96 protein-coding genes, 1 tRNA gene and 2 pseudogenes (1 of these 99 running past the window's edge) are annotated in these 115,343 nt (G+C 60.9%); 48 read left to right on the top strand and 51 right to left on the bottom strand.

What is annotated here, in order from left to right; genetic code table 11:
* Window positions 1–67 carry the 3' portion of a GlpM family protein gene (locus C6382_RS11480; RefSeq protein WP_167335138.1) on the top strand. Its footprint begins 260 nt before the window's first position, so the window shows 67 of its 327 coding nt (coding positions 261–327); the start codon falls outside the window, past its left edge; its stop codon occupies window positions 65–67.
* A 4-nt stretch (window positions 68–71) separates the two neighbouring features.
* Here C6382_RS11480 and C6382_RS11475 read toward each other — a convergent pair whose 3' ends face one another.
* Both C6382_RS11475 and metE read right to left on the bottom strand, forming a co-directional pair.
* Complete coding sequence (locus C6382_RS11475) at window positions 72–1,064, bottom strand: alpha/beta fold hydrolase (RefSeq protein ID WP_107024600.1); 993 nt, start codon at window positions 1,062–1,064, stop codon at window positions 72–74.
* A 183-nt stretch (window positions 1,065–1,247) separates the two neighbouring features.
* Window positions 1,248–3,557, bottom strand: a complete 2,310-nt coding sequence (metE, locus tag C6382_RS11470) for a 5-methyltetrahydropteroyltriglutamate--homocysteine S-methyltransferase (protein WP_107024599.1) — start codon at window positions 3,555–3,557, stop codon at window positions 1,248–1,250.
* Window positions 3,558–3,665: 108 nt separating this feature from the next.
* Here metE and metR point away from each other — a divergent pair, with 108 nt between their 5' ends.
* Window positions 3,666–4,583: a transcriptional regulator MetR gene (gene metR / locus C6382_RS11465; RefSeq protein WP_107024678.1), complete on the top strand. Its 918-nt coding sequence runs from the start codon at window positions 3,666–3,668 to the stop codon at window positions 4,581–4,583.
* 3 nt (window positions 4,584–4,586) lie between these two features.
* Here metR and C6382_RS11460 read toward each other — a convergent pair whose 3' ends face one another.
* Complete coding sequence (locus tag C6382_RS11460; protein WP_107024598.1) at window positions 4,587–5,225, bottom strand: LysE family translocator; 639 nt, start codon at window positions 5,223–5,225, stop codon at window positions 4,587–4,589.
* 24 nt (window positions 5,226–5,249) lie between these two features.
* Window positions 5,250–5,663: an NUDIX domain-containing protein gene (locus C6382_RS11455; protein ID WP_107024597.1), complete on the bottom strand. Its 414-nt coding sequence runs from the start codon at window positions 5,661–5,663 to the stop codon at window positions 5,250–5,252.
* 135 nt (window positions 5,664–5,798) lie between these two features.
* On the opposite strand from C6382_RS11455, the gene C6382_RS11450 reads away from it, so the two are divergent.
* From C6382_RS11450 to C6382_RS11440, 3 genes are all read left to right on the top strand, one after another.
* The gene (locus C6382_RS11450) at window positions 5,799–10,094 is read left to right on the top strand and encodes a DEAD/DEAH box helicase (RefSeq protein ID WP_107024596.1); all 4,296 of its coding nucleotides are present in this window, start codon (window positions 5,799–5,801) and stop codon (window positions 10,092–10,094) included.
* 141 nt (window positions 10,095–10,235) lie between these two features.
* Complete coding sequence (locus C6382_RS11445; RefSeq protein ID WP_107024595.1) at window positions 10,236–11,855, top strand: FMN-binding glutamate synthase family protein; 1,620 nt, start codon at window positions 10,236–10,238, stop codon at window positions 11,853–11,855.
* A gap of 149 nt (window positions 11,856–12,004) precedes the next feature.
* Complete coding sequence (locus C6382_RS11440) at window positions 12,005–13,129, top strand: OpgC family protein (protein WP_107024594.1); 1,125 nt, start codon at window positions 12,005–12,007, stop codon at window positions 13,127–13,129.
* 81 nt (window positions 13,130–13,210) lie between these two features.
* Here C6382_RS11440 and C6382_RS11435 read toward each other — a convergent pair whose 3' ends face one another.
* Window positions 13,211–14,632 (bottom strand): amino acid permease, encoded by a 1,422-nt coding sequence (locus C6382_RS11435; protein ID WP_107024593.1) that lies wholly within the window; start codon window positions 14,630–14,632, stop codon window positions 13,211–13,213.
* Window positions 14,633–15,069: 437 nt separating this feature from the next.
* On the opposite strand from C6382_RS11435, the gene C6382_RS11430 reads away from it, so the two are divergent.
* The 3 genes from C6382_RS11430 (at window position 15,070) to C6382_RS11420 (ending at window position 19,699) form a co-directional block, all read left to right on the top strand.
* A complete protein-coding gene (locus C6382_RS11430) occupies window positions 15,070–18,204 on the top strand; it encodes a transglycosylase domain-containing protein (RefSeq protein WP_107024592.1) in 3,135 nt (1,044 codons plus the stop codon).
* Between the two features lie 158 nt (window positions 18,205–18,362).
* Window positions 18,363–18,932, top strand: a complete 570-nt coding sequence (locus C6382_RS11425; protein ID WP_107024591.1) for a PadR family transcriptional regulator — start codon at window positions 18,363–18,365, stop codon at window positions 18,930–18,932.
* On the top strand, window positions 18,929–19,699 hold the full coding sequence (locus C6382_RS11420) for a siderophore-interacting protein (protein ID WP_107024590.1): 771 nt from the start codon (window positions 18,929–18,931) through the stop codon (window positions 19,697–19,699). The genes C6382_RS11425 and C6382_RS11420 overlap by 4 nt, the downstream gene beginning before the upstream one ends.
* A 9-nt stretch (window positions 19,700–19,708) precedes the next feature.
* Here C6382_RS11420 and C6382_RS11415 read toward each other — a convergent pair whose 3' ends face one another.
* Together C6382_RS11415 and C6382_RS11410 are read right to left on the bottom strand one after the other, a co-directional pair.
* On the bottom strand, window positions 19,709–20,362 hold the full coding sequence (locus C6382_RS11415; protein WP_107024589.1) for a Pr6Pr family membrane protein: 654 nt from the start codon (window positions 20,360–20,362) through the stop codon (window positions 19,709–19,711).
* A 4-nt stretch (window positions 20,363–20,366) separates the two neighbouring features.
* Window positions 20,367–20,588 carry a VF530 family DNA-binding protein gene (locus C6382_RS11410; RefSeq protein WP_107024588.1) on the bottom strand — a complete coding sequence of 74 codons (222 nt, stop codon included), beginning with the start codon at window positions 20,586–20,588 and terminating at the stop codon, window positions 20,367–20,369.
* 153 nt (window positions 20,589–20,741) lie between these two features.
* Here C6382_RS11410 and C6382_RS11405 point away from each other — a divergent pair, with 153 nt between their 5' ends.
* The 4 genes from C6382_RS11405 to lon all read left to right on the top strand — a co-directional run bounded on the left by C6382_RS11405 (window position 20,742) and on the right by lon (window position 29,420).
* The gene (locus C6382_RS11405) at window positions 20,742–22,796 is read left to right on the top strand and encodes a TonB-dependent receptor (protein ID WP_107024587.1); all 2,055 of its coding nucleotides are present in this window, start codon (window positions 20,742–20,744) and stop codon (window positions 22,794–22,796) included.
* Between the two features lie 272 nt (window positions 22,797–23,068).
* Entirely contained in the window at window positions 23,069–24,427 is a 1,359-nt protein-coding gene (locus tag C6382_RS11400; protein ID WP_107024586.1) for a carbohydrate porin, read from the top strand.
* A gap of 30 nt (window positions 24,428–24,457) precedes the next feature.
* On the top strand, window positions 24,458–26,866 hold the full coding sequence (locus C6382_RS11395; protein ID WP_107024585.1) for a glucose/quinate/shikimate family membrane-bound PQQ-dependent dehydrogenase: 2,409 nt from the start codon (window positions 24,458–24,460) through the stop codon (window positions 26,864–26,866).
* A 130-nt stretch (window positions 26,867–26,996) separates the two neighbouring features.
* Window positions 26,997–29,420 (top strand): endopeptidase La, encoded by a 2,424-nt coding sequence (lon, locus tag C6382_RS11390; protein WP_107024584.1) that lies wholly within the window; start codon window positions 26,997–26,999, stop codon window positions 29,418–29,420.
* A gap of 405 nt (window positions 29,421–29,825) precedes the next feature.
* On the opposite strand, the gene C6382_RS11385 is transcribed toward lon, so the two are convergent.
* Window positions 29,826–30,836: an alpha-xenorhabdolysin family binary toxin subunit B gene (locus C6382_RS11385; RefSeq protein ID WP_107024583.1), complete on the bottom strand. Its 1,011-nt coding sequence runs from the start codon at window positions 30,834–30,836 to the stop codon at window positions 29,826–29,828.
* A 12-nt stretch (window positions 30,837–30,848) separates the two neighbouring features.
* Window positions 30,849–32,012 carry an alpha-xenorhabdolysin family binary toxin subunit A gene (locus tag C6382_RS11380; RefSeq protein WP_146146909.1) on the bottom strand — a complete coding sequence of 388 codons (1,164 nt, stop codon included), beginning with the start codon at window positions 32,010–32,012 and terminating at the stop codon, window positions 30,849–30,851.
* A 122-nt stretch (window positions 32,013–32,134) separates the two neighbouring features.
* Here C6382_RS11380 and C6382_RS11375 point away from each other — a divergent pair, with 122 nt between their 5' ends.
* The 3 genes from C6382_RS11375 to cmoB all read left to right on the top strand — a co-directional run bounded on the left by C6382_RS11375 (window position 32,135) and on the right by cmoB (window position 34,315).
* Window positions 32,135–32,533, top strand: a complete 399-nt coding sequence (locus C6382_RS11375; protein ID WP_107024581.1) for a protease inhibitor I42 family protein — start codon at window positions 32,135–32,137, stop codon at window positions 32,531–32,533.
* Between the two features lie 85 nt (window positions 32,534–32,618).
* Complete coding sequence (gene cmoA / locus C6382_RS11370; protein WP_107024580.1) at window positions 32,619–33,362, top strand: carboxy-S-adenosyl-L-methionine synthase CmoA; 744 nt, start codon at window positions 32,619–32,621, stop codon at window positions 33,360–33,362.
* Window positions 33,359–34,315, top strand: coding sequence for a tRNA 5-methoxyuridine(34)/uridine 5-oxyacetic acid(34) synthase CmoB (cmoB, locus tag C6382_RS11365; RefSeq protein ID WP_107024579.1), 957 nt, complete (start codon window positions 33,359–33,361; stop codon window positions 34,313–34,315). The genes cmoA and cmoB overlap by 4 nt, the downstream gene beginning before the upstream one ends.
* Window positions 34,316–34,389: 74 nt before the next feature.
* On the opposite strand, the gene C6382_RS11360 is transcribed toward cmoB, so the two are convergent.
* The 5 genes from C6382_RS11360 to C6382_RS11340 all read right to left on the bottom strand — a co-directional run bounded on the left by C6382_RS11360 (window position 34,390) and on the right by C6382_RS11340 (window position 41,812).
* Window positions 34,390–34,596, bottom strand: a complete 207-nt coding sequence (locus tag C6382_RS11360; RefSeq protein ID WP_107024578.1) for a hypothetical protein — start codon at window positions 34,594–34,596, stop codon at window positions 34,390–34,392.
* A gap of 98 nt (window positions 34,597–34,694) precedes the next feature.
* Window positions 34,695–36,017: an OprD family porin gene (locus C6382_RS11355; protein ID WP_107024577.1), complete on the bottom strand. Its 1,323-nt coding sequence runs from the start codon at window positions 36,015–36,017 to the stop codon at window positions 34,695–34,697.
* A 101-nt stretch (window positions 36,018–36,118) separates the two neighbouring features.
* A complete protein-coding gene (locus C6382_RS11350) occupies window positions 36,119–39,280 on the bottom strand; it encodes a CusA/CzcA family heavy metal efflux RND transporter (RefSeq protein ID WP_107024576.1) in 3,162 nt (1,053 codons plus the stop codon).
* Between the two features lie 18 nt (window positions 39,281–39,298).
* On the bottom strand, window positions 39,299–40,528 hold the full coding sequence (locus C6382_RS11345; RefSeq protein ID WP_107024575.1) for an efflux RND transporter periplasmic adaptor subunit: 1,230 nt from the start codon (window positions 40,526–40,528) through the stop codon (window positions 39,299–39,301).
* 30 nt (window positions 40,529–40,558) lie between these two features.
* The gene (locus C6382_RS11340; protein ID WP_107024574.1) at window positions 40,559–41,812 is read right to left on the bottom strand and encodes a TolC family protein; all 1,254 of its coding nucleotides are present in this window, start codon (window positions 41,810–41,812) and stop codon (window positions 40,559–40,561) included.
* A gap of 203 nt (window positions 41,813–42,015) precedes the next feature.
* Between C6382_RS11340 and C6382_RS11335 the strand changes: the two genes are divergently transcribed.
* Window positions 42,016–42,690, top strand: a complete 675-nt coding sequence (locus C6382_RS11335) for a heavy metal response regulator transcription factor (protein ID WP_107024573.1) — start codon at window positions 42,016–42,018, stop codon at window positions 42,688–42,690.
* Window positions 42,687–44,072: a heavy metal sensor histidine kinase gene (locus tag C6382_RS11330; protein ID WP_107024572.1), complete on the top strand. Its 1,386-nt coding sequence runs from the start codon at window positions 42,687–42,689 to the stop codon at window positions 44,070–44,072. Before C6382_RS11335 ends, C6382_RS11330 begins: the two co-directional genes overlap by 4 nt.
* A 75-nt stretch (window positions 44,073–44,147) precedes the next feature.
* Here C6382_RS11330 and pdxJ read toward each other — a convergent pair whose 3' ends face one another.
* The 10 genes from pdxJ to rpoE all read right to left on the bottom strand — a co-directional run bounded on the left by pdxJ (window position 44,148) and on the right by rpoE (window position 54,092).
* Window positions 44,148–44,873, bottom strand: coding sequence for a pyridoxine 5'-phosphate synthase (gene pdxJ, locus C6382_RS11325; RefSeq protein WP_371919615.1), 726 nt, complete (start codon window positions 44,871–44,873; stop codon window positions 44,148–44,150).
* Window positions 44,874–44,935: 62 nt separating this feature from the next.
* On the bottom strand, window positions 44,936–45,619 hold the full coding sequence (recO, locus tag C6382_RS11320) for a DNA repair protein RecO (protein WP_107024570.1): 684 nt from the start codon (window positions 45,617–45,619) through the stop codon (window positions 44,936–44,938).
* A 57-nt stretch (window positions 45,620–45,676) separates the two neighbouring features.
* Window positions 45,677–46,579, bottom strand: a complete 903-nt coding sequence (era, locus tag C6382_RS11315) for a GTPase Era (protein ID WP_038607646.1) — start codon at window positions 46,577–46,579, stop codon at window positions 45,677–45,679.
* Window positions 46,572–47,261, bottom strand: a complete 690-nt coding sequence (gene rnc, locus C6382_RS11310) for a ribonuclease III (RefSeq protein WP_028943430.1) — start codon at window positions 47,259–47,261, stop codon at window positions 46,572–46,574. Before rnc ends, era begins: the two co-directional genes overlap by 8 nt.
* A gap of 179 nt (window positions 47,262–47,440) precedes the next feature.
* Window positions 47,441–48,295, bottom strand: a complete 855-nt coding sequence (lepB, locus tag C6382_RS11305; protein ID WP_107024569.1) for a signal peptidase I — start codon at window positions 48,293–48,295, stop codon at window positions 47,441–47,443.
* 9 nt (window positions 48,296–48,304) lie between these two features.
* Window positions 48,305–50,101, bottom strand: a complete 1,797-nt coding sequence (gene lepA / locus C6382_RS11300; protein WP_107024568.1) for a translation elongation factor 4 — start codon at window positions 50,099–50,101, stop codon at window positions 48,305–48,307.
* A gap of 205 nt (window positions 50,102–50,306) precedes the next feature.
* Complete coding sequence (locus C6382_RS11295) at window positions 50,307–51,689, bottom strand: DegQ family serine endoprotease (protein WP_371919614.1); 1,383 nt, start codon at window positions 51,687–51,689, stop codon at window positions 50,307–50,309.
* Between the two features lie 221 nt (window positions 51,690–51,910).
* A complete protein-coding gene (locus C6382_RS11290) occupies window positions 51,911–52,876 on the bottom strand; it encodes a MucB/RseB C-terminal domain-containing protein (protein WP_107024566.1) in 966 nt (321 codons plus the stop codon).
* A gap of 12 nt (window positions 52,877–52,888) precedes the next feature.
* Window positions 52,889–53,479 (bottom strand): sigma-E factor negative regulatory protein, encoded by a 591-nt coding sequence (locus C6382_RS11285; RefSeq protein ID WP_107024565.1) that lies wholly within the window; start codon window positions 53,477–53,479, stop codon window positions 52,889–52,891.
* A 31-nt stretch (window positions 53,480–53,510) separates the two neighbouring features.
* Complete coding sequence (gene rpoE, locus C6382_RS11280) at window positions 53,511–54,092, bottom strand: RNA polymerase sigma factor RpoE (protein WP_010220971.1); 582 nt, start codon at window positions 54,090–54,092, stop codon at window positions 53,511–53,513.
* Window positions 54,093–54,525: 433 nt separating this feature from the next.
* Between rpoE and nadB the strand changes: the two genes are divergently transcribed.
* Entirely contained in the window at window positions 54,526–56,133 is a 1,608-nt protein-coding gene (gene nadB, locus C6382_RS11275) for an L-aspartate oxidase (protein ID WP_107024564.1), read from the top strand.
* A gap of 294 nt (window positions 56,134–56,427) precedes the next feature.
* Here the strand turns inward: nadB and C6382_RS11270 are convergent, their stop codons facing one another.
* Window positions 56,428–57,180 carry a hypothetical protein gene (locus tag C6382_RS11270; RefSeq protein WP_107024563.1) on the bottom strand — a complete coding sequence of 251 codons (753 nt, stop codon included), beginning with the start codon at window positions 57,178–57,180 and terminating at the stop codon, window positions 56,428–56,430.
* Window positions 57,181–57,575: 395 nt separating this feature from the next.
* Between C6382_RS11270 and C6382_RS11265 the strand changes: the two genes are divergently transcribed.
* Together C6382_RS11265 and C6382_RS24200 are read left to right on the top strand one after the other, a co-directional pair.
* On the top strand, window positions 57,576–58,010 hold the full coding sequence (locus C6382_RS11265; RefSeq protein ID WP_107024562.1) for a hypothetical protein: 435 nt from the start codon (window positions 57,576–57,578) through the stop codon (window positions 58,008–58,010).
* Between the two features lie 178 nt (window positions 58,011–58,188).
* Window positions 58,189–59,148, top strand: a complete 960-nt coding sequence (locus tag C6382_RS24200) for a DNA translocase FtsK (RefSeq protein ID WP_218276264.1) — start codon at window positions 58,189–58,191, stop codon at window positions 59,146–59,148.
* Between the two features lie 111 nt (window positions 59,149–59,259).
* Here the strand turns inward: C6382_RS24200 and C6382_RS11255 are convergent, their stop codons facing one another.
* The 4 genes from C6382_RS11255 to C6382_RS11240 form a co-directional block, all read right to left on the bottom strand.
* A complete protein-coding gene (locus tag C6382_RS11255; protein ID WP_107024561.1) occupies window positions 59,260–59,592 on the bottom strand; it encodes a hypothetical protein in 333 nt (110 codons plus the stop codon).
* 162 nt (window positions 59,593–59,754) lie between these two features.
* Entirely contained in the window at window positions 59,755–60,285 is a 531-nt protein-coding gene (locus C6382_RS11250) for a hypothetical protein (protein WP_107024560.1), read from the bottom strand.
* 227 nt (window positions 60,286–60,512) lie between these two features.
* Window positions 60,513–61,127, bottom strand: coding sequence for a hypothetical protein (locus tag C6382_RS11245; RefSeq protein ID WP_218276262.1), 615 nt, complete (start codon window positions 61,125–61,127; stop codon window positions 60,513–60,515).
* Window positions 61,128–61,190: 63 nt separating this feature from the next.
* On the bottom strand, window positions 61,191–62,645 hold the full coding sequence (locus C6382_RS11240) for a tyrosine-type recombinase/integrase (RefSeq protein ID WP_107024559.1): 1,455 nt from the start codon (window positions 62,643–62,645) through the stop codon (window positions 61,191–61,193).
* 43 nt (window positions 62,646–62,688) lie between these two features.
* Here C6382_RS11240 and C6382_RS11235 point away from each other — a divergent pair.
* A pseudogene (locus tag C6382_RS11235) lies at window positions 62,689–62,880 on the top strand (L-aspartate oxidase); the annotation flags it as partial.
* Here the strand turns inward: C6382_RS11235 and C6382_RS11230 are convergent.
* A complete protein-coding gene (locus C6382_RS11230) occupies window positions 62,849–63,301 on the bottom strand; it encodes a protein YgfX (RefSeq protein WP_107024558.1) in 453 nt (150 codons plus the stop codon). The pseudogene C6382_RS11235 and the gene C6382_RS11230 overlap by 32 nt on opposite strands.
* Window positions 63,285–63,539 carry a succinate dehydrogenase assembly factor 2 gene (locus C6382_RS11225; protein ID WP_107024557.1) on the bottom strand — a complete coding sequence of 85 codons (255 nt, stop codon included), beginning with the start codon at window positions 63,537–63,539 and terminating at the stop codon, window positions 63,285–63,287. The genes C6382_RS11230 and C6382_RS11225 overlap by 17 nt, the downstream gene beginning before the upstream one ends.
* A 165-nt stretch (window positions 63,540–63,704) precedes the next feature.
* Here C6382_RS11225 and C6382_RS11220 point away from each other — a divergent pair, with 165 nt between their 5' ends.
* Window positions 63,705–64,646 carry a folate-binding protein YgfZ gene (locus C6382_RS11220; protein ID WP_107024556.1) on the top strand — a complete coding sequence of 314 codons (942 nt, stop codon included), beginning with the start codon at window positions 63,705–63,707 and terminating at the stop codon, window positions 64,644–64,646.
* Between the two features lie 61 nt (window positions 64,647–64,707).
* Window positions 64,708–65,517 (top strand): HDOD domain-containing protein, encoded by an 810-nt coding sequence (locus tag C6382_RS11215; protein ID WP_107024555.1) that lies wholly within the window; start codon window positions 64,708–64,710, stop codon window positions 65,515–65,517.
* On the opposite strand, the gene C6382_RS11210 is transcribed toward C6382_RS11215, so the two are convergent.
* Together C6382_RS11210 and C6382_RS11205 are read right to left on the bottom strand one after the other, a co-directional pair.
* Window positions 65,514–66,893, bottom strand: a complete 1,380-nt coding sequence (locus C6382_RS11210; RefSeq protein ID WP_107024554.1) for a sensor histidine kinase — start codon at window positions 66,891–66,893, stop codon at window positions 65,514–65,516. The genes C6382_RS11215 and C6382_RS11210 overlap by 4 nt on opposite strands.
* Complete coding sequence (locus C6382_RS11205; RefSeq protein ID WP_038607596.1) at window positions 66,886–67,557, bottom strand: response regulator; 672 nt, start codon at window positions 67,555–67,557, stop codon at window positions 66,886–66,888. The genes C6382_RS11210 and C6382_RS11205 overlap by 8 nt, the downstream gene beginning before the upstream one ends.
* Before the next feature lie 203 nt (window positions 67,558–67,760).
* Here C6382_RS11205 and C6382_RS11200 point away from each other — a divergent pair, with 203 nt between their 5' ends.
* The 5 genes from C6382_RS11200 (at window position 67,761) to C6382_RS11180 (ending at window position 73,178) form a co-directional block, all read left to right on the top strand.
* A complete protein-coding gene (locus tag C6382_RS11200) occupies window positions 67,761–69,050 on the top strand; it encodes an OprD family porin (RefSeq protein WP_107024553.1) in 1,290 nt (429 codons plus the stop codon).
* Window positions 69,051–69,084: 34 nt separating this feature from the next.
* A complete protein-coding gene (locus tag C6382_RS11195) occupies window positions 69,085–70,065 on the top strand; it encodes a tripartite tricarboxylate transporter substrate binding protein (RefSeq protein WP_107024552.1) in 981 nt (326 codons plus the stop codon).
* A 102-nt stretch (window positions 70,066–70,167) separates the two neighbouring features.
* On the top strand, window positions 70,168–70,626 hold the full coding sequence (locus C6382_RS11190; protein ID WP_107024551.1) for a tripartite tricarboxylate transporter TctB family protein: 459 nt from the start codon (window positions 70,168–70,170) through the stop codon (window positions 70,624–70,626).
* Between the two features lies 1 nt (window position 70,627).
* Complete coding sequence (locus C6382_RS11185; RefSeq protein ID WP_107024550.1) at window positions 70,628–72,142, top strand: tripartite tricarboxylate transporter permease; 1,515 nt, start codon at window positions 70,628–70,630, stop codon at window positions 72,140–72,142.
* The gene (locus C6382_RS11180) at window positions 72,135–73,178 is read left to right on the top strand and encodes an AbrB family transcriptional regulator (RefSeq protein WP_107024549.1); all 1,044 of its coding nucleotides are present in this window, start codon (window positions 72,135–72,137) and stop codon (window positions 73,176–73,178) included. Before C6382_RS11185 ends, C6382_RS11180 begins: the two co-directional genes overlap by 8 nt.
* A 74-nt stretch (window positions 73,179–73,252) precedes the next feature.
* Here the strand turns inward: C6382_RS11180 and ung are convergent, their stop codons facing one another.
* Window positions 73,253–73,945, bottom strand: coding sequence for a uracil-DNA glycosylase (gene ung, locus C6382_RS11175; protein WP_107024548.1), 693 nt, complete (start codon window positions 73,943–73,945; stop codon window positions 73,253–73,255).
* 127 nt (window positions 73,946–74,072) lie between these two features.
* On the opposite strand from ung, the gene C6382_RS11170 reads away from it, so the two are divergent.
* Window positions 74,073–75,179, top strand: coding sequence for an enoyl-CoA hydratase/isomerase family protein (locus tag C6382_RS11170; RefSeq protein ID WP_107024547.1), 1,107 nt, complete (start codon window positions 74,073–74,075; stop codon window positions 75,177–75,179).
* Between the two features lie 5 nt (window positions 75,180–75,184).
* On the opposite strand, the gene C6382_RS11165 is transcribed toward C6382_RS11170, so the two are convergent.
* Window positions 75,185–75,580, bottom strand: coding sequence for a hypothetical protein (locus tag C6382_RS11165; protein WP_107024546.1), 396 nt, complete (start codon window positions 75,578–75,580; stop codon window positions 75,185–75,187).
* A 180-nt stretch (window positions 75,581–75,760) separates the two neighbouring features.
* On the opposite strand from C6382_RS11165, the gene C6382_RS11160 reads away from it, so the two are divergent.
* From C6382_RS11160 to C6382_RS11140, 5 genes are all read left to right on the top strand, one after another.
* Window positions 75,761–77,287, top strand: a complete 1,527-nt coding sequence (locus C6382_RS11160) for a diguanylate cyclase (protein ID WP_371919596.1) — start codon at window positions 75,761–75,763, stop codon at window positions 77,285–77,287.
* Window positions 77,280–77,501 carry a cysteine-rich CWC family protein gene (locus C6382_RS11155; protein ID WP_107024545.1) on the top strand — a complete coding sequence of 74 codons (222 nt, stop codon included), beginning with the start codon at window positions 77,280–77,282 and terminating at the stop codon, window positions 77,499–77,501. Before C6382_RS11160 ends, C6382_RS11155 begins: the two co-directional genes overlap by 8 nt.
* Window positions 77,502–77,529: 28 nt before the next feature.
* A complete protein-coding gene (locus C6382_RS11150; protein ID WP_107024544.1) occupies window positions 77,530–78,222 on the top strand; it encodes a pseudouridine synthase in 693 nt (230 codons plus the stop codon).
* A gap of 319 nt (window positions 78,223–78,541) precedes the next feature.
* The gene (locus C6382_RS11145; RefSeq protein WP_107024543.1) at window positions 78,542–79,423 is read left to right on the top strand and encodes an alpha/beta fold hydrolase; all 882 of its coding nucleotides are present in this window, start codon (window positions 78,542–78,544) and stop codon (window positions 79,421–79,423) included.
* Between the two features lie 155 nt (window positions 79,424–79,578).
* Window positions 79,579–79,652: transfer RNA gene (locus C6382_RS11140), tRNA-Gly, on the top strand.
* A gap of 70 nt (window positions 79,653–79,722) precedes the next feature.
* Here C6382_RS11140 and C6382_RS11135 read toward each other — a convergent pair.
* Window positions 79,723–81,768 carry a sensor histidine kinase gene (locus tag C6382_RS11135; RefSeq protein ID WP_158262105.1) on the bottom strand — a complete coding sequence of 682 codons (2,046 nt, stop codon included), beginning with the start codon at window positions 81,766–81,768 and terminating at the stop codon, window positions 79,723–79,725.
* 76 nt (window positions 81,769–81,844) lie between these two features.
* Between C6382_RS11135 and C6382_RS11130 the strand changes: the two genes are divergently transcribed.
* The 3 genes from C6382_RS11130 (at window position 81,845) to C6382_RS11120 (ending at window position 86,713) form a co-directional block, all read left to right on the top strand.
* Window positions 81,845–82,528 carry a response regulator transcription factor gene (locus C6382_RS11130; protein ID WP_107024541.1) on the top strand — a complete coding sequence of 228 codons (684 nt, stop codon included), beginning with the start codon at window positions 81,845–81,847 and terminating at the stop codon, window positions 82,526–82,528.
* 95 nt (window positions 82,529–82,623) lie between these two features.
* Window positions 82,624–85,746: an autotransporter domain-containing protein gene (locus C6382_RS11125; protein ID WP_107024540.1), complete on the top strand. Its 3,123-nt coding sequence runs from the start codon at window positions 82,624–82,626 to the stop codon at window positions 85,744–85,746.
* A gap of 130 nt (window positions 85,747–85,876) precedes the next feature.
* Window positions 85,877–86,713, top strand: coding sequence for an alpha/beta fold hydrolase (locus tag C6382_RS11120; RefSeq protein WP_107024539.1), 837 nt, complete (start codon window positions 85,877–85,879; stop codon window positions 86,711–86,713).
* 33 nt (window positions 86,714–86,746) lie between these two features.
* Here C6382_RS11120 and C6382_RS24350 read toward each other — a convergent pair whose 3' ends face one another.
* Window positions 86,747–87,070: a hypothetical protein gene (locus C6382_RS24350; protein WP_256589073.1), complete on the bottom strand. Its 324-nt coding sequence runs from the start codon at window positions 87,068–87,070 to the stop codon at window positions 86,747–86,749.
* A 141-nt stretch (window positions 87,071–87,211) separates the two neighbouring features.
* Here C6382_RS24350 and C6382_RS11110 point away from each other — a divergent pair.
* Window positions 87,212–87,755, top strand: a pseudogene (locus tag C6382_RS11110) (serine acetyltransferase).
* Between the two features lie 119 nt (window positions 87,756–87,874).
* On the top strand, window positions 87,875–89,575 hold the full coding sequence (locus C6382_RS11105) for a SulP family inorganic anion transporter (protein ID WP_107024538.1): 1,701 nt from the start codon (window positions 87,875–87,877) through the stop codon (window positions 89,573–89,575).
* Window positions 89,576–89,648: 73 nt separating this feature from the next.
* Here the strand turns inward: C6382_RS11105 and C6382_RS11100 are convergent, their stop codons facing one another.
* Window positions 89,649–90,278, bottom strand: coding sequence for a LysE family translocator (locus tag C6382_RS11100; protein ID WP_107024537.1), 630 nt, complete (start codon window positions 90,276–90,278; stop codon window positions 89,649–89,651).
* 70 nt (window positions 90,279–90,348) lie between these two features.
* Complete coding sequence (locus tag C6382_RS11095) at window positions 90,349–91,416, bottom strand: glycerophosphodiester phosphodiesterase (RefSeq protein WP_371919613.1); 1,068 nt, start codon at window positions 91,414–91,416, stop codon at window positions 90,349–90,351.
* A gap of 117 nt (window positions 91,417–91,533) precedes the next feature.
* Here C6382_RS11095 and C6382_RS11090 point away from each other — a divergent pair, with 117 nt between their 5' ends.
* Together C6382_RS11090 and C6382_RS11085 are read left to right on the top strand one after the other, a co-directional pair.
* Entirely contained in the window at window positions 91,534–92,556 is a 1,023-nt protein-coding gene (locus C6382_RS11090) for a DUF4917 family protein (protein WP_107024535.1), read from the top strand.
* Between the two features lie 102 nt (window positions 92,557–92,658).
* Entirely contained in the window at window positions 92,659–93,546 is an 888-nt protein-coding gene (locus C6382_RS11085; RefSeq protein ID WP_107024534.1) for a DMT family transporter, read from the top strand.
* Between the two features lie 42 nt (window positions 93,547–93,588).
* On the opposite strand, the gene C6382_RS11080 is transcribed toward C6382_RS11085, so the two are convergent.
* From C6382_RS11080 to C6382_RS11065, 4 genes are all read right to left on the bottom strand, one after another.
* Window positions 93,589–94,806, bottom strand: coding sequence for an SAM-dependent methyltransferase (locus C6382_RS11080; protein WP_107024533.1), 1,218 nt, complete (start codon window positions 94,804–94,806; stop codon window positions 93,589–93,591).
* Window positions 94,807–94,912: 106 nt separating this feature from the next.
* The gene (locus C6382_RS11075; protein WP_107024532.1) at window positions 94,913–95,530 is read right to left on the bottom strand and encodes a TPM domain-containing protein; all 618 of its coding nucleotides are present in this window, start codon (window positions 95,528–95,530) and stop codon (window positions 94,913–94,915) included.
* 27 nt (window positions 95,531–95,557) lie between these two features.
* Window positions 95,558–96,304 (bottom strand): YgcG family protein, encoded by a 747-nt coding sequence (locus C6382_RS11070; protein WP_107024531.1) that lies wholly within the window; start codon window positions 96,302–96,304, stop codon window positions 95,558–95,560.
* Window positions 96,304–96,906, bottom strand: coding sequence for a LemA family protein (locus tag C6382_RS11065; RefSeq protein WP_107024530.1), 603 nt, complete (start codon window positions 96,904–96,906; stop codon window positions 96,304–96,306). The genes C6382_RS11070 and C6382_RS11065 overlap by 1 nt, the downstream gene beginning before the upstream one ends.
* A 183-nt stretch (window positions 96,907–97,089) precedes the next feature.
* Here C6382_RS11065 and bglX point away from each other — a divergent pair, with 183 nt between their 5' ends.
* The 6 genes from bglX to C6382_RS11035 all read left to right on the top strand — a co-directional run bounded on the left by bglX (window position 97,090) and on the right by C6382_RS11035 (window position 105,341).
* Window positions 97,090–99,381 (top strand): beta-glucosidase BglX, encoded by a 2,292-nt coding sequence (bglX, locus tag C6382_RS11060; RefSeq protein WP_107024529.1) that lies wholly within the window; start codon window positions 97,090–97,092, stop codon window positions 99,379–99,381.
* 60 nt (window positions 99,382–99,441) lie between these two features.
* A complete protein-coding gene (locus tag C6382_RS11055; RefSeq protein ID WP_107024528.1) occupies window positions 99,442–101,193 on the top strand; it encodes an ATP-binding protein in 1,752 nt (583 codons plus the stop codon).
* Complete coding sequence (locus C6382_RS11050; RefSeq protein ID WP_107024527.1) at window positions 101,193–102,536, top strand: sigma-54 dependent transcriptional regulator; 1,344 nt, start codon at window positions 101,193–101,195, stop codon at window positions 102,534–102,536. Before C6382_RS11055 ends, C6382_RS11050 begins: the two co-directional genes overlap by 1 nt.
* Before the next feature lie 164 nt (window positions 102,537–102,700).
* Window positions 102,701–104,020 carry an MFS transporter gene (locus tag C6382_RS11045; RefSeq protein ID WP_107024526.1) on the top strand — a complete coding sequence of 440 codons (1,320 nt, stop codon included), beginning with the start codon at window positions 102,701–102,703 and terminating at the stop codon, window positions 104,018–104,020.
* Window positions 104,021–104,289: 269 nt separating this feature from the next.
* Window positions 104,290–104,616 (top strand): hypothetical protein, encoded by a 327-nt coding sequence (locus tag C6382_RS11040; protein WP_107024525.1) that lies wholly within the window; start codon window positions 104,290–104,292, stop codon window positions 104,614–104,616.
* Window positions 104,617–104,729: 113 nt separating this feature from the next.
* A complete protein-coding gene (locus C6382_RS11035) occupies window positions 104,730–105,341 on the top strand; it encodes a flavin reductase family protein (protein ID WP_107024524.1) in 612 nt (203 codons plus the stop codon).
* Window position 105,342: 1 nt separating this feature from the next.
* Here C6382_RS11035 and C6382_RS11030 read toward each other — a convergent pair whose 3' ends face one another.
* Together C6382_RS11030 and C6382_RS11025 are read right to left on the bottom strand one after the other, a co-directional pair.
* Entirely contained in the window at window positions 105,343–105,573 is a 231-nt protein-coding gene (locus C6382_RS11030; protein ID WP_107024523.1) for a hypothetical protein, read from the bottom strand.
* A gap of 38 nt (window positions 105,574–105,611) precedes the next feature.
* Window positions 105,612–105,920 carry an antibiotic biosynthesis monooxygenase family protein gene (locus C6382_RS11025; RefSeq protein ID WP_107024522.1) on the bottom strand — a complete coding sequence of 103 codons (309 nt, stop codon included), beginning with the start codon at window positions 105,918–105,920 and terminating at the stop codon, window positions 105,612–105,614.
* Window positions 105,921–106,122: 202 nt separating this feature from the next.
* Here C6382_RS11025 and C6382_RS11020 point away from each other — a divergent pair, with 202 nt between their 5' ends.
* Window positions 106,123–107,031 (top strand): AraC family transcriptional regulator, encoded by a 909-nt coding sequence (locus C6382_RS11020; protein ID WP_107024521.1) that lies wholly within the window; start codon window positions 106,123–106,125, stop codon window positions 107,029–107,031.
* A gap of 67 nt (window positions 107,032–107,098) precedes the next feature.
* On the opposite strand, the gene C6382_RS11015 is transcribed toward C6382_RS11020, so the two are convergent.
* The 6 genes from C6382_RS11015 to tssI all read right to left on the bottom strand — a co-directional run.
* Window positions 107,099–108,043, bottom strand: a complete 945-nt coding sequence (locus C6382_RS11015; RefSeq protein WP_107024520.1) for a hypothetical protein — start codon at window positions 108,041–108,043, stop codon at window positions 107,099–107,101.
* Window positions 108,040–108,768, bottom strand: a complete 729-nt coding sequence (locus tag C6382_RS11010; RefSeq protein WP_107024519.1) for a hypothetical protein — start codon at window positions 108,766–108,768, stop codon at window positions 108,040–108,042. Before C6382_RS11010 ends, C6382_RS11015 begins: the two co-directional genes overlap by 4 nt.
* The gene (locus C6382_RS11005) at window positions 108,765–109,691 is read right to left on the bottom strand and encodes a hypothetical protein (protein ID WP_107024518.1); all 927 of its coding nucleotides are present in this window, start codon (window positions 109,689–109,691) and stop codon (window positions 108,765–108,767) included. Before C6382_RS11005 ends, C6382_RS11010 begins: the two co-directional genes overlap by 4 nt.
* Entirely contained in the window at window positions 109,688–112,960 is a 3,273-nt protein-coding gene (locus tag C6382_RS10995) for a toxin VasX (RefSeq protein WP_256589072.1), read from the bottom strand. Before C6382_RS10995 ends, C6382_RS11005 begins: the two co-directional genes overlap by 4 nt.
* Window positions 112,957–113,808, bottom strand: coding sequence for a DUF4123 domain-containing protein (locus tag C6382_RS10990; RefSeq protein WP_158262104.1), 852 nt, complete (start codon window positions 113,806–113,808; stop codon window positions 112,957–112,959). The genes C6382_RS10995 and C6382_RS10990 overlap by 4 nt, the downstream gene beginning before the upstream one ends.
* Window positions 113,805–115,343 (bottom strand): type VI secretion system tip protein TssI/VgrG (gene tssI / locus C6382_RS10985; RefSeq protein ID WP_107024516.1); only part of this gene is annotated, 1,539 nt, incomplete at its 5' end. The genes tssI and C6382_RS10990, both read right to left, overlap by 4 nt.

Below are 115,343 nucleotides of genomic sequence, written 5' to 3'. Positions count from 1 at the left end.
GCTGGCAGCAGTGGCCTGGCTGGTGGCGGCGACAGTGCTGGTCAGTGTCTGGGTGAAGTTGCACTGAAGGATCAGTACACAGCCAAATGGACATCGGTCAGCCGTTGCGTTGCAAGATAAGGCAGCACGGCCGCCAGCAAAGGCACCTTGAACTGTTCCTGAAAGCGATGGGCCAGACCCGGAATCAATTTCAACTGACTCCCCTGGATGTGCGCAGCCAGGTGCACGCCATGCATCACCGGCAATAGCGGATCGGCAGTGCCATGCACCACCAGCGTCGGCAGGCGCAGGCTGTCAAGCAGCTCGACCCGACTCGGCTCGGCAAGAATGGCCATGATCTGGCGTTCGACGCCTTCCGGGTTAAAAGCCCGGTCATAGGATTGCGCGGCCTGCTGCAACAGCACCTGACGATCATCCTCGACCTGTGGACTGCCCAGGGCTGCCAGCAGGTCAGCCTGTTGCTCCAGGGCCGCTTCGCGGTTCGGCGCCTCGCGCCGTGCCAGCAACTGCACCAACGCTGGGCTAGGTGTCGGCAGGCCCTGAGCACCGGAACTGGACATGATCAAGGTCAGGCTTTCGACCCGCTCCGGGGCCACTGCCGCCATATGCTGGGCAATCATCCCGCCCATGCTCACCCCGAGGACATGGAAGCGTTCGACGCGCAGGGCATCCATCAGCCCCAGGCCATCTTCAGCCATGTCGTTGAGACTATAGGGTGCGGCCACCGACAAGCCGAGCTTGTAACGCAGCACCTGGTAGGTCAGGTTGGCGCTGGCCGGTGCCTGGCGCCAACGGGTCAGGCCAACGTCGCGGTTGTCGTAGCGAATCACCCGAAAGCCTTGTTGGCACAAGGCAACCACCACTTCATCGGGCCAATGGATCAACTGGCCACCGAGGCCCATGACCAATAACAAAGCTGGATCCGAGTCACGACCGATGCTTTGGTAAGCCAGATTCAGTTGTGCAACCTCGACGTGTTCGGTGGCCACGTTGATGTCGCAACGCGACGCCGCAAAAGAAGGTAAAGCGCCGATCAGCGCCAGAAAAAACCAAAATGCCCGCATGGAAGAAACACCAGAATGCAAATCCCCAGTAGAGCGAGAGTCTGATGACTTTCATGAGAGCGCGCTGCCACAAAACCGTGACCGTTTGATGACACTCGCTGAGCGGTCAGCATCATGCGTTGTCGCGGGGCAAGCCCGCTCCCACAGAATGTACTGTGGGCTTGCCCCGCGATGTTACTTACTTCAGGCCAGTTCGCTACGCAGTTGCCGGGCAGCCGCCACCATGTTCACCAGCGCCGCCTCGGTCTCCGGCCAGGCCCGGGTCTTCAGGCCACAATCGGGGTTGACCCACAGGCGCTCGGCCGGGATACGCTTGACCGCCTTGCTCATCAACTTGACCATTTCGGCGGTGTCCGGCACTCGCGGCGAGTGGATGTCGTACACACCCGGGCCGATGTCGTTGGGGTAGTCGAAGGCTTTGAAGGCCTCCAGCAGCTCCATGTCCGAACGCGAAGTCTCAATCGTAATCACGTCGGCATCCATCGCCGCGATGGCTTCGATCACGTCGTTGAACTCGCTGTAGCACATGTGCGTATGAATCTGGGTTTCATCACGTACGCCACTGGAGCACAAACGGAAGGCTTCCACCGCCCAGTCCAGGTAAGCCTGCCATTGCGCCCGGCGCAGCGGTAGACCTTCGCGGAAAGCCGCTTCATCGATCTGCACGATCTTGATGCCGGCCGCTTCCAGGTCCTGTACCTCATCACGGATAGCCAGGGCCAGCTGCTCGGCCTGTGCCTTGCGCGACACGTCTTCACGGGGGAACGACCACATCAGCATGGTCACCGGCCCCGTCAACATGCCTTTCATGACCTTGCTGGTCAAACGCTGGGCATACTCGATCCAGGCCACGGTCATCGGCTGAGGACGGCTCAAGTCGCCGTAGATGATCGCCGGTTTGACGCAGCGCGAGCCATAACTCTGCACCCAGCCGAATCGGGTGAAGCTGTAGCCATCCAGTTGTTCGGCAAAATACTCGACCATGTCGTTGCGCTCGGCTTCGCCGTGCACCAGCACGTCCAGGCCAAGACGCTCCTGTATCTTCACGGCGTGGCGGATCTCGCTGTGCATCGCGTCGGTATAGTCGTTGGCCGATAGCTTGCCCTGCTTGTAAGCCTGGCGTGCCAGACGGATCGCCGAGGTCTGCGGGAACGAGCCAATGGTCGTGGTCGGGAAAGCCGGCAGTTGCAAGCGCTGGCGCTGGGCTTCGATACGTTGGGCAAAAGCCGACTGGCGTTGGCTATCCGCGGCGGTAACCGCTGCCAGACGCGCCTGGACTTCAGGCTTATGGATACGCGGCGACTGGCTGCGGCTGTGCTGCACGGCGCGGCTGCTGGCCAGAGCGTTTTGTACGCCTGGCAGGTGAGGTGCCTCCAGGGCCTTGGCCAGCACAGCAATTTCGTCACACTTCTGCACCGCGAACGCTAGCCAGCTTTTCAGTTCAGCATCGAGTTTATCTTCCCGCGCCAGGTCTACCGGGCTGTGCAGCAACGAGCAGGAACCGGCAACCCAGAGATTGGCGCCGAAACGTTGTTTAGCCTGGTGCAACTGTTCCAGCGCCTTGTCCAGATCGCAGCGCCAGACGTTGCGACCGTTGACCACGCCCAGCGACAGCACTTTGTAAGTGGGCAGGCGGTCGAGCACCGCTGGCAGTTGCTCCGGGGCACGTACCAGGTCGATGTGCAGGCCGTCCACCGGCAGGCCGACGGCCAGGCCAAGGTTGTCTTCCAGACCACTGAAGTAGGTCGCCACCAGCTTCTTCAACGGCGAGTACTGCAGGATGTGATAGGCGCGTTCGAAAGCGTTCTTCCACTCTTGAGGCAAATCCAGACCGAGGATCGGCTCATCGATCTGCACCCATTCCACCCCCTGGCGCGCCAGGCGGCTGAGGATTTCACCGTAGACCGGCAACAGCCGCTCCAACAGGTCAAGCTTGTCGAATTCAGCACCCTTGGCCTTGCCCAGCCACAAGTAGGTCAATGGTCCGATCAGTACCGGTTTGACCGCGTGGCCGAGGGCCTGTGCTTCGGCGACTTCGTCGAACAGCTGTTCCCAGCTGAGCAAAAAGCACTGGTCGGCGCTGAACTCCGGCACCAGGTAGTGATAGTTGGTGTCGAACCACTTGGTCAGCTCTTGGGCATATTGCGCCTGGCCGTGCTCGCCACCACAGCAGGTGCTGGCACCACGGGCCATAGCGAACAGGGTATCGAGGGTCGGCAAGCCATTGCTGCCCAGGCTCTTGGCGAAACGTTCGGGAATCGCACCGAAAGTCAGCGAGTGGCTCAAGACCTGGTCGTACCAGGCAAAATCACCGACCGGCAGCAACTCGATACCAGCATCCTTTTGCAGCTGCCAGTGGCGGGCACGCAGCTCACGCCCTACCGCCTGCAGACCGGTTTGGTCGATATCGCCCTTCCAGTAGGCTTCTTGTGCTTTTTTCAATTCGCGGTCAGCGCCAATGCGCGGAAAACCAAGGTTGTGGGCCAATGCCATGACTGTCGTGCTCCCAGTAAAAGATGGCGCTATTGTCGACAGACAGGGCAATATGAGACAAACTCAATAAATTCGTGTTCATCTCAAAATTTACTCATGGAGCACCTGGTGCTGGAAATTCGCCACCTGAAAACCCTGCACGCCCTGCGCGAAGCCGACAGCCTGGTAGAAGCCGCTGAACGGCTGCACCTGACCCAGTCGGCACTGTCCCACCAGTTCAAAGAGCTGGAAGAGCGCCTGGGGATGCAGCTGTTCATGCGCAAGACCAAGCCGATCCGCTTCACCAGCGCCGGCCTGCGCTTGCTGCAACTGGCCGATGCCACCCTGCCCTTGCTGCGCGGCGCCGAACGCGACATCGCGCGCCTGGCCGGTGGTACCGCCGGGCGTCTGCACATGGCCATCGAGTGCCACAGCTGTTTCCAGTGGCTGATGCCGACCATCGACCAGTTCCGCGACGCCTGGCCAGAAGTCGAGCTGGACCTGGCCTCAGGCTTCGCGTTTGCCCCGCTGCCGGCCCTGGCTCGCGGCGACCTGGATCTGGTGGTGACATCCGACCCGCAGGAGCTGGCAGGCCTGACCTATGTACCGCTGTTCACCTACGAAGCCATGCTCGCGGTGGCCAATCAGCACCCGCTGGCCAGCAAGCCCTACATCGTGCCCGACGACCTCGCCTGTGAGACGCTGATCACCTACCCGGTGGAACGCGATCGCCTGGATATCTTCACCCGTTTCCTCGAGCCCGCCGATGTCGAACCGGCACAGGTACGCACGGCGGAACTGACGGTGATGATGATGCAGTTGGTGGCCAGCGGCCGCGGCGTCTGCGGCATGCCGCACTGGGCCCTGCACGAGTACAGTTCACGCGGCTACGTAAAAGGTAAGCGCCTGGGCGAGAAAGGCCTGTTCGCCACCCTGTATGCGGCAGTGCGCACCGATATGCTCGATGCGCCGTACATGCGCGACTTCCTGCTGACGGCCAAGGACACTTCGTTCTCCACCCTTGATGGTGTCAGCGCAGTGCGCTGAGCCTCAGGCCAGTTTGCGCTGCTCCTGCACCAGGCGCAGCGCGAGGCCCGCCAGAACGAACCCCATCACATAGCGCTGCACCATCAGCCACAGCGGGTAGCGTACGAACCAGGCCGACAACCCGGCGGCAAACAAGGCGATCAACAGGTTCACCGAGAAGCTCACGCTGATCTGGGTCAGTCCTAGCACCAGGCTCTGGGCCAGCAGCGAACCATGCTCCGGGGAGATGAACTGCGGCAGGATCGACAGGTAGAACATTGCTACCTTGGGGTTCAGCACACTGGTCAGAAAACCCATCATCACCAGTTTCGCCGGCGAGTCCGGGCTCAACGCTCGGGCTTCAAACGGCGAACGCGCTCCGGGTTTGACTGCTTGCCAGGCCATCCACAGCAGGTACGCGGCACCTGCCCACTTGAGCAGGTCATAGCCCAGTGGCACGGCCATGAACAAGGCGGTCAGCCCCACCGCCGCAGCGGTCATGTGCACCAGAAAACCGGCGACCACACCCACCAGCGAAGTGATCCCGGCCATGCGGCCCTGGCAGATCGAACGTGAAATCAGATAGATCATGTTGGGCCCCGGGGTCAGGACCATCAACAAGGCGGCACCGGTGAACAGCAGCCATTCGTGAGCGGGGATCATTGGCATTCCTTTGCAAATGGAAAATCAGGCAGGTTGGCTAGTTAAGCGCCGGTACAGGGGCAGAATCAAGTCCCGGGTCAGCGGCGCCAGCTCAAGTGTCAGCTGCTTGCGGGCCGAGACCCAGACCAGCTCTTCAATCTCTGCGCCAGGCTCGACCGGCATCGCGGTGCGTACCTGAAACAGCTCGGCCTGGACTTCATAACCTGGTTCGTTAGCTGCCGGGGCGCTGAACTGGCCGAGATAGTCGGCGTCTTGTGGGTCGATCTGCAGGCCAAGCTCTTCGAACAGCTCACGGGCCAGGGCGCTGAGCGGTTGCTCATCAGCTTCGATCTTGCCGCCAGGCTGCATGAAGGCCTGGGTGCCGCGCTTGCGTACCAGCAGGGTTCGGCCTTGGGGATCGAGCAGGAGCGCGGCGGCGATGCGGATGGTTTTGCTCATGGGAGACTCGTCGCTGAGAAAGCGCGCTAGGATCACATGTTGAGGATGGCTGGACAACCCGGTGGATGCGGGCCCGCTCCCACCGCCTGACGAATGTACCTTGCAAGCTGCTGCTGTTAGCCGGATAAACAGCCCATGAACCTACCTGCCCTGAACCACCCGGAACTGGCTGCCTTCCACCCTGCGGTGCGTACCTGGTTCGAGCGTCACTTCCCGACCGTGACCGCCGCTCAGGCGCAAGCCTGGCCGCTGATCCGGCGCGGTCAGTCGCTGCTGGTGGCGGCGCCCACCGGTTCAGGCAAGACCCTCAGCGCCTTTCTGGCAATCCTCAATGAATTGTTCGAACAGGGCCTGAGCAGCGGACAACTGCCAGATCAGACCCAGGTGGTCTACGTCTCGCCCCTCAAGGCGCTGTCCAACGATATCCAGATCAACCTGCAAGCACCGCTGGCGGGTATCAATGAGGCACTGATCGAGCACGGTCGTGAACCGCTAGCGCTACGCACGGCAGTGCGTAGCGGCGATACCCCACAAAAGGAACGCAACGCCATGCGCCGTCAGGCGCCGCATATTCTGGTGACCACCCCCGAATCGCTGTATGTGCTGCTCGGCTCCGACTCAGGACGCCAGGGCCTTGCCAGTGTGCATACGGTCATCGTTGACGAGATCCATGCCCTGGCCGGCAACAAACGCGGTAGTCACCTGACACTCAGCCTTGAACGCTTGCAGGCGCTGTGTGGCCGGCCGTTACGCCGTATCGGCCTGTCGGCCACCCAGCGCCCGGTCGAACGGGTGGCCGAGTTTCTGGTCGGCAGGGGCCGGGACTGCGCCATTGTCGACATCGGCCATGCCCGCACCCGCGACCTGGCCCTGGAAGTGCCACCCGTCCCTCTGGACGCAGTCATGGCTACCGACGTCTGGGGCCTGGTGTATGACCGCCTGGCCGTGCTGGCCTGCGAGCATCGCACCACCCTGGTCTTCGTCAACACCCGCCGTCTGGCCGAGCGCCTGACCCGGCACCTGAGCGAACGCCTGGGCGCGCAGGCTGTAGCCGCGCATCACGGTAGCCTGGCCAAGGAGTATCGCCTGGATGCCGAGCAGCGCCTCAAGCGTGGTGAGCTACAGGTACTGGTGGCTACGGCCTCACTGGAACTGGGGATTGACATCGGCGAAGTCGAACTGGTCTGCCAGATCGGTTCGCCCGGCTCCATCGCCGCCTTTCTGCAACGGGTCGGGCGCGCCGGGCACCAGGTCGAGGGCACGCCCAAAGGTCGCCTGTTTCCACTGTCCCGAGACGATCTGATCGAATGCGCGGCACTGCTCGACTGTGTGCGCCGGGGCGAGCTGGACCTGCTGCAGATTCCCCGGGTGCCGCTGGATGTACTGGCCCAGCAGATCGTTGCCGAAGTCAGCTGCCAACCCTGGCAGGAGCAAGCGCTGTACGACTGCCTGCGCCAGGCCATGCCCTATGCCGAACTGGATCAGGCGCATTATCAGGCCCTGCTGCGCATGCTCGCAGAAGGCTTCAATGGCCGCCAGGGTGTACGTAGCGCCTACCTGCACCGCGATGCCGTCAGCGCCAGCCTGCGTGGACGCCGCGGCAGCCAGCTGACCGCGCTGACCAGCGGCGGCACCATACCCGATAACGCCGACTATGCGGTGCTGCTTGAACCCCAGGGGTTGAACATCGGTAGCGTCAATGAAGATTTTGCCGTGGAGAGCATGGCCGGTGACATCTTTCAGCTGGGCAATACCTCTTATCGCATCCTGCGGGTGGAAAGCGGCAAGGTGCGCGTCGAGGATGCCAAAGGGTTGCCGCCGAGCATCCCGTTCTGGCTGGGTGAAGCGCCGGGGCGCAGTGATGAGTTGTCGTTCGCGGTCGCCCGTCTGCAAGGCGAGATTGACCGACGCCTGAGCGAGTCTGCCGGTCAATTACAGGACTCGCTCGTCTGGCTGCAGGAGGAGATCGGCCTTGGCCCGGACAGCGCCGAACAACTGCTCGATTATCTGTCTCGAACACGCCAGGTTCTGGGGGCGCTGCCCTCACAACAAACCCTGATCATGGAGCGTTTCTTCGACACCGCCGGCGGCACCCAGCTGATAATCCACAGCCCCTTTGGCAGCCGCATCAATCGCGCCTGGGGGCTGGCACTGCGCAAGCGTTTTTGCCGCACCTTCAATTTCGAACTGCAGGCCGCCGCCAGCGAAGATGCCATCGTCCTGTCGCTGTCCACCAGCCACAGCTTTGTGCTGGACGAGGTGTGGCGCTACTTGTCGAGTAGCAACGCCGAATCGGTGCTGATCCAGGCCTTGCTCGATGCGCCGTTGTTCGGCGTACGCTGGCGCTGGAACGCCAGTACCGCCCTGGCCTTGCCGCGCTTTGTCGGCGGACGCAAGGTGGCGCCACAAATTCAGCGGATGAAAAGCGAGGACCTGATTGCTGCAGTGTTCCCCGACCAGATCGCCTGCCTGGAAAACATTGCCGGTGAACGGCAGGTTCCCGATCACCCGCTGGTTGAGCAGACCCTTGATGACTGCCTGCATCAAGCGATGGATTGTGAAGGCTGGTTGCGTTTGCTGCGACGCATCGAACAAGGTCAGATCAGCCTGATCAGCCGCGACCTGCCGGCCCCCTCGCCGCTGGCTGCGGCGATTCTCAATGCCCGGCCCTATACCTTTCTCGATGATGCACCACTGGAAGAGCGGCGCACCCAAGCAGTACAAAGTCGCCGCTGGAGTGATGTACACAGCGGCGATGACCTTGGTGCCCTGGACACTGAGGTCATTCGTGCAGTGGAAATCGAGGCCTGGCCAACGCCTGCGCGCTGCGATGAAATGCACGAAGCACTGATGAGCCTGGCCTGCATCAGTCAGGATGAGGTGACGGCCAACCCCGGTTGGCAAGTTTGGCTGGAGGAACTGCGCGTGGCAGGTCGGGCCTGCTGCCTGCACCTTACTACCGGACCGTCCCTTTGGCTGGCTCGCGAGCGCCTGATGCTCCTGCGTGCGGTCTACCCTCAAGCGCAGATAGCACCAGACCTTGCAACACTCCGCGGATTCGACCATCCCTTCGATGGCGAGACGGCGCTGGTGGAAATGCTGCGCGCACGCCTGAGCGGTTTCGGGCCGCTGACGCTCGAGCAGATTGCCGAGCCTTTGCACCTGCCTGCCAGTGATGTCGAACAGGCTCTGGTACGCCTTGAAGCTGAAGGTTACGTGATGCGCGGTTACTTCAGTCCCGGCCAACACAGCCTGCAATGGTGCGAACGGCACCTGCTGGCACGCATCCATCGCTACACAGTCAAACGCCTGCGGCGGGAGATCGAACCGGTCAGCCTGCAGGATTTCATGCGTTTTCTGTTCGACTGGCAACACCTCGCGCCTGGCACTCACCTGCAAGGTCCGGCGGCGCTCAGCGAAGTGCTGGGGCAATTCGAAGGCTATCCAGCGGCGGCCGCCGCCTGGGAAAGCGATTTGCTGCCCAGCCGGATCAGCGACTACAGCCCGCGCTGGCTGGACGAAAGCTGTCGCGCCGGCAAGCATGTGTGGGCACGCCTGGCCCCCGGCGCAGCCAGCACTACTCTGCGCAGCACACCGCTGGTGCTGCTGCCACGCACGCAGTTGAACCTGTGGCGCACACTCGGCCCCGCCCTCGACAGCAGCGAACTGAGCCTGCGCGCGCAACGGGTTCACACAATGCTGAGCGAGCACGGGGCGTTGTTTTTCGATGAGCTGGTCAGCGATGTCCACCTGCTCCCCAGTGAACTGGAAAATGCTTTGCAGGAGCTGGTGGCCGCTGGCCTGGTCAGCGCCGACAGCTTCGCTGGCCTGCGTGCGCTGATCACCCCGGCGAGTAAACGCCAGAACCGTAGTCATCGCCGTGGTCGCGGCGCCCTGTTCGGGGGTATGGAAGACGCCGGGCGCTGGGCCCTGCTACGCAAAACCTCGGCAGCCGACAACCGTGATGACAGCCTGGAACACGTCGCCCGAACCCTGCTGCGCCGTTATGGCGTGATCTGCTGGCGGCTGCTGGAACGCGAGGCCGACTGGCTACCCAGCTGGCGCGAACTGTTGCGTTGCTACCACCGCCTGGAAGCCCGCGGCGAAATCCGTGGCGGGCGCTTTATCAGCGGCCTTGCAGGCGAACAGTTCGCCCTGCCCGAAGCCGTGGCGCTGTTGCGCGAAGTTCGCAGACGACCGTTGGACGGCAGCCTGGTTGCCATAAGCGCCAGTGACCCGTTGAACCTGATCGCTACCTTGCTACCGGGCAACAAGGTGCCAGCGCTGAGCGGCAACCGTCTGCTCTATCGTGATGGCATACCAATCGCCACATTAATTGCCGGCAAGGTTCAGATGCTCATTGCAGTGGAACTGGCGCAGCAAGGCGAACTGCGCAACCGCTTGATCCGCGAGCCGGGATGCCAGTACTGACAGGTTTTCGAGAATGATTTTCACTCCAGCAAACCGGCGGCAAACGTTCATGTTTGCAGGCTGGCGTTAGCGCGCCCAATCGGGCTAAGGTCGAAGATTGTCCAGGCCCTGAGCCTGACCGTGCCATCGCAAGGAACCCGTATGAGCCTGTCACTCCTCAGCCGCTACGCCTTTTTCGCCGCCTGCGTCCTGTTCACCCTGGTGAGCCTGCCTTTCCTGCACCATGAATGGCTGTGGCCGTTCACCCTGGCCACCGCCGTGCTCAGCCTGCTCGGCCTGTTCGACCTGCTGCAAAGCCGCCACGCGGTGCGGCGCAACTACCCGATTCTGGGCAATATCCGCTACCTGGTTGAAGGTATTCGTCCGGAGATACGCCAGTATCTGCTCGAGGCCGACAGCGACGCCCTGCCCTTCTCGCGGGCCCAGCGTTCACTGGTTTACGCCCGGGCCAAGAACGAAGCGTCCGACAAACCCTTCGGCACCTTGATCGATGTCTATCAGTCCGGCTTTGAATTCATCGGCCACTCCATGCGCCCGGCCCCCTTGAGCGACCCAGCGAGCTTTCGGGTAATCGTCGGCGGCCCGCAATGCACCCAGCCCTATTCGGCCTCGGTGTTCAACATTTCGGCAATGAGCTTCGGTTCGCTCAGCGCCAATGCCATCCGCGCCTTGAACCAGGGCGCCAAGCTGGGCAATTTCGCCCATGACACCGGCGAAGGCAGCATCAGCCCTTACCACCGCGAACACGGCGGCGACCTGACCTGGGAGCTGGGCAGCGGTTACTTCGGCTGTCGTACTGCGGACGGACGCTTCGACCCCGAGCGCTTCGCCGAGCAGGCCCGCAGCCCGCAAGTGCGTATGATCGAGATCAAAATGAGCCAGGGCGCCAAACCCGGCCACGGCGGTATCCTGCCCAAGCACAAGGTTACCCGCGAGATCGCCGAGACCCGTGGCGTGTTGATGGGTGAAGACTGCATTTCACCTTCGCGCCACAGCGCCTTTTCCACGCCGATCGAAATGATGCAGTTCATTGCCCAGCTACGAGCGCTGTCCGGCGGCAAGCCGGTAGGCTTCAAGTTCTGCCTGGGTCATCCCTGGGAGTTCATGGGGATTGCCAAGGCCATGCTGGAAACCGGGATCCTGCCGGACTTTATCGTCATCGACGGCAAGGAAGGCGGTACCGGCGCAGCGCCGGTGGAGTTCACCGACCATATCGGTGTGCCCCTGCGTGAAGGTCTGTTGTTCGTGCACAACACCCTGGTCGGGCTGAACCTGCGCGACAAGATCAAACTGGGGGCCAGCGGCAAGATCGTCAGCGCCTTCGACATCGCCAGCGTGTTGGCGATCGGTGCCGACTGGGCCAACTCGGCACGTGGCTTCATGTTCGCCATTGGCTGCATACAGTCGCAGAGCTGCCATACCAACAAGTGCCCTACCGGCGTCGCCACCCAGGACGCCCTGCGCCAGCGTGCCCTGGTGGTACCAGACAAGGCCCAGCGGGTCTTCAACTTCCACCACAGCACCCTCAAGGCCCTGGCCGAAATGCTCGCGGCGGCAGGTCTCGATCACCCGTCGCAACTGCAAGCCAAGCATCTGGTACGCCGGGTCTCGGCCACCGAGATCAAGCTGTTCTCGCAGATGCATGTGTTCCTTAAGCCGGGTGAACTGCTCAGCGGCGAAATCAGTGGCGAGTTCTATTCACGGATGTGGCAGATGGCCCGGGCGGACAGCTTTGAACCCCAGGACCCGGCAGTCGCCTGAGGATCAGCGCGGTATTGATACATCAAGTCATACGCAACTTTTGCAATTGCTTGCCAATACCGCCACCCTGCCCCCGCCCGACGTGTGACGCGAGAAAATACCGACGTCGGCCAGTCACTATTAAATCAACTGTTCAAGAGCCCGCTGCCATGTTTAACGGACGCGACCCGCGCATCGATTTTTTTCGGGGCCTGGCGCTGATCTTCATCTTCTGGGACCACATCCCGCACAACCCTCTGGGCCAGATCACCCTGCGTAACATCGGTTTCAGCGATGCTGCGGAGGTTTTCGTCTTTCTTGCCGGCTACGCGGCAGTACTGGCCTATGGCAAAGTCCTGCAACGCGACGGCTACCTGATTGCCTGCGTGAAGATCCTCAGACGTACCTGGGTACTGTATGTGGTGCATATCTTCCTGTTGGCGATGCTGATGGGCATCGTCTTCTACGCTAACAGCCATGTGCAAACCCGCGACCTGGTCGAGGAAATGGGCTTGACGCATTTCATCACCAATCCCCAGCAAGCGCTGACCGATGAACTGCTGCTGCGCTTCAAGCCCAATCTGATGGATCCGCTGCCGCTGTACATCGTGCTGTTGGCCGGTCTGTCCATCGTCCTGCCACTGTTGCTGCGTCATACCTGGGCGGTGCTGGGCATATCGATGGCGGTGTACCTGATGGCGCCAAAACTAGGCTGGAACCTGGCGAACTTCTCCGACGGCGTCTGGTACTTCAACCCGGTCACCTGGCAATTTCTGTTCGTGCTCGGTGGCGTGGCGGCGATACACGGGCAGCGGCCACGCGCGCCGCAAACCCGGCCGTTGCTTGGCCAACCGCTATTTCTGGCGGCGGCCGTCTATTCACTGCTGGCGGGGCTGATCACTGTCTCCTGGCGCTGGTCAGAGATTCACGATGCGCTGATGCCGGCAGTAATCAGCGAGTTGCTGTACCCCATCAGCAAGACCGACCTGTCACCGGTACGCCTGTTGCACTTCCTGGCGCTGGCCTACGTTACCGCCAAGTTGCTGCCTGGCAGCCGCTGGACGCAAAACTGGCTGGCCCGGCAAACCTGTCGCATGGGGCGCTATTCGCTGGAAGTGTTCTGTTTGGGCGTATTGCTCGCGCCTTTGGCGGACATGGTCAATGCCCTGGCGGATGAGCACTGGTCAATGCAGGTGCTGACCGCGATGGTGGGAGTGGGATTGATGGCGCTACTGGCGGCCTGGCTTGATCTGAACAGGCGCTTGGGCCGGCCGGTGCAAATGACGGCGGCCTGAAGAGGCCTCATCGCGGGGCAAGCCCCCCCCCCACACACATTCTGTGTGTGTGGGGGGGGCTTGCCCCGCGAAGTTTCTACATCATGACGCGGAACGCGCCAGTTGTACGCTGTCAGCTTTAGGCGACAGCTTGAACACGTAATACAGCACCGTCAGCATCACCAGGAACGCCGGGCCGATGTACAGCGCCACGCGGGTCTCCTCGAAGTAAGCCATCAGGCCAACCACCAGGATCAGGAACGCCAGGGCCAGGTAGGAGCTCAACGGCCACAACCACATGCGGTATTTCAATGCAGCACGTTCGGTGTCGCTCAGACCGGCACGGAATTTCAGCTGTGCCAGCAGGATCATCACCCAGGTCCAGATCGCTCCGAAGGTGGCAATGGCGGTTACCCAGACGAAGACTTTCTCCGGCACCAGGTAGTTGGCCAGTACGCCCAGCAGCAACGCGGCGATCGACAGCAGCAAGGCATTACGCGGTACGCCATTGCTCGAAGTACGTGCGAACGTCGCTGGTGCCTGACCATTCTGCGCCAGACTGTAGAGCATGCGCCCGGTGCTGAAGATGCCGCCGTTGCACGACGACAGCGCCGCAGTGATCACCACGAAGTTGATGATACCGGCAGCAGTCTTGATACCCAGACGCTCGAAGGTCATCACGAACGGGCTGCCCTGGCTGCCGATCTCGTTCCATGGATAGATCGACAGAATCACGAACAGTGCGCCGACATAGAACAGCAGGATGCGCCAGAACACCGAGCCGATGGCTTGGGGAATGGTCTTTTGCGGGTTGCGCGCTTCACCGGCGGTCAGGCCGATCATCTCTACGCCCAGGTAGGCGAACATCACCATCTGCAGCGACATCAACACACCGGTCACGCCATTGGGCATGAAGCCGCCATTGCTCCACAGGTTGGAAATGCCCACTGCCACGCCGTCGTTACCGAAGCCAAAGGCAATGACACCGATACCACCGAGGACCATGGCGATAATGGTGACGATCTTGATCAGGGCAAACCAGAACTCGAACTCGCCAAAGGCCTTGACCGCGATCAGGTTGATCGCACCCATGCTGCCCAGAGCCGCCAGGGCCCAGATCCAGCGCGGTACGTCGGGGAACCAGATGCCCATGTAAATGGCCACCGCAGTGATCTCCGCGACGCAAGTCACCAGCCACAGGAACCAGTAGTTCCAACCGGTCAGAAAGCCCGCCAGCGGGCCGAGGTAGTCTTGAGCGTAACGACTGAAGGAGCCTGCGACCGGGTTGTGCACGGCCATTTCACCGAGGGCACGCATGATCACCAGGATCGCCAGGCCACCAATGATGTACGACAGCATGATTGCCGGACCGGCCATTTCAATGGCCTTGGCCGACCCCAGGAACAGGCCGACACCAATACAGGCGCCCAGCGCCATCAGGCGAATATGTCGCTCGCCGAGTTCTCGCTTGAGTGGGCCGCCCTGAGCGGTCTCACCGTGAGAAGGATGGTTGCCGACTGACATAGAAATACAACCTCATTTTGTTATTGGATATAGACCTTTCGTGCAGGCTTGGTATCGCCGGTAGGCTGGATACGCGGTCTTGCCGGACACCACTTTGTAAGCGGTCCCGTCTGCCGGCACGCAACAAGCCGGCAAAGCGAAAGGGGTGAGCAGTATAGAAAGACCCCTGCAGGGCATTTCACTATAAAACACCGGATATTTGGCGAGAAATCTCGGCAAAAACCGCATCCACGGAGGGGCATTCCCCGTGTTTTCTCCAGACTGACAAACAGGGCGGCTAACATAGCACCAAAACGGGGCATTACAACCTCCACCAAAGGCGCAAGTCGTACACTTTCTAGGAGCAGCCTTACCGGGCTTACAAATTTTTCACCAAACCTGCTCACCGTCTAAGCTTCAGGCAAGCAAGACGAAAATACGTAGCCGGGCTGAACACTATGGGCGCATTGTGGCAATCGGAACCAACGAGTAAGGAAACTCCCTCTGAATCCCTTGAAGAATCGCCATTGCCGAAAAGCCCTCGCCAACGTCGTCTGTGGTGGCGGCTGCTGTGGCTGGTGCTGCTGCTTGCCCTGATTGCGCTGGGAATGGCCATCGCCAATGAAATGCACACCTCGCGCCTGCAGTCACGCGAGCTCAGCCAACTCGCCTCGACCCTGACCTATTCCCTGCAGCCGGGGCCCAGCGATGCGATCATTTATCCGGGTGACGGGCCCTTCGACAAACGCCTGGGCTACAGCGCGTTGGGAGAGTTCCTGCCACGCCTGCTCAAACGCGATTATGTAATCAGCGAGCAGGTGCATTTTTCCCCGGCGTTGATGGACTACGCCGAACACGGTTTCTTCGTGCCCTATAAAGAAAAGATCCAGACCGGGCTTTCGATCACCGACTGCAAGGGCGATGTGCTTTACCAGTATCACTACCCGCAGTACCTGTACCCGGACTTCGATTCCATCCCGCCGGTCATCGTCAACAGCCTGCTGTTCATCGAGAACCGCGACCTGCTCGACCCCAACGCCCCCAACGCCAACCCGGCAGTGGACTGGCCACGCTTTGCCAAGGCGGCTTACAGCCAGGTCGCCAAGTACCTGGCCCTGCCTGGCCAGTCCGCTGGCGGTAGCACCCTGGCTACCCAACTGGAGAAATACCGCCACTCGCCTGACGGCCTGACTGTCTCGGGCAGCGAGAAAATCCGCCAGATGATTTCTGCCAGCGTGCGCACCTACCAGAGCGGCCCACAAACCCTTGAAGCGCGCCAGCGTATCGTGCGTGACTACCTCAACAGCGTGCCGCTGTCGGCGGTGCCCGGGCATGGTGAAGTGCATGGCATGGCCGAGGGCCTGCGGGTCTGGTACGGCGCCGACTTCGCCCAGGTCAACCAGGCCCTGACATCTACCGAGACCGACCCTGCAAGCATGGCCGCACGCGGCCTGGCCCTGCGTCAGGTACTGTCGCTGATGATTGCCCAGCGCCGTCCCTCACACTTTCTGTCCAAGGGCCGCAACGAACTGGCCGAACTGACCGACAGTCACATTCGGATTCTGGCTGCCGCCAATATCGTCGACCGGCCGCTGGCCGACGCCGCGCTGGTCAGCAAGACGATCTATCGCGACTGGGTGGCGCAACCGACCATTCAACCGATCGTCACCAACAAGGGCATCAGCGTTGCCCGCAGCCGCCTGTCCCTGGCCCTGGCCCGGCCGCTGTACGACCTGGACCGTCTTGATCTGTCGGCCACCAGCACCTTGCAATCTGACCTGCAAGGCCAGATCAGCCAGTACCTCAAGGATCTCGCCGATCCGGCCATCGCCGAGAAGCTCGGCCTGTTTGGCGAGCGCTTGCTGACCCCGACCAGCACCACCCAGGTGCGCTACAGCTTTACCCTGCTTGAACGCACCGCCAACGGTTCGCGCGTGCGGGTGCAGACCGACAGCACCGACCAGCCGTTCGACATCAACGAGGGCAGCAAGCTGGAGCTGGGTTCCACCGCCAAGCTGCGGGTGCTGACCAGTTACCTGGAAATCATCGCCGAACTGCATGACAAGTACGCCAACACTCCCGCCGCCGACCTGAAGAAGGTCGAGGTCGCTGAACTGGACTTCATCACCCGCTGGGCCATCGACTACCTGATCCAGAACAAAGACCGCAACATCACCGCGATGCTCGATGCCGCGCTCAATCGCAAGTATTCGGCCGGCCCCGGTGAAGCCTTCTTCACCGGTGGCGGCATGCATGTGTTCAATAACTTTCGTAAAGAAGACAACAACCGGATTCCCACGCTCAAAGACGCCTTGCGCGAGTCGATCAACCTGCCGTTTATCCGTTTGATGCGTGATCTGGTGCGCTACAGCACCTACCAGACACCGGGCAGCAGCATCCGCTTGCTCAAGGACGATGCCGAGCCACGCCGCCAGGAGTACCTGGCGCGCTTTGCCGACAAGGAGGGCACCGACTACCTGCGCAGGTTCTGGAAAAAGTACCAGCGCAAAACCTCGCAACAGCGCCTGGACACCTTCCTCGACAGTTTGCGTGTCACGCCGATCCGCCTGGCCGCCGTACACCGCTACCTGTTCCCGGAAGCTGACCAGGCCACCTTCAACGCCTTCGTCCGTGCCCACGTGAAAAAGGATTTGCAGGAAACCAAGCGCAAGCCCACCAAGCAAGACATCCTCACCGATGAGCGTCTGGGCAACCTGTACTACGCCTACGGCCCCGGCAAATTCGATCTACCCGACCAAGGCTTTGTCGCCAAGGTCCACCCTCTGGACCTGTGGCTGCTGGGCTACTTGCTGAACAACCCCAATGCCAGCTTCCAGGATGCGACGCAGGCCAGCCAGTTCGAGCGCCAGGAAGTCTACGGCTGGCTGTTCAAGAGCCGGCACAAAGGCGCGCGTGACAGCCGTATTCGTACCCTGGTGGAAATCGAAGCGTTCCTCGATATCCATCGGCGCTGGAAACGGGTCGGCTATCCCTTCGATCACCTGGTGCCCTCGCTGGCCACTGCCATCGGCAGCTCCGGCGACCGTCCGGCAGCCTTGGCCGAGCTGATCGGCATTATCCAGAACGATGGTATCCGCCTGCCGATCCTGCGCATCGATACCCTGCACTTTGCCGCCAATACCCCGTATGAAACGCGTCTGGCAGGTGACCCCGACCTCGGTCAGCGAGTACTCTCGGTGGAAGTCGCCCGGGCCTTGCGTGGTGCCCTTTCGCAAGTAGTCGATGCCGGTACCGCACGACGGGTATCCGGCAGTTTCAAACTTAATGACGGTACGCCGATGGTCCTGGGCGGCAAAACCGGCACTGGCGACAACCGCCTCGAAAGCTGGGGAGCCGGTGGCCGCCTGCTTGGCTCAAAAGCGATCAACCGCACGGCGACCTTTGTGTTTTTCCTTGGCGACAACCACTACGGCACCCTCACCGCTTTTGTCCCCGGGCGTGCCGCCGAGTCCTTCAAGTTCACCTCGGCCCTGCCGGTACAGGTACTCAAGGGCATGGCCCCGATCCTCACCCCGTACCTGCAACCCGGCAGCCACACCCTGTGCAAAACGCCACAAGTGGCGCAGCAGTAGCCCTTTGAAGCAACGCCCAGGCGCCTGGGCGTTGCTTTGTCAGCGATACCGTTCATCTCCTGACTCTTTATCGTGAGAATTATTCTCACTCTCATGCTTGCTTTAAGATATATCTTGAGTAGTATCTAAAGATACATCTAACGCAAACGGAGCCCTCCATGCGTGACCATCACCCCCACCGCGAGCATGGCGAACGCCATGACGGATTCGAACGCCGCCACAGCCGTGAGCGCGGCGACCGCGGGCCACGGGTCTTCGCCCCTGGCGACCTGAGACTGCTGCTGCTATCGATGCTGGCCGAGCAGCCGTGCCACGGCTATGACCTGATCCGCCAGATCGAAAGCCTGTTCGGCGGCAACTACAGCCCAAGCCCGGGCGTTATCTACCCGACCCTGACCTTCCTGGAAGAAAGCGAACTGATCGTCGGCCAGGTTCACGGCAGCAAGAAGCTCTACAGCGTCACAGCTGCTGGCCTGGACTCTCTGGCCGAGCAAGCCATCGCCCTGGACGGCGTGCGCATGCGCATCGAAGTCAGTAAACGTTCGCTGTACGGACACGACCGGCCGCCAGAGATCCACGAAGCGGTACACAACCTGCGTCATGCCCTGCAGATGCACAGTGGCCGCTGGAACCCGGAAGAGATCGAACGGGTGCGCACCCTGCTCAACAACACCGCCAAAGCCATCGTCGCAGGGCCCACTGCGACCTCCACGGAGAAAACCGAATGAGTGCCAGCGAGAACAATGCGATACATCGCGTCAATCATCAGATCAAACATCGCCGCCTGGACGTGCTGCGGGTCACCGAGCTGACCCCGCGTATGCGCCGCATCACCTTGGGCGGACCGCAACTGCAAGGCTTCACCAGTGTCGGCAGTGACGATCACGTCAAACTGATGTTCGCCTGCTCGGCAGAAGAACAAGCAGCCCTGGACAACCTCGACTTCAGCCGCGATGGCCTGCGCCCGACCATGCGCGAATACACCCCACGGCGTATCGATCTGCAAGCCGGTGAACTGGATATCGATTTCGTCCTGCACGGCGACGGCCCTGCGTCGAGCTGGGCGGCCCAGGCGCAGGTCGGCCAAGTCCTCAACATTGCCGGCCCACGCAGTTCGATGGTAGTGCCGGATATCTTCGACAGCTATTTGCTGATCGGCGATGAAACCGCGATCCCGGCCATCGCCCGACGCCTGGAAGAGCTGCCGGCCACGCGCAAGGTGTTGGCGGTCATCGAGATCGAAGACGCCCAGGAACAACAGGTCCTGGCGAGCCTGGCACAAGTGCAAGTGATCTGGGTACAGCGACACCAGCAGGAGCTGCTGGACGTGGTGAAGGATCTGCCCCTGCCTGAAGGTCAGTTGTACGCCTGGGTTGCCCTGGAAAAAGCCCTGACGCGCAAGACCAAGCGTCTGCTGGTCGACGAAAAGGGCGTCAAGGAAGACCTGATCAAGGCCGTCGCCTACTGGCGCCTCGACCCGCACGACGACGAGTAAACGGCACCATCAGGGTTGCGTCCTGGCCTTGGCCAGGCGCCCGCCCTGCCAATGATCCAGGCTCAGTATCAGCAAGCCAATGGTAGTGAAGCCGAACACAATCGCCAACGCATTGAGCAGTACCTGCCCATAGCCAAGGCTTGCGACATTGATGAACGGATAGGGATAGACCCCTATCGACTGCCCGCGCAGCAGCACATAAGCAAAATACCCCGCCGGATACAGCAGCCAGGCCAACAGGTGCTTGAGCCGCAGACTGCCTTTCTCCACGCAGCACCACCAATAGCCGACAAACAGCAACGGCATGACATCGTGCAACAGCTCATCGGCCAGCCACTGCCAGCCCTGCGGTTGCCACAGATGGCGCAACAACACGCTATAGGCCAGACCGACCAGAACAATACTGGCGGCAATACCCGAACTGACTGCCGGGCCGAGAAACCAGCGCCGCGCCGCAGATTCGCGGCCAAATGCCGCCTGGCTGAGCACCACGGCGACCAAGGTATTGCTCAGCACGGTGAAATAGCTGAAGAAGTTCACCAGGCCGCCGATCAGGCTGGCCTGCTCCTGCCAACGTACCCACAGCACCAGGTACAGCTGGATCGCCAGCGCACTCCAGCCCAGGCAGGCGGCCAGGCCGATCACGACCTCGCGTCGAGGCATCAAGTCAGCGACCGCGCTGCAGCTTCAGGTACAGGCGCTCGACTTTCTCCCGGGCCCAGGGGGTACGGCGCAGGAAAGTCAGGCTCGACTTGATGCTCGGATCGCTCTTGAAGCAGCGGATATCGATGCGCTCGGCCAGCCCTTGCCATTGATAGTGCGCCACCAGTGCGGTGAGGATCTGCTCCAGGGTCACGCCATGCAGCGGATTGGGGTTGGCGGTGGTCATGCCTGTGCTCCAGCGAATCAAATGTGCGCACCTTAGCCCAGGGGTGGGCTGGCTACAAACATTCTAGCGCAGCTGTGGTAGGCGCGGCGCTGTGACAGATGGTAATGTTATATTGTATCAATCTCATTACATTGCCAAGGAACCCCGCAGCCCATGCGTCGCTTGCCCCTTCGACTCTCCCCTTTCACCGCTGCCCTTTGGCTCGCATCACCACTGAGCCAGGCCGTGGAGTTGCAGCCCCAGATCATCACCGCCAACCCGCTGGGCAACAGCGAACTGGCCGCGCCCACCACTGTACTCGAAGGTGACGCGCTGGCCCTGCAACAGAAAGGCAGTCTCGGTCAGACCCTGAACAACCAGCCCGGCGTCGCCTCGACCTGGTTCGGTCCCGGCGCCAGTCGTCCGGTGATTCGGGGCCTGGATGGCGATCGCATTCGCATTCTGCGCAATGGTGTTGGCGCGCTGGACGCCTCATCGTTGTCCTACGATCACGCTGTACCGCTGGACCCAGCCACCGTAGATCGCATCGAAATCGTCCGCGGCCCGGCCGCCCTGCTCTACGGCGGCAACGCCATCGGTGGCGTGGTCAGCAGCTTCGACAATCGCATCCCCACCGACCCCGTCGACGGCATTCATGGCGCTGGCGAGTTGCGTTACGGTGGCGCCGACACCACACGTAGCAGCGCCGGCAAGCTGGAAGCCGGCGATGGCCGCTTTGCCTTGCACCTGGACGCCAACAGCCGGCAGTTCAACGACCTGCGCATTCCCGGCTACGCTCGCAGTTCCAAGGTCCGCGACGCCGACGACCCGGGCAGTAAGCATCGTCTGGAAAACAGCGACGGCCGCCAGGATGGCGGCGCCGTCGGCGGTTCCTATCATTGGGATCACGGCTACACCGGCCTGTCCTACAGCCGCTACGATTCGAACTATGGCTCGGTGGCCGAACCCGGTGTGCGCCTGGACATGCAACAGGACCACTATGGCTTCGCCTCCGAGCTACGCGACCTCGACGGCCCGTTCAGCGCGCTGAAGTTCGACGCTGGCTACACCGACTACCAGCACCGCGAACTTGAAGATGGCGAAGTGCACACCACCTTCAAGAACAAGGGTTACGAGGCAAGGGTCGAAGCCCGGCATCAACCCTGGGGGCCGGTAGAAGGCGTGATCGGCGCCCAAGTCGGTCGTAACGAGTTTTCCGCCCTGGGTGAAGAAGCCTTCGTCCCCCAGACCGACACCAACAGCCTGGCGCTGTTCATGCTTGAACAATGGCAAGCCACCGAGCGCCTCAACCTGAGCCTGGGTGGACGCCTGGAACACACACGGGTCGACCCCGACAGCCAGGGCAGCGAGCGTTTTGCCCACGCCGACAGCGCCAGCAGCTTCACCGCCGCCAGCCTGTCATCGGGTGCGGTGTATGAGCTGACACCGATCTGGTCGCTGGCCGCGACCCTGGGCTACACCGAACGCGCACCGACGTTCTACGAGCTGTATGCCAATGGCGCCCACGTCGCCACCGGCACGTTTGAAGTCGGCGATCCGAACTTGAGCAAAGAGAAAGCGATTTCCAGCGACCTGGCCTTGCGCTTCGACAACGGTGTGCACAAAGGCAGCGTCGGCGTGTTCTACAGTCACTTTCGCGACTACATCGGCCTGCTGGCCAGCGGCAACATGCGTGAAGGCCATGACCACGATCATGACCACAGTGATGAGGACCACGATCACGACCATGAGCACGCCGGTGACGTGCCCGAATACCTGTACAAAGGTGTGCGGGCCCGCTTCTATGGCATCGAAGCCCAGGACCGCTGGCAGCTGGCGCAAAACCGCCTGGGCAGCTTTGCCCTGGAGTTGTCCGGCGACTACACCCGGGCCAAGAACCTGGACAGCGGCGAAGACCTGCCACGCATTGCCCCGCTGCGCCTGAACAGCGGCCTGCTGTGGGAGCTGGAGCGCTGGCAGGCACGGGTTGATGTGCAGCATGCCAGCGCCCAGCATCACAAACCGGACAATGAAACCAGTACCGATGGCTATACCACCCTGGGCGCTAGCCTCGGCTATCGCTTTGATATTGGCCAGAGCCAGTGGCTGGCCTTTGTTCGCGGTGAAAACCTCACCGACCAGACCGTGCGCTATGCCAGCTCGATCTTGCGCGACATTGCCCCGGCACCGGGGCGCAGTGTGGAGGTGGGGTTGCGTACATCCTTCTGATCGCCGGGGGGTGCCTCGCGCCCCTTTCGCCGGCAAGCCGGCTCCTACAGGTGTTCGCGGTGCATTTGTGGAGCCGGCTTGATCCAGACTGTTACTCACCTGGCAATAATCCCGTGCGACATTTTGTCTTTTTTTCTTACAACTTCCCCTATATCCTCCCTGCCGCAAGCTGAATCGATTCATTCGATACCCATCGCAGCCATTTTCCTTCTAAGACCCCGTGCTTCGTTGCACTTGCCGTTTTTTCAACAATCAAAAGATAGCGCTATCTCATGCCTCAGATTCATCGTTTCCGCCTTTCCCCCGCCACCCGGACGCTGTTTTCGGGGCTGGCCATCGCCAGCCTCGCCCCCAGCGCTCAGGCCGCCGCGATGTTCGTCAGCGACTCGCCATGGATGCTCGGCGATTGGGGCGGCACCCGCACGGAGCTGGCTGAACGCGGCTACGACTTCACCCTCGGTTACACCGGCGAGATGGGCGCCAACCTGCACGGCGGCTATGACGACGACCAGACGGCGCGCTACAGCGGCCAGTTCGCCCTCGGCACGCATCTGGACCTGCAGAAGATCCTCGGCTGGCAGGACGCCGAGTTCCAGCTGACCGTCACACAGCGCCACGGCGACAACATCAGCAACGACCGCATCAACGACCCACGGGTCGGCGGCTTCACCTCGGCCCAGGAAGTCTGGGGCCGTGGCCAGACCTGGCGGCTGACCCAGATGTGGATCAAGCAGAAGTACTTCGACGGCGCACTGGATGTGAAATTCGGCCGCTTCGGTCAGGGTGAGGACTTCAACAGTTTCCCCTGTGACTTCCAGAACCTGGCCTTCTGCGGCTCCCAGGTCGGCAACTGGGCCGGCGACATCTGGTACAACTGGCCGGTCAGCCAGTGGGCCCTGCGGGTCAAATACAACCTCACGCCCGAGCTCTACGCGCAGATCGGCGCCTATGAGCAAAACCCTTCGAACCTGGACCGTAGCAACGGCTTCAAGCTCAGCGGCAGCGGCACCCAGGGCGCGGTGATCCCGGTCGAGCTGGTCTGGAGCCCGGCGGTCAATGGCCTGCCAGGGGAATATCGCGCCGGTTACTACTACAGTAATGCCAAGGCAACTGATGTCTACAAGGACAGCAACGACCAACCGGCAGCACTGAGCGGCCAGGCTTATCGCAGCAGTTCGAGCAAGCACGGCTTCTGGCTCGGTGCCCAGCAACAGTTGACGTCGCAGGCTTCCGACCACTCCCGTGGCCTGAGCGTATTCGCCAACGCCACGTTGCACGACAAGAAGACCAATGCCATCGACAACTATGTTTCGGCAGGTGTGGTGTACAAGGGGCCCTTCGATGCCCGCGCCAAGGACGATATCGGTTTCGCCCTGGCCCGCGTGCACGTCAACCCTGCCTACCGCAAGAACGCCGAGGCGCTCAATCAGGCCAACGGCGTCAGCGACTACAACGATCCCCTGTTCCGTCCGATCCAGGACACCGAGTACAGCGCCGAGCTGTACTACGGCATTCACCTGGCCGACTGGCTGACCGTGCGCCCGAACCTGCAGTACATCCGCCACCCTGGTGGCGTGAGCCAGGTCGACGACACGCTGATCGGCGGGATCAAGATCCAGAGCAGTTTTTAATCGCCCTTTTCACTTAACGGAGAACACACGATGAGCACAGAAGGTGCCCTGAGTAGAACCCGCTGGCTGCCGCGTCTGATTGGCGTGCTGTTGCTGCTGATGGGCCTGGCCCTGCTGGCGGGCGGCATCAAACTGAGCCAGCTCGGCGGCTCGCTGTACTACCTGATCGCCGGGATCGGTTTCGCCCTGTCCGGCATCCTCCTGCTGGCCCTGCGCCGCCACGCTCTGGGTCTGTATGGCCTGGTATTGCTGGGCAGCACCCTGTGGGCGCTGTGGGAAGTGGGCTTTGACTGGTGGCAACTGGTGCCGCGCCTGGCCCTGTGGTTTGCCCTGGGTGTGGTCCTGCTGCTGCCATGGGCACGCCGTCCACTGCTCGGCAATCCGTCGAAGATCAACCCGGCGCTGCTGAGCCTGGCCGTGGTCTTGTCTGGCGCCACCGCCGTGGCCAGCCAGTTCACTCATCCGGATGAAATCAAGGGCAAGCTGGGTCGCGACAGCACCGGCCTGAGCAGTACCGCGCCGCAAATGCCCGATGGCGAGTGGCAGGCCTACGGCCGCACCGAGTTCGGCGATCGCTACTCGCCACTGCGCCAGATTACTCCGGACAACGTGCACAAGCTGCAGGAAGCCTGGCGTATCCGTACCGGCGACCTGCCAACCGACAACGACCCGGTGGAACTGACCAACCAGAACACCCCGCTCAAGGTCAACGGCATGCTCTATGCCTGCACCGCACACAGCAAAGTGCTGGCCCTGGACCCGGACACCGGTGCCGAAATCTGGCGCTTCGACCCGCAGATCAAGAGCCCGACAGGTTTCAAGGGCTTCGCCCACATGACCTGCCGCGGTGTTTCGTATTACGACGAGAACAGCTACATCAGTGTTGACGGCAGCCCGGCGCCGAAGATCTCCGACGCCGGCCAGGTGGTGGCCCGTGCTTGTCCGCGTCGCCTTTACCTGCCCACCGCCGACGCCCGCCTGATTGCACTGAACGCCGACACCGGTAAAGTCTGCGAAGGTTTCGGTAACCAGGGTGTAATCGACCTGACCACCGGCATCGGCCCGTTCACTGCTGGCGGCTATTACTCCACCTCGCCTGCGGCGATCACCCGCGAACTGGTGATCATCGGCGGCCATGTGACCGACAACGAGTCGACCAACGAGCCGTCCGGAGTGATTCGCGCCTACGACGTTCACGATGGCCGCCTAGTGTGGAACTGGGACAGCAACAACCCGGACGACACCGCACCATTGGCTCCCGGCAAGACCTACAGCCGCAACTCGGCGAACATGTGGTCATTGGCCAGTGTCGACGAAAAACTCGGCATGGTCTTCCTGCCTCTGGGCAACCAGACCCCTGACCAGTGGGGCGCCGACCGCACCCCCGGCGCCGAGAAGTTCAGCGCTGGCATCGTCGCGCTCGACCTGCGCAACGGCAAGGTGCGCTGGAACTACCAGTTCACCCACCACGACCTGTGGGACATGGACGTCGGCAGCCAGCCAACCCTGCTCGACCTGAAGACCGCCGACGGCGTCAAACCTGCACTGATCGCGCCGACCAAACAGGGCAGCCTGTATGTGCTCGACCGTCGTGACGGCACCCCGATCGTGCCGATCCGCGAAATCCCGGCCCCGCAAGGTGCTGTCGAAGGCGACTATACCGCCCCGACACAAGCCCGCTCCGATCTCAACCTGCTTGGCCCGGACCTGACCGAACAAGCCATGTGGGGCGCCAGCCCGTTCGACCAGATGCTCTGCCGCATCCAGTTCCGCGAGCTACGCTACGAAGGCCAGTACACCCCGCCGTCGCTTCAGGGCAGCCTGGTGTACCCGGGTAACGTTGGCGTCTTCAACTGGGGCAGCGTCTCGGTCGACCCGGTCCGTCAGCTGCTGTTCACCTCGCCGAACTACATGGCCTTCGTCTCGAAGATGGTGCCGCGTGAGCAAGTCGCCGCCGGCAGCAAGCGCGAGAGTGAAACCAGCGGCGTGCAACCGAACACCGGCGCCCCGTACGCGGTGATCATGCACCCGTTCATGTCGCCTCTCGGCGTGCCTTGCCAGGCGCCTGCCTGGGGCTATGTGGCCGGTATCGACCTGACCACTAACCAGGTGGTGTGGAAACACAAGAATGGCACCAGCCGTGACAGCTCGCCGATCCCGATTGGCCTGCCGATTGGCGTGCCGAGCATGGGCGGCTCGATCGTCACAGCCGGCGGCCTGGGCTTCCTGAGCGGCACCCTGGACCAGTACTTGCGCGCTTATGACACCAATACCGGCAAGGAGCTGTGGAAAGCGCGCCTGCCAGCAGGCGGCCAGGCCACGCCGATGACCTACACCGGTAAGGGCGGCAAGCAATACGTCCTGGTGACCGCTGGCGGTCATGGTTCGCTGGGGACCAAAATGGGTGATTACGTAATCGCTTACAAATTGGCTGAGTAAATCTATCGCGGGGCAAGCCCGCTCCCACCGGCTTCAGTGGGAGCGGGCTTGCCCCGCGATCGGGCCACACCATTGAAACCACCCCCAATCCGCCCCATGTAAGCACCATAGTCATTTACGCAGGTGCCCCATGAATGATCAGCAGGATCTACCCGAACATCCCGAGGAACACGCCGAAGTCGAGCATCCTGAAGCTTCCCGACACACCGGCCACCACCTCGCCCTGCCCGGCCAGCAACTGCCGGAAAGGGTCTATGTGATCCCGATCCACAACCGCCCGTTCTTCCCGGCACAAGTACTGCCGGTCATCGTCAATGAAGAACCCTGGGCCGAAACCCTGGACCTGGTCGCCAAGACTCCGCACCACTCCCTGGCGCTGTTTTTCATGGACACCCCGCCGGAAGATCACCGACATTTCGACACCTCGGCCCTGCCGCTGTATGGCACCCTGGTCAAGGTTCACCACGCCAGCCGCGAGAACGGCAAGCTGCAGTTCGTCGCCCAGGGCCTGACCCGGGTACGCATCCGCACCTGGCTCAAACACCACCGCCCACCTTACCTGGTCGAAGTCGAATACCCGCATCAGCCGAGCGAACCGACCGACGAGGTCAAGGCCTACGGCATGGCCCTGATCAATGCGATCAAGGAGCTGCTGCCACTCAACCCGCTGTACAGCGAAGAGCTGAAGAACTACCTCAACCGCTTCAGTCCCAACGATCCGTCGCCGTTGACCGACTTCGCCGCGGCGCTGACCTCGGCCACCGGCAACCAGTTGCAGGAAGTGCTCGACTGCGTGCCGATGCTCAAACGCATGGAAAAAGTTCTGCCAATGCTGCGCAAAGAAGTCGAAGTCGCTCACCTGCAGAACGAAATTTCTGCTGAGGTAAACCGGCAGATCGGCGAGCATCAGCGCGAGTTCTTCCTCAAAGAGCAGCTCAAGGTCATCCAGCAGGAACTAGGCCTGACCAAAGACGACCGCAGTGCCGATCTCGAGCAGTTCGAACAGCGCTTGCAGGGCAAGACATTGCCTGGCGCCACGAAAAAACGCATCGACGAAGAAATGGGCAAGCTGTCGATTCTTGAAACCGGCTCCCCCGAATACGCTGTCACCCGCAATTACCTGGACTGGGCCACTGCCCTGCCCTGGGGCGTGTACGGCAAGGACAAGCTCGACCTCAAGCACGCGCGCAAGATCCTCGACCAGCACCATGCCGGGCTCGACGATATCAAGGAACGGATTCTCGAGTTCCTCGCCATCGGCGCCTGGAAAGGTGAAATCAGCGGTTCCATCGTCCTGCTGGTGGGCCCGCCCGGGGTCGGCAAAACCAGCATCGGCAAGTCCATCGCGCAATCCCTGGGCCGTCCGTTCTATCGCTTCAGCGTCGGCGGCATGCGCGACGAGGCCGAGATCAAGGGCCACCGGCGTACCTACATCGGTGCCCAGCCAGGCAAGTTGGTGCAGGCACTCAAAGACGTCGAGGTGATGAACCCGGTGATCATGCTTGATGAGATCGACAAGATGGGCCAGAGCTACCAGGGCGACCCCGCCTCGGCGCTGCTGGAAACCCTCGATCCCGAACAGAACGTCGATTTCCTCGACCATTACCTTGATCTGCGACTGGACCTGTCCAAGGTACTGTTCGTGTGCACCGCCAACACCCTCGACTCGATTCCCGGGCCATTGCTCGACCGCATGGAAGTGATTCGCCTGTCCGGCTATATCACCGAAGAAAAACTGGCCATTGCCAAGCGCCACCTGTGGCCAAAACAGCTCAAGAAAGCCGGTGTGGCCAAGTCCAGCCTGAGCATTACTGACGGCGCCCTGCGCACGGTCATCGAGGGCTATGCGCGTGAGGCCGGTGTGCGTCAGCTGGAAAAGCAGCTGGGCAAACTGGTGCGCAAGGCGGTGATGCAACTGCTGGAAAACCCCGAAGCGAAGATCAAGATTGGCAGCAAAGATCTCGAAGCGTCCCTGGGCATGCCGGTGTTTCGCAGTGAGCAGGTGTTGTCGGGCAAAGGCGTGATCACCGGCCTGGCCTGGACCAGCATGGGCGGCGCTACCCTGCCGATCGAAGCAACGCGCATCCACACCCTCAACCGCGGCTTCAAGCTGACCGGCCAACTGGGTGATGTAATGAAGGAGTCGGCCGAAATCGCCTACAGCTATGTCAGCGCCAACCTGGCCAAGTACGGCGGCGAACCCTCCTTCTTCAATGAAGCCTTCATCCACCTGCATGTACCCGAAGGCGCCACGCCCAAGGACGGCCCCAGCGCCGGGGTGACCATGGCCAGCGCCCTGCTGTCCCTGGCCCGTGACCAGGCGCCGAAAAAAGGCGTGGCGATGACCGGCGAGCTGACCTTGACCGGGCAGGTCCTGCCCATTGGCGGGGTACGTGAGAAGGTGATTGCAGCACGGCGGCAGAAAATCTTTGAACTGATCCTGCCGGAAGCCAACCGCGGCGACTTCGAAGAGTTGCCCGACTACCTCAAGGAAGGCCTGAGCGTGCATTTCGCCAAGCGCTTCAGTGATGTGGCGAAAGTATTGTTCAGTTGAGGTCAACTTGAGCCTGAATGCGGGCCTGGAAAACCCGCATCAGCACTGTCATCTAGGTAGCCGTGGGCCTGTCCCCCCACCATCAGCCGGAATGCACCATCATTTGATCCGCCCTATTTGCTTACCCAGCGGGTCAGTTCACAGGGCTATTGCGGCATTACCCTAACATACCTTACATATTCATTCAGACTCTAAACCTGATCTTGCGAAAAAACCAAAGCACCTGTATCAAGCGCTGAGCACATCATTTTCAGAAAATTTTCAGGCAGGCGCGAGGCCTGCGCTTGCCATCCTGGCTCTGCTCTCGCGCATATCCATGAACCCTCCACAAACATATTCCACACACCTGACACCCCGGCATTAAATATACAGAGGCATCAGGCCCTGACTTGACAGTCGATCCAGCTAGAACGATTTTTTGAATTCCGCAACAACATAGCTCGCATATACAAGAAGCGCCGCCAGCAACTTATTCAACGCCTGAATACTTTCAACGCCTTCAACCTTGATGCTGCGAAACTGATTACGCACCCCCTCCAGATTAACGCGGATCTGGTTCATTTCAGCCAGCCACTCCGAACGTTTTTCAATCAGTGGCGCATACTCTGAAAGTGCGTTCAAATTATTTACCAACTGATGCGCGCGCTGCTCCTGGTCACGCTGTTCAGCGACCATTTCTTTCACTTGAGTCTGCAGTGAACGACGCAAGTTATGGAGTTGCGAGTAACGCATCCCTTCTTGAATACTCCCCATCAGCTCGTTCAGCGCCTCCACTGCCTGCCCGACCGCCAAAACAGCGCCAGCCGGGGTAGCAGCCGTAGCGAACATTGCCTGGGCCTGCTCAAGCGTTGGCAGCTTACCCTTAAACAGTTTTTCTATTCCATTTGCCTCAAATACTTCGATCACTTTCTCCAGTTCCGCAAGCTCGCTGCGTTTTCCGGCCAGTACACCGGTTTGCACTTGCAGGTCGCTAGCCACCCTCTCCTGGGTTTTCAGATAACCCGCTTTATCGAGGCTCGCATCATAAGTTGGAAGACTGACAATTGACTTCGAGGCTATCTCCACCCCCGCCAGCATAACATCAATTTTTTTGCCAATATTGGCCACAGAGTGCTGGATTTCTTCAAGGAGAAACTCCGCTTCATCGGGGGCCTCCATGCTTCCCTTAAGATCCCTTAACAACTGCTCAATATCTTCTGACCTGATAGTTACAGCGAGCGCTTCAGAATTCTTGTCTAACTCTTCGACATACTTAATGAAACCCTTGTAATGCCGCTCGATCGAGGTATGCAACAGCGGCAAAAAATCGAATGTGCGCTTTTCCCAGAACCCTGAATAAGCAGACGCCGCCCCCAGTAATTTATCCATATTAGGATTTTGCAGAGCGGTGCGAAAGGCAATAACATTGTCGTTCATGACGAGGTATCCTTATTTAGCAGCTGCGGCGTCGTCGAATACGCGATTCATATGCTGAGCAAACATCTCGATATCTTTCCATTGTTCAATGAAACGTTTAAAATGTGTCGCAAACTTGAACAAGGCCTGATTGGATTCAATACGTTCGAGATGTTCAATCGATGCATCGATGTAAACACCAATGAGCTGCCAAGTGGATTGCAGGTGCGAAGAGGCGGTGACGACATCCCTGAGTCGAGTCTCCATCTGTCCCATCTGCGTCCCCAGTTCCTCCACAAGCCCTTCCAGCCTGACGGCTGCTTTTATTTTCCGGCTCACTTCACCACGCTGCTCCTGGCACTTGTTGCGCTCTTTACGTACTTTCTCTGCCTTCGTGCCATAGATGGTACCGGTGATAACCAAGCCCAGCAGCCCTGCACTCAAACCGTTCAGCGCTGCGTTGAAATATTGGTCATACTCGGCTTCAAGACGTTTGATTTCTTTATCAAGCTCGAGCAGATCTTCGCGTAACTGCTCTACCGCCCCGCTCACCTTCTGACGCTTGATCGCCTCGGTTTTGGTTGCCACCAGGGGCAGCAGCTTTTCACGCGCTGCATCTCTAAACGCTTCAGTTTCCTCGCGTACAACACAGACACGCCGGGCGAAAATGTCCACGTCCTCGCGCAGGAGTTCCATGTAGTCAATCAGGTCCACGACCCTACGCTTGTCGTCTGCACCAAGGCTGACCGGTGCGCCGAAGTGAAGGGTATCCCAGGCCTCCCTTCGTTTGCCAAGGGCGCTGCTTTTTTCGAGAATCACCAACACCTCGTCCCCCGTGGAATTGATGCCATTGGCACTGGCGGCCAACTCGAACCCGAGCTTCTTGCTGTTGTTCGCAAGTTTTGTCCAGCTACGTCCGTGTGTCTGCAACTGCTTGTGCATCTCGACCATGCTGCTCGGCATCAACACCCGCTCGGCGATGGTGGAATAGCCCAGCCAGCGAGTCACCGCCTCTTGGGTAATAGGCAAGCTGAAAACATGGTTGGCATACTGGTTTAGGGTAACAATGTGCTCGTGTGTCAGGGTCAGCCCCCCTTCATTAGGGCCATCGCGTTCTGCCATAGCCTGAATGAGGTTTGCGGGCTGCCGTTCAGCCTCTTTCTGCAATGTGTCAAAATCCGTTTGTGTGCTACTCATATTCATGTCCCTGTTGACAGACCAAACTGGCCTGGGACCATCAAGCTAATCGCGCTGCGAATTGCTCTACAGAGGGCAGGCCTTCCTGAAAGTCAATGCCCGCCTGAATGACTGGATTGTCGATGAACATCAACTTGAAGTTGCTAGTCCTTGGCCTGCCCCTCCTGGCAGCCTGCTCACAAACCCCGGGCAAACACGACAACGTAGCGCTGGAAAAGCCAAGCCAGTGCCCTGTCCGCCTGGAGACGGGCCAGACCCTCACCTTGACCCTGCCGAGCAACCCCAGTACTGGCTACCGTTGGCTGCTGCAGAACCCCGCAGCCGGCATCCTGCGCAGCCTGGGCCAGGAGGTCTACAGCCATCCAGAAGATGCCGGGATCGTCGGCAGTGCAGGGCAATCGACCTGGCGCTTCCAGGCCCAGGCCGCAGGCGAGGGGCATTTGCTGCTGGTTTACCAACAGCCTTGGGCCCCGGAAGTGCGTCCGGTGCAGACGTTCGACTGTACAATCACGGTGAAGTAGCAGCGCTGGTCAGCCAGGCCATGCATCTGCCGGCTAGTTTGGCTAAAATGCCCGACTTTTACTGCCCAACGCCTGGATTGCCCCCGTGAGCAAAGAACCCGACCGCCTATTCGCCCAGCCACTTGGCCAGGTGCCCGACTTCGCCTTCAACGAAGACGTGGTGCGGGTGTTCCCGGACATGATCAAGCGCTCGGTGCCCGGTTACCCAACCATTGTCGAGAACCTCGGCGTACTGGCTGCGCAATTTGCTCAGCCGAACACTGCCCTGTATGACCTGGGCAGCTCACTGGGGGCGGTGACGCAGGCCCTGCGCCGCCACGTGCGCAGCGACGGTTGCCGGGTGATCGCCATCGACAACTCGGCAGCCATGGTCGAGCGCTGCCGGCAATACCTCAATGCCCAGGACTCGATGTTCCAGGAGCTGCTGCCGGTCGAGGTGATCGAGGGCGATATTCTTGCTCTGGCGTTTCAACCTGCCTCAGTGGTGGCAATGAACTTCACCCTGCAGTTCATCGCCCCCGAGCAGCGCCTGGAACTGCTCACGCGTATTCGCCAGTCGCTGCTGCCGGGCGGTGCGCTGATCCTTTCGGAAAAGCTGCGCTTCAACGACCCGGACGAACACGCCCTGCTCACCGACCTGCATGTCGCCTTCAAACGCGCCAATGGCTACAGCGAACTGGAAATTGCCCAGAAGCGCAGCGCCATCGAGAACGTGATGAAGCCCGACAGCCTTGAAGAACACCGCGAACGCCTGCTGGCAGCCGGTTTCTCCAAGGTCGTGCCCTGGTTCCAATGCCTTAACTTTGCCTCGTTGATTGCCCTGCCATGATCGATCTTTCCCCTCTGGTCCGCCGCCTGGCGGGCACCCCCCTGGCGCAATGGTCACAAGGCCTGCAAGCGCAACTCGACGCCAAGATGGAGAAAGGTCACGGCGACCTGGAGCGCTGGCAGAATGCCCTGGATGCGCTGCCGACGCTGGTGCCAAGCAGAGTCGACCTGGTCAACGGCCTGAACCTCGATTGCGACTGCGACCAGGACACCCGCGAGCGTATGCGACAAGCGCTGATGGGCTTGTCACCCTGGCGCAAGGGCCCGTTCGACCTGTTCGGTGTGCACGTCGATACAGAATGGCGTTCGGACTGGAAGTGGTCGCGGGTCGCTCCGCACCTGGATCTCAAGGGCAAGCGCATTCTCGATGTCGGCTGTGGTAACGGTTACTACCAGTGGCGGATGCTCGGTGCCGGTGCCGACAGCGTCATCGGCGTCGATCCCAACTGGCTGTTCTTCTGTCAGTTCCAGGCGGTTCAACGCTACTTGCCAGAGCTGCCAGCCTGGCACCTGCCCTTCGCCCTGGAAGACCTGCCGGCCAATCTCGAAGGCTTCGACACGGTGTTCTCCATGGGCGTGTTCTACCATCGCCGCTCGCCCATCGAGCACCTGCTGGCGCTCAAGGACTGCCTGGTAAAAGGCGGCGAGCTGGTACTGGAAACGATGGTGGTCGAGGGCGACGAACATCAGGTGCTGGTGCCAGAAGACCGCTACGCGCAGATGCGCAACGTCTGGTTCCTGCCGTCGGTGCCGGCCCTGGAGCGCTGGCTGCGCCGCGCCGGCTTCAGCGATGTGCGCTGCGTCGATGTCAGTGTCACCCGTATCGAAGAGCAACGCAGCACCGAGTGGATGCGCTACCAGTCGCTCAGCGACTTCCTCGACCCCGCCGACCACAGCCGTACCATTGAAGGCCTGCCGGCGCCGCGTCGCGCGGTACTGGTGGCGCGCAAATAAAAAAAGGCGCCCGGGTGGGCGCCGAATATTCACCTTTTCCAAAGGAGCGGGGGGAGCTTCCAAGGTGAATGGAGCTACTCTTTAGCGACCTTTTGCTGAGCATCGCTGTGCTTGCGCGCATCGGATGCAACAACCGCCTGATCCTTATTGCCATGGAGCTGCTCCTGGCTCAGGCGGAAGTTTGCCCAAAACTGTTTCGAACGTTCCGCGCCACCTTCGGCCAGCGCGGCACCACTGCCAAGGGCAAGAACGCCCACCAATGCATACTTGATCAGGTTCATGTTGCTCACCTCGTGATTGAATTTCAGTACGGTTCAATCTTACGAAGGGCAAGCTAACGACAAGGTGAGCAGGACATTACAGTGTTGCAAGAAACGCCCTACAACAGGGTCAGCGGGTACTCCACAATCAGGCGCACTTCGTCCAGGTCCGACTCGAACGCCGTGGCCCGGGTGGTGGCCTGACGCATGCGCAGTGACAGGTCTTTGAAGGTGCCCGACTGCACCACATATCTCGCTTCGATATCGCGCTCCCAACGCTTCTGATCGGTCAGTGGATTACCCTCGGCATCACGGCGCATGTACACCGCGTTGGCATCAGAGTAATCAGCGTCGCTGCCACGCCCGTAGCGGGTCATGAAGGTCAAGCCAGGTACGCCATAGCTGGCCATGTCCAGGTCGTAGCGCAGCATCCACGAGCGCTCCTTGGGTGAGTTGAAGTCGCTGTACTGGATCGAGTTGTCGAGGTAGATCGAGTCGGACTGGCGCAGGTAGTCGAAGTCGTTGTCGCCTTCGTTGCGTTGATGCGACAACGCCAGGGTGTGGGCGCCATAGCTCACGCCCACCTTGGCACTCCAGATGTCATTATCGAAGGTGCCCAACAACTGCTGGCCCTGGTCCTTGGCCTTGTAGTAGTTGAAACCGGTAAAGACACTGAGCTGCTCTGTGATCGGATACTGATAGCTGACACCCGCGTAGTACTGATCCCAGCCATCCTTCAGACGACTGCTGTAGAGACTGAGGCCGAGGTTGTCGGTGGCCTGGTAGTCACCGCCGAAGTAGCCCAACCACGGCGAGTCGACGGGGCCTGCGTAGAAAGTCTCGAAGCCGTCACGGTTGTTGCTCGAGAGCGGTTGGCTCATGGCATGCAGGCGTCCACCCTGCAGAGTGAGACCTTCCAGCGTGGTGTTTTCCAGGGTCCAGCCGCTGAAGCTTTCCGGCAGCAAGCGTGAATCGCCAAAATGCACCACCGGCGTGGTCGGGAATACATCGCCCACTTTGATTTCAGTGTCGAACAGGCGCGCCTTGAGGGCGCCGCCCAGCTTGCTGAAGTTGCTCGCGGTGTCGCCGTTGCTATCGACCGGCAACATATCGAATGAGCTTCGCCCACCACTGCGGCCGTCGCCACTGTCGAGCTTGAGCGCAAGCATGGCATAGGCGTCGAGACCAAAGCCGACGGTGCCCTGGGTGTAGCCCGAGTGGAAACGGGCGATAAACGCCTGGGCCCAGGCTTGGGCATACCCGGCCTTGCCGGTGGGTGACTCGCCACCCTTGCGATAGTCGCGATTGAAGTAAAAATTGCGACTGAGCAGCGTCAGGCTACTGTCCTCGACAAAGCCCCGGGGCTCGACGCTAGCATTGCCGACTGAACAGCTGGCCAAGGCCAGGACGCCGGTGATACAGGTTGTGGTTTTATTCCCCATCTTCAACTCCTGATTATTCGCCGTAATACGCACGACGGCCGCTGATGCGGCCGCCATGGGTATCCTGACAAGGGCTGAATAACCCGAAGATGAGCGTGAAATTACAGTTTCGTCACTTCACTGGTGTCGTCTTCTTCGTCCTTGCGGTGGGCCCGGTAGTACAACGCCGGCAACACCAATAGGGTCAACGCGGTGGAAGAAAGAATCCCGCCGATCACCACGGTCGCCAGCGGTCGCTGCACCTCGGCGCCAGTGCCGGTGGCCAGAGCCATGGGAATAAAGCCCAGAGAGGCTACCAGCGCAGTCATCAGTACAGGCCGCAGACGAGTCAACGCGCCTTCATCGATGGCCTGGTGCAATGTCCGCCCCTGCTCACGCAAGCCGCGGATAAAGGCAATCATCACCAGGCCGTTGAGTACCGCCACACCCGACAAGGCAATGAAACCGACCCCGGCCGAAATCGACAGCGGAATATCCCGTAGCCACAGCGCCACCACGCCTCCGGTCAAGGCAAAGGGTATACCGGTGAACACCAGCAAGCCGTCCTTGAGGTTGTTGAACATCATGAACAGCAAGCCGAACACCAGCAGCAAGGCGACCGGCACCACCACCTGCAAACGCTGCGCCGCCGACTGCAACTGCTCGAACTGTCCACCCCAGCGAATCCAGTAACCGGCCGGGATGCTGACCTGGCTGTCGATGCGCTCACCGGCCTCCTCGACAAAGGAGCCGATATCACGCCCGCGCACGTTGGCACTGACCACCACCAGTCGCTTGCCGTCTTCACGGCTGATCTGATTGGGTCCCTGAACCAGCTGCAGGCTGGCGACATCGGCCAGGGTGATAAAACCGATCTGGCCATTACCGGCAGTACCTGCCGGCACCGGGATCAACAACTGCGACAGACCGTCGATGTCGGTACGCAGGTTGTCAGACAGGCGCACTACCATGTCGAAGCGGCGGTCGCCCTGGTACAGGGTGCCGGCCTGACGTCCGCCAACCGCCACGGCGATGGTGTCTTGCACATCACCGACATTGAGCCCGTAGCGCGCCGCCTTGTCGCGATCGACGTCAATGGTCAGCACCGGCAATCCCGAGGTCTGCTCGACCTTGACTTCCGATGCCCCCGGCACCGCCTGCAGCGTCGCGGCAATCTGTGCGGCGGTGCGGTTGAGCTGATCCATATCGTCACCGAAGACCTTGACTGCGACATCACTGCGCACCCCGGAGATCAGCTCGTTGAAACGCAACTGGATCGGTTGTGACAACTCATAGTTGCTGCCTGGCACTCGGGCACTGGCGCGCTGGATATCGGCGATCAACTGCTCGCGTGATTTGCTTGGGTCCGGCCACTGGTCTTGCGGCTTGAGCATCACATAGCTGTCAGAGATATTCGGCGGCATCGGGTCCGAGGCGATCTCGGCAGTCCCGGTCCGTGCGAACACCCGCTCGACCTCGGGCACCTGGCTCAACACACTCTGCTCCAGGCGCTGCTGCATGGCCACCGACTGACTCAGGCTGGTGCCAGGCACGCGCAACGCCTGCAGGGCGAAATCACCCTCGCTCAAGCTCGGCACGAACTCGCTGCCCATGCGACTGGCCAGCACGCCGGACAACAACACCATCACCGCAGCCAGGCCAAACGCCAGTGGCCGATGGCCCATGACCCAACGCAACAGCGGTGCGTAGCCACGCTTGGCGCTGCGCATCAGCAGGTTCTCGTCTTCCTTGACCTTGCCGGTGACAAACAGGGCAATCGCCGCCGGCACGAAGGTCACCGAAAGCAGCATCGCTCCGAGCAAGGCGATCACTACAGTGAAGGCCATGGGGTGGAACATCTTGCCCTCGACCCCGCTCAGGGCAAAGATCGGCAGGTACACCACCATGATGATCAGTTGCCCGAAGATCAGAGGACGACGTGCCTCGCGGGCGGCGTTGAAGACTTCATGAAAGCGCTCGGAGCGGGTCAGCAGGCGACCATGATGCTGTTGCGCGTGGGCCAGACGGCGAATGGCGTTCTCGACGATCACCACCGCACCATCAACGATGATGCCGAAGTCCAGAGCGCCGAGGCTCATCAGGTTGGCGCTGACCTTGTTGCTGAACATACCGGTAAAGGTGAACAGCATCGACAGCGGAATGACCATGGCGGTGATCAGCGCAGCGCGGATGTTGCCGAGGAACAGGAACAGAATCACGATCACCAGGATCGCGCCTTCGATGAGGTTTTTCTTTACCGTGGCAATGGCTTTGTCGACCAGGTTGGTGCGGTCATAGACCGTCACCGCGCTGACCCCGGCAGGCAGCGAACGGTTGATCTCGACCAGTTTCTGCGCCACGGCCTTGGACACCGTGCGACTGTTCTCGCCAATCAGCATGAACACCGTGCCGAGCACCACTTCCCGGCCGTTCTCAGTGGCCGCGCCACTGCGCAGCTCACGGCCGATACCGACTTCAGCGACGTTACGTACGCGAATCGGTGTCCCGTCGATGTTGGCCAGGACGATGTTGGCAATATCGTCAATGCCCGCCAGTTGCCCCGGTGCGCGGATCAGCAACTGCTCACCGCGACGCTCGATGTAACCGGCACCGACGTTGGCGTTGTTGCGCTCCAGGGCGGTCAGCAAGTCACTCAAGGTCAGCTTGTAGGACGCCAGGCGCTTGGGGTCCGGGGCAATCTGGTATTCCTTGGCGAAGCCGCCAATGGTGTTGATCTCCGCCACTCCACGGACATTGCGCAGTTGCGGCTTGATGATCCAGTCCTGGATCTCGCGCAGGTCGGTGGGCGTATACAGGCTACCATCCGCCTTGCGCGCATCCTCGGCAGCTTCTACCGTCCACAGGAAAATCTCGCCCAGGCCGGTGGAGATCGGGCCCATCGCCGCCTCTACGCCTTCGGGCAGTTGCTCACGGGCTTGCTGCAGACGCTCGTTGACCAACTGCCGGGCGAAGAACAGGTCGGTGCCTTCCTCGAAGATCACCGTCACCTGCGACAACCCCGAACGCGACAGCGAGCGGGTCTGTTCAAGGCCGGGTAAACCGGCCATGGCCGTCTCGATGGCGAAGGTGATGCGTTGTTCGGTTTCCAGCGGCGAGAAGCCCGCTGCCTGGGTGTTGATCTGGACCTGGACGTTGGTAATGTCCGTGACCGCATCGATCGGCAGCTTCTGATAGCTGGCCACACCGAGCCCGGCCATCAGCAGCACCGCCAGCAGCACCATCAGGCGCTGCTCGATGGCAAATTGAATTAGGCGTTCGAACATGAGAGGTACTCGCGCGGGTCAATGGGCATGTTCGGCGCTGGCTTTGCCCAGCTCCGACTTGAGAACGAAGCTGCCCAACGCCGCCACCTGCTGACCGGCTTGCAGGCCCTTGCGAATCTCTACATAGCCGTTGGCACTGGCGCCCAGCTCCACCGCCTGGGCGACGAAGCCCTCGGTGGTGCGCACGAACACGGTGGGCTTTTCTTCGAGGCTCTGGATCGCCTGATCAGGCACCGCCAAGGCGGCGGCAAAGGTTTCGCTCGGCACCTGCACGGCCACGAACAGGCCCGGGCGCCAGGCGCCTCGCGGATTGTCGAGGGTGACGCGAACACTGGCGGTGCGGGTCTGCTCACCGAGCAGGCTGCCGACATGACTGATGCGCCCTTCAACCTGCTCGCCCAGCTCGCTGGCGACAATGGTCACGGCCATGCCGGCGCGGACCTTGCCCAGATCGCGCGGCGCCACGCCAAAAGTGGCCCACACGCGCGAGAGGTCGGACAGGGTGAAGGCGGCACTGGCTTCGTTGACCACCTCGCCCGGTACCAGATGCTTCTCGACGATCTGCCCGGCAAACGGCGCGCGCAGCTCGTAGCGGTTGCCGCCGGCCAGCACCGTGGTGCCGCTCAGGGCGCTGATTTTCTGCCGGGCGTTGGCCTGGGCAATCTCAGCCTCCTGCAGGTTCTGGCGGGCCTGCAGGTAGTCCTGTTCGGCCGAAATACCTTCCTGCCACAGGTCCTTTTCCCGCTGATAGGTGCTGCGCGCCAGTTCCAGACGCCGCTGACTCGCAGCCAGTTCGCTACGCTGTTCGGAGATCTGCGGGCTGGCAATCACCGCCAGCAAGTCACCGGCCTTGACCTGCTGACCAAGCACCACGGCGACCGATTCGACCACTCCAGCGGCTCGCGGCACCATATGCGCGGTGCGCTCTTCATCGAAGCGAATCTCACCCGGCAGTGACAGGCTGCGTTGCAATTGCTGTGGCGCGACAGCGGCCAGTTCAATCCCGGCCAGCGCGATCTGCTCCTGGCTGAGGCTGATAGCGCCCTCTTCTTGCGCGTGCCCTGCTGCAGACTCGGCATGCCCGTGCTCGCCTTGTTCCTCTTCATCATGATCACCTTCAGTGTGATCTTGGGCCGGTGCTGGCGTTGCCGCCTGTGGCTGCGGAGCGGTCTGGCGCGCCAGCAGCACCCCCAGCCCCAGGCCCAGCAACAAGACAGCGATCAGCAGCGTGGTGGACTTCTTGTTCATGCAGTCTCCTTAGGGGAAAGTCGATCAGGCTCAGCGGCTGGCCAGGCTCAGGTCGCCGAAAATTCGCTCCAGGCGCACCCGAGCTTCGCTGCGCTGAGCCTGGGCCTGGAGGTACTGCAGCCGTGCGGCCACCAGGGTGCGCTGGGCATCAAGAACATCGAGAAAAGCGAACTTGCCGCGCTCAAAGCCTCGCGTGGCAGCATCCACTGCCTGCTGCGCCGACGGCAGGATCGAACGGTCGAAGTCCTGCACTTCCCTGGCAGCGGTGCGCCACTGAGCCAGGGCCTGGATCACTTCACTGCGCAGCCGCAGTTCGGTGCCGTTACGCTGGTCGCGGGCCTGATCGGCGCGGCGGGCGGCGGCCAGGACATTGCCCTGGTTGCGGTCGAACAGCGGAATCGGCAACGACACCCCGACCACGTTGACGCGTTCGCGATCGGTTTCGCTGTACTGGCTACCAACGCTCACGGTCAGGTCAGGAATTCGCTGCGTGCGCGCCAGGTCCAGAGCCGCATCGCGTTGATCGATCTGTGTCCTGGCCAGGCGCATAGCCGGCGTTTGCTCCAGACGTTCGAGCAGTTGGGTACGGCTCGGGACGTCGGGCTCTTCGTTACCAACGCTTTCGACCCGGCTGAACTCAGCCATGGGCGCTCCAGTCGCCGCCGCCAGTTGCTGATAGGCAACCGTCAGGGCCTGTTCGGCGCGCGCTTGCTCCAGGCGCACTTCAGACAGCTGCACCTGCGCCCGCGTCGCCTCCACCGGCGAAGCGCTGCCAGCCTTGACCCGCCCCTGCACCACCTGCAATGCCCGCTCACTCAAGCGCAGAGACTGCTCGGCCAGTTGCAGGCCTTCCTGGGCCTGCACCGCTGCCTGGAAGGCGCCGATCACTTCGGCACGCAGGGCATTGCGCTGGCGCTCCAGCTCCAGACCTGCCAGCTCCGAATCGCGCCCGGCCAAGCCCAGCCGCGCACCGCGCTTGCCGCCCAGCTCAAACATCTGACTGACGCTGACTGTGGTGGTCTGCGAGCCATTGCGGGTGTCTTCTACCTCCCAGCTCAGCTCGGGGTTGGGCAGCACCCCGGCCTGACGCCGTTCACCTTCGGCGATATCAATACCCCAACGCGCTGCCGCCAGCTCAGGATTGTTGGCCTGGGCCGTTTGCAGGGCGCTGTCGAGGGTCAACACGGCGCCCTGGGCCAGGGTCACGCCGGGCAAAGCCAGCAATACCAACGTCAGCAGAATACGGCCACGGCCTGTGCCAGGCCTGTCCAGGATGCAAAACATGGCGGACTCCTGCGCCTTTTTTGGAGCCCGCACTGTAGTAATCTGGGTTTATCCCCAAGATGACTTGAAAATTACAAATCTGTAATCCAGCCGTTCCCCAGCACAAGATGACTTAGTATCCGCCGCTTGACGCCTTCCAGCCCTTGACCTTCAAGTTACTTCAGGGTTGAGAATCAACGTTTTTCACAACACCGGGTCATTTCATGCGCTTACTGATTATCGAGGACGAGCTTCGCACCGCCGATTACCTGCAGCAGGGCCTGAGCGAAAACGGCTACATCGTCGATTGCGCCCACAGCGGTGCCGATGGCCTGCACCTGGCCCGCCAGCAGGCCTACGACCTGATCATTCTCGACGTCAACCTGCCCGAGCTCGATGGCTGGACCGTGCTGCAGCGCCTGCGCGCCGACTCCAGCACACGGATCATGATGCTCACCGCTCACGGTCGGCTCTCGGACCGTGTCAAAGGCCTGGACCTGGGCGCCGACGACTACCTGCTCAAGCCCTTCGAGTTTCCAGAGTTGCTGGCGCGTATCCGCAGCCTGTTGCGGCGCAACGATCAGGCTCTGCAACCGAACACCTTGAAAGTCGCCGACCTCGAGCTGGACCCTGGTCGTCACCGGGCTTACCGCGGCGGCCAGCGTATCGACCTGACGGCCAAGGAGTTCGCCCTGCTGCACCTGTTGATGCGCCAGAGCGGCGAAGTGCTGTCGCGCACACAGATCATTTCGCTGGTCTGGGACATGAACTTCGACTGCGACACCAACGTGGTGGAGGTCTCGATCCGCCGCTTGCGCGCCAAGATCGACGACCCGTTCGACAACAAGCTGATCCACACCCTGCGCGGCGTCGGCTATGTGCTTGAGGCGCGCGAATGAAACCGGCACGGCTTTCCCTGCGCCTGGGCCTGAGCGTCAGCCTGATGGGCGCGGCGCTGGTCCTGCTCATGGCCTGCCTGGCGGTACTGGCCCTGGACCACGAACTGGACAGTCGGGCGCGCAAAAGCCTGACGGCGAAAATGGCGCAGATCGAACACGGCCTGAGCATCGACCTCAAGTCCGGTGACCTGCAAACCTCTGCACACCCGCTTCTGGATGTGGTGATGGGGCATGACAACCTGAGCCTGAGCGTGATCGCCCTGACCGGCCGGCATTCGGCCCTGTTGACTCTGGGCCCGGGACTCGACGCCGAAGCCCTGCTGCAGATTCCCGGCAGCCCCGAGCTGGCCTTTGAGCAATGGCGCGACAGCGATGACAATCACCTGCTAACCGCCTCGCGGCTGGCGCGCTTGCAGGACGGCACCGATGTTCGCGTGTTGCTCACCGTCAACCTCGCTGACGACCACAGCCTGTTGCAGGCCTACCTGCGATCGACACTGCTGGCTCTGCCATTTCTGGTGCTGTTGATCGGTTTTGCTGCCTGGAAGCTGGTGCAGCGCGGCCTGGCGCCGCTGCGCCGGTTCAGCCAGATCGCCGGGCAGGTTTCCGCTCAACAACTGGCCTTGCGCTTGCCACTGGATGACTTGCCCCAAGAGCTGAAGGAGCTGGCCCATGCCATGAATGTCATGCTCGACCGCCTTGATGGCGGCGTGCAGCAACTTTCGCAGTTTTCCGACGACCTCGCCCATGAGTTGCGCACGCCCATCGGCAACCTGATGGGCAAGGCTCAGGTGACCCTGAGCCGGGAGCGTCCCGTCGAGCAATACAAGGAAGTGCTGGAAGCCAGCATTGAAGAGCTGACCCGGCTCAGCCGGATCATCAATGACATGCTGTTTCTCGCCCAGGTCAGTCAGCCTCATGCCCAGCTGCCGCTTAAACCAGTGAACCTGGCCGATGAAGCCAAGCGCGTCAGTGAGCTGTTCGAGTTCAGCAGCGAACAAAAAGGCATCAGCCTGCGCCTGCACGGCTGGGGCTCGATCATGGCTGATCGTTTGATGGTGCAACGGGCGTTGTCGAATCTGTTGAGCAATGCCATTCGCCATAGCCCTGAGGGGCTGCCGATTGATATTGCGATCGAGCGCTGCGGGGATGAGGTCTGTCTGTGGGTCGAGAACCACGGGCCGGGTATCGAACAGCTGCATCTGCCGTACCTGTTCGAACGCTTTTACCGGGCAGGCTCAGGACGTTCGCGGCTGGAAGGCGGGACGGGATTGGGGTTGGCGATCGTCAAGTCGATCATGGACGTGCATGGCGGGCGGGTTGAGGTGAGCAGTGAGGTGAATAGGTTGACCCGATTCAGTCTGATTTTCCAGGGTTTGTAGACTGCATCGCGGGGCAAGCCTGCTCCCACCGGTTATTCACCATCCCGATGGGAGCGGGCTTGCCCCGCGATGTTTTTAATGACGGCTTGCAGCCGTGATCAACGCCTTCATCTCCGCCACTGCCGACTTGAAGCCAACGAACAGCGCATGCGCCACCAGCGCATGGCCAATGTTCAATTCGTTGATGCCCTTGATCGCGGCCACCGCTTCAACGTTGTGGTAATGCAGGCCATGACCGGCGTTGACGATCAGCCCCTGGGCCAGGCCAAAAGCCACGCCGTCAGCTACGCGCTTGAGCTCTTCAGCAACGTCTGCCGGGGTTTCGGCATCGGCATAGCGGCCGGTGTGCAGTTCGATCGCCGGTGCACCGACGCGACGCGAAGCTTCGATCTGACGCTCATCGGCGTCGATGAACAGGGACACTTCCGAGCCCATGCGCGACAGGCGTTCAACCGCAGCCTTGATCCGCGCTTCCTGACCGGCCACGTCCAGGCCACCTTCGGTGGTCAGTTCCTGGCGGGTTTCCGGGACCAGGCAGATGTGCGCCGGGCGGATACGCTCGGCGAAGGCCATCATTTCTTCGGTCACCCCCATTTCGAAGTTCATGCGCGTCTGCAGCACATCCTTGAGCACCAGCACGTCGCGCTCCTGGATATGCCGGCGGTCTTCGCGCAGGTGCACGGTGATGCCGTCGGCGCCCGCCTCTTCGGCGTCCAGTGCGGCCTTGACCGGGTCGGGGTAGCGCGTGCCACGCGCCTGGCGCAGGGTCGCCACGTGGTCGATGTTCACGCCGAGGAGCATGCGGTTGCTTTGAGTCACGAAGAGGCTCTCCTGAAGATTTAGCCTGACAGCATACGACGTGCTCAGCGCTTGCGAAACAGTTCCCGACTGACCAGTGGCCGTCCACCCAGGTGCACGGCCAGCGCCTGGCGCATCAGGCGCTTGGCTGCACTCAAGGCACCGGGGACATTCCAGTCGGCTGCGGCCATGGCGGCCAGCTCGTCGCCGCGGAACAAACCGGGCTGCAGCAGGTAGACCCGTTCAAGTCCGGCGTCCACCTGCAGTCGATACAGGCCATCGACAACCAGAGGCTCACCATTGATGTCCTGGTCCAGGGCAAAGCCGTAGCCCAGTTCATCCAGCAAGCGCCACTCAAAGGCCCGCAGCAGCGGTTCCAGCGGCCGCCCGGCAGCCAACGCCTGCAAGGTGGCCGCATAGTGCTCGAACACAAGCGGATGCGGATCCTCGGCGGGCAACAGGCGAATCAGCAGTTCGTTGAGATAGAGGCCACTGAACAAAGCATCGCCATTGAGCCAGGCAGCCACGCCGAGGCTGTCCAGGCGGCCGACCGTCTTCAGCTCGCCACGACCACGAAATTCGACTTCAAGGGGGACGAAAGGTCGCGCCTGGCTGCCGCTCTTGCCACGCGCACGGCGCAGCACAGCGCGCAGGCGCCCTTGTGGGGTGAGGAAGTCCACCAGCGCACTGGTTTCACGGTAGGCCCGGCTGTGCAGCACGTAGGCCGGTTGGCCAACTGGCAGTTCCATGAGTAGCGCTTCAGAAAAGGTTCGACCCGACAGCGGACGCTGCCGGGCCTGATGCGATCAGAGGTCGCCGTAGCCCAGCGAACGCAGGGCGCGCTCGTCGTCGGACCAGCCGCCTTTGACCTTGACCCAGAGGTTGAGCATGACCTTGGCGTCGAACAGTACTTCCATGTCCTTGCGCGCCTCGGAGCCGATCCGCTTGATGCGCTCACCCTTGTCGCCAATGATGATCTTTTTCTGGCCGTCACGCTCGACCAGGATCAGTGCATGGATGTGCAGGATCTTGCCCTGCTGCTTGAACTCTTCGATTTCCACGGTGATCTGGTACGGCAGCTCCGCACCCAGCTGGCGCATGATCTTCTCACGCACCAGTTCAGCGGCCAGGAAACGGCTGCTGCGGTCGGTGATCTGGTCTTCCGGGAAGAAGTGATCGTTCTCCGGCAGGTGCTTGGCGATCAGGCCTTCCAGCGCTTCGAGGTTGTGCCCCTGCTGCGCGGAGATCGGCACGATCTCGGCGTTTGGCAGTTGCTCCTGCAGCCACTGCAGGTGCGGGATGAGCTCGGCTTTCTCTTCGATCCGGTCGGTCTTGTTGATCGCCAGGATCACCGGGCCCTGCACGTACTGCACACGCTCCAGTACCAGCTGGTCTTCGTCGGTCCACTTGGTACGGTCGACCACGAAGATCACCACATCGACGTCCTTGAGGGCGGCCGAGGCGGTTTTGTTCATGTAGCGGTTGAGCGCCTTTTCGTTGCTCTTGTGCATGCCTGGGGTATCGACGTAGATCGCCTGGATATCACCCTCGGTCTTGATCCCCAGCATGTTGTGCCGGGTGGTCTGCGGCTTGCGCGAGGTGATCGCCAGCTTCTGGCCGAGGATGTGGTTGAGCAGGGTCGATTTGCCGACGTTCGGGCGGCCGACAATGGCGACATAGCCGCAGCGGGTGGTGTTCGTATCAGTCATTGCCATTCTCCACGCCCAGGGCGATCAGTGCTGCGGCGGCCGCGACTTGCTCGGCGATACGCCGGCTGACGCCCTGCCCTCGGCTTTTTTCAGTCAAAAGGGTCACTTCGCATTCGACGAAAAACGTCCGGCAATGGGGTTCACCTTGAATATCCACCACTTCGTAACGCGGCAGTTCACAGGCCCGCGACTGCAAAAACTCTTGCAGGCGGGTTTTCGGGTCCTTGTTGGTATCGACCAGGGTCAGGCTCTCGAACTCCCCGGTCAGCCAGGCCAGCACGCGCTCGCGGGCGGTCTGCATGTCCGAGTCGAGATAGATCGCGCCGATCAACGCCTCAAGGGCGTCAGCCAGGATCGATTCACGGCGAAAACCTCCGCTTTTCAGCTCACCGGAGCCCAAACGCAGGTACTCACCGAGGTCGAAACCACGCGCCAGCACGGCCAGGGTCTCACCCTTGACCAGGCGCGCGCGCAAGCGCGACAGCTGGCCTTCGCGGGCCTGCGGAAAGCGCTCGAAGAGCGCTTCGCCAGCGACGAAGTTGAGGATCGCATCGCCGAGAAACTCCAGGCGCTCGTTGTTGCGCCCGGCAAAACTGCGGTGCGTCAGGGCCAGCAGCATCAGCTCCTGGTTCTTGAAAGTGTATCCGAGCTGGCGCTCGAGACGGCTCAAAGAAACGCTCACAGTGTACCCACGCGCAGTTCGTGGTCGATATTCAACGCTTTGTTCAAATCAACATCCTGAAAGACTATTTGGCTCACGCCCAACGGCGTCGGCAGTGCAGCTGGATCCGCAGATCCCTCTGAACACAGCCTATGCCAGAAATGCATTCGGCGCTGTCCCAGGACAGCGCCGTTGTGGTGTTACTGGATCAGACCGACCCGCGACAGGTTCGGGAAGTGGCTGAGCTTGGGCTCTGGCCAGCTCATCCAGACCGCGAAGGCCTTGCCGACAATGTTCTGGTCCGGGACCATGCCATGCAGCGCCTTGGGAATAGTGGGGTCATCCCAGTAACGGCTGTCGTTGGAGTTGTCGCGGTTGTCGCCCATCATGAAGTAATGGCCGGCCGGGACTGTCCATTGCTGGTCAGGCGGCATGCGATAACGGCTCATTTCCTTGCGGATCAGGTGTTCGGCCTCGCCCAGCTTTTCCTTGTACAGCTCAGCGCTGCCCAGGGTGCCCGGTTCGCTACCCACCAGTTGCTCGGCAATCGGCTTGCCGTTGACGAACAGCTTCTTGTCGCTGGTGTAGGCAATCTGGTCGCCCGGCAAGCCAACCACACGTTTGATGTAGTTGACGTTCGGGTCGCTCGGATAGCGGAACACCATCACGTCGCCGCGCTGCGGATCACCGACTTCGATGACCTTTTTGTCGATCACCGGCAGACGAATACCGTAGGAGAACTTGTTCACCAGGATGAAATCGCCTACTTCCAGGGTCGGCTTCATCGATCCCGAAGGGATCTGGAAAGGCTCGACCAGAAACGAACGCAACACCAGGACGATGAACAGTACCGGGAAGAACGACTTGCCGTACTCAACCAGCAACGGCTCCTTGTTCAACTGTTCGACCACGGCCATTTCGGGCTGGCTGACGCTGCCCTGATAGTTGGCGATCGCTGAACGCCGGCGCGGTGCCAGGAACAGCAGATCGACCAGGGCCAACAGACCGCAAACGGCAACGGCGATGACTAGCAAAAGCGGGAAATTTAGCGACATAGGACCTAATTATTCCAACCTGAGCACGGCGAGGAAGGCTTCTTGTGGAATTTCCACGTTGCCGACCTGTTTCATGCGTTTCTTACCGGCCTTCTGCTTCTCCAACAGTTTGCGCTTACGGCTTACGTCACCACCGTAGCATTTGGCCAGTACGTTCTTTCTGAGCGCCTTGACAGTGGTTCGCGCCACAATCTGCCCGCCAATGGCGGCCTGGATTGCCACGTCGAACATCTGCCGAGGAATCAGTTCCTTCATCTTCTCAGTCAACGCGCGGCCCTTATAGTGCGCGTTGTCGCGGTGCACAATCAGCGCCAGGGCGTCAACCTTGTCACCGTTGATCAGTACATCGAGCTTGACCAGGTTGGCGGACTGGTAGCGATCAAAATGGTAGTCCAGCGAAGCATAGCCGCGGCTGGTGGACTTCAAGCGGTCGAAGAAGTCCAGTACCACTTCGTTCATCGGCAAGTCGTAGCGCACTTGCACCTGCGAACCGAGGAACTGCATGTCACGCTGCACACCACGCTTCTCGATACACAGGGTAATGACGTTGCCCAGGTGCTCTTGAGGCACCAGGATGGTCGCGGCGACGATCGGCTCGCGGAAGTCCTCTACCGAGGACACGTCCGGCAGCTTCGACGGGTTGTCGACGTAGATAGTCTCGCCGGTCTTGAGTTTGACCTCGAAGATTACACTTGGCGCCGTAGTGATCAGGTCCAGGTCGTATTCGCGCTCCAGGCGCTCCTGGATGATTTCCATGTGCAGCATGCCAAGGAAGCCGCATCGGAAGCCGAAGCCCAACGCATCGGAACTTTCCGGCAGGTACTGCAGCGACGAGTCGTTCAGGGTCAGTTTCTGCAATGCATCACGAAAATCTTCGAAATCATCGGAACTGACGGGGAACAGACCGGCATAAACTTGTGGCTGGATACGTTTGAAACCTGGCAGCACGTCGACTTCAGGGGTGCTGCTCAGGGTCAGGGTGTCACCGACCGGGGCACCATGAATGTCCTTGATGCTGGCGATGATGAAACCTACTTCACCAGCTTTGAGGTCAGCGGTCTGGGTGTGTTTCGGGGTGAATACACCGACGCTGTCAACCAGGTGGATTTTGCCGGTGGACTTGACCAGGATCTTGTCGCCCTTCTTCACGCGGCCATGACGCACGCGCACCAGGGAGACAACGCCCAGGTAGTTGTCGAACCAGGAGTCGATGATCAGCGCTTGGAGCGGAGCTTCGATGTCACCGGTCGGCGCCGGGATGGTGTGCACCAGGCGCTCGAGCACCTCGTCCACGCCCATGCCACTCTTCGCGCTACAGGCCACGGCGTCGGTGGCATCGATGCCGATGATCTTCTCGATCTCGTCCTTGACCTTGTCCGGATCGGCCTGGGGCAGGTCCATCTTGTTGAGCACCGGCATGACCTCAAGGCCCTGCTCGATGGCGGTGTAGCAGTTGGCGACCGACTGGGCCTCGACGCCTTGACCGGCATCGACCACTAGCAACGCACCTTCACAGGCGGCCAGAGAGCGGCTGACTTCATAGGTGAAGTCGACGTGGCCGGGGGTGTCAATGAAGTTCAGCTGGTAGGTTTTGCCGTCCTGCGCCTTGTAATGCAGAGTGACGCTGTGGGCCTTGATGGTGATACCGCGTTCACGCTCCAAGTCCATGGAATCGAGTACCTGGGCCTCCATCTCACGCGCAGTCAGGCCACCGCACATCTGGATGAAACGGTCCGCCAGGGTCGACTTGCCATGGTCAATGTGGGCGATGATGGAGAAATTGCGGATATGACTCAAATCACTCACGGGTCAACACTCAAAAAGGCTGCGGGCCGGACGCCCACCGAAAAATAGCCGGGAATTGTACCTGAAACTGAAAGGTTATGGGAGATTCCATATCGCCTATTCGCGGGGCAAACCCGTTCCTGGCAGCAGTTTGCAGGAGCCGGCTTGCCCCGCGAACAGACACAAAAAAGGGCGACCCAGGCCGCCCTCTTGTGTTCAACCCGGCTTATTCAGACAGCTTGAAGGTGATGAAGCTGGCACGCCCCTGACGCAGCACGCGCATCGACACCGAGCGGTTCTTCGGCAACTCCTTGGCAATTTCGGTGAACTGCTTGGCCGAAAGGATCGCCTGGTTGTTAAGGTGGCTGATGACATCACCCGGACGCAGGCCGATCAAGGCCGCCGGGCCATCCTGGACTTCCTTGATGACCACACCGCCCTTGAGTTCCAGGGCCTTCTTCTGCTCGGCACTCAGGTCGGCCACCGATACGCCAAGACGATTGCTGCTGCGCTCGACGCCGCCGTTGGCATTGTCAACGATTTCAGCATCATCGTCAGGCAGCGCGCCGACGGTGACCTCGAGGTCCTGACGCTTGCCGTTGCGGATGATGTCCAACTTGGCCTTGGCACCATCTTTCAGGCTGCCGACCAAGTGTGGCAGGTCGGCGGACATGACGATCGGTTGACCATTCATGCTCAGGATCACGTCACCCACCTGCAGGCCACCCTTGGCTGCCGGGCCATCTTCCAGGACCTGGGCCACCAGAGCGCCGGCCGGCTTGTCCAGGCCGAAGGACTCAGCCAGGTCCTTGTTGACCTCCTGAATCACCACACCCAGCCAGCCGCGGCTGACCTTACCGTCTTTCTTCAACTGATTGGAGACATCCAGTGCCACATCGATCGGGATGGCAAACGACAGGCCCATGAAGCCGCCGGAGCGAGTGAATATCTGCGAGTTGATCCCCACCACTTCACCATTCATGTTGAACAGCGGGCCACCGGAGTTACCCGGGTTGATCGCAACGTCGGTCTGGATGAACGGCACATAGGTGTCGTTCGGCAGAGTACGCCCCTTGGCGCTGACGATACCTTTGGTCACCGAATGGTCGAAACCGAACGGCGAACCGATGGCCAGCACCCACTCGCCAACCTTGAGTTTTTCAGAGTCGCCCAGTTTGACGGTTGGCAGGTTCTTGCCGTCAACCTTGAGCAGCGCCACATCGGTGCGCGGGTCGGTGCCGACCAGCTTGGCCTGCAATTCGCTACGATCGGACAGACGAACAACAATCTCGTCAGCGTCAGCGACCACATGGTTGTTGGTCAGGACGTAACCGTCGCTGGAAATGATGAAGCCCGAACCTAGTGACTGCGCTTCACGCTGGCGGTCGCCACGCGGCGAGCGCGGCTGCTGCGGCATGTTGCGCTCGAAGAACTCGCGGAACATCGGTGGCAGACCTTCAAGATCAGGCACCTGACCGGTCGCATATCTGCGATCCGGCAGCTTCTGCTTGGTACTGATGTTCACCACCGCAGGCGAGGCCTGCTCGACCAGCGTGGTGAAATCCGGCAGGGCTTCGGCCTGGGCAGCGGTGGCCACCTGACCGAGCATGAGCACGGCGGCGAACAACGATAGGTAGGTTTTCAAGCGTGGTATTGACATACGGCTCCCGTCACATCGAGCGTGGTTAGCAGTAGGGCCCTGCACAAGCAGGAAAGGCCAGCCCCCGAAAGGACTGACCTATAGAAAAATTCTGAGTTTTTTGCAAACTGCAAAGCTTGCCAATCATGTCAGCCAAGCGATCCTCGACTGCTCAGCACTGTGCCTGCTGTTCATTTTTGCGCCTGGGCATCCTGAGACCGCATCGACAAGGCAATCCGCTCGGCGGTGCCAATCGGAATTTCGCCGACCACGGTGACCATCATTTCGCCCTTGGGCGTGGTCAAGCGTCGCGAAACCGCCACAGTAGGTCCCAGTTGCGTGCGGATATCCGCCGCCGAGCCACCGTTCAGGGCTTCGACATAAACCGAAAACCGCGCCAATCCATCATCGTACATCAGACGGTTGACCGTATTCTTGCCCTGCGGGTCTTTGCCAATCGAGCTGTCGACCAGCTCAAAACCTGGCGGTAACCAGTCCGAACGCCAGCCGTTGGCGGGCTGCGCAACCTGGGCCGCGACTTCGATTACCGGCTTGCACTGTTCGCTGGCCTTGAGTTCGTCCTCGGTCGGCGCATTCCTGGTATCCAGGCGGGTGAACTGGAAGCGCTCAAGCAAACGCCCCCTGTCATCGAGCATCAACGATTTGAGCGGCAGGCCGGTCTCGCGATCCAGGTGCAGCTCAAAGGCATATCGATGCTGATCACGCGGGCTCAGGGTAACGATAACCGCGGCACGGTTCGCCACCCGGGATTTGCCGGCGACCCCAAGGTCGTACCAGCTCATCAACTTCAGAGGATCAAGCACTCGCGCTGCGGACTCCGGCATGTTGCTCACACCAGACACCAGGGTCCCGCTTACGCACTGGGTATGGCCATCGACACGCGCGACTTCCTGGGCCGAGCCATCGAGCTGAAGCAAGCGCTCGCTGACCTTGCCGTCCTGGACTCGATGCCAGATATCGTGAGTGGAGAAGCTGCCGTTACGCTCGTAAACGAAAGTACCCTGATAACTCTGCTGCTGCTCGGCCTGAGCCAGCTTCTTGAGCCAGTCGCCCGCCTCCGGTGAGGAGTTGGCCGCATGGGCCGGCAGTGTCAGCCAGCCACCCAGCAACAGCGGAATGAGAGGTAGCGCGCGCATGATCCTCCTTACTTAACGGTTTTCCAGGCTGGCCGCGCGGGCATAAGGCAGAGCGCTCTCGGTACCTTTGAGGGCTGCTTCCTGAGCATGCTGGCGCAGATAGCCGGGCAGACGCTGGTCGTGCCAGCCGGATTGCCCTTGCAGCACGCCATTGGCCATCGGGCCTGGCTGCTCTGCACTCTCACTATAGCCTGCCAGCACGGCTGGGCCCTGAACTTGAGGGACAGTCACGCCTTGCTGGACCGGTTGCTGGGCAGCCAGCTGGGCACCACTGATCTCGTCCTGGTTGTACAGGCGCACACCGGCCAGCACGGCGACAGTCACCGATGCGGCCACGGCCAGACGACCCAGGCTGCGCCATGGTCCACGGCTGACCTTGACTGGTGCGGCTTCGTCAGCCAGAGCGGCAGAGACGGCGGCGGCGATATCCAGTTGTGGCAGCACCAGCTCCTTGTGCATGGCCGCACGGGCGACCTGATAACGCGACCAGGTGGCACGGGTTTCGGCATCATCGACGGCGTTCAACACCCGACGTAATTCCAGTTCGTCCGCTTCGTTATCCATCACCGCGGACAGCGATTCCTGCAAAGCTTCACGACTCATGGCGGTTCCTCTCTTGGCTGTCGCCGCTGTCTCAGGTTTCCTGCAACAACGGCTGCAGGGCTTTGTCTATGGCCTCCCGAGCGCGGAAGATTCGAGAGCGCACGGTACCCACCGGACACTGCATGACGCTCGCAATGTCCTCGTAACTCAGACCATCGAATTCACGTAAAGTTAACGCCGTACGTAAATCTTCTGGCAGTTGCTGAATGGTCCGATGGACGGTGCCTTCGATCTCATCTCGCAACAACGCACGCTCGGGGGACTCCAGATCCTTGAGGCCATGATCGCCGTCGTAAAACTCCGCATCCTCGGAACTTACATCGCTGTCCGGTGGCCGCCGACCGCGAGACACCAGATAGTTCTTTGCCGTGTTGATGGCAATGCGGTACAGCCAAGTGTAGAAAGCACTGTCTCCGCGAAAATTACCAAGCGCCCGGTAAGCTTTGATAAAAGCTTCCTGCGCCACATCCTGGGCTTCATGGGTGTCGTGTACAAAACGCACGATCAACCCGAGAATCTTGTGCTGATACTTCAGCACCAACAGATCGAACGCTCGCCTGTCGCCACGCTGCACGCGCTCGACAAGCTGCTGATCCTCTTCCTGGGTTAGCATGAACACTCCTCAGTGAACGTGAAGGAGCGTTGCGAGAAGCATCGTTCAGGCTTGCAACCATAGACTCGGGCTTTTCGCAAAAGTTCTCCCCTCCAAGCAAGTTTCCTGCGGCCCTTGGTCGGCTCGCACGAAAAACGCAGCGCGGTCACGGCCGGCTGCGTCGATAATCGGGTCTCGAATACGCCGACAGTACCTTGATTATGGGCTACTGCCAGGCGTCGCTGCGGCATTGTGGCGTGCAGGCAACCTTCTATGGATATCCACACAGCATGGAAAGTTCCCATAGCAAGCACCAGGACCCTGCATGCGCAATTGGAAATCAGGGCCTTGGGGCTGCTATAAAGGCAACCGGTCCAGATTCACGATAGTTTCACAATGCCATAAGCGCCTGACTATTGTGCCGATCCCCCCCTTCAGATACTAGTGTCCTGACATGAGCCAACAACTCCAACATGATGTCCTCGTGATCGGCAGCGGCGCCGCCGGTCTGAGCCTGGCGCTGAACCTCCCCGGCCATCTGCGCATTGCCGTGCTGAGCAAGGGTGACCTCGCCAACGGTTCGACCTTCTGGGCCCAGGGCGGGGTTGCCGCAGTACTGGATGACACCGACACGGTCCAGTCCCACGTCGAAGACACCCTCAATGCCGGTGGCGGCCTGTGCCACGAAGACGCCGTGCGCTTCACCGTCGAGCACAGCCGTGAGTCGATCCAGTGGCTGATCGACCAGGGCGTGCCGTTTACCCGCGACGAACACGCCAGTGTCGACGACGGCGGTTTTGAGTTCCACCTGACCCGTGAAGGCGGCCACAGCCATCGACGCATCATCCATGCTGCCGATGCTACGGGAGCGGCGATTTTCACCACGCTGCTGGCCCAGGCACGTCAGCGACCGAACATCGAGCTGCTGGAACAGCGGGTCGCCGTTGACCTGATCACCGAGCGGCGCCTGGGCCTGGACGGCGACCGCTGCCTGGGCGCCTACGTGCTCAACCGCAATACCGGCGAAGTTGACACCTATGGTGCACGCTTCACCGTGCTCGCCACCGGCGGCGCCGCCAAGGTCTATCTGTACACCAGCAACCCCGACGGTGCCTGCGGCGATGGCATTGCCATGGCCTGGCGTGCGGGCTGCCGGGTGGCCAACCTTGAGTTCAACCAGTTCCACCCCACCTGCCTGTACCATCCGCAGGCCAAGAGTTTCCTGATTACCGAGGCGCTGCGCGGTGAAGGCGCATTGCTGCGGCTGCCCAACGGCGAACGCTTCATGCCGCGCTTCGACCCGCGCGAAGAGCTGGCGCCGCGCGATATCGTTGCCCGTGCCATCGACCACGAAATGAAACGCCTGGGCGTGGACTGCGTGTATCTGGACATCAGCCACAAGTCGGAAGACTTCATCAAAAGCCACTTCCCCACCGTATATGAACGCTGCCTGACGTTTGGCATCGACATCACCCGCCAACCGATCCCGGTGGTGCCTGCCGCTCACTACACCTGTGGTGGCGTCATGGTTGATGACTGCGGCCACAGCGATGTGCCCGGCCTCTACGCGATAGGTGAAACCAGTTTCACCGGCCTGCATGGTGCCAACCGCATGGCCAGCAACTCACTGCTTGAATGCTTCGTCTATGGCCGCGCCGCCGCCACTGACATCGAAACGCAGCTGGATCAGGTCAGCATGCCGCGCGCCCTGCCCTGCTGGGATGCCAGTCAGGTCACCGATTCGGACGAAGACGTGATCATTGCGCACAACTGGGATGAACTTCGGCGATTCATGTGGGACTACGTGGGAATCGTGCGCACCAACAAACGCCTGCAACGTGCCGAGCACCGGGTGCGCCTGTTGCTTGACGAGATTGACGAGTTCTACAGCAACTATAAAGTGAGCAGAGACCTGATTGAGTTGAGGAACCTTGCTCAGGTAGCTGAACTGATGATCAGGTCGGCCATGGAACGCAAGGAATCTCGGGGTCTGCACTACACGCTGGACTATCCAGAGATGCTGCCAGAGGCGAAGGATACGATCCTTACCCCGACCAGATGAGGCACGTTAGGAGCCCTGAGCGTAGCATGCTGAGGACCCGTTTTGTAACAGCTTTGGGCCATCTTTGTCCCATCGCAAGGGTCCTTATCGCCCGCCCTTAAGGGGGTCCCTATCGCGCCTGCGAGGACCTGAGCGAGGCCACACGGGGGAACCTGAGCCTGTAGATGCAATGAGGTGGTCATTCTCAAATTTTCTGTATTTTCTCGTTAATGTCCCTTGAGTTGCCCGTACAGCCATAAGGCCAGATAGGTAGCTGTAGCGTGTCCATGGGTTCTCCTTGCGATGGTGGTGGACTTAGTAGTCCGGGGATGATGCCTTAAGGTTCTCCTTGAGTCGGGCCTTGGCATCCCGCTGGGCTTTGTCCTTACGGGCCTTCATTTCGGCCACCTTAAGGTTGATCTTTTCCGACTTGCTACGGAGCCAATCCAGACCGCTTGGCTTCACTCGCCAACCTTCACGGTTCCCAAAGTCCGATGAGACCCTCACAAAAGCGCCTTCCTCAAAGCCGGACTTGGGTGGTCGAGGTGCGCCCTCACAAGTTCCAAAGTTGTCCACGGGGTAAACAAAGACGCCCACGGAGACCAGAGCCTCAAGGGCAAGGCGTGGCTGTTGGATACCTGCCACACGACAGGCTTCAGTCCATGTCAGACCAGCGCCTCGGGCTTTCAAGTCGAGGGTCGAAGCCTTGGGCATGTTGGCGTCTAAGAGGGCGTCCTTATGGCGAAGCTCACGGAGGGCATGGTTACGCATGGCGACGAAAGCATCTACGACCATCACATAGAAATCCAGAGAGCAGGCCATGGCATAGGCGATGGTCGCCCGCTCGGTTGAATAGGTGCCACCACTGTCACCGTTCACGCTATGCAAATTTGCACAGCGGTCGAAGTAGTCTCGGTCACGACCACGCCATTGAGCAGGTGGCTTTGTTAGGCCGGGTAGAGCCTTGTTGATTTCCGTGAGGCTCCACAGGCCCTCAGCGTTTGGCTTAAAGTCGTGCCCTTCGATAAAGATAGGCAGCAGGTCGGTGGGGTTGTTGGTCATATTCATTGTCGATTTCCTTTTGGTAGCGCCCTTCAGGTCGCACCCAAAGCCGGTCATCCAGCCCCCGACAACGGGAACCGGCGTGGCATGAAAGGCGCCATCAGAAAACTGGATTAATTGAATGCCCAAAGACGGGCGAGAGGTGAAATAAGGCCCCTACCGGTCCCTCATCGGGTCGGCCTTACGGGGCATTTCAAGTTACTCGATTGAGAGCCCAAATTGATTGGAGTTGACCTTCGTTTGCATTCGTCAGTTTCGCCACAACCAACCTTGTTAGTTATCATCTCAGACTTTGCTTTTCTACCGGAACGCGCTATCTTGAGCACTGCCTAATGCTCAATGCAAGGTAACCTCTGCTTGCCACCTAACACACTGAAGCCTAAACAAAAAAAGGAATTACAATGTACCTACTCATCTTCTTTGTTTTGTCTGCCGTACTGGCTATTCCAAGTTTTGGTTTTTCTTTGCTTGCATTTTTTATCATTAAAGTCTGGTTCGATAACAAGGCTATTAACACTATATTAAGCATGGCGACCGCAAGCATGCGTGAGGAGCTTACGCAAGAACTGCATCATATAAACAGAGGGGCAGTTCACAAACTATTTGATAGATTTTCCGTAGACTCATCAGAGCAGGTTAGAAATCTCACAGGTGGCGTAACTGTGTACTGGGGAGTATTTCGCCACCCTATGATAGACGGTGGAAGATCATTCTCGCTGAGAGTGATTTACACGCCCCGCAACGGCACATCGAACAAAATATATATTAAAGCTGCGCCAGGATTCGATCAGGAAATCTTAAGTGAAAACATATTTGAACCAGCATTTGGGCGGTGAAGTTTTATTGATGCATTGGTAGTTCTCACGAAAGGAAGCGAGATTATTTTGAGGCAACCCTGACATTTTTGTCTTGAGGTGTTTAGGCTGCTCCGCTGGTTTGATGGCAAGTGAACAAGTAAAAGACTTGGCTCTCGTCAAGCCATCGCAGTTTCTACTCAGCAACATGGAGCGTTAAATGTCTTGGTGGAAAACCCTATTCGGCTGGTCGGCAGCGGAAACAATAGCCCCAGCGGAGTCCTCGCCTCACCTACACACTGACGTCGGTCTCCCAGAGCTGACCGAAAACGAGGATTCCCTGTACATCGACGCTGCGCGCTTTGTGCTATCGACCCGTAAGTGCAGCATCTCTTCCGTTCAACGGCACCTGAAGATCGGCTATAACCGAGCTGCACGACTTATCGAAGCTCTTGAGGATGACTGCGTTATCTCGGAGATTGATATCAATGGCAACAGGCACCTTTTGAGCGAGCAGGAGCGGAATGCTGCGCGCCGACTGCCGCCCAAAGCAGAGTTCGGTCGCCACGGGAAAGCAGTAGACAAATTACTTGTTGATCCTCTGAGTCCCGTTGCTTTAGCTGGTGGGACGTCAGAATCTGAGCCTGCTCCACCATTGAAGACCAGTCAGGAACTTGCATCGTCCCTGATCGACTCCATGGGATGCGATCCGAAGCGGGAGTCTTTCGAGACCCAGCCTAAGATCTCCGTCAAAACCAGCCTTGCGAAACCGGGAAAGAAGTCAGCCCGACCCCCTTCTGCGCAAGTCACACTTCCGCCTCTATCTGGAAGAGTCACAGGGTCGCAGAAATGTGGCTTTGATATTGTCGGCGAGTCTCACTACCAACCCGCTTTACGCCAACTTCGCAACAGCCGACACATGGCGACCGATAATGACTTTGTTGCCGACATCGTTAGCGAACCGGACAACCCGCACGACGGCAACGCATGCGCGGTTTACATAGAAAACTGCAAGGTTGGATACCTCCCGCGCGATGCAGCGGCCGAGTTTGTCAGGCAGATGGCGGAAGTAGGCTTGTCAGGAGTATTCAGGATACAAGCTCAAGCAAAGCTGTCTGGCGGATGGGGAGACCGCCCATTCATTGGAGTTTTACTCAATCTTCCACCAAGTGTGGACTGAGCATCGCGAGCGACGCCAGATGCGAAAAGCCCTGTGCGGAGTAGGGCTCATTATTGGTACTTGGGTGTCTCCTAATAGTGAGGGTTTTTAAACGACACTATGGCGGACACCTTAATCTCTGAGCGAGATTCGATCAGTTCCAGTCACAGAAATCCTCAAGGGCGTCGAAGCGATGGCCTGAAGACAGACCCCATGGGCGACCAGATGGGACAGCCGCTCGGCAGTCTTCTCGGAGCACTTCAAGGCGACCTCATGGAGCAAGGCGTCTTTGTCGAAGGTGACGACCCCAGAACCGTAGGTCCTAAAGGATGCGTCTCGCTTGCTCAAGACACGGCGAAGCTCGATCAATTGAGGTCGTGAAGGTGCCGGGAAGACCAGTGACAAAGTGGTGAGGTTGTCCTCGGTGAGCTGAGAGGTTACTGGGCAGGCGATGAGAGCGGTCATGAGTTCTCCTTTGCGATGTTCTTTAAGATTCCTTTTCGAGGAGGGGTGATTATTATCACTACCCCTCTCCTCAATGAGCGGGTCAATAAGGGTTCTGTTATCTGGTCGATTGCTATGGTCGATTGGGTGTCTCAATGATTCTTATAAGTATGCGGCATTTAATCAGGCTGCCTCATTGCCGAGGGTTCGCAGGTCGTAGCGCAGCTTTGCGAGGGCCTCAGGACTTGGTGGCTCAAGCTGGTCTTCCCAGTCGTTGGCTCTGGTTGTTTCCTTTAGGAAGCCATAGCGCATCTCGTAGCTCAGATCGTCTGGACGGCTCTTTAGAAGGTACGGCATGGCCAATTCAATGGCCTTCACGTAGCGCTGAGCCTGTCGGAGACCCAGCCTGTATTGAGCCATGATGGTGGCCGCTGAGACGACCTCAAGTTCCGCAAGGATGCCCACAAGGCGCTTCACGGACAGGGGTTTGGATGAGCCACCAGACCCGATAGGCCGGTCATGCCAGTCCAGCCGAGCGATGCCCTCAAGGATGTCCATGGCGAAGGTAGGATATTGGCCGTAGTCAGTGGTCGGCCCGATGAAGCCATGGAACAGGTTGGTGATGATCTTGGTGGGTCGGCCTCGGCCACGCTTGGGGATGGCGAGCGATGCGGTGGTGATGGCTTCGTGTAGAGCGGGGTCATAGCTGGTCATTGGAATGGTCCTCGTCTGTCGCCACGACGCTGTGGCAATAGTGAGGGTTTTTACGACACCAACCGCCAAGCCCAACAAACACGGGCCTTTAAGGCATCTTGAGATTTACTACCACGCTCCTACGATAATCCAGCAGGGCCAGGACCCAGCGAGTCGATTAGATTTCACGTAGGAGCGCGTAAATTGAGCTGGCTGGATGTTTCCAAGACCCTTGCTTCCGCCTGCACTCAGCGGCTGGTCTTTCCTGACTTGGTGTCGAGGTAGACTTTGTTGCTGGATGTCATCCCTCCGCAATAAGTGAAGTACATACCGGGGCCCCGATTGGTTGAAGCCATCCATCCACCCATTTCTTGAAAGTCACCCTCAGTGCAGGTCCCATCGATTATTAGCTGACGGGCGGCCTTGGCGAATTGTGTCTTGTATATTCTGTAATCATCAGACCCTTTAATAAGCGCATCATCGCCACTCGCCCCCTCTGCCGGATCTTCAGGACGCTTTTCACTCAAGTCTTTGGTCTGGACCCATTCGGCAAACTTCCCATCTTTGATTCCATTAGCACTTGTGCAGGATTTATTACCCTCCTTCACATATTCGCTCGTACCTCCGACACAGGACGCTGAGTAGGTCTTGGTAATACGCACCCATTTCCCCTTCTTCTCCAAGGCTTCGACGCCCTCTCTGAACATCAGTCGTCCCGCCACCCCGCATTCGGTCGAAGGGCAAGTGTGTCTGTCAGTGCGATCGGTAGTGACCCACAATTGATTGGCAGCCATCGCCCCTACTGAGAACGCCTGAAGGGCGGCATAGATTGAAAATCCGAGAATGAAACATCCCTTATTCAATGGAAAACTCCTTGTGCGATATAGGTAGAAAGGCCTCGTGAAATACTGCCCATCTCAAGTGTCTTACTCAACAAGCAAAGCGGTTTTCAAAGCGGCAGCCATCCGCGCTACTTCTACAGAACTTCCAGCCCCATATAGGTCGTTACTGATGGACCCCGAAGCGTGTCCTAAGATCGCCTCGTTGATCTCCACCTGAGTCGCAACGGCCTTCAAGGCGCCAGCCAATGAATGACGCAGCGAGTGGAAGGTCTGGGTCCGGTCAGCATTCAAGCTCAGGACATCCCGAAGGGCACCATTGAGCAACACAGAGAACTGACCAGCTCCCAACTTGAACAACTGCGATTCGGCCTTCTCGACAAACCCAAGGAATGCTTGGAGGTCGAATCCATAGGCGCCATCGGTCAGCGGTACGACACGGAGCGCATTCTTGGTCTTGGCTGTCTTGCCATCGTTCCTATTAATGTCGATGACCCAGACACCATTGCCGTCAGTGCCTGGGATCTCCTTAACGTCCGCCTTGGTGAGTTGCCTCAGCTCCTCGATACGAGTCCCAGCGATAACCCCGAGGGACAGTGCCCAGCGCTGCCATGAGTCCACCGGAAGCGTCTTGGCGTGGGCCATGAGGGCCTTTACCTGATCCTGAGAGAACGCCTCACGGGAGCTGTCAGTGCCCTTAGTTGGCTTCAGACCCTCAGTGAGCGCCTTGGTGAGATAGTCGTTGTTCACTGCCCACTTCATCACCGTCGATAGCGTGGTCAGGATCTTCCCCACCGTTAAAGGCTTGCGCCCCTCAAGGAGCTTGGCCCGCAGGTTCTTCATGTCCTCCCGCGTGTGGGTCCTCAGGTCCAAGTCACCGAGGATCGCAGCGATGGTCTTACAGGAGGACTTCACGTCTCGTATGGTGTTAGCCACTGCATGCTCCTTATGCTCATCCATGTAGAGCGCTGAGAGAGCCTTGAAGGTCAGCGGCTCAGACGGTAATACAGATAGGGACGGAGACAGGGCTACAGACGTGCTACAATCCTCAGCCTTGAGGTCCCTTACGATCTCGACCAACTTCCCCGGCCTTCCCTCTAAGCGCTCTTGAGCGGCCTCAAGGATCTCCAATGCCTTGCTCACTGCCCGTTGCTGATTGACTGTGAGCGGTAGCTTTGCGCTGGCCTCACGAAGGGCAACATGCTGCTCATCATGGATCATCTCGTAGGCAACCAATGAGCCATCCCCGTGGGCCATCGTCAGGCAGCTCTCAGCGATGTCCTCAAGGCGCCCCCTCAGCTGATCCCAAGTGGCCTCAGGGTTGTCGAAGTGGAAAGCCTTGAGGGTCTGAAGGATTTCTTGGGAGATGGTCATTGCGGTGGCCTTGTCGGTGGTCCTGAGCGATAGCGTGAAGAAGCCCTTAGCGGTGCCTTGAGGGCGAAGGCGAAGGTAATAGCGACCAGACCGACGATAGTGGTACGGCTTGGCGAGGGCGGTTTGTAACAGGTTTGTACCACTTTGGGCGCGTTGGTGGATGGTCATCGGCTGAAACCCCTGTATCCATTGGGTTTAGCCTCATAGCGTCGAGTTCTACAGCAACTACAAGGTCAGCCGCGACCTGATCGAGTTGCGCAACCTGGCCCAGGTTGCCGAGCTGATGATCCGCAGCGCCATGCAGCGCAAGGAAAGCCGAGGCCTGCATTACACCCTGGACTACCCAGGCATGCTTGCCGAAGCCCGCGACACTATTCTGCAGCCGCCCACCTACGCCGACTGAACTTCAGGCGCACGCGCAGGCGCCGGTGCAGCACCGGTTCCAGCGCATCATGGGCGATACACAGACCTTGGCTCCAGCACCACCCTTGCCGGCGATAGCGCAGCACGATCAAGCCCGGCAAGGCCAGGCTGTCCGGGCGCAGTTGCACCGGCTGCCAACCCTGGGCATGGCTGAACAGCTGCCAGCCATCACGGTCACGACGCAAACCGTTGATAGCCTGGGGATGGCTGAGCAGGATGCGCCGGGGAATTGTCCAGCCCGCGTGCAGCAGACACAACACCACACCTGAAAGCCGCAACCACCAGGGAAGCTGCAGCAGGCTCAGCGCCAGCAAGGCCAGCAGCAAGCTGGCCAGATACGCCACCAGCAGGTTTGTCGAACCCTGCCAGCGGCACTCGAACTGCTCACTTGGGCTGGACACGGTCCAGAATGATGCGAACCATACGCTGCAGCTCCGAATCTTCGGACTCGCTGCGCTCCATGAACCAGCCGAACATGTCCTGGTCTTCGCAGCTCAGCAGGCGCTTGTATAGCTCGCGATCAGCCTCGCTCAGGGTTGGGTAGACTTCCGCGCTGAACGGGACCAGCAATACATCGAGCTCAAGCATGCCACGGCGGCTGTGCCAAAAGAGCCGATTGAGTTCAGTTTGTTCGACCATGGAGCCCTCCTAAAATAGGCCGCCAGTATACAGAGCCAGCGCCCGGGGGACACGAGACGTTGGTCCGGACATGTGAGCAAATAATGACAGAGTGGCGCGCTCAACTACCTATTTTGCCAACGGCGCTCTATCATGGCCCTCAGTCTTACTACCCTGCGATATCCCATGGCCGATTCCGCTTTTTTCTGCACCCTATCCCACGAAGGCGTCCTCGCCGTCCGCGGCTCGGACGCCGGCAAGTTCCTGCAAGGCCAACTGACCTGTAACATCAACTACCTGGGCGACAGCACCAGCAGCCTCGGCGCGCGCTGCATGGTCAAAGGCCGCATGCAGTCGAGCTTTCGCATCCTGCCTGAAGGCGATGGTTTTCTCCTGGCCATGACGCGCGAGTTGCTTGAAGCACAACTGGCCGACCTGAAGAAGTACGCGGTGTTCTCCAAGGCCAAGCTGACCGATGACAGCGCTGCCTGGGTTCGCTTTGGCTTGCATGGCGGTGACGCGGCACTGCAGGCGCTGGGCCTTGAGGTGCCGGCACAGGTAGACGCGATCACGCGCCACGACGGGCTGATTGCCGTTGCCGTGTCGGCGGGTCGCATCGAGCTCTGGGTGCCTGCCGAACAGGCAGAACGCGTGCAGGCGCAGTTGGCCGGGAAGTTGCCAAAAGCCGAGCTTAACGACTGGCTGCTCGGGCAAATCCGCGCTGGCATTGGTCAGGTCATGGCCCAGACCCGTGAGCTGTTCATCCCGCAGATGATCAACTTGCAGGCCGTGGGTGGCGTCAGCTTCAAGAAAGGCTGCTACACCGGCCAGGAAATCGTCGCCCGCATGCAGTACCTGGGTAAGCTCAAGCGCCGCCAGTACCGTGTAGCCCTGGCGAGCGAATCCCTGCCCGAGCCGGGAAGCGAGATTTTCTCGCCGACCCATGGCTCTTCGGTGGGTGAAGTGGTCCTGGCGGCCCGCAGCGCAACCGGCAGCGAATTGCTGGCAGTGCTGAGCGCCGATGCCGTGGAAGACAACAATCTGCACCTGGGAAGCCTCGACGGCCCGCGCCTGGAACTGCTGTCGCTGCCTTACGAACTGGACCGCGACCGCGAAATCCAGCGCTGAGTCAGCCCTGCCCCGGCGCATCGAAGGCCGGGGCCCTTTTGAATTGCTGTAGAGAACCGCGATGAACAAGCTGGCCGAGATGGTCCAGGCCCAGTTACTGGCCGCCATCAAAAATGATGACCTGGTGCTGCCGACTCTGCCGGAGGTCGCCTTGAGCATCCGCGAGGCCGCTGAAGACACCGAGATCAGCGTCAGCGCCCTGAGCAAGGTCATCGGTCGTGATGCGGCCCTGTCGGCGCGCCTGATCAAGGTGGTGAACAGCCCGCTGCTGCGTGCCACGGTCGAGGTCACTGACCTGCAGACCGCGATCACCCGCCTTGGTATCAACTACAGCTGCAACCTGGCCGTCGGCCTGGTGATCGAGCAGATCTTCCACGCCCGCTCCGAGGTGGTGGAAAAGAAAATGCGTGAAATCTGGGCAACCAGCCTGGAAGTAGCCGGTATCAGCTACGAACTCTGCTTGCGCTACACCCAGCTCAAGCCTGACCAGGGCGCACTTGCCGGCCTGGTTCATCAGATCGGCGTCCTGCCGATTCTGATCTATGCCGAAGAGCACAACGAACTGCTATCCGATCCGGTGTGCCTGAACTATGTGATCGACCAGATCCATCCGGTACTGGGTGACAAGATCCTCACCAGCTGGGAGTTTCCCGAGCAGCTGGTCAGACTGCCTGGACAGGTTCTGGATCTGGACCGCGGCAGCGACCGGGTCGATTACGTCGACATCGTCCAGATCGCCCGGGCCCTGAGCCCGGCCATCGGCAAGTCACGGCCCTTGGCGGCGCTGCCCGCCTACCGCCACCTGGGACTGCCGACCGGCACCGAACTGGTGGCCAGTGATCTTCTCTATGCCCGCTCGATGTTTCGCTAATCAACGGTAAAGCTGACCCGCACTTTCAAGCCGCCCCGCTCGCCGTCGTGAAGACTGATCTGCGCCAGGTGGGCGCGGCAGATTTCGCCGACGATCGCCAGGCCCAGGCCGGTGCCCTGAGCGCTGCGTCGATAAAAGCGTTCGAACACCCGTTCGCGCTCATCTTCAGGAATCCCCGGGCCATCGTCCTCGACTTCCAGAACCCCTGGCGCGTAGACCCGCAAAATCACGTTGCCACCTTTGGGCGTATGGGCCAAGGCGTTGTCCACCAGATTACTGAGCAACTCGTTGAGCAAGGTCGGTTCGCCACGCACATGCACAGGCACCTCGGCCTCCAGTGCCAGCGCCACACCCCGGGCGTAGGCCAGCGGCGCCATGGCCATGCCCAGTTCGCGCGCCAATTGACTGAGATCGAGCGACTGCGCGCCGCCTTCGGCAATGGCCCGTGCGCCATTCTCCACCCGCGCCAGGGAGAGCAACTGGTTGGCCAAGTGAGTCAGGCGGTCGGTGCCTTGGGCAGCCGACTCCAGGGTGTCGCGCCAGACCTGGGGGTCATTCGAGCGCAAGCCCAGCTCGACTCTGGCCTTGAGCGCGGCGAGCGGTGTGCGCAGTTCATGGGCGGCTTCGGCGATGAACTGCGCCTGGCGCTCAAACTGGCCGCGCAGGCGTTCGGTGAAATGGTTCAAGGCGCGCACCAGCGGGCTCAATTCACGCTGCACCTCGACCAGCGGCAACGCCCGCAGGTCGTCGGGCTGACGTTCCTCCACCGCACTGCGCAAGCGTTCCAGCGGCCGTAACGCAGCACTTACCGCGAACCACACCAGCATCAACGCTCCAAGCGCCAGCATGCCAAGACGCAAAAGGGTATCGGCCATCAGGCTGCGGGCCATGCGCACCCGCGCCTCTTCGGTTTCGGCCACGCGAATCTCGGCCATGCCATTCATGTTCGGTTCGCTGACGGCCTTGAGCAAGCTCACCACACGCACGTCCTGCCCCAGGTAACGCGCGTTGTAGAAGCGTGCCAGGGCCGGGTAATCATCGGTGCGCGGCGTGCCCGGTGGTGGTGCGGGCAGGTTTTCGTAGCCAGAGATCAGGCGCTGGTGAATGTCATTGACCTGGTAGTAGATACGTCCGGCGCTGTCGTAGGCAAAGGTATCCAGGGCCACATAGGGCACATCGGCACTGAGGCTGCCGTCACGCTGGGACAAGCCTGCGGCAATGGTTCGCGCTGAAGCCAGCAGGGTGCGATCGTAGGCGGTGTCGGCCGCTTCACGACCATTCCAGTAGGCACTCAGACCACTGGCCAGCATCAACACCACCAGCAGCAAGGCCAGGTTCCACAGCAGCCGCCCGCGCAGGCTGACGCTGTCACGCATCGCGATGCTCGAGCAGGTAGCCGAGCCCCCTGAAGGTAACGATGGCCACGGCATGGCCATCGAGCTTCTTGCGCAAGCGATGGATATAGATCTCGATGGCATCGGCACTGGCTTCTTCATCCAGGCCGAAGACCTGGGCGGCCAGTTGCTCCTTGCTCATCACCCGCCCCGGGCGGGCGATCAGGGCTTCAAGCACGGCCTGCTCGCGGGAGGTCAAAGTCAGCAGTTCGTCACCGAGGGTGAAACGCCGGGTGTCCAGGTCGTAGACCAGTGGGCCACAGCGCTGTTGACGCTCACCACCCAGCACACTGCGGCGCAACAGAGCCTTGACCCGCGCCTCCAGCTCAGTCAGTTCGAACGGCTTGGCCAGGTAGTCGTCGGCTCCCAGATTCAGGCCGTGAACCCGGTCCTTGACGTCACTGCGCGCAGTCAACATCAGCACCGGCACGGTTTTGCCACGGGCGCGCAGGCGCGCCAGCACTTCGAAGCCGTCCATGCGCGGCAGGCCGACATCGAGCACCGCCACAGCATATTCCTCACTGGCCAGGGCCAGGTCGGCGGCCACGCCATCGTGCAGCACATCCACGGTCAGGCCGGTACTTTTCAGGGCCTGGGCCACGCTTTCAGCCAGTTGCAGATGGTCTTCGACGAGCAGCACACGCATCGTTTTCTCCCCGGTCGCGTCGCGGTCAATGGCGCGGAGTGTACAGCCGACAGCGCACCTGTGAAGCCTTCGCAACAATGAAAAACTGTTGAAAGGTTAGCGAAAGGTTCAGCCCCTAGCATCCTCTCACGGCTCACTCTGCTTGCCGTACAACCGAACTTAGAAGTTCGAACTAATAAGAACAATAACGGAGTCACTCCACGATGCTGTCCATGCAGCCACAGGCGCACGCGCCTATCCGCCGTTTACCTTCTCGCCAGACCGCAGTTGCCAGCGCCCTCGCCCTTGCCGGCGTCGCGCCGCTGAGCCAGGCCGCCTTCTTCGATGACAGCAAGGCGACCTTCGAAACCCGTAACATGTACTTCAACCGCGACTTTCGCGATGGCACCAGCGCCCAGCAGTCCAAGCGTGACGAGTGGGCCCAGGGCTTCATGCTCAACTTCGAGTCCGGCTATACCGACGGTACCGTGGGTTTTGGCCTCGACGCCCTGGGAATGCTCGGTATCAAGCTCGACTCCAGCCCCGACCGCACCGGCAGCGGCCTGCTGCCGACCCACGATGATGGCCGCGCCGCCGACGAGTATTCGAAGCTCGGTCTGACCGGCAAGATGAAAATCTCGGCCACCGAGTTGAAAGTCGGCACCCTGATCCCGGAACTGCCGACCCTGCAACCCAACGACGGTCGCATCCTGCCGCAAACCTTCGAAGGCGGCCTGCTGACCTCCGGCGAAATCAAGAACCTGACCTTTACCGGCGGGCGCCTGGAAAAGGCCAAGGACCGCGACAGTACCGACAACCAGGACATCGCCCTCAACAACAAGAACCGCCGCTTTCTCGGCACCGTGGCCGGCAACCATTTCGACATGGCCGGCCTCGATTACACGTTCACCGACAGGATCACCGGCAGCTACCACTGGGCGCAGCTCGATGATGTCTATCGCCAACACTTTGTCGGCATGCTCGCCACCCAGCCCTGGGGCCCCGGCACCTTCGGCGCCGACCTGCGCATGGCCTTCAGCGACGACCAGGGCCAGGCCCGCGGCGGCAACATCGACAACACCGCACTCAACGCCATGCTCAGCTACAGCCTCATCGGCCACAAGCTCAGTGCCGGTTATCAACACCTGTCGGGCGACACCGCCTTCCCTTACGTCGACGGTGCCGACCCGTACCTGGTCAACTTCGTACAGATCAACGACTTCGCCGACGCCGACGAGCGCTCCTGGCAGGCCCGCTACGACTATGACTTCGCCAAACTGGGGATTCCCGGCCTGACCTTTATGACCCGCTACATCAGCGGCGATAATGTCAGCCTGGCCGATGGCGGTGAAGGCAAAGAGTGGGAACGCGATACCGAGTTCAAGTATGTGGTGCAAAGTGGCGCCCTGAAAAACGTCGCCGTGCGCCTGCGCAATGCCACCTTCCGTTCGAACTTCGCCCGCGATGCCGACGAAGTGCGGCTGCTGGTGAGTTACAGCCTTGCGCTGTGGTAATCCCCGATAACAATAATGCTCACGGAGATAGACGATGACCTTTTCATTGCGCCGCATTGCCCTTGCCACTGCCTGCCTGATGCTTGCCGGCCAGGCCATGGCAGGCGAACCTAAACGCCCTGAATGCATCGCCCCGGCCTCCCCGGGCGGTGGCTTCGACCTGACCTGCAAACTGGTGCAAAGCGCCTTGGTCAACGAGAAGATCCTCAGCAAACCCATGCGCGTGACCTACATGCCTGGCGGCGTCGGCGCGGTGGCCTACAACGCCGTAGTCGCCCAGCGTCCGGCTGATGCCGGGACCCTGGTGGCCTGGTCAAGCGGCTCGCTGCTCAACCTGGCCCAGGGTAAGTTCGGTCGTTTCGATGAGAACGCGGTGCGCTGGCTGGCAGCGGTAGGCACCAGCTACGGAGCCATTGCCGTGAAAAGCGATTCGCCCTACAAAACCCTCGACGACCTGGTTGCCGCGCTGAAGAAAGACCCGAGCAAAGTCGTCATCGGCTCCGGCGGCACCGTCGGCAGCCAGGACTGGATGCAGACTGCCTTGATTGCCAAAGCCGCCGGTATCAACCCGCGTGACCTGCGCTATGTCGCACTTGAAGGCGGTGGCGAAATTGCCACAGCGCTACTCGGTGGGCATATCCAGGTCGGCAGTACCGACATCTCCGACTCCATGCCGCACATCCAGAGCGGTGACATGCGCCTGCTGGCGGTGTTCGCCGAGAGTCGACTGGACGAACCGGAAATGAAGGACATCCCAACCGCCAAAGAACAAGGCTACGACATCGTCTGGCCGGTGGTGCGAGGCTTCTATCTGGGGCCGAAGGTCTCGGATGAAGAGTACGACTGGTGGAAAACCTCGTTCGACAAGATGCTGGCCTCGGATGACTTCGCCAAGCTGCGTGACCAGCGCGAACTGTTCCCCTTCGCCATGACCGGCCCCGAGCTGGACACCTACGTGAAGAAACAGGTGGCGGACTACAAGACCCTGGCCAAGGAATTCGGGCTGATTCAGTAAGCTCACCCACCTTTCGCAAAGCATCGCGGGGCAAGCCCGCACCCACAGGCACAGCGTTACCCTGTGAGCGCGCGCTCGCTCCGCGAAAAGAGGATTCCCCTGATGATCCTGCAACGCGTCTTCGCCCTGATCTTGCTGGCTGCCTGCGCGGCACTGGCGGTCATGGCCTGGCCTTACCAGGCCGCGTTTTCCTACGAACCAGTCGGCCCCCGCGCCTTCCCCCTGCTGATGCTCAGCCTGATGGGCGCCGCCCTGTTGTATCTGGCAATTCGCCCGACCGCCATTGTGCGCAAAGACGATGACCCTGAACTGGACCGCGACACCCTGCGCAAGATCGGCCTGTGCGTCATCTTGTTGCTGGTGTTTGCCGCGACCTTCGAATCCCTCGGTTTCATCGTCAGCAGCATCCTCATCGGTGTACCGATGGCCCGTCTTTACGGTGGGCGCTGGCTGCCCAGCGCGATAATCATCGGCTTGATGAGCCTCGCCCTGTACGGGTTGTTCGACCGTGTAATGGATGTGCCTCTGCCCTTGGGCCTACTCGACGTACTGGAGAACTGACATGGATACGCTTGGCTATCTCGGCCAGGGCTTCGGCGTCGCCCTGAGCCCCTACAACCTGGTCACCGCCTTGTGCGGCACCCTGATCGGCACCGTGGTCGGCTTGTTGCCGGGCCTGGGCCCAATCAACGGCGTGGCCTTGCTGATTCCCATCGCTTTCGCCTTGGGCTTACCGCCAGAATCGGCGCTGATCCTGTTGGCGGCGGTGTATCTGGGATGCGAGTACGGCGGGCGGATCAGCTCGATTCTGCTCAACATTCCGGGGGAAGCCTCGACGGTGATGACCACCCTCGACGGTTACCCCATGGCCCGCAAAGGCCTGGCCGGTGTAGCCCTGTCGCTGTCGGCCTGGAGTTCGTTCATCGGTGCTTTTATCGCCACCTGCGGCATGGTGTTGTTCGCGCCGCTCCTGGCCAAATGGGCCATCGCTTTCGGGCCTGCGGAATACTTCGTGCTGATGGTCTTTGCCATTGTCTGCCTTGGCGGTATGGCCGGAGACAAACCGCTGAAGACTTTTATCGCAGCGTTGATTGGCCTGTTTCTGTCCGGCGTCGGCATTGATGCCAACAGCGGCGTGTACCGCTTCACCGGTGACAGCATTCACCTGGCCGATGGCATTCAGTTCGTCGTGTTGGTCTTGGGCCTGTTCTCCATCAGCGAAATTCTCCTGCTGCTGGAAAAAACCCACCATGGCCATCAAGCGGTCAAAGCCACCGGTCGCATGCTGTTCAACTTCAAAGAAGCGTCTTCGGTGTTCCTGGTGAACATTCGCTGTGGTGTACTGGGTTTTATCATGGGTGTATTGCCAGGCGCTGGCGCGACCCTGGCCAGTGCGGTGGCCTACATGACCGAGAAACGCCTGGCCGGTGCCAGTGGCACTTTCGGCCAAGGTGACAAGCGTGGCCTGGCCGCACCGGAAACAGCCATCGGCGGTGCCTGCTGCGGCGCCTTGGTGCCGATGCTGACCCTCGGCGTCCCAGGCTCAGGGACCACGGCGGTAATGATCGGCGCCCTGACCCTGTACAACATCACTCCCGGCCCACTGCTGTTCCAGCAGCAGCCGGACATCGTCTGGGGGCTGATCGCTTCGCTGTTCATCGCCAACGTCATGCTGGTGATCCTCAACATTCCGATGGTGCGCATCTTCACCCGCATCCTTGCCGTGCCGAACTGGGCGCTGGTGCCGGTGATCGCCATCATCACCGCGATCGGTGTCTACGCGGTGCACGCCACCACCTTCGACCTGTTTCTGATGATCGCCATCGGTATCTTCGGCTACATCCTGCGCAAGCTGGACTTCCCGCTGTCGCCACTGCTGCTGGGCTTCATCCTCGGCGGCTTGATGGAGCAGAACCTGCGCCGGGCGCTGTCGATCTCCAATGGCGGCCTGGAGATTCTCTGGTCCAGCCCGATCAGCCTGACTGTCTGGGCGCTGACGGCAATCATGCTGTTCCTGCCTCTGCTGCGCATCTGGCGCAAACGAAGCGTACAGCGTCGTGCCCTGGCCGATGTCTGACCGGCCATCAAAGTTGTTTTGGGCTACAGGGCTGGTCGGCCTGACGGGCGGGTATCTCGCCAGTCAGATCGGCTGGCCGCTGCCGTGGATGGTCGGCTCGCTGTTGGCGATCATCCTGATACGCTGCCTGACGCCCTGGCAATTGAGCGAAATCCCTGGCGGGCGCAAATGCGGGCAGTGGATCATCGGCATTGGTATCGGCCTGCACTTCACCCCAGCGGTGCTCGAACAGGTGGCGAGCAACTTCGGCCTGATCTTCTGCGGCGCGCTGATCACCAGTGTCTCCAGCGTCGCTGGCATCTGGTTGCTGCGCCGTACCGGTGAAGACCGCGCTACGGCGTTCTTTTCCAGCATGCCGGGCGGTTCCGGGGAGATGGTCAACCTCGGTGCTCGCAACGGTGCGGTGCTCAGTCAGGTGGCTGCCGCACAGAGCCTGCGGGTACTGGCGGTAGTGTTGTGCGTACCGGCGCTATTCAAGTACCTGTTGGGCGATGGCGTTGCGATCACCCACAACGGTAGTGTCAGCTGGGGCTGGCTGGCGTTGATCTGCCCGCTGGGTATCGTCATGGCCTGCCTGTGGCAGCGCCTGAAGCAGCCCAATCCCTGGCTGCTGGGCCCGCTGCTGGTCGCGGCCGTCGCCAGTGTCGGCGCTGACTTGCAGATCGCCCTGCCCGACGGCGCCAGCCAGATCGGCCAATGGCTGATTGGCAGTGGCCTGGGCTGTCACTTTAACCGGGCATTCTTTCGCCGGGCGCCATCCTTCCTCGGGCGCACCTTGATTGCCACAGCCTTGAGCATACTGATCGCTGCCGCTGCTGCCTGGACCTTGAGCCATCTGACCCAGCTGGATCTGCGCTCTTTGACCCTGGGCATGATGCCCGGCGGTATCGCGGAAATGAGCCTGACCGCCGAGACCCTGCAGTTATCAGTCCCACTGGTGACGGCGTTGCAGGTGATGCGTTTGCTGTTCGTGCTGTTTCTCGCCGAGCCGTTGTTCCGGCACTGGGTTGGCGAACGTTCGACAGCCGGGCCGTAGGAGCGGGCTTGCCCCGCGATTGCGGGCTGCCAGTCGCATCGCATCGCGGGGCAAGCCCGCTCATACCGGAGGGGTTACAACGGTGGCAAGGCCCACTCGACCGGCGGCAGACCGTGTTGTTCGAGGAACTTGTTGGTCCGGCTGAAATGCCCACAGCCGAGGAACCCGCGGTAGGCGGACAACGGCGACGGGTGCACCGACTTGAGCACCAGATGTTTGGTGCCATCGATCAGCTTCTGCTTGCTCTGCGCATGAGCGCCCCAGAGCAGGAACACCGTGTTGGGCTGATGCTCGCTGACCAGCTCGATGATGCGGTCGGTGAAACTCTCCCAACCCTTCTTGGCGTGCGAGGCGGCATTGGCCCGTTCCACGGTCATAGTGGTATTGAGCAGCAATACGCCTTGATCCGCCCAGTGTTGCAGGCAGCCGTGCCTGGGAATCTCGATGTTCAGGTCGCGGTGCAGTTCTTTGTAGATATTGACCAGCGACGGCGGCGCGGGGACCCCTGGCTGCACCGAAAAGCACAGACCATGGGCCTGGCCAGGGCCGTGATACGGATCCTGGCCGAGGATCACCACTTTCACCTGATCCAGTGGCGTGGAATTGAGCGCATTGAAAATCAACGGGCCCGGTGGGTAAATCTCTTTGCCCGCCGCATATTCCTGGCGCAGGAATTCACGCAGTTGCTGCATGTAGGGCTGGTCGAACTCGGCGCGCAGCGCTTCTTTCCAGCTCGGTTCAAGTTTGATGCGATCGTCGTCAGTCATGGGGCCATCCGTAAACAATGGCGCGACACTAGGAAAGCTGCCGGTGCTTGTCAATCGATCCGACCGGCGACCGCCATAATCGCCAACAGCGACCATACTTGTCCGGATCAGACGAATGAGGTCGCCCATGGCCGTACAGTGCGAAGAACTCACCGGCGTCGATGGTGCCCGTATCGGCATCGCCACCCTGGATGCCGCCAAGACCCTCAATGCCTTGTCGTTACCGATGATTGAAGTGCTCGACCAGCAACTGAGCCAGTGGGCCGACAACCCGGATATTGTCTGCGTGCTGCTGCGCGGTAGTGGCCTCAAGGCCTTCTGTGCCGGCGGTGAGGTGCGCAGCCTGGCCGAGGCTTGCCGCCATCACCCGGGTGAGGTGCCGCCATTGGCCGCGCACTTCTTCGCCGCAGAATACCGCCTGGATTACCGCCTGCATACCTACCCAAAACCCTTGCTGTGCTGGGGCCACGGGCATGTGCTCGGTGGCGGCATGGGCCTGCTGCAAGGCGCCAGTGTGCGCATCGTCACGCCAAGCAGCCGCCTGGCCATGCCGGAAATCAGTATCGGCTTGTATCCCGATGTCGGCGCCAGCTGGTTCCTGGCTCGGTTGCCGGGCAAGCTTGGCTTGTTTCTCGGCCTCACCGGAGCGCCGATCAACGCCACTGATGCCCTTGACCTGGGCCTGGCCGACCGCTTGCTGGGGGAAAGCCAGCAAGAAGAACTGCTCGACGACCTGCTGCAACTGAACTGGCAGGAACAAACCGCCCTGCAGCTCAACAGCCTGCTCAAGGCCCAGCAGCACGGGGTTCAGAGTCAACTGCCCGCAGCCCAATGGCTGCCAAGACGCAAACAGATTGACACGCTGCTCGATGTCGCCGATCCGGTGTGTGCCTGGCGCGCCATCGCACAACTGCGTAATAACCCCGACCTGCTGCTGGCCAAAGCCGCGCAAAACATGCTTGAAGGCTGTCCGCTGACCGCTCACCTGGTCTGGGAACAGATTCAACGGGCACGGCACCTGTCATTGGCCCAGGTGTTCCAGATGGAATACACCATCAGCCTCAATTGCTGTCGGCACCCAGAGTTCAGTGAAGGTGTGCGTGCGCGTTTGATCGACAAGGACCTGAAACCGCATTGGCACTGGGCGGACATCGCCCAGGTGCCAACAGCGGTAGTCCAGGCACACTTCAGCAAGGCCTGGGAAGGCCGTCATCCACTGGCGGACCTGGCCTGAATGGCCTAGCGATGCCAATTGCCGTCACGTCGGCCATCGCCATTGCGCTCGTGGCGTGAATTGCCCTGGCGATAACGATCATACCCACGGCCCGGATAGGGTTTGTAATAATGATCCGGTGCCGACCGGTAATAGTGCGGCGTCGCACGATTGTAATGAGGCGTCGAGCGGTAGTAGTGCGGCGTTGAACGGTAATACTTTGGTGGCGGCGAGTAGTAACGCGGTTGCGGCACCACATAGTAACCACGGTTGTATTGATAGCCAGGCTGGTAATAGCCCGGATAACCATAGCGATCAGCGGTATAGACTTCGGTGCGATGGTAGTAACCGTTACCTCCATAAGGAACACAGCCGGCGGTCAACAAACTCAGCACTGCAACAAGCAAAAGTCGGCGATACATGGCGGCCTCCCGGACCGCGAAACTGCCCATCCCAGCGGCGCTGGTCGGCGTTGATCGGCAAGCGCTGATCAACACTGATTAAGACCACGCAAAGCCGATCCGGTGCCCTTGCCGCAATAATTTGCAACAAGGGCAATACCCTTGATATTTATCCAGTTATTTTCCGGCCGTAGCACTAGAATGGACGCCATTGGCCTACATCAAGGGAATGCCATATTGCCTCGCTCCGCCCTGTTTTCGCAGCGCTCGCTGATTCTGGCCTTGTTGTTGTTGCTCGGCTGCGGCTTTCTGGCCACGTCGCTGCTGAGCTATTTCGCCTCGCGCAGTTCGATCCGCGAAAGCATCGTCAACACTGAGCTGCCACTGACCTCTGACACGGTCTATTCGGAAATTCAGAAGGACCTGGTGCGACCGATCCTGATTTCCTCGATGATGGCCCACGACACCTTCTTGCGGGACTGGGCTCTGGCCGGTGAACGCGACCCGGCGCAAATCTCCCGGTACCTCAATGAAGTCATGGCCCAGTACCACGCGTACACCGCTTTTTTCATCTCCAACGCCAGCGGTAGCTACTACCAGGCGCAAAAGGGCGTACTGAAGAAAATCGACCCGCAGGAGCCGCGCGACACCTGGTACTACCGGGTGCGGAAAATGGACGCTCCCTATGAAATCAACGTCGACCTGGACATGGCCAACCAGGACAGGCTGACGGTGTTTATCAACTACCGCGTGCTCGACTACAACGGCAACTTCATCGGTGTCGCCGGCATCGGCCTCTCAGTCGAAGCCGTAGTGCGCCTGATCGATGACTACCAGCAGCGCTACCAGCGTCAGGTGTACTTCGTCGATCTGCAAGGCAACGTGGTATTGACCGGGTCAAAAGGCGGTGCCCATGGTGCCCGCGCGGGCCAGTCGCTGCGTGAGCTCGACAGTTTGCGGGAATTGCTCAAGCAGATGCCTCAACCTGTCAGCGGCAGTCACGAGTACCTGAGCAGTGACGGTCATAGTCACTTTCTCAACGTACGTCTGGTGCCAGAGCTGAACTGGTACCTGTTCGTCGACAAACGCGAAGACGGTGCCCTGGATAACATCCGCCAGTCGCTGTACCTGAACCTGGTGATCTGCACCATCATCGGCCTGGTGGTACTGTCGCTGCTCAACGCCATGGTCAAGCGCCATCAGGACAACATCGAAACCCTGGCCACCCTCGACAGTCTCACCGGCCTGCCCAACCGTCGTGGCTTCGACCTGCTGGCAGCGCAAGCGCTGCAGGAAGCCCAGCGTGAGCCCAAGCCGCTGGTCGCCTTGCTGATCGACCTCGATCACTTCAAGCAACTCAACGACACCCATGGCCACCTGGCCGGTGACGAAGTGCTGCGTCAGTTCGCCCTGGTGCTGGAAAACTGCCTGCGTCAGGCGGATATCATCTGTCGCTGGGGCGGCGAGGAATTTATCGTGCTGCTCAAGGACACCGACGCTGTTCATGCCCAGGAGGTGGCGGAAAAGCTTCGCCTGCACACCGAACAACGGGTGTTCAACTTCGCCGACAAAGCGATCAAACTGACCACCAGCATTGGCTTGAGCAGCCTGCAGCCTGAAGATACCCTGCACAGCTTGATCGCCCGCGCCGATCAGGCGCTGTACCGCGCCAAGCAAAGTGGACGCAACCGCGTCTGCGTAGAAATGCCCAGGTCCGACTATGAATGATCCGCAACGCTGCCCTGCCTGTGGTGCCAGCAACCGCTGCAGCCTCGCCGACCCGCGCACGGCGGCCAAGGCGTGCTGGTGCTACAGCGTCAGCATCGCCGCCGAAGTGCTTGAGGCGTTGCCTGTCGAACAGCGCAACACGGCCTGCCTGTGCCCCGCCTGCGCCCAGGTGCTGGAACAACTGGAGGCGGCAAAACGCGCCAGCGAGCGTTAAACTGCAACGCCCTGCACCTTGGCCCTGTATGCGTCTCGATCGATTCCTTAGCAACCTGCCCTGCTTCAACCGTCAGCAAGTACGTTTGCTGCTGACAGAGCGGCGAGTGCGCGTAGACGGCTATTGCGTCAGCGACCCGCGCCTGCAAGTGCGAGAGTTCAGCCGTATCGAGGTCGATGAACAACTGCTGCAGGCCGGGCGTGCGGCGCGCTACCTGATGCTGCACAAACCCCAGGGCTGCGTCAGCGCCACCCAGGACCCGGAGCACCGCACTGTGCTCGAACTGATCGATGAAGCGGACAAGCATGAGCTGCACATTGCCGGGCGCCTGGATTTCAACACCACCGGCCTGATGCTGTTGACCAACGACGGCCAGTGGTCACGGCGCCTGACCCAGCCGCAAACCAAGCTGGCGAAAATCTACTATGTCGAAACCGAGCAGGTCATCGAGCCTCACTACATCGAGAAGTTTCGCCAGGGCTTCTACTTCGCGTTCGAAGACCTCACCACCCTGCCCGCCGAACTGACCCTGCTCGGTCCGCGCAGCGCGCGTCTGAGCATCGTTGAAGGCCGCTACCATCAGGTCAAGCGCATGTTCGGCCACTTCGACAACAAGGTGCTGCGCCTGCACCGCGAATCCATGGGCCCGCTGCAACTGGACCCGGGCTTGCGTCCCGGCGAGTACCGCGCCCTTTATCCCGAGGAAGTCCTGGCGATCTGAGGTCACGACCGCCTGGCAGAAAAGTTCCGTCAATTTCCCCAAAGGCACTTGCGGGTTACTCCGCTGCCTGCTTGAATCCAATCGTCGGTCTGCATGTGACTAATCAGTCACGCCCGTAGTCCAAGACACCTTTTTGCTGGCCACCCGTGCCTCGAAGCACCGGGGTCCGGCAGATTGCCCACCTAGAACAATACCCGTCGACCGGCGTTACAGGATCGACAAGGGCCCTCAGCTTCTCTTCAAGGCGTATGCCTACCTGTCATAAAGAACGCGCATCCTTGCATGTGCGGACACCCTTTTTGCGCCAGGAGTCGACGACATGAGGCCAGAAATTGCTGTGCTTGATATACAAGGTCAGTATCGGGTTTACACGGAGTTCTATCGCGCAGACGCTGAGAAGACGATCATCCTGATCAATGGCTCGCTGGCCACGACGGCCTCGTTTGCCCAGACGGTGCGCAGCCTGCATCCGCAATTCAACGTGGTGCTCTACGATCAGCCCTATGCCGGCAAGTCCAAGGCGCACAACCGTCATGAGCAGTTGCTGACCAAAGAAACCGAAGGGCAAATTCTCCTCGAATTGATCGACCACTTCGCCGCCGACCATGTGATGTCGTTCTCCTGGGGCGGTGCCTGCACCCTGCTGGCCCTGGCGCACAAGCCGCGGCGTATCGAAAAGGCCGTGGTCAGCTCGTTCTCGCCAGTGATCAACGAACCGATGCGCGACTACCTCGAACGTGGCTGCCAGTACCTCAGCGCCTGTGACCGTTACCAGGTCGGCAACCTGGTCAACGACACCATCGGCAAACACCTGCCGTCGCTGTTCAAGCGTTTCAACTATCGGCACGTCAGCAGCCTGGACAACCACGAATACGCGCAGATGCACTTTCACATCAACCAGGTGCTCGACCACGACCTGGACAATGCCCTGCGCTCGGCCCGTGTCATCGATATTCCGGTGCTATTCATGAATGGCGAGTGGGATGAATACACCACCACCGATGATGCCCGGCAGTTCAGCCAGCATGTGCGCAACAGCCACTTCAGCGAGATTCGTGCCACCGGCCACTTCCTCGACATGGAGCACAAGGCCGCCTGCAATGCTACGCGTGATGCCTTGCTGGGTTTCCTCAAACCCGCCGCCCGGGAGTCCCGCGTACGTAGTCAGTACGTCCAGGAGCATCATGCACTGGCGATCTGAATACCCTGGTTGGCGGTAGCGCAGCCTCTTGCATCAGCGGCCCTATCGGGCAGAAGGAAGATGCCTGACCTCACGCTACCGGCCACCGCGCCAGGCTTTTTGCATCACAAGGCTTCAAATTGCGATGCGCTTCTGGTACAACGTCAGCCCTGCAAGCGGGTGTCGTATAATGGCATTACTCCAGCTTCCCAAGCTGATAACGAGGGTTCGATTCCCTTCACCCGCTCCAGTTTCCTTCTCTACATCCCCCCGCAGCAAAGCCTCCAGCGACATAATCCTCAAACTTTCGGCCTCCCCGGTCAGCACGACACCAACGCGACGGACAGCACTTCACTCTCGATCTGCGATCGCGACAGGCGCAGATTCAGTCGGAAGCAGATATCCACCTCGCCACCATATCCGGTCAGTTCTGCCGTCCCGTCATGCAGCTCGGCAATCCGGCGCACCATGTACAGCCCCAAACCAGCACCGGCACTGTGCTGCGCCTGGCGGCCGCGGTAGTACTTGTGGAACAAACGAGCCTGCTCGTCCTCAGGAATGCGCGGCCCCGGATGACATACGCTCACGCAGATAACCCCGGCCTCTGCCCATACAGCGAGCTGCACACGGGCTGCTGCGGGCGCATGCCGGTTGGCGTTGGCCAGCAGGTTGCGCACGGCCACGTGCAACAGGCCGGCATCGCACCAGTAATTGCCTTCGGCCAGGCGATGCTCGAAGGCGATGCGCCCTTGCGGGAAGTCCGCCAACAACCCTTCCAGCAGCGCGCCCAGGTCACACAGCACAAAGCGGGAGGTCGGCTGGGCATCGGCCATGCGGTCGTGGGTCAGGTAGTCGTCGACCAGGACCATCAGCCGGCTGCCCGCGTCGCGAATGTTCTGGCAACGCCGCTGGCTCTTCTCCAGCGGCGCATCCAATTGCCGGGACAGCTGCTGGGCCAACGTGTTGATGATCGCCAGCGGTGTGCGGAACTCGTGCGAGACCATGGCGACGAAATCGCTCTGCTCCTCGCGCATGCGCTGCGCCTGGGCCAGCGCTGCGCGCAGTTCCTGCTCAAGCTGCTCGCGGCGCCGCAGCTCCTCACGCAGCTCGCAGGTGCGCACCGCCACCGTAGATTCCAGACGCACGTTTTGTTCCCGCATCAACTCGCTGGTTTGCCGCTGGGCATACTCCTTATCGCGTTTGAGGCGGTTGTAGTCGCTGATAATGCGCAGGCTCATCACGCCCATGTGCAGCATGGTGCCCAAGGCCACCGCGTGGTCCGTCCAGAAGGTCGCTGGCAGCACGCCGAAATTGCGCAGGAAGGCAACCGTCACCCCGGCGTAGTAAATGCCGAAAGCCAGCAGATAGAAGCGCGCCGGACGATGCCCTCGCACCAGAAGCCAGATGGCCAGCCCGAGCATCACCGGGATCATCGTCAGAGAAACGCTCAGCACCAGCGGCATGGCTTCGCGGTAAAAACCCAGCAAGATCGCTACGGCAGCCACGCCGCCAACCAGCCACGCCAGTCCCGTGAGCAGGCGTGCCAGGCGCCCATAGACCTGTGCCAGGGCCAACTGGCGCGTGGCAAACACCGCGCCGATGGGCAGGCCGAGCGCCATCGCCACACCCAGCAATGGGTCGCTCAACCACACGGGCAGGCCAAACAGCTGCTGCGGCAGGCCGATGGTCAAAGCTTCAATCGACACACAGAAACCGACATACAACAGGTACCAGCCACTTTCCGGTGCCTGGGAGAGGCGCCAAAACACCGCGTGGAAACCGAACAGCATCAAATAGAGGCCGAAGTACAATCCGTATGCAATGTACTCGCGGCGGCTGGCGTCACCGAAATAGTCACGCGGGACAATGTCCAGGCTGACCGACAGGGCATTTTTGGTGTGCAGCCGCAACAGCAACACCTCGGCTTCACCGCCCTGCAACTGCAGAGGAAAGACCGCCGTGCGGTAGTCGGTCGGCCACAGTTTGCGCGGCAGGTCCTCACCGGCGCGCTGCAGCTGCCAGGCGCCCAGCGCATCGCGCTGATACAGGCGCACATCATCGACCAGCGCGTTGCTCAGGCGCAGCCTCCAGCGCTGCGTGCCAGCGCCCATCGGCAAGATGTTCACCCGCAACCAGACATGTGAACGGGTAAAACCGGCGCTAAGGCTTGACGGCAACGACTGCCAACCCTGCGCTTGCAGCGCTTGCTCCGGGGTCAGCACGCCGCCCTGATCATCCAGGCGCTGCAAGTAGCCGGTGGTTGCAGTCGCCCCCGCCGTGGTAAACAGTTGCAGAGGCGCTGCCTGTGCACAAACGCCATAGCCCAGCAGTGCCAGAAAAATGAGAAAAAGCCGAATCGTATTCATGATGCAGAATGCTATCATGCCGCTCTGTATCTTTTCCTCGCACGCTCATTGCGTCCCGACACCTGAAACCCTTGCAATGACCGGCCTGATACTCCTCGAAGACGACCCTGTACTGCGCCTGGAACTGTGCGAGTTCCTCGACGACTGCGGCTTCGCCACCGACACCGCCGCCAACCTGCATGAGTTCCACCAGCGCTTCGCCCCCCAGCGTCACTCGATCGCCGTGCTCGACCTGGGCCTGCCCGACGGCGATGGTCTGCAGCTGATCGGTCGCATGCGCCAGTCCGGCCATCGCCTGGGCATCGTGGTACTGAGCGCTCGCGGCGGCACCGCCGCGCGCATCCAGGGATTGGATATTGGCGCCGACTACTACCTGGCCAAAGGCTGTGATCTCGACGAGCTGGCCGCCACCTTGGCGTCGCTGCAAAGACGCTTGGGTTTCGAGCATGAAGAGCGTCCCTGGCTGCTGGAACTGGGGGCTCGGCGCCTGACCCCGCCCGGCGCCCCACCGGTGGCCCTGTCGCAACAAGACCTGCTGGTGCTGCGCTGCCTGATGCAAGAGGTCGGCCGCGATGTCAGCCGGCAACAAGTGGTCGAGGCCTTGGGCGAAGACTTCCTGCAGTACGACCAGCGCCGCCTGGATACCCAGATGCGCCGCCTGCGCCGTAACGTCGAACAAGCCAGCGGCCAACGTCTGCCAGTCAAAACCCTGCGCAATGCCGGGTATTGCTTCTACACCGCGGTACACATCCAGACCTGACAGCGCTCAGATTCGCTCAGTTTTAGTGCCTGCTCAATCGGTTAGATTCGCGCGCCTATCTACCTCACGGCCACAGCAGTCAACCGAGAAGCCGCATGAACCGAGCATTCCGCATCATCTGGAGCCACACCCGCCAGGCCTTTATGGTCGCCGACGAACACGCCAGCGCTGGAGGCAAGCGCGCAAGTGGTCGCCTGCTGCTGACCGCCGCTCTGGTGGGCCTGAGCCAACAGGGCGTGGCGCTGGCGGCGACCGAGGTCTGCACCCGGCCAGATAACTTTATAACTGGCTCGTCGGCTGGCCACGACACCTGCACGCTGAACAATTCCAATGGCAGCGTCCGGGTCACGGGCGAAATTTACAACCAGAATGGCCCGGCTATTACCGCGCCGTCCGGCTTTTACCAAATCACCAGCGATGCAGGCATCATCACGAGTAGTCAGACTGCCATCGAACTGAACGGTGCCATGCGAGGTAACTGGCTGGAGAACGGCGCAGGCAGCCAGATCCAGGGCGGCAATTATGGGATCGAACTGAAAAACGGCTACACGCTGACTGCGCTGAGCAACGCCGGAGAAATCACCGCCAACCACTCCGACGGTGCCGCCCTGCTCATTGATGGTGCCACGCTGCGCGGCCTGGTCAACGCCCCAAGCGGCACCCTTCTCAATACCGCAGGAGGCAACGCCATCCGCCTGCAAAACAATGCGCGAATCGGTAATCAGTTGTACAACATGGGCACCATCGGCAGCGCAAGCACGCTGAGTGCAGCCCTCTATGGCGACAACTCACTTATCGAGGGTAGCTTGACCAACGAAGGCACCCTGCGCAATTCCGAGAGTGCCACGCAGGCTGCGCTGGTGCTCAGCCGCTTCAGCATCGGCGAAACCCTGTACAACAGTGGCGTCATAGAGGGCGGTCAGGGCGCAATCCATCTGAACGAGTCCACCATCGGCGGCGACATTATCAACACCGGCAGTCTGCTCGGACTTGGCAACGGCCACCTTGCCGCGCTGTCACTGACGGGCCGCAGCCAAACTCGGGACATACTCAATCAAGGCGTCATCCGCAGTAACTCCAACGGCATTGAGGTCTCCGACGGCAGCACGGTGCGCAAGATCACCAACAGTGGCACCATCCAAAGCGCATATGGCTTGGTTGTTGACCGAAGCCAGGTCGAAGAAATCGACAACCAGCAAGGCGGCGTAATCAAAGGTGAAGAGGCTGCCTTGCAGATCATTGATAACAGCACGGTCACCCACCTCAACAACAGCGGCCGTATCGAAGGTTCCGATCAGCAGCCCAGCGCTGGCATTCACATTCAGGACGGCGCCCGACTGACCGCGTTCACCAACAGCGGCATCGTCAAGGGCAGCGTCCTCGCGCTGTTCGACACCGGTGTCGCCACCCACTTCGACCATCTATATATCAAGGGCGACAACACGGCGGCCTTCCAGGGCGATGTGCTCGCGCAAAGCGCCGAGCTGGTGGTGAAATCCAAAGCGACCTTCAGCAGCAGCAACGCCTTCAGCGTAAAAAGCTTCACCGTCGAGCAAGGCGCGACCCTGAACATGGGCGCTGGCACATCCACCAGCGCCCAGGTACTTCCGGGGCTGATGGCCGACGGCATTACCGTCAGCCAAGGTTTCCACAATGCCGGTACCGTGGCCTTGGCCGCCGGCACCAGCGCTGCCCTCCACGGCGACTACCAGCAGGCGACCAGCGGTACCCTGCAGATCGGCGTCGCCAACGACACCCGCTACGGCAAACTGGCCGTCGACGGCACCGCCACCCTGCCCAGCAACGCCAAGATCGACGTCAACGTCGCCACGCCCAACCACAGCTTCAGCACTCAGCGCCTGCAAAACGTGCTCAGCGCAGGCAAGCTGGTCAGCGACGGCACCTTTGCCGTCACCGACAACTCGACCTTGTTCAACTTTGGTGCTGTTAAAGAGGGTAACAACGTCAGCTTGACCCTGGCTGCAGCGGTGCCCGAAAAGCCAGGAAAACCCGAGACGCCAACCCCAGAACAACCGCAGCCACCGAAGCCTGAGCAACCACAACCACAACCACCGAAGCCGGAAAAACCAGAGCCTGTAGCGCCCGGCTTGGTGGAAGAAATCGTCACCGATCTTGGTAACGCCCCCGCCGTCGGCGCTGCCCAGGTGCTGGACCAGGTGATTCGCAGCAGCCCCAGCAGCGAACTGGCCAGCCATTTCGTCGGTCTGACCAGCGAGCAGCAAGTCTCCGACGCCGTCACTTCCACCCTGCCTACCGCTGCCAGTAACACCAGCAGCGCTACCAGCAGCACCCTGGCCGGGATCAACCGGGTCATCCAGGCCCGTCAGGCCGGCAATAGTGGCCTGTCTTCCGGCGATGCCCCGCAGACCGAAGACAACCTGTGGCTCAAGACCTTCGGCTCCCAGGCCGAGCAGGACCAGCGCAGCGGCATCTCCGGCTACGACGCTGACACCCAGGGCCTGGCCATCGGTGCTGACGCCGCCCTCTCCGAGACCACACGCCTGGGGATGGCGTTCGCCTACGCGCGCACCAACCTGGACAACGACTCGCGCGTTGCCCCGCAGAGCGCCAAGATCGATACCTTCCTGCTGATCGGCTATGGCAGCTATGCCCTGGCCGAAGATACCGAACTGAACTTCCAGCTCGACGTCGGTCAGAACCGCAGCGAAGGCAAACGCCACATGCCTTTCGCCAACCTCACCGCCACCTCCGATTACGACAGCTATAGCGCCCATGCTGGCATCGGGATCGGCCACAGCCTGCGGTTGTCCGAACAGCTGACCTTCGTGCCGTCGGCCCGTGTCGACTACACCTGGATCGAAAGCGAGGACTACCAGGAAAAAGGCGCCGATACACTGAACCTGAACGTGGAAGGCAGCGATAGCGAAGAGTTGCTGTTCAGTGTCGACGGCAAGCTCGACTACGCCTTCAGCGAGGCCACCGTGCTCAGCGCCAACCTCGGTGCAGGGTACGACGTGATCAACGAACAGTCATCGATCACATCCCTCTACGCTGGCGCGCCAGGTGCCGCCTTCAAGACCCCGGGCATGGAGATGGAGCCCTGGCTGGCCCGCGCGGGCCTCGGCCTGACCCACACCCTGGACAACGGCACCGAAGTCAGCCTGCGCTACGACGCCGAGGCGCGCAGCGGCTTCACCAACCAGGGCGCCTCGCTCAAGGCACGCTGGGCATTCTAAAGTGCTGCCGTGACACCCCAAGGCCAGGTCTCGCGACCTGGCCTTGTTTTTTACAAGACAGGCATACTGACATCCCCGCGCTGACTCGCGGTGCTCGTTAGCACGACACACTCATGGAGTTCATCCGCACATGCACTTACGCCCACTCGGGCTACTGCTCGGCTTGGCAGTGCTCGCTGCCTGCACGTCCTTCCCCAGCCCTGACGAACGCCGTCAGCAGGCCGCGCAACTGGCGCAGGGGCAGCACTGGCAGGCGCTGGAACTGGAGGCCGGAATCTTCCGCCTGCAAGCCTTTGCGTCGCAACGCTGGGACAAGGACGACGTGTTGACACTCTATCTGGAAGGCGACGGTTTCGCCTGGCGCAACGCACGACAGCCCTCCCTCGACCCTACCCCACTCAACCCGCTTGCCTTGCGTCTGGCGCTGGCACAGCCGCGCGGCAACGCCGCCTACCTGGGCCGCCCCTGTCAGTACCTGGGCAGCTCAAGCGCACCCTGCCAAACGCGCTACTGGACCGGGGCGCGCTTCGCCGAAGAGGTGGTGCATAGCCTCGATCGCGCCGCAGAGCAATTGAAGCAGCGCGCTGGCGCGCAGCGTCTGGTGCTGATCGGCTATTCCGGTGGCGGCGCCCTGGCCCTGCTGCTGGCGGCACGGCGCAACGATGTGGTTCGAGTCATCACCGTCGCCGGTAATCTCGACCACGCCGCGTGGACCGGTCACCACCGCGTCACGCCCTTGCTCGGTTCGCTCAATCCAGTGGCGCTGCGCCCACAACTGGCCGGCGTGGAGCAGGTCCATCTGCTGGGCGAGCAGGATCGGACGATTCCCCCGCGCCTGGTGGAATCCTTCGTCGCCGGCTATCCGCCCGGCAATCGCGCCCAGGTCAGCGTGCTGGCCGGTTTTGACCATCGCTGTTGCTGGGTGCAGCACTGGGCACAGCTATGGCAACAGCACGCCGTCGACTGATGGCCGCGATGAGAGGCCAGGAGGCCTGGTATGTCATGAATCGGAGAACGATGTGCCCCCGATCGATGTCTCACGGCCACACCCTTTACCGCACTTCCCGCTAATCACCCGCGTCCACAGCCGGGTACTCAAGCGCATGCCCGCCGGTGACAAGACCTTGATCGGAAACAGCGAATCGAGCACCAAAGACAATAGGGAGATCGCCGGGTTGTCACGCAGTTCAGGCGTGATGTATTCCACGGTGTTGCCTTCACGCGGGATACTGTAGCCAATGCCAGTGGTCCCCCGCATGCGCTCGACGAGCTTAAACACCACGCCCAGATCCACAGTTCCCCCGCCGGCATGGGTGGACAGCATGGCTGCAGGCGCAGGACCAGACTGAACGCAGCGTCAAGCATATAATGTTCAACCTCGACGACCTGATAGTCCCCTTCGGCGAGGCGCCAAGCGCATACCACCGGCAAAGCCCTTATGAATCCCCCTCCGAGGAACCACAGCGTGACGCTTGAATGGTTGTTTGAATGTTGGCGACTTGAAGTCTCCAACAAGAAAAAACAGGGCAGCCGCACCGGGCTGATCTCCAACATTGTTCGTCGCACCAGGAAGGACAACAAGCTACGGTTCCTGTTCTCGTTCCGCCTTGCCCAGTACCTTCACAGCAAAGGTGGGTTCTGGTCCGCGCGCGCGCAAGATGCAGCAACGGCTAAACCTGAAATACGCAGTGGACATCGACATCACGGCATCCATCGGGCCGGGTTTGCGAATTGCACACCTGCCGGGCGTGGTGATTACCGGCCATGCAAACATTGGCCGCAACTTCTTCGTTCGTCAGAACGCGACCGTCGGAATCAAGACGCTAGGACTCGATCACTACGATTTGAGAATTGGCGACAACGTCAGCGTCGGGGCCAACAGCTGCATCATCGCTGACCACCTGACGATCGGAGACAATGTTGTCATTGGCGCGATGAGCCTGGTCACCAAGGATGTTCCTTCTGACTGTACCTTCTACAACAAACGCGAAGCCTGTATGCGCAGCTAGTGTGCTGTCCCGACTCGACCTTTTGATCTGACACCCTGCCCCGGAACACGCAATGCGCTTTAATTAGCGCTATTGCGTACTCTTCAGCATTGTTGCGACATTCTCGAAAGGACCCGTTCATGCTGCTCTCTCGCTGGCTCCCGGGCCTGGCCAATCTCCTGCGTTATCGCCGTGAATGGTTCCACGCCGACCTGCAGGCCGGTTTATCGGTGGCGGCGATCCAGATTCCGATCGCCATCGCCTATGCGCAGATTGTTGGTCTGCCGCCGCAGTACGGGCTCTATGCCTGCGTTTTGCCGATGATGGTCTATGCCCTGATCGGCAGCTCGCGACAGTTGATGGTCGGGCCGGATGCGGCGACTTGCGCCATGGTCGCCGGGGCCATTGCGCCGCTGGCGCTGGGTGACCCCACTCGATTGGCGCAGTTATCGGTGATTGTCACCATTCTGGTCGGCCTGATGCTGATCGGGGCCGGGCTGGCGCGTGCCGGCTTTATCGCCAGTTTTTTCTCACGCCCGATTCTGATCGGTTACCTCAACGGCATCGGCCTGAGCCTGCTGGCGGGTCAACTAGGCAAGGTGCTGGGTTTTCAGATCGAAGGCAACGGCTTCATTCTCAGCCTGATCAACCTGCTGCAACGCCTGGAGGAAATCCACTGGGTGACGCTGAGCATCGGCCTGGTCGGCCTGGCGTTACTGATCTGGTTGCCACGCCAATTCCCCCGGCTGCCCGCCGCATTGGTGACAGTGGCGCTCGCGACACTGGTGGTCGGCGGGTTTGGCCTCGACCGCTTCGGCGTGGCGATTCTCGGCCCGGTGCCAGGCGGTATGCCAGAACTGGCCTGGCCTAAGACCAACCTCGAAGAAATGAAAAGCCTGCTGCGTGACGCCCTGGGTATCGCCACCGTGAGTTTCTGCAGCGCGATGCTGACCGCCCGCAGCTTTGCTGCCCGGCATGGCTATGCGATCAATGCCAACCACGAGTTCCTCGCTCTGGGGGTGACCAACATCGCTGCCGGGGTTTCCCAGGGCTTCGCCGTCAGTGGCGCCGACTCGCGCACCGCGGTCAACGACATGGTCGGTGGCAAGAGCCAGCTGGTGGGTATCATCGCTGCTCTGGTAATCGCGTTGATCCTGTTGTTCTTCACCGCCCCCATGGCCTGGATTCCCCAGGCAGCTCTGGGCGCGGTGCTGTTGATGGCCGGCTGGGGCCTGATCGACGTGAAGTCGCTGGGCAAGATCTACAAGCTCAGCCGTTTCGAATTCTGGCTGTGTGTGCTGACCACCGCGGGCGTGCTCGGTGTCGGTGTGTTGCCGGGCATCATCATCGCCGTGACCCTGGCCATCCTGCGCCTGCTCCACAGCATCTACCAACCCACCGACGCGGTGCTCGGCTGGGTGCCTGGCATTGAAGGCCAGGTAGATATCAAAAGACACAAGGACGCGCGTACGGTCAAAGGCCTGGTGGTCTATCGCTTCGACGACGCGATCCTGTTCTTCAATGCCGACTACTTCAAGATGCGCCTGCTCGAAGCAGTGCAACGCGAGCCTGAGCCGCGTGCGGTGTTGTTCGATGCCGAGGCGGTCAGCTCCATCGACGTCAGCGGTATTGCGGCGCTACGAGAGGTACGTGAAACCCTTGAGGCGCACGGTATCCACTTCGGCATTGCGCGGGCGCGCGGGCGTTTCCTGCGCATGCTGGTACGTTCGGGAATCGCCCGGGAAATGGAGAACGGGATGCTGTTCGGTTCGGTGCGTTCGGGGATTCGGGCGTATCGGTTGTGGCATAACCGCATGCGCAGGGAGACGGTGTCTGGATGATCGCGGGGCAAGGCTCCTACGGGTTAACGGCCTGTGGGAGCGGGCTTGCCCCGCGATGAAACCGCCGCTAGCGCTACGGCATCAACCCCGGCAAGGCATGCATCAGGGCATTAACGGCAAAGCCGATGAACATCACCCCGCAGGCACGGGTGATCCACAGTTCATAGCGGGTGTAGAGGGTGCGCACATGACGGGCGCCGACGATAGCGATAAGAATCACGTAGGCCAGCAGGCCGCCGAGAAAACTCAAGGCAATGAGCGCCGGCAGCATTGACCATTCCAGGGTTTCGGCGCGGCTGGAGATCAGCGCGGTAAAAGTCGCCACCGCCACCGGGTAGGCCTTGGGATTGGTCAGGCCAAACACGATGCCGTGCCAGAACGGCTGGCGTACCGCTCCCTGCTCACCCTGGCCATTGCCCGGACGGCTGCGCAGCGCACGCAAGCCCAGCCAGAACAGGTACAGGCCGCTGAGCAGACCGAGAATGTCGAACACCGAACTGCCGATCTGGCGGGCACCGACAATCGCCACCAGCGCCGTACTGCACCACAGCACGTCGCCCAACAGATGACCGCAGAGGAAGCCGGCACCGGCCTTGCGTCCACGCGACGCGCCAATGCCCAGCACCGCGAGCACGCCCGGCCCCGGGGTGATGCCATAGATAAATCCGGAAGCCAGCACGGCAAACAACAGCGAGAAGGTCATCGGCGACTGGTTCCTGAGCGAGTGCGCAAAGGCCGAAGTCTACGGCAGCCGCTGACGTCAGGCCAGATGCTCAATAGCCCTGCGCCTCGAGGATCTGCGCTTCGTTCAGCGTGGGCGGTCTGGCGAAGTAACGCAGGAGCTGGCCGCTGCGATTGGTGAAGATGCCGTCGACACCGGCCGCCATGACCTTGGCAAAGTCCACATCTTCATCGACGGTGTACACGTGCACCAGCAAGTCTTTGTCGTGCGTCAGCTGGTTCATCCACGGTTGCACCAGGTCGGCATAGCTCTGCGCCCCGCCCGCTGTCAGCGCTGCCGACGGTCCGGTAGCGATGGCCCCGGCGTCCTTGGCGTAATCAAGCCAGCGGGCAAACTCGGCCTTGTCCCGGGGTTGCTGACGGGCATAGAACGCGGCCTTGTCGGTTTCGCCGGATTCAGCAAAGCTCTGCCTGGACGCAGGTTCGATGTTGCCCTTGCCGATCCACAACAGCAGTACCTTGGGCACTTGCGGCATTTCCTTGTGCAGCAACGCCAGGCTGTTGCGATCAAAGCTCTGCAGCACCACCCGTCCAGGCCGGTCGAGCCAGCCGCGCGCCTGCAGACGCGCCTTCAGGTCGGCCTCGATGTCTGGGAACAAGGTCGGCACCTTGGTCTCGATATACAACCCGGGACGCTTGTCTGGATGGCCTTCGGCGATGTCCATGACCTCGTCCAGGGTGAGGATCTGCAAGCCCTTGAAGCGCTCCCGCGCTCGTTCTGGATTGGCCTGATTGAACCAGCTGCCGGCATCCAGCGACTTGAGTTCGGCCAGGGTAAAGGCACTGACCGGGCTGTCCTTGCGCTCGGGGAAGCGCTGGGCGACATCGCTGGTGCGCTGCAGGTTGTCGTCGTGTACCGCCACCAGTACCCCGTCTTTACTACGCTGCAGATCCAGTTCCAGATAATCCGCGCCTAGCTCCCGGGCCAGCAGATAAGCCGGGGCGGTGGACTCCGGCGCATCGAACGATGCACCGCGATGGGCAATCACTGCCGGGTACGGGATGCCCTGGCGGGCCGCCAGTTCAAGGCCCTGATCAGGCTCGGCCAGCCCGGCAAGGGGCAGCAGAAGTAGACAGGCAAATGTGCAGATTCCTTGCAAAGTCATGGCGCTTCCTCTTCATTATCAACGAAACCAGCATAGTCACCGACCCTGATGACAACCCGGTGGCATGCTACAGTCGCGCCGATCAAGCGACCCACCTGGAACAGTGACCCTATGCCCCACGCCGACCTCGACGCCAGCCTCCACCTCTGGCCTGAACTGATTGCCAAGCACCCGTGCAGCGGCTTGCTGTTGGGCAACGGCGCCAGTCGAGCGTTGTGGCGCCCGTTCACCTATTTCTCGCTGTTCGAAGAAGCCCAGCGGGTGCGCCACAAACCCTTGAGCCTGACCGACCAGGCCTTGTTCAAATCCCTTGGCAGCGAGTTGTTCGAACCGGTGCTCAGCGCCTTGAACACCACGGTACGCATCAACGCCGCCCTGGCAATCAGCTCTTCCGCGCCGCTGAACCGCTATTACGCGATCAAGGAAGCGCTGATTCACGCCGTGCGTAGCGTGCATATACCCTGGCGCCTGCTGCCGAAGTCGACCCTGCAACTGATCAACAACGAACTGCGCAATTACCACAGCGTCTATTCAAGCAACTACGACCTGCTCTGCCACTGGGCCGCCAGTCAGTCCGCAGACGGCTTCCAGTCCTTGTTCGATGAGGAAGGCGGTTTCGATATCCGCCACACGCGCACCCCCGGCACCCGCCTGCTGTACCTGCACGGTGGCTTGCACCTGCTCAAGCAACAGGATGGCAGCACGCGCCAGCGCAGTGCCAGCGACAGCCAGTTGCTCGATGGTTTTGCCGTGAACACCCCCGGTGATGTGCCGCTGTTCGTCAACGAAAGCAGCAGCGACGACAAGCTCAAGGCGATCCGCAGTTCCGACTACCTGAGCTGGTGTCTGGGCGAACTGGCGGGGCATCAAGGTGGGCTGTGCCTGTTCGGCCAGCACCTGGACAACAGCGACCGTCACCTGCTGCAAGCGCTCAAGCAGGCCCGCCCGACACACCTGGCGATTGCCATCCGGCCGTTGAGCGAGGCCTCGATCATCAGCCAGAAGCAGCATTACGCCCAACGCTTTGCCGACACTGCCGACCTGCCGCTGTACTTCTTCGACGCCAGCAGCCACCCCTTGGGCGCACCCGGTCTGGAAGTCCAGGTCCCCGTGCCGGTTCGCAAGCGGCGGTGACCGTGCGGCAAACTGTACGGACGAACTTGTGACCAACTGTAACAAGATCATCCGTGCCGGCTGTGGCTCAATGAGCGGACTTATCTGCCACAGGCTTTTGCTATGTCCAGCCGCGAAAACACCGGGATGGCCCTTGGCCTTGTCGGTGTCATCATTTTCAGCCTGACCTTGCCGATGACCCGTATCGTCGTGCAGGAACTGCATCCGTTGCTCAATGGCCTCGGCCGCGCCCTGCTGGCGGCCATTCCGGCAGCGGCGTTACTGCTCTGGCGTCGGGAAAAATGGCCGACCTGGCAACAGATCAAAGGCCTGAGCCTGGTAGCGCTGGGGGTGATCCTTGGCTTTCCGGTGTTTTCCGCCTGGGCCATGCAGACGGTACCTGCGTCCCACGGTGCCCTGGTCAACGGTCTGCAGCCTTTGTGCGTCGCGTTCTATGCTGCCTGGCTATCCCGCGAACGGCCGTCGATAGCTTTCTGGGGCTGTGCGGCCTTGGGCAGTGCATTGGTGCTGGTGTACGCGATGATCATGGGTGCCGGGCAGATTCAGGCCGGTGATCTGTTGATGCTCGCGGCCATTGCCGTCGGCGGCCTGGGTTATGCCGAAGGTGGGCGACTGGCGCGGGAGATGGGCGGCTGGCAGGTGATCTGCTGGGCCCTGGTGCTGGCCAGCCCGCTGTTGATTGGCCCGGTGGTGTACCTGGCCTTGCAACATCAGGGGCCAGTCAGCGCGCAGGCCTGGTGGGCTTTTGGCTATGTGTCGCTGTTCTCGCAGTTCATCGGCTTCTTTGCCTGGTATGCCGGGCTAGCCCTGGGCGGTATTGCGCGGGTCAGTCAGATCCAGTTGCTGCAGATTTTCTTCACCATCGCCTTTTCCGCACTGTTCTTTGGTGAGCAGGTCGAGCCGATTACCTGGGTGTTTGCGGCGGGGGTGATCGCTACCGTGGTGTTAGGGCGCAAGACTCGTGTGCATCCGGCGCCAGTGCGGGCCTGATAGGGCCTCATCGCGGGGCAAGCCCGCTTGCCCCGCGATGTTTCAGGCCGCGATCAAGCCATCCGCGCGCAACAGGCTCTCCAGGCAATGCTCCTTGACCCCGTAAAATTCCTTCAACTGCTGAATCTTTTCCAGTAACGCTGTTGCATCCCCCGGCGTCTGACGCTTCACCGCGAGGATCATCTTGTTCTTGTTGGTGTGCTCCAGCGAAATGAACTCGAACACCTTGGTCTCATAACCACAGGCTTCCAGGTACAAGGCACGCAAGCTGTCGGTGAGCATCTCGGCCTGCTGCCCCAGGTGCAGCCCATACTGCAGCATCGGCTTGAGCAGGCCCGGGCTGTGCAATTGCGGGCGAATCTGTTTGTGGCAGCAGGGCGAGCACATGATGATCGCCGCACCACAACGGATGCCGGTATGAATCGCGTAGTCGGTGGCGATGTCACAGGCATGCAGGGCGATCATCACCTCGATGGCACTGGGCACCACGCTACGCACATCGCCACACTCGAACACCAGCCCCGGATGCTCCAGGCGCGCGGCAGCAGCATTGCACAGCTCGACCATGTCCTGACGCAACTCGACGCCGGTCACCTGGGCTTCACGCTGAAGGGTGTTACGCAGGTAATCATGGATGGCGAAGGTCAGGTAACCCTTGCCCGAACCGAAGTCGGCCACCCGCAAAGGTTGATCGGCGGTCAGCGGCGCCGAGTTCAGGGCATGGGAAAACACTTCGATGAACTTGTTGATCTGTTTCCACTTGCGCGACATGGCCGGGATCAACGCCTGCTGCTTGTCGGTGACGCCCAGGTCATGCAGGAACGGACGGCTCAATTCCAGGTAACGCTTTTTCTCCCGGTCATGTTCGCCGGCGGGTGCCTGACGCTCCTGCTGCACGGCACTGCGATGCAGCATCGGCTTGCCCTTCTTGCTGAACTCCAGCTGCGCTTCATCGCTCAGGCTCAGCAGGTGGGCATTGCGGAACGACCCCGGCAGCAACTCGGCGACCAGCGCCAGGGCTTCTTCATTGGCCAGGTTGCGAGTGATGTCACGGGTCTGGTAGCGGTAAACCAACGACAGGCAAGCCTGGCCCTTGACGGTCAACGGCTTGGCGATGATCCGCTGCAAGGCTTCTTCAGTGCCGACATGACGCGCCAATACCAGCTTGATCAGGGCGTTTTGTTCCAGGCTGGTGGCGAGCAGGCTCAGAAACTGCGCACGCGCATCCGGCGCGGCCTGGGCGGTGGGGGAATCGGACATCGGGAGTGGGTGCCTCGGGTTGCGGAGGGAGCGGCTAGGCGCAATAGCGGCCATTTTACGTGGATGACCGGCCTGCGCACAGCTTTTGTCGATCAGCGTTCCCGGCTCAAGCCAACACCACCAGACGGTTGGGCAGCTCGTTGCGCTCGTGGGTCAAGGGCACGTGCTGGCTCAGCAGTTCGCCACAGGCCTCGATACAGGTGATAAAACCCTGCAGGGTCTGCCCCTGGCGCACCTGTTCGGTAAAGCGCTGGACAATGCCATCCCACACCTGGTTATCCAGATGGCGGGAGATCCCTTCATCAACCAGGATTTCAACGTAGCGCTCAGCCTCGCTGACGAAAATCAGCACGCCGGTACTGCCCGCCGTATGGTGCAGGTTCTGCTCCAGAAACTGCCGCCGGGCCAGGTTCGAGGCGCGCCAGTGGCGCACCCTGCGCGGGATCAGGCGGGTGGTCAGGCTGGGCAGGCGAAACAACAGGCTCAAGGCGATGAAGGTCAGCCACTGGGCGATCAGCAAGCCGTTTACGCTCAACCAGCCACCCAGGTAGTAAACCGTGCCCGGCACCAGCAAGGCCAGCAGGCTGGCCCAGAGCAAGGGGATATAGGCGTAGTCGTCGGCACGGGTCGCAAGTACCGTGACCAGTTCCGCATCGGTGCGCTGCTCGACCCGGGCGATCGCTTCGGCAACCTGGCGCTGTTCAAATTCACTGAGCAATGTCATGCACTGGGTATCTCGTTGTTTATTGTTCTACCAGCCACCGGAGGATCCACCACCGCCGAAGCCGCCGCCACCGCCGCGGAAACCACCACCGCCGCCGCCACCAAAACCGCCATGGCCGCCGCCGAAACCACCACCCATACCCCCCATGCCGCCACGGCCACCGCGACCACTGCCGCCAAGCCCCATGGACTGCGCAGCGAACACCACGATGATCAGCATGACAAACAGGCCAACGGCCCAGGCCGGCGCGCCCTCTTCGCCCCCACCGCCTTGAGCACGCGACGGCTCAGCCAAGGGGTTGCCACCCAATACCTGGAGAATTGCCGCCGTGCCCTGGACGATGCCCAGACTGAACTCGCCGCGGCGAAATGCCGGGGTGATGATGGCATTGATGATCACTGACGCCTGGGCATCGGTCAGACGCTCTTCCAGGCCATAGCCGACTTCAATGCGCAGCTTGCGCGCCTGCGGCGCGACGATCAACAGCGCGCCGTTGTCCTTGCCCTTCTGGCCAATGCCCCAGTGGCGGCCAAGCTGGTAGCCGAAGTCCTCGATGGGCAGCCCTTGCAGGTCCTTTACCGTGACCACCACGACCTGTTCGCCAGTGGCCTGTTCATGGGCCGTGAGCATTCGTTCGAGCTGATCGCGGCTGCCAGCGTCGAGCAGTCCGGCATTGTCCACCACCCGGCCGCTCAGGGCCGGGAAGCTCGGCTCAGCCCGCAGCGGCGTGACAATCAGCAGCGCCAGCAGCAGTGTCCAATGCAACAACCGCATCAGAATTTCACTTCAGGGGCTTTGTCGGCATCGCTGGCAGTGGCCTCGAAGGTCTCGCGCAGCGGCAGGCTGCTGTACATCACGGTGTGCCAGATACGCCCGGGGAAGGTGCGGATCTCGGTGTTATAGCGCTGAACTGCGGCGATGAAATCCTTGCGCGCCACGGCAATGCGGTTTTCCGTGCCTTCAAGCTGCGACTGCAAGGCAAGGAAGTTCTGGTTCGACTTAAGGTCCGGATAACGCTCCGACACCACCATCAGCCGACTAAGCGCTCCGGTCAGTTGCGCTTGCGCCGCTTGGAACTGCTGTAGCTTCTTTGGGTCATCCAGGGTGCTGGCATCCACCTGGATCGACGTGGCCTTGGCCCGCGCTTCGATGACCGCGGTCAGGGTTTCCTGCTCCTGCTTGGCATAGCCTTTGACTGTTTCCACCAGGTTGGGGATCAGGTCGGCGCGGCGCTGATACTGGTTCTGCACCTGGGCCCAGGCGGCCTTGACCTGCTCATCGTAGTCGGGAATGTTGTTGATCCCGCAACCGGCCAGCAGGCTGCCCAGTATCAGCAGCAGCCACACCCTAACGCCCTTGAACTGGATTACCTGCATAGTTGCCCTACTCCTTGATCAGCGTAAACCCGTGTACTTGAGGCATAATCCGTCACCGCCGCTGGATCGCGATAGCCCAATCGGCTAAAAGATGCCCCAGCAAACTACAACAATAGCCGCTTCCCCAACTTCGGCTGGGCAGTATCACCGTGAATACTGCCCCGGGCCTTGAGAACAGAATTAATGAACAAGCTGTATTTGCTGGGCCTCGTCGTCAGCCTGGCCAGTCAGTCGGCCTTTGCCGATACTCCTGCAGAACCATTGAAGAACAAGCAAGCATTTATCGCCGACCTCATGGGCCAGATGACGCTGGACGAGAAAATCGGCCAGTTGCGCCTGATCAGCATCGGCCCGGAAATGCCCCGCGAGCAGATCCGCAAGGAAATCGCCGCCGGGCGCATCGGCGGTACCTTCAACTCGATCACCCGTGCCGAGAACCGTCCGATGCAGGACGCGGCGGGCCGCAGCCGCCTGAAGATCCCGATGTTCTTCGCCTATGACGTGATCCACGGCCACCGCACGATTTTCCCGATCAGCCTGGCCCTGGCCTCGAGCTGGGACATGGACGCCATCGCCAAGGTCGGACGGGTATCGGCCCTGGAGGCCTCCGCCGACGGTATCGACATGACCTTCGCACCGATGGTCGATATCGCCCGCGATCCGCGCTGGGGCCGCACCAGTGAAGGCTTTGGTGAAGACACCTACCTGGTCTCGCGGATTTCCAAAGTCATGGTCGAGTCCTTCCAGGGCAAGAGCCCGGCCGAGGCAAGCAGCCTGATGGCCAGCGTCAAGCACTTCGCCCTGTATGGCGCGGTGGAAGGCGGCCGCGACTACAACACGGTCGACATGAGCCCGACCAAGATGTTCAACGACTACCTGCCGCCCTACCGCGCCGCTATCGATGCCGGCGCCGGTGGCGTGATGGTCGCGCTGAACTCGATCAACGGCGTACCAGCGACCTCCAATACCTGGCTGATGCATGACCTGCTGCGCAAGGACTGGGGCTTCAAGGGCGTGACTGTCAGCGATCACGGAGCGATCACCGAGCTGGTGCGCCACGGTGTCGCCCGCGATGGCCGCGAGGCGGCGAAGCTGGCGATCAAGGCCGGCATCGACCTGAGCATGAACGACTCGCTGTACGGCGAACAACTGGCCAGCCTGCTCAAGGCCGGCGAAATCAACCAGGCCGACATCGACAACGCCGTGCGTGAGGTGCTTGGCGCCAAGTACGACATGGGCCTGTTCGCCGACCCGTACCGACGCATCGGCAAGGCCAGCGACGACCCGGCCGACACCTATGCCGAAAACCGTCTGCACCGTGCCGAAGCGCGTGACGTGGCGCGCCGCAGCATGGTGCTGCTGGAAAACCGCGAGCAGACCCTGCCACTGAAAAAGGCCGGCACTATCGCTCTGGTCGGACCGCTGGCCGACGCGCCGATCGACATGATGGGCAGCTGGGCCGCCGCCGGCCGTCCACAGCAGTCGGTGACCGTGCGCGAAGGCATGCGCCAGGTACTCGGTGACCAGGCCAAGGTGATCTACGCCAAAGGCTCCAACGTCACCCACGACAAGGCCATCCTCGACTACCTGAACTTCCTCAACTTCGATGCGCCGGAAATCGTCGACGACCCACGTCCAGCCGCCGTGCTGATCGACGAAGCGGTCAAAGCGGCCAGGCAATCCGATGTGATCGTGGCCGTGGTCGGCGAGTCGCGTGGCATGTCGCACGAATCGTCGAGCCGCACCACCCTGGAAATCCCGGCGGCCCAGCGCGAGCTGATCAAGGCCCTGAAAGCCACCGGCAAACCGCTGGTGCTGGTGCTGATGAACGGCCGGCCACTGTCGCTGAGCTGGGAACGCGAGCAGGCCGATGCCATCCTCGAAACCTGGTTCACCGGTACCGAAGGCGGTAATGCCATTGCCGATGTGCTGTTCGGCGACTACAACCCCTCGGGCAAACTGCCAATCACCTTCCCGCGCTCGGTCGGGCAGATCCCGATGTACTACAACCACCTGAGCATTGGCCGGCCGTTCACCCCGGGCAAACCGGGCAACTACACCTCGCAGTACTTCGAGGAACCTAACGGTCCGCTCTATCCTTTCGGCTATGGCCTGAGCTACAGCGACTTCAGCCTGTCGCCACTGAGCCTGTCGAGCAAGACCCTGAAAAAGGGCCAGACCCTCGAAGCCAGCGTTCGCGTGAAGAACACCGGCAAGCGTGATGGCGAAACCGTCGTGCAGCTGTACCTGCAAGACATTGCCGCCTCCATGAGCCGCCCGATCAAGGAATTGAAGAACTTCCAGAAGGTCATGCTCAAGGCCGGTGAAGAGCGCACCGTGCGCTTCCAGATCAGTGAAGAAGACCTGAAGTTCTACAACACCCAACTGCAATGGGCGGCCGAGCCCGGCGAGTTCAACGTCCAGGTCGGGCTTGACTCCCAGGCGGTACAGCAACAGCGCTTCGAACTGCTGTAATCCGTTGCCAAGCGCCAAGGGAGGGCCAGGAGGCCCTCCCTCTCTGCCGGGGTCTGCACCATGCCTTACTCGTTCCGCGCCCTGCGACTGGGGCTGATCATTTTCTTCATCCTGGCCGGCACGCTGTTCAGCGCTGGCTGGGCGATGCACCATGCCAAGCGCCAGTCGATGGTCGAGGATGCCGGCCGGGCCAGCCAGCAACTGGGCTTGTACGCCACCTCGCTGCACACCTTGATCGAACGCTACCGCGCCCTGCCCGCTGTCCTGGCCCTGGACCCGGAACTTATCGGTGCGCTCAGTGGCCCGGTCACCGAGCAAGTCCAGGATGCCCTGAATCGTAAACTCGAACGTATCAATGGCGCGGCCAACTCCTCGACCCTGGAGCTGCTCGACCGCACTGGCCTGGCAGTGGCCGCCAGCAACTGGCGCCTGCCCAGCACCTATGTCGGCTCCAACTATGGCTTTCGCCCCTACTTCAAACAGACCCGCAGTCTGGGCAGCGGACGCTTCTACGCCGTTGGCGTGACCAGCGGTGTGCCGGGCTACTTCCTATCCAGCGCGGTGCAGGACGAGCATGGCCGTTTCCTCGGGGCCATGGTGGTCAAGCTGGAGTTCCCCGAACTGGAACGTGAATGGCGCCAGGGCAGCGATATCCTGCTGGTCAGCGATGCCCGCGGGATCATCTTCATCGCCAACCAGGACGGTTGGCGCTACCGCCAACTCAAGCCCTTGAGCCGCGCCGACCATGCCGAGCTGGCCGCCACCCGCCAGTACGACAAGCAACAGTTGGTGCCACTGCAGCACCAGGTGCTCAACCGTTTCGACGATGACAGTCACCTGATGCGCGTGCAGGGCCCTGAAGGCAGCACTGAATACCTGTGGGAGAGTCTGCCCCTGGAGGCCGAAGGCTGGACCCTGCACCTGCTGCGCAAGCCGCAGGTCAGCGAGGACGGGCGCAACGCCGCCCTCGCCGCTGCCGCCGTGTGGCTGAGCCTGGTCTTTGCCCTGCTGTTCATCAGCCAGCGCCTGCGCCTGGCGCGTATGCGCCAGCGCAGCCGGGACGAGCTCAAGCGTCTGGTCGAAGAGCGCACCCGCGACCTGCGCACCGCCCAGGAAGGCCTGGTGCAATCGGCCAAGCTGGCGGCCTTGGGGCAGATGTCGGCAGCCCTGGCCCATGAGATCAATCAGCCGCTGACCACCCAACGCATGCAGCTGGCAACCTTGCGCCTGCTGCTCGACAACCAGCGTTACGATGAAGCCCGCCAGGCGCTGGAGCCGCTGGAACAGATGCTGACGCGCATGGCAGCGCTCACCGGCCACCTGAAAACCTTCGCCCGCAACAGCCCCAGCGGCCTGCGCGAACGCCTCGACCTGGCCAGCGTGGTCGATCAGGCCCTGCAACTGCTCGATACGCGGATTCGCGCCGAACAGGTGAAAGTCTCCCAGTACCTGGCCCGGCCAGCCTGGGTGCGCGGCGATGCGATCCGCCTGGAGCAGGTGCTGATCAACCTGTTGCGCAACGCCCTCGACGCCATGGCCGGGAAAAGCTACAAGCGCCTGGAAATCCGCATCGAAGCCGAAGCCGAGCAGTGGCGCCTGAGTGTCCTCGACAGCGGCGGGGGCATACCGGCCGAGCACCTGGCCAATGTCTTCGACCCGTTCTTCACCACCAAGCCTGTGGGTGAAGGCCTGGGCCTTGGCCTGGCGATTTCCTATGGCATCATTCATGAAGCCGGCGGGCGCCTTACGGTCGACAATCAACCGGGTGGCGCGCGTTTCAGCCTTACCCTGCCCTGTGATCTGGAGCCTTGATGTTCAATTCGGTAATGGTCGTCGACGATGAAGCCAGCATCCGCACTGCGGTCGAGCAGTGGCTGAGCCTGTCCGGTTTCAGCGTGCAGCTGTTCAGCCGCGCCGAAGACTGCCTGAACCAGCTACCCGCGCACTTTCCCGGGGTCATCCTCAGTGATGTGCGCATGCCCGGCATGGATGGCCTGCAGTTACTCGAACAACTCCAGGCCCGCGATGCCGACCTGCCGGTGATCCTCCTGACCGGCCATGGCGATGTCCCTATGGCGGTCGAAGCCATGCGCAACGGCGCCTATGACTTTCTGGAAAAGCCCTTCAGCCCGGAAAACCTGCTGGCCAGCCTGCGCCGTGCTTTGGAGAAACGCCAGTTGATCCTGGACAACCGCCGCCTGCATGAACAGGCCGACCTCAAGGCGCGCCTGGAGCTGAGCCTGCTGGGCATGTCCCAGGGCATGCAACAGCTGCGCAGACAAGTGCTGGACCTCGCCAGCCTGCCGGTCAACGTGCTGATTCGCGGGGAGACCGGCAGCGGCAAAGAACAGGTCGCGCGCTGCCTGCACGACTTCGGCCCGCGCGCCGGCAAACCCTTCGTCGCGCTCAACTGCGCAGCGATTCCCGAAACACTGTTCGAAGCCGAGTTGTTCGGCCATGAAAGTGGCGCCTTCACCGGCGCCCAGGGCAAGCGCATCGGCAAGCTGGAATACGCCAATGGCGGCACAGTGTTCCTCGATGAAATCGAAAGCATGCCGCTGGCCCAGCAAGCCAAACTGCTGCGCGTATTGCAGGAGCAGAAACTCGAACGCCTCGGCGCCAACCAGAGCATCAGCGTCGACTTGCGCATCATTGCCGCAACCAAGCCTGACTTGCTCGAAGAAGCCCGCGCCGGACGCTTTCGCGAAGACCTGGCCTACCGCCTGAACGTCGCCGAATTGCGCCTGGCGCCGTTACGCGAGCGGCGTGAAGACATCCCCTTGCTGTTCGAACACTTTGCCCGCCTGGCGGCCGAGCGCATTGGCCGTAGCGCGCCACGACTCAGCGGCGCACACCTGGGACGTCTGCTCAGCCACGACTGGCCCGGCAACGTTCGCGAACTGGCCAACGCCGCCGAACGCCACGCCCTCGGTCTGGGAGAGCCAAGCATTGCCCAGCTCGACCCCGGGCAATCCCTGGCCGCCCAGCAGGAAGCCTTCGAAGCCCAGTGCCTGCGCGCCGCCCTGAGCCGCCACAAGGGTGAGATCAAAGCGGTCATGGAAGAACTGCAACTGCCCCGGCGCACGCTCAACGAGAAGATGCAGCGCCATGGCCTGCTGCGCGAAGACTTCCTCGACGCGGACCGCCCGCAATAAGCGGAATCTTGCCGACCTACCCTCACCAGATAAGCGGATTTCCGCTCACCAGCTTACGGAAACCCTTCTAATCCGGGCCTTCAGCACCTGGCACAGCTCCTGCTATAGCCCTGGCAGGCTGCGTTTCGGCGCGCTCCACAAAAACAACTATGAAGGTCCCTTCGATGGATAACTCCACCACCCTGCCAGCCGGGGCGGCCATTGCGCCAGCCGCGGAAAAAACCACCCGAAGCCGACTCAAGTCGATTTTCAGCGGTTCGATCGGCAACATGGTCGAATGGTACGACTGGTACGTCTACGCCGCGTTCTCCCTGTACTTCGCCAAAGCCTTCTTCCCGGCCGGCGACACCACCGCCCAACTGCTCAACACAGCCGCGATCTTCGCCGTGGGCTTTTTGATGCGCCCGATCGGTGGCTGGCTGATGGGTATCTATGCCGACCGCAAGGGCCGCAAAGCCGCATTGATGGCCTCAGTACTGCTGATGTGCGCAGGCTCGCTGGTCATCGCCCTGACCCCGGGCTATGAAACCATCGGCGTTGCCGCCCCGGTCCTGCTGGTGGTCGCCCGCCTGATGCAAGGCCTGTCGGTGGGTGGCGAATACGGCACCTCGGCCACCTACCTGAGCGAGATGGCGACTAAAGAGCGTCGTGGCTTCTTCTCCAGCTTCCAGTACGTGACCCTGATCTCCGGCCAGCTCATCGCCCTGGCGGTGCTGATCGTCCTGCAGCAGACCCTGACCACCGAGCAGCTGTATGCCTGGGGCTGGCGCGTACCGTTCGTGATCGGCGCCCTGTGCGCGGTCGTGGCCCTGTACCTGCGTCGTGGCATGGAAGAAACCGCCTCCTTCACCAAGAAGGAAAAGTCCAAGGAAAGCCTGATGCGCACCCTGATGCGCCATCCCAAGGAACTGGCGACCGTGGTCGGCCTGACCATGGGCGGCACCCTGGCCTTCTACACCTACACCACCTACATGCAGAAGTACCTGGTGAACACGGTGGGCATGAGCATCACCGACTCGACCACCATCTCGGCGGCGACCCTGTTCCTGTTCATGTGCCTGCAACCGATCATCGGCAGCCTGTCCGACAAGATCGGCCGCCGTCCGATCCTGATTGCCTTCGGTGTCCTCGGCACATTGTGCACAGTGCCGATCCTGACCACCCTGCACACCATCCAGAGCTGGTGGGGCGCGTTCTTCCTGATCATGGCGGCGCTGATCATCGTCAGCGGCTACACCTCGATCAACGCCGTGGTCAAAGCCGAGCTGTTCCCCACCGAAATCCGCGCCCTGGGCGTCGGCCTGCCCTACGCACTGACCGTGTCGATCTTCGGCGGCACCGCTGAATACGTGGCGCTGTGGTTCAAGAGCATCGGCATGGAAACCGGTTTCTACTGGTACGTGACCGCCTGTATCGCCTGCTCGCTGCTGGTGTATGTGTTCATGAAAGACACCCGCAAGCATTCGCGGATCACCACCGACTGAAGCAGACCAGAGGTCAAAAGAAAGGGGGCGTCCAGCAATGGACGCCCCCTTTTTTCATGCTTAACGCCGCATTAATCCCGTCTTGTCATCTTCACCATCGCGAGGTCCGGTGGGAGCGGGCTTGCCCCGCGATCAAGCATTTACCGCCACTAGTTATATCGAATAACCTGATTTTTATACGCTATTTTTTGCGCTTTTTAATCAACTTAATCGGCGTAACATCAAACCCATAGAAACAAACACCCCCTCACCACCCCGGAGCAACGACCATGAAAAGCAAACTGATCCTGACCCTGGCCTTCTCGGTATTGGCTGCCAACGCTTTCGCCGAAGACGGCTTCGACCGTACCAACAGCCACAATTTCGGTGCCGTACAAACCCAGTCGGCGACTTATGCAGAAGATGGTTTTGATCGCACTGGCGCAGCCAAATTCGCTGAAGACGGCTTCGATCGCACTGGCGGTGCCAAATTCGCCGAAGACGGCTTCGATCGCACCGGCGGCGCCAAATTCGCTGAAGACGGCTTCGATCGCACCGGCGGCGCCAAATTTGCCGAAGACGGCTTCGATCGCACCCAGGCCCACCGCATCAGCTAAACCCTGATGCGCTGCAGTCAGCCCGGCTTCGGCCGGGCTTAATCGTTTTCAGCCGGGCAAAGCCTTGGCACACTAGGCGCTTACTCACAGGGAAGGCCGCAAGGCCAGCGCAGATGTACTACTACGAACCCGCAAAAGGCCACGGCCTGCCTCACGACCCCTTCAACGCCATCGTCGGCCCGCGTCCCATCGGCTGGATTTCATCCCAGGATACCGAGGGCCGCTTGAACCTTGCGCCCTATAGCTTCTTCAATGCCTTCAACTACATTCCGCCGATCATCGGTTTCTCCAGCGTCGGGCGCAAAGACAGCCTGAACAACATCGAGAAAACCGGCGAGTTCGCCTGGAACCTGGCGACCCGGCCACTGGCCGAGGCGATGAACCAGAGCTGCGTGGCGGTACCGGCTGAAGTCGATGAGTTCGCTTTGAGCGGTCTGACCCCGGTGGCGTCCAGGGTCATCGCGGTGCCGCGGGTGCAGGAAAGCCCGGTGTCGTTCGAGTGCAAGGTGACCCAGATTATCCAGCTGCAGCGCGCCGATCAGGCGCTGGTACCGAGCTGGTTGATCCTCGGGGAAGTGGTGGCGGTGCATATCGCCGAACACCTGCTCAAGGATGGCATCTATGACACCGCTGCCGCGCAGCCGATTCTGCGCGGTGGCGGACCTGCGGATTATTTCGAGCTGGGCGACCTGTTCAAGATGGCCCGCCCGCAGGTCAACGGCTGAGTTACCAGACCAGCTCGGCGTCGTCGTTGACGTCCTGCAGGCGTTCAAGCTCGGCGCAAGCCGCCTCGTCAGCGGCCATTGCGGTGTTGAACGTCTGCCCGTCGAGCACTTTATGGAAGCGCGGTGCGCCACTGGCGCCCAGGCCTTTGACGGCAATCGCCGCGCAATAACCCTCTTCGCCGCGCACAGCGGCCGATACGGCTTCGAACTGCGAAAACTCTTTACGTGCCATGTGCCTCAAATCCACATCGATTGCCTGAAAACGCCATTCTAACCCGCAGACGGCTCACCAAAGGTATGCAGATCAAGGCTGGCGACCACCTGCGCCTGTAGCAACTCGCCGAACAGGTCCAGGGTGGGCGAGGCAAAGTAGCCGCTCATCGCCTGCTGATCGCGCCAGAAACCACTCAGCAGCCACAGATCGGCATCGGCCTGGGACTGCTGCAGGTTGAAGTGCAGGCAACCCGGCGCCCGTCGCGACGGTTCGAGCAATTGGCGCAAGCGCTCACCCAATTCCACTGAGCGACCGCTGCTGGCCCGGATAAAAGCAAGGTGGGTGACCGAGTGTGGCGAGGTCATGCGCATCTCTCCTAGAGCAGCCAGTTGTTATTGCCAGGTTGCACAGGTTAGGCGACGTCTCGCGCGCGCCGTTAGGCCATTCCTGTCATACGCTTGCCTGATCCTGCGCGCGGCAGGATCAGGCAAGCAGACGACAGCATCCGGCTAGCGTCGCTGCTTGCACAAACCTATGCTGCTCAGGTCCCTGTCTGGAAGTGCTGCAATGACTACCCTTGATCCTGCCCTGGAACAACAGCGCCAGGAGCTGGCTGATCTGGTGCGCCGTCATGCGCCACGCGCCATCAGCGTCGAATCGGCCATCGAAGACCTGTACCTGGTGCAGTACGAAGAAAGCGTGCGCTCCATGCCAGCGCTGGCTCAACCGGCCTTGTGCATCCTCGCTCACGGCAGCAAGGAGATCTGCCTGGGCGATGAACGCTACGTGTATGACCCGCTGCACTATATGGTGCTCTCGGTCGCCCTACCGATCAGTGGGGTATTGCTCGAGGCCAGCCCGGAAAACCCGAGCCTTGGGATACGCATGAACATCGACCCGGCGCAGATCAACAACCTGATCGCCGAGGCCGGGCCCATGGGCGTGCCGGCGCTGCCTTCGGGGCGCGGGCTGTATGTCGAGCGCACCGATCCGTTACTGCTCGATGCCTTGCTGCGCCTGATCCGCCTGCTGGATACGCCCAAGGACATCGCCGTGCTGGCGCCGTTGATTCGGCGCGAGATTCTTTATCGCTTGCTGCGTGGCCCGCAGGGTTATCGTCTGTATGAAATAGCCATGTCCAGCAGTCAGACCCATCGGGTTTGCCAGGCCATTGAATGGCTTAACCAGCACTTCCACCGTCCGTTGCGCATTGACGACCTGGCTCGGGAAGTCAATCTCAGCAGCTCGACCCTGCACCATCGGTTCAAAGCCGTGACGTCCATGAGTCCGCTGCAATATCAAAAGCAGCTGCGCCTGCAGGAAGCGCGGCGCTTGATGCTCAATGACGGGCTGGAAGCGGCGGTGGCCGGGTATCGAGTGGGGTATGAAAGCCCGTCGCAGTTCAGCCGGGAGTACAGCCGGCTGTATGGCGCGCCGCCGGTGCGGGATCTGGCGCGGTTGCGCAGTGCGCTTTAAATCGCTAGCGCGGGGCCGTCATTACGCGAAAACAGCCGCTTTTTCGTGGTGCCTGCCGGTGGTGTACTCATGTGTTGTCCGTGGGTTGCGTCTGCGCGGTTAATTCGGCCTCACGCTTGGCGATGGCGGCTTCCAGCTCCGGGGAACGCTTGGCCCATTGCTCGGGCGGCAACGGTTTGGACCATTCGATGATGGCGGGATAGGTCAGGTCTGGAGGCGGGTTCAGTTTTTTCCTTTGCAGGTATTGGGCCAAAGGGGCGTTGAAAATAAATACCCCCAATACGCCCTCCCACAATAATGTCAGAATCCAGCCGCGAGTTTTAGCCTTATCGCTCATGTAGTCGATGTAGTAGCGCAGGCTTCCGCCTGCGTTAAGTGCAGCTGCCTCCGGTGCGGCATCCGGCCCAATTTCCATATAACTGCGCATGCACTCCCACAACGCCATGGCCGTGGTGCCACCGCCACAGTTAACGCCCAGCGAGAAATGGTTGTTATCGTCTTTGGCCTGCGGGTCGGGGTTTTCAAAGCCGATGATCAATAAACCCATTGTGGTTCTACCCGCCTGGCTCACCGACGAATGTTGCGTTGCCGCTGCGGTCACGCTTTCCCAGGGGACAATCCAGTACTCACCATCTGCACGCGGTACGCACACTTCACGGCGTTGCCGATTGAAGCGCACTGGTAAAGGCGTCTCGCGGAAAAGGCCCAAGATTAAAAAAAATACACCGGGAGCCATGATAATCGAGCCGAATATCAAAATATTTTGACTGATGTCGGAGTTGAGGTTTCGAGTGAAGTAAGAGATAGCTAAAAACACCATCACCATTGGCCACATCACCATCACTGCCGAACCGATGCTGTAATTACTGATGTCGAGAAACACCTCGTTCTTACGCCAAATGATGTTGAGCACATCCGAGGGTTTTCGACCGGTAGGAATAGGCAGTGGCGCGAAATAGTCATTGCGCGAAAACAGCCGTTTTTTCGTGGTGCCTGCCGGTGGCGTACTCATGTCTTGTCCTTGGGTTGCAGGAAATAGGCATTGGGTCGGCCTTCGCCGAGCGGATAAATCGGCGCATTATCCAGTGCCGGTGTCGGATCGTCCCGCAGGGCCACCACGCCGTCGTTGTCAGTCAGGGTGAAGGCAATGCCCCGCTCACCGCCGATATAACTTTTGGTGCCCAGCATGGCGGTCAAGGGGGTGCGATAGCGTAAGCGCAGGGAGACGGTGCGGGGGAGCGTGCCAAGCACACCTGGCTCGGTGCTGAACGGGCCACTCAAGCGCAAGCCTTGGCCTTCGTTGAGCGGAATCCAACTGCAGGTGCCGGCGTACAGCCAACGAGGTGCCATGTCCCGCCAAGGTCTGGGTGGTTTGTAATTGTGGGGCGGGCTGTTTTTGATCAAGTCGTGGTAGCGCTGGGTATCCACGGGATCACCGATCAGGCTCAGTTCCAGGTAGGCGCTGCCGGGCTCGGCACCTGGCAAGTCGATGGTCAGGGCATTGATGGCACTTTCGGAGGCCAGGCCTGAAGGACTGTTGGAACTGCTCACCGCCGAACTGCTCTGCATGCTGACCCGGGGGGTATACAGGATGCCGTACAGTTGGTTGAGTTCGGTTTGTTGGGCCTTGGCCGCAATAGGAGCCAGATTGCCCGCCCGCGCTTTTGACCAGCAGCAGGCACTGAGGAAATTTTGCAGTGGCGTTTTTTTCGTGGTGCCTGCCGCTGGCGTACTCATGTCTCGTCCATGGGGTGCGACTGCGCGGCTAACTCGGCCTCACGCTTGGCGATGGCGGCTTCCAGCTCTGGGGAGCGCTTGGCCCACTGCTCGGGCGGCAGTGGTTTGGACCATTCGATGATGGCGGGATAGGTCAGGTCTGGAGGCGGGTTCAGTTTTTTCCTTTGCAGGTATTGGGCCAAAGGGGCGTTGAAAATAAATACCCCCAATACGCCCTCCCACAATAACGTCAGAATCCAGCCGCGAGTTTTAGCCTTATCGCTCATGTAGTCGATGTAGTAGCGCAGGCTTCCGCCTGCGTTAAGTGCAGCTGCCTCCGGTGCGGCATCCGGCCCAATTTCCATATAACTGCGCATGCACTCCCACAACGCCATGGCGGTGGTGCCACCGCCACAGTTAAAGCCCAGCGAGAAATGCTTGTTATCGTCTTTGGCCTGCGGGTCGGGGTTCTCAAAGCCAATGACCAGCAAGCCCATGGTTGCCTTACCTGCCTGGCTCACCGACGAATGTTGCGTTGCCGCTGCGGTCACGCTTTCCCAGGGGACAATCCAGTACTCGCCATCCGCTCGTGGTACGCACACTTCACGGCGTTGCCGATTAAAGCGCACTGGTAGGGGAACCTCGCGGAACAGGCCATGGATCACAAAAAAGATAGGGAGGCCTGTAATACAAGCCCCCAAGATCAGCGCGTCAGGGTCATCTAAGAAGTAGGCTAGCCCCAAAAACAGCATCACTACTGGCCATATCACCATCACCGCCGAACCGATGCTGTAATTGCCGATGTCGAGAAACACCTCGTTCTTGCGCCAAATGATGTTGAGCACATCCGAGGGTTTTCGACCGGTAGGGATGGGCAATGGCGCCAAGTAGTGATTGCGCGAAAACAGCCGTTTTTTCGTGGTACCGGCCGGTGGCGTACTCATGTCTTGTCCTTGGGTTGCAGGTAATAGGCCCCGGCTTGCTTCGCGTCGAGCACATAAACCGGCACACGATCCAGTTCCGGTGTCGGATCGTCCCGCAGGGCAACCACACCGTCGTTGCCACTCAGGGTGAAGGCAACACCGCGCTCACCGCCGATAAAGGTTTTGGCGCCCAGCAGTGCGGTTAACGGGGTGCGATACCACAGACGCAGGGAGACGGTGCGGGGTTTTGTACCCAGGACGCCGGGCTCGATGTTGAAGGGGCCACTGAGGCGCAAGCCTTGACCTTCCTTGAACGGTATCCAGCTACAGGTGCTGCTGGGCAGCCAGTGCGGTGTCATATTCCGCCAAGGTCTAGGCTCTTGGTATTCGTCTGGCGGACGGTGTCTGAACAAGTGGAGGGAGAGCTGGCTATCCCATGGATCTCCCATCAGGCTCAGTTTCAGGTAGGCACTACCGGGCTCGGCCCCTGGCAAATCGATGGTCAGGGAATCAATGGCGCTTGCGGCGCCCAACCCCAAGGGTCCAGGGTTACGGCCCATTTCCAGGCGGCTCTGCATGCTGACCCGTGGGGTATACAGGATGCCGTACAGGTGGTTGAGTTCAGCCTGTTGGGCCTCGGCGGCAATAGGCGCCAGATTGCCTGCCCGCGGTTTTGACCAGCAGCAGCTGCTGAGAAACTTCTGCATGGGCGTTTGCTGAAAATACCAGGTGATCAAGTACAACACGCCCAGCGCGGCAATGATCCAGTTCAGCGGGCCCATGTACAGCGAGTAACGCATGATGGCGGTTTCGACTTCCACTAGACCAGCCAAGGCTCTTGCCGTTTGACCGAAGCCTAACAACGCTTGGGCGCCATAAGCTGTCACTTGACCAGACACCACCGCGTGGCGCATCTCCAACCATGGATCGGTACGAGTCTGGGCACTCTCTAGCTGTATTTGCAGGGACTTGAACTCCTTTAGAGCTGCATAGGCTGAGAGTCCACCAATCACCCCACCAAACAGGGTCAGGGTTGGAGCCGGAGAACCAAAGAAATAGAACCTATCCTTCTTCATCCCCTGCCGCACCTGATTATCAATCACCGCTGTCAGCGCAGCCGCCGTATACAAGGATGCTGAAATCGTGTCGTTCACACGCCGGTCGTCCATCCCCTCCACGGTCCCGGCCTGACTCAGGTAGTTACTCGCATTGAGCGAATTCAGCAGCAAAGCGGCCAGGGGCACGACCCCACCGCTATTAGTCACAAAGGTGGAATTCGCGATCCCCGCTACGCGCCCGGCGCCAATGGCTTCCCCTGTCGCGCGGGCCCAGCGGGTCAGTCCTTCGGCTTCGTACCCCAGCAATGTCCAGAGCTGTCGGCCACCTTCGATGACGCCCTGCAAGCGCGTGTTGCTGCCCAGCCGAGCGGCGACGAAAACCCCGAGCCAGGCACTGCTGAAGGTTTGATTGTCCTTGAGCAACAGCAACGCCGCCGCCAGACGGTTGACCAGCACGCTCCACGGGCTATGGGTGTCTCGGGCCATGGCTGCGAGGTCATCCATAATCGGCCGGGTCAGTGGCGCCAGTGCCTGATGGGTCGCGGCGATATTCTCGGCGGCCAGGGCCGCCAGCCATTCGCTCAGACGCGTGGCGGTGTTGAGGCCCGCATCGAGCGAGGGCGTCCAGGCGCGGAACAGGTGGGTCAGTGCGCCGCCATCGGCGGCCCGCACGTAGTCGGCGTATTGTTCGGCGCCCTGGGCACGAATGCATTGCGCGGTCAGGCAACCGCCAGCCAGTTCGGTCAACCAGTGCCGTGTGCCCAGGTCATGGTAATCGACAAACCAGGTGCCATTGGCGGAACGCTTGAGGAACATGCCCCGGTCGCTAAACAGCGCTGTATGACGTTGTTCGACCTGCTGGAAATGCGTGGGTGCGGTGCGCTCGAGCCAGGCGTTCATCGCCTCCAGGTCGATGTATTCACTCACCTTGGCGCTGAGGAAATCGTTATCGCGGTTGGCCTGCTTTTCGGCGCGGTATTCGCGCACCAGGTGCTCTGCCTCGTTGTACAAATCTGCCGGAATAAAGGCCCGCACGGGCGCCACAATAGTGGCGATACGCGTATCGCGGGCGGCGGCTTCAGCCGGGCTGGGGTGACCACCGTAACGGCGGGCCTCGGTTTCAGCCCGGAGTTGTTCATCCAGCCGATGCTGGGTGTCGAGCATGACCTTGCCCTGCTCAGGCGTGAGGCTGAAGTCGCGCCCCTTGTAGCGGTAGTTGAGGCTGCCAGCCAGCTCTGCCCCGTCTTCGCTGACCAGGCTGCGCACAAAGCCGCCAATGCTCAGGCGCAGGTTGTTATCAGCGATCCACTGTTCGTGACGCGCTTCCAGCCACTCTTGCTCATGGTTGATGTCACGCAGCACGCCGAGGTCATCGTCCAGGCAAGCAAACACAGGGAACAAGCCATTGGCCTGGGCTTTGGCGGTTTCCAGCCAGTCCTGAGTGCTCTGGCCCTGCCAGCGTTCGGCACTCCACTGGCCCGGCGGTTCGTCGCTGGCCTCGGGGTGTTGGCCGATGACCTTCTCCCGTTCCCGTGAGCGGTGCATCGCCGCGGTGTAGGCGTTGATATTGCGGGTTGTCGGCTCTTTCATCACCGCTGCGCCCAGCGCGGCGGTATCGTCACCGCCGTTTTTGTAATCGGCCTTCATCGAGCGGGCGTAGATGGCCGGGATCAGTTCGGCGATGACCTGGTCGGCACTGGTCAGTGGCGGGCAATGCGGCGCCTGCAGCTCGTTGGCCACCGTGCGCAAGGCGATACGGCGCATGTGCGTGTCGCGCTTGGCACTGCTGGTGCTCAACGCCTGACAGTGTTCCGCGGGCAGCGGGTACTCGCTGTAGAGCATCCAGGCGTTATGGATTTTTTTTAGCGCAAGCCCTGCCAAGGTGCCGTTCAGGACGATGGTGTCATCGTCCTCCAGCGCTTGCTCGCTAAGTAAACCATTCGGCGCGACGGCGTAGCGTTTGAGAGGGCCTTGGTCCTGCCACAGGTACAGATAACCGCCGCGCAGGCGGCGTGCCGCCATGGGGTGGCTGCGGGTGACAACGCCGGGCGTGCAGCAGGGATGGGTCGCTTTTTCTTCTGCCAGGGCATAGCGTACCGGCACCACGAACACTTCAGGCTGGCTGGCAGGGCAAGGCGTTATGAGGCAGTTGATATCTTCATGGGGCATCGCCCTGGCGGCGCGCTCAACCTGAGCCAGGCGGTCGAGCATGTCCAGCTTGTCTGCACTCATGCAAAGAGTTCCTTGTCGGTGAGCAGCTGGCGATGCAGCTCGGCATTCAGGTTATCGAGACGCTGTGCAGGTAAGACCTCTTTCTGGTCGAGGATCTGGCGGTAAACGGCGTGCTCTGCAGCGTCGGGGAATTCATCGCCCAGCACGGCGTGAAAGCTGGCCCAGTGAATGACTTGATCGGCGGCGCTGTAGCCGTGGCGTTCAGCACTGCGTTGACAGGCCAGGGCCCATTGCTGTTGTGCCGCGGGCTCCAACCCTTGCAGGCGCTGAGGAAAGTGTTGCTGGTAAAGTTCGATCAACTGCTGAGCAAGACGCTGCTGCTTGGCTGCGCTCATGCGCTCCAACTGTTCCGGGGTAAGCAATAACCAAGGCTTCTCCGTGTACTGGGCGATCGGCTGCTCAGGGTTTGCCTGAGCAATGAAACCGCCAAGGTGAAGCGATTCCGGCAGCAAGATACGGCGGATCGGCCCCATTAGCCGATCACGCTCCTGGGGCGCTAGGTCTGCCAGCCACAAGGGCGTGATACGGGGGTCGTAATATCGAAAAAAAGCCTTGGTATCGCCCTCGATGCGGGCGTGAATCAGGCTGCGCAGATGTTGCAACAAAGCCGCCTCATTCACCTCGGACTCCAGCCAGATACCCGCCGTCGTACTCCACTCGTGGGTAAAGGTGTGTGCTAACGGGCTGTTCGGTAATACCGGCACCAACACCGGGCTAACCGCTAGCAGAGCGCTGTACGCAGTCTGTCGATACAGCGATTGATACGCCGTACTGCCTGCAAGCTCGAGCAGGCGGCTCGGCAGGTTATCGATCAGGGCACCGTCCAGCAGCAGATAAGCCTGATTCATGCATCCAGCTCCGATAGTTTTTGACATACCGAGCAGAAGGGGGCGGCTTGCTGAGCGGCTTGCCTCAACGCCGCTTCCTGGGTAACCGATGGCAAAGCATCTAGCGCCTCGGCAACCATTGGTATGGCCGAAAGGGCCTGCTGCGCGGGAACCCCCAAAACCGGCGTACCACCCAGCACGATGGGCACGCTGCTGAAAATACCGCCGGGGCCGATGACGATATGCTGGCCGCCGCCTTTCAAGGTGATGCTGGCGCCGGCATCGAGGACCACCTGGGCCCCGGCCTTGAGGTGCACTTGCTGACCGGCTTCAGCCACCAGCGTTTGCCCCACGCGGGTATGGCTGCTGTTGGCGACCTGCTGGTAGTCGTTGGCTTTGAGCTCAACCTTGCGATCCGCCGTCACGGTGCGCTGGTCTTCAGCTTCCAGCACTGCGATGCTGTTGCCCTTGATGGTTTCCCGGCGTTCGTTACCGACTTCCAAGCGGCTGTCATTCGCGATCTTTTGCGCCAGGTCACGCTGCGCGCGCAGGTAGATCAGCTCCTGGCCTTTGCGGTCCTCAATCGACAGTTCGTTGTAGCCACTGCTGCCCGGCGTACTGCGGCTGCGCAGCACGGTTTTGGTCTTGTTCGCCGGCAACGGGTAGGGCAGCGGTGTGCGCGTGTTCGGCACACACCCGGTAATCAACGGCTGGTCGGGATCGCCCTCCAGGAAGGTCACCACCACTTCCATGCCGATGCGCGGAATGGTTACCGCACCAAAGCCCTCTCCAGCCCAACTGGACGACACCCGCAGCCAGCAACTGCTCTTGTCGCTGTTCAGCTCGGCGCGGTCCCAATGGAACTCGACTTTGACCCGGCCATGTTCATCGCAAAAGATTTCTTCGCCCTCAGGTCCGGTGACACGGGCGGTCTGGCTGACCAGCACCGATTCGCGTGTGACCAGCGGTGGCCGGTAGAACACGTCCCAGGGGATGGCGCTGAAGCGGTTGCGGTAGCCTTGGCTGAAGCCGTCTTCGGCCTGGCTGTCGGCCGACTCCTCAAGCACCTGCGGCTGCTTGCCTTCGTGGGTCACGCTGAGCAGTAGCCACAAGTCGTTGCACGCTTTACGCGGGTGTTCGCTCAGGTCGAAAAAGTGACCGCTGCGCAGGCTTGGCTGGTCACTTTTGCCTTCAGCCAACTGGTAGTCGCTGCGATGCCGTTCCAGGGCCTGGCGGGCCAGCTGCTTGCCGCGTTCTTCGGTGTCGATCAGCGTGGGGTAGTGGTAATCCTCAAGCGCCGGAGTGAACTCGGCGGTGAACTGGTTTTCCACTAACCGGCTGGGGCGTTTCAGGTCATAGTCGCGCCGGGTGACGGCGCTGGTCCGCGTGCTGAAGCGCTGGGAGAACTGGCTGACCAGCGGATGTTCCACCACCAGGCCACTGCCTTGCAGGTACGGCGTTGCACCCAGCTTGGGGAAAAAGGTCTGGTCGTCGGTGAATACCAGTAAGTGGCCATCCGAGCTGTGTTGGTGGTGCCAGGCAATGCCTTCTTCACT

Source organism: Pseudomonas sp. BBP2017, assembly GCF_003024385.1.
GTDB lineage: Bacteria > Pseudomonadota > Gammaproteobacteria > Pseudomonadales > Pseudomonadaceae > Aquipseudomonas.
This window is presented reverse-complemented; position numbering and strand designations above follow the sequence as displayed.

Coding starts and splice junctions, on each gene's coding strand:
- C6382_RS11475 (WP_107024600.1), bottom strand. CDS start 1,064: ATGCGGGCATTTTGGTTTTTTCTGGCGCTGATCGGCGCTTTACCTTCT.
- metE (WP_107024599.1), bottom strand. CDS start 3,557: ATGGCATTGGCCCACAACCTTGGTTTTCCGCGCATTGGCGCTGACCGC.
- C6382_RS11460 (WP_107024598.1), bottom strand. CDS start 5,225: ATGATCCCCGCTCACGAATGGCTGCTGTTCACCGGTGCCGCCTTGTTG.
- C6382_RS11455 (WP_107024597.1), bottom strand. CDS start 5,663: ATGAGCAAAACCATCCGCATCGCCGCCGCGCTCCTGCTCGATCCCCAA.
- C6382_RS11450 (WP_107024596.1), top strand. CDS start 5,799: ATGAACCTACCTGCCCTGAACCACCCGGAACTGGCTGCCTTCCACCCT.
- C6382_RS11445 (WP_107024595.1), top strand. CDS start 10,236: ATGAGCCTGTCACTCCTCAGCCGCTACGCCTTTTTCGCCGCCTGCGTC.
- C6382_RS11440 (WP_107024594.1), top strand. CDS start 12,005: ATGTTTAACGGACGCGACCCGCGCATCGATTTTTTTCGGGGCCTGGCG.
- C6382_RS11435 (WP_107024593.1), bottom strand. CDS start 14,632: ATGTCAGTCGGCAACCATCCTTCTCACGGTGAGACCGCTCAGGGCGGC.
- C6382_RS11430 (WP_107024592.1), top strand. CDS start 15,070: ATGGGCGCATTGTGGCAATCGGAACCAACGAGTAAGGAAACTCCCTCT.
- C6382_RS11425 (WP_107024591.1), top strand. CDS start 18,363: ATGCGTGACCATCACCCCCACCGCGAGCATGGCGAACGCCATGACGGA.
- C6382_RS11420 (WP_107024590.1), top strand. CDS start 18,929: ATGAGTGCCAGCGAGAACAATGCGATACATCGCGTCAATCATCAGATC.
- C6382_RS11415 (WP_107024589.1), bottom strand. CDS start 20,362: ATGCCTCGACGCGAGGTCGTGATCGGCCTGGCCGCCTGCCTGGGCTGG.
- C6382_RS11410 (WP_107024588.1), bottom strand. CDS start 20,588: ATGACCACCGCCAACCCCAATCCGCTGCATGGCGTGACCCTGGAGCAG.
- C6382_RS11405 (WP_107024587.1), top strand. CDS start 20,742: ATGCGTCGCTTGCCCCTTCGACTCTCCCCTTTCACCGCTGCCCTTTGG.
- C6382_RS11400 (WP_107024586.1), top strand. CDS start 23,069: ATGCCTCAGATTCATCGTTTCCGCCTTTCCCCCGCCACCCGGACGCTG.
- C6382_RS11395 (WP_107024585.1), top strand. CDS start 24,458: ATGAGCACAGAAGGTGCCCTGAGTAGAACCCGCTGGCTGCCGCGTCTG.
- lon (WP_107024584.1), top strand. CDS start 26,997: ATGAATGATCAGCAGGATCTACCCGAACATCCCGAGGAACACGCCGAA.
- C6382_RS11385 (WP_107024583.1), bottom strand. CDS start 30,836: ATGAACGACAATGTTATTGCCTTTCGCACCGCTCTGCAAAATCCTAAT.
- C6382_RS11380 (WP_146146909.1), bottom strand. CDS start 32,012: ATGAGTAGCACACAAACGGATTTTGACACATTGCAGAAAGAGGCTGAA.
- C6382_RS11375 (WP_107024581.1), top strand. CDS start 32,135: ATGAACATCAACTTGAAGTTGCTAGTCCTTGGCCTGCCCCTCCTGGCA.
- cmoB (WP_107024579.1), top strand. CDS start 33,359: ATGATCGATCTTTCCCCTCTGGTCCGCCGCCTGGCGGGCACCCCCCTG.
- C6382_RS11360 (WP_107024578.1), bottom strand. CDS start 34,596: ATGAACCTGATCAAGTATGCATTGGTGGGCGTTCTTGCCCTTGGCAGT.
- C6382_RS11355 (WP_107024577.1), bottom strand. CDS start 36,017: ATGGGGAATAAAACCACAACCTGTATCACCGGCGTCCTGGCCTTGGCC.
- C6382_RS11350 (WP_107024576.1), bottom strand. CDS start 39,280: ATGTTCGAACGCCTAATTCAATTTGCCATCGAGCAGCGCCTGATGGTG.
- C6382_RS11345 (WP_107024575.1), bottom strand. CDS start 40,528: ATGAACAAGAAGTCCACCACGCTGCTGATCGCTGTCTTGTTGCTGGGC.
- C6382_RS11340 (WP_107024574.1), bottom strand. CDS start 41,812: ATGTTTTGCATCCTGGACAGGCCTGGCACAGGCCGTGGCCGTATTCTG.
- C6382_RS11335 (WP_107024573.1), top strand. CDS start 42,016: ATGCGCTTACTGATTATCGAGGACGAGCTTCGCACCGCCGATTACCTG.
- C6382_RS11330 (WP_107024572.1), top strand. CDS start 42,687: ATGAAACCGGCACGGCTTTCCCTGCGCCTGGGCCTGAGCGTCAGCCTG.
- pdxJ (WP_371919615.1), bottom strand. CDS start 44,873: ATGCTCCTCGGCGTGAACATCGACCACGTGGCGACCCTGCGCCAGGCG.
- recO (WP_107024570.1), bottom strand. CDS start 45,619: ATGGAACTGCCAGTTGGCCAACCGGCCTACGTGCTGCACAGCCGGGCC.
- era (WP_038607646.1), bottom strand. CDS start 46,579: ATGACTGATACGAACACCACCCGCTGCGGCTATGTCGCCATTGTCGGC.
- lepB (WP_107024569.1), bottom strand. CDS start 48,295: ATGTCGCTAAATTTCCCGCTTTTGCTAGTCATCGCCGTTGCCGTTTGC.
- C6382_RS11295 (WP_371919614.1), bottom strand. CDS start 51,689: ATGCTCGGTCAGGTGGCCACCGCTGCCCAGGCCGAAGCCCTGCCGGAT.
- C6382_RS11290 (WP_107024566.1), bottom strand. CDS start 52,876: ATGCGCGCGCTACCTCTCATTCCGCTGTTGCTGGGTGGCTGGCTGACA.
- C6382_RS11285 (WP_107024565.1), bottom strand. CDS start 53,479: ATGAGTCGTGAAGCTTTGCAGGAATCGCTGTCCGCGGTGATGGATAAC.
- rpoE (WP_010220971.1), bottom strand. CDS start 54,092: ATGCTAACCCAGGAAGAGGATCAGCAGCTTGTCGAGCGCGTGCAGCGT.
- nadB (WP_107024564.1), top strand. CDS start 54,526: ATGAGCCAACAACTCCAACATGATGTCCTCGTGATCGGCAGCGGCGCC.
- C6382_RS11270 (WP_107024563.1), bottom strand. CDS start 57,180: ATGAATATGACCAACAACCCCACCGACCTGCTGCCTATCTTTATCGAA.
- C6382_RS11265 (WP_107024562.1), top strand. CDS start 57,576: ATGTACCTACTCATCTTCTTTGTTTTGTCTGCCGTACTGGCTATTCCA.
- C6382_RS24200 (WP_218276264.1), top strand. CDS start 58,189: ATGTCTTGGTGGAAAACCCTATTCGGCTGGTCGGCAGCGGAAACAATA.
- C6382_RS11255 (WP_107024561.1), bottom strand. CDS start 59,592: ATGACCGCTCTCATCGCCTGCCCAGTAACCTCTCAGCTCACCGAGGAC.
- C6382_RS11250 (WP_107024560.1), bottom strand. CDS start 60,285: ATGACCAGCTATGACCCCGCTCTACACGAAGCCATCACCACCGCATCG.
- C6382_RS11240 (WP_107024559.1), bottom strand. CDS start 62,645: ATGACCATCCACCAACGCGCCCAAAGTGGTACAAACCTGTTACAAACC.
- C6382_RS11225 (WP_107024557.1), bottom strand. CDS start 63,539: ATGGTCGAACAAACTGAACTCAATCGGCTCTTTTGGCACAGCCGCCGT.
- C6382_RS11220 (WP_107024556.1), top strand. CDS start 63,705: ATGGCCGATTCCGCTTTTTTCTGCACCCTATCCCACGAAGGCGTCCTC.
- C6382_RS11215 (WP_107024555.1), top strand. CDS start 64,708: ATGAACAAGCTGGCCGAGATGGTCCAGGCCCAGTTACTGGCCGCCATC.
- C6382_RS11210 (WP_107024554.1), bottom strand. CDS start 66,893: ATGCGTGACAGCGTCAGCCTGCGCGGGCGGCTGCTGTGGAACCTGGCC.
- C6382_RS11205 (WP_038607596.1), bottom strand. CDS start 67,557: ATGCGTGTGCTGCTCGTCGAAGACCATCTGCAACTGGCTGAAAGCGTG.
- C6382_RS11200 (WP_107024553.1), top strand. CDS start 67,761: ATGCTGTCCATGCAGCCACAGGCGCACGCGCCTATCCGCCGTTTACCT.
- C6382_RS11195 (WP_107024552.1), top strand. CDS start 69,085: ATGACCTTTTCATTGCGCCGCATTGCCCTTGCCACTGCCTGCCTGATG.
- C6382_RS11190 (WP_107024551.1), top strand. CDS start 70,168: ATGATCCTGCAACGCGTCTTCGCCCTGATCTTGCTGGCTGCCTGCGCG.
- C6382_RS11185 (WP_107024550.1), top strand. CDS start 70,628: ATGGATACGCTTGGCTATCTCGGCCAGGGCTTCGGCGTCGCCCTGAGC.
- C6382_RS11180 (WP_107024549.1), top strand. CDS start 72,135: ATGTCTGACCGGCCATCAAAGTTGTTTTGGGCTACAGGGCTGGTCGGC.
- ung (WP_107024548.1), bottom strand. CDS start 73,945: ATGACTGACGACGATCGCATCAAACTTGAACCGAGCTGGAAAGAAGCG.
- C6382_RS11170 (WP_107024547.1), top strand. CDS start 74,073: ATGGCCGTACAGTGCGAAGAACTCACCGGCGTCGATGGTGCCCGTATC.
- C6382_RS11165 (WP_107024546.1), bottom strand. CDS start 75,580: ATGTATCGCCGACTTTTGCTTGTTGCAGTGCTGAGTTTGTTGACCGCC.
- C6382_RS11160 (WP_371919596.1), top strand. CDS start 75,761: ATGGACGCCATTGGCCTACATCAAGGGAATGCCATATTGCCTCGCTCC.
- C6382_RS11155 (WP_107024545.1), top strand. CDS start 77,280: ATGAATGATCCGCAACGCTGCCCTGCCTGTGGTGCCAGCAACCGCTGC.
- C6382_RS11150 (WP_107024544.1), top strand. CDS start 77,530: ATGCGTCTCGATCGATTCCTTAGCAACCTGCCCTGCTTCAACCGTCAG.
- C6382_RS11145 (WP_107024543.1), top strand. CDS start 78,542: ATGAGGCCAGAAATTGCTGTGCTTGATATACAAGGTCAGTATCGGGTT.
- C6382_RS11135 (WP_158262105.1), bottom strand. CDS start 81,768: ATGAATACGATTCGGCTTTTTCTCATTTTTCTGGCACTGCTGGGCTAT.
- C6382_RS11130 (WP_107024541.1), top strand. CDS start 81,845: ATGACCGGCCTGATACTCCTCGAAGACGACCCTGTACTGCGCCTGGAA.
- C6382_RS11125 (WP_107024540.1), top strand. CDS start 82,624: ATGAACCGAGCATTCCGCATCATCTGGAGCCACACCCGCCAGGCCTTT.
- C6382_RS11120 (WP_107024539.1), top strand. CDS start 85,877: ATGCACTTACGCCCACTCGGGCTACTGCTCGGCTTGGCAGTGCTCGCT.
- C6382_RS24350 (WP_256589073.1), bottom strand. CDS start 87,070: ATGCTGTCCACCCATGCCGGCGGGGGAACTGTGGATCTGGGCGTGGTG.
- C6382_RS11105 (WP_107024538.1), top strand. CDS start 87,875: ATGCTGCTCTCTCGCTGGCTCCCGGGCCTGGCCAATCTCCTGCGTTAT.
- C6382_RS11100 (WP_107024537.1), bottom strand. CDS start 90,278: ATGACCTTCTCGCTGTTGTTTGCCGTGCTGGCTTCCGGATTTATCTAT.
- C6382_RS11090 (WP_107024535.1), top strand. CDS start 91,534: ATGCCCCACGCCGACCTCGACGCCAGCCTCCACCTCTGGCCTGAACTG.
- C6382_RS11085 (WP_107024534.1), top strand. CDS start 92,659: ATGTCCAGCCGCGAAAACACCGGGATGGCCCTTGGCCTTGTCGGTGTC.
- C6382_RS11080 (WP_107024533.1), bottom strand. CDS start 94,806: ATGTCCGATTCCCCCACCGCCCAGGCCGCGCCGGATGCGCGTGCGCAG.
- C6382_RS11075 (WP_107024532.1), bottom strand. CDS start 95,530: ATGACATTGCTCAGTGAATTTGAACAGCGCCAGGTTGCCGAAGCGATC.
- C6382_RS11070 (WP_107024531.1), bottom strand. CDS start 96,304: ATGCGGTTGTTGCATTGGACACTGCTGCTGGCGCTGCTGATTGTCACG.
- C6382_RS11065 (WP_107024530.1), bottom strand. CDS start 96,906: ATGCAGGTAATCCAGTTCAAGGGCGTTAGGGTGTGGCTGCTGCTGATA.
- bglX (WP_107024529.1), top strand. CDS start 97,090: ATGAACAAGCTGTATTTGCTGGGCCTCGTCGTCAGCCTGGCCAGTCAG.
- C6382_RS11055 (WP_107024528.1), top strand. CDS start 99,442: ATGCCTTACTCGTTCCGCGCCCTGCGACTGGGGCTGATCATTTTCTTC.
- C6382_RS11050 (WP_107024527.1), top strand. CDS start 101,193: ATGTTCAATTCGGTAATGGTCGTCGACGATGAAGCCAGCATCCGCACT.
- C6382_RS11045 (WP_107024526.1), top strand. CDS start 102,701: ATGGATAACTCCACCACCCTGCCAGCCGGGGCGGCCATTGCGCCAGCC.
- C6382_RS11040 (WP_107024525.1), top strand. CDS start 104,290: ATGAAAAGCAAACTGATCCTGACCCTGGCCTTCTCGGTATTGGCTGCC.
- C6382_RS11035 (WP_107024524.1), top strand. CDS start 104,730: ATGTACTACTACGAACCCGCAAAAGGCCACGGCCTGCCTCACGACCCC.
- C6382_RS11030 (WP_107024523.1), bottom strand. CDS start 105,573: ATGGCACGTAAAGAGTTTTCGCAGTTCGAAGCCGTATCGGCCGCTGTG.
- C6382_RS11025 (WP_107024522.1), bottom strand. CDS start 105,920: ATGACCTCGCCACACTCGGTCACCCACCTTGCTTTTATCCGGGCCAGC.
- C6382_RS11020 (WP_107024521.1), top strand. CDS start 106,123: ATGACTACCCTTGATCCTGCCCTGGAACAACAGCGCCAGGAGCTGGCT.
- C6382_RS11015 (WP_107024520.1), bottom strand. CDS start 108,043: ATGAGTACGCCACCGGCAGGCACCACGAAAAAACGGCTGTTTTCGCGC.
- C6382_RS11010 (WP_107024519.1), bottom strand. CDS start 108,768: ATGAGTACGCCAGCGGCAGGCACCACGAAAAAAACGCCACTGCAAAAT.
- C6382_RS11005 (WP_107024518.1), bottom strand. CDS start 109,691: ATGAGTACGCCACCGGCCGGTACCACGAAAAAACGGCTGTTTTCGCGC.
- C6382_RS10995 (WP_256589072.1), bottom strand. CDS start 112,960: ATGAGTGCAGACAAGCTGGACATGCTCGACCGCCTGGCTCAGGTTGAG.
- C6382_RS10990 (WP_158262104.1), bottom strand. CDS start 113,808: ATGAATCAGGCTTATCTGCTGCTGGACGGTGCCCTGATCGATAACCTG.